Raw genomic sequence first — 115,343 nt, 5'->3', positions numbered from 1 at the left:
TCCAGAACCAGAGAACAAGCCACGCAAGAATCGTTACGGGCAGGCCGTATTTAATAAAATCCATTACGCTCAACAGCCTCTCCCCGGTCTCCGGATCTCTTCCCATGCCGAAGGCAATGGCGTTGTTGGGAGTGCCCACTACCAGGAAGTTGGCAAAGGAAGACGAAAACGCGCATGCCAGACCGACCTTCCACACGTGAACCTGAGCCAGGGTGGCCATGGGAAGGACGATGGGCCCCAACGCGGCCACCGTGGCGCCGTCGCTCATGAAGTTGGTCATGGTTCCGGTAAGTATACTCACCCCCACGGCCAGCATGTCTCCTTTGGACATGAAATCCGGCAAAAGGTTCACAAAGCCTTCGGCCATCCAAAGTGCGCCGCCGGTAAACTTGAGGCCGACTCCCATGGCGGAGGCCGCAGCGTACAGTCCGACCACGTCAAGGGCCACACCTTCCTGGATATCGTCCCAGGTGATAATACGGCACAGGAACATAGCCATGACGGCGTACAGGGTAGGTCCCCCGAGACCGGACTCTTCGCCGAGGATGACCCACGCCGCCACCAGAAGGACCAAAATGATGGCCATCAAGGCCTCTTTTCCCCCGAATTTGGGCATTCTGGCCACTTCCGCTTTCACGATTTCACTGGGATTGAAGTCCGGAACCCGGAGTTTCGGCTTGCAGCGAATATACATGTAAGCGCCAATAAACAGCGCCGTCACCGGCACAAAAGGCATTCCATACTTCATCCAGCTCAGGAAGGAAATGCTAGTTCCGTAGTCCATCAGGTAGCCTACCATGATCGCGTTTCTTCCCCCTGCCGCGGGCGATCCCGGACCTCCATGATTCGCTGCGAAGCAGATACCGAGCAACAGGAAAACGGCCAGGGCCCGGTCTTTCTCGACGCCGTTTATCTTACACGTCACCTTATACACGCCCATAAGTACGGGAATGAGAAGCGCTACAAGCGCGTGCTCGGAGAGGAAGCTGGCCGCCATCGGGAGGAACGGCAGAAAGAAGAATGAAAAAGCCTTGGCGTTTTTGATGCGGCTTAGCAGAATCAGGCCTATGCGTTTGTCCAGACCCGTCTTCCCGACACCGACGGCCACAACGAGGATCCCGAAGATGAAAAACACGGCGTCCGTCATGTAAGCCTTCGAGATGTCGTTGATGGGCAGTATGGCGAACAGATACAAAAACACGCCCACCAGAAGATCCGTCGCGCCGATGGGCAGGGCTTCCGTTCCCCAGAGAAATACGGCCACAACAAAGATGGCCAGCATGACTTTAGCCATCCGCGCCGTGTCTTCATTTGTGAGTAACTCTCCGGAACCATGCGTTCCCTCTTCACCCGCCTGCTCCTGTTTCGAAACATTGGGGCGGAGCTTTTTGTTGATACTGTCCGTGATGGTCTGGCATCCCTGGGACAGCTTGTAGCCCGACGGATCGACCCGGCTTACCAGGTCGAGCATGCTCTGGGGCGGTGGCAGGATAACCAAAACTGCAAATGCGAGTGCTGCGATCAACAGTAAAACAGGTTTGTATCCCGGCCTGCTCGCCCATATGCCGGCTCCGGGATTTCCTGCAACTTCCGAATGGTGCTTCATAATGTCCTCCGCATTTGGTAATAACCGACGTGTCCTCTTTCTGAACGTTCAGGGGGCGTTCGTTCCCTTCCAGTGATTCACCCCGGAATTCTTTCGTAGCAACAAGTACTATCGCAGCTTCCGGTTCCACGCCGGGACGATCCGTCAATTCCATGTCCCGGGAACGGCAAGAGTTAGGGAGAGAAGAGGCAACGGATGTGCCAAGAGAGGGGTCTGGGGGTGTGTTGTGTAACGTACTGAAGACAAGAGGGTTTTCGTCCCGTATCGGCGCCGGAAAATCGGTTTTTCAATGGCGGGCTGTCGGCTTTTTTTCCATACTGTAAAAGCCTTTTTATAGAATGTGGCAACGGAACGGGCATTGGAACCACGATTCACAGGATGGCCTATAGAGTGGTGCTGAGGACGAACCTGTGGTACACTCCATTCTGCTCTGGACATCAGATCGGAGGGTCTACACATGATTTTTCGGCTAACGCAGAAACTCGCGAAAAAGATCGGGGAGACGCCCACGAGTTGTCTTCCTCCCGACGTGAATCCTTTTGCAGACTGGACCGGTCACCTGTTCACCGTCGAGAGAGTTCAATATATCATTCTCACAAACACACCCTCGCTCTACTCGATCGTGTTCCCCGGACGAGGCGTCACCGGCCACAACAGCTTTTTAAGGGAGTCTTTCAGTTATATGCACGACTTCATGGCCGGCGATGGCAACGAGTTTTTCTTTCGACGATTCATCGAGCCGCGGATGAACGAGGTCAGCTTTTCCAAGAGCGGAGATCGAAGCGTCCTGGGATCCATGAACGAACTCATCCTCCAAACGAAGTATTATCTGAGAAGCCGAGGGCTGTCGCCCTTCGAGGCGGCTACCCATGTGAATGAATCGCCCATGTCATACCTTGGCCACCAGCATCCTGCCAAGGCCTTTAGAAATCTGAAGATTCGAGAAGTGAATGCGGCTGTTGTTTAACCGCTGAAATAGACGTAACATCATCCGCAAGAGGGAGGTATCTTGTACGTTCTCCCTCAGATCGAATGTTCAGTGCGTGGTCGCTCCCTATCAAATAGACGAAAGCAACACGAATCCAGGCTGATTAGGAAACGCAAGACAATACGCGAGGAGGCAGTGATGGTATTACCGGAATACATCACAAAGGAAGAAGTGCAGCGGGTTTGTCGGGAACTCGGGATTCGGGACTGGACGAAGCTGGCCAAGGCGGAGGTTCAACTCGAGGAGGCTAAGGTGATTCAGGCCGAAGTCGGCGGGGAAACGGGCCGGATTCCGGTGGAGGAGTTCAAGATGGGGCTCGAGGTGGAACTCGAGCACGGATTGAGCTTTCCGGATGCCAATGTGACCAACAACCATCCCATCCTGACGGGAAAAATCGTCCTGGCGCACTTGAAGGAGATGCTGGATTACTATCCGCGGCTCGAAGTGGCGGAACTCGAGGGAGATCTCCTGAAAGCCACGAAGAAGGGGGATGGCGACAAGGTATTGCGGTACTACCGAAAGCTGATCGAGGCCCGGGCGGTGTTGATCGAGAGAGAGAAAGACTAACTCGGATTGGCCTGAAAAGAGTCAGGCGCCTGAGAGAACGATCCTTGGCTCATTATCGAGTAAAGGGCGTTGCCGGCGGTTAGGGCTGTTCTCTGCGACAGGAACGAGACGCATGAAGATCGAACGGCCGGATCATTTGATGTTAACCGTAAGACATCCGGATGCTGCCGACTGCTTCTATTCCGACGTGCTCGGCATGGAAAAGGAAATGTTTGAAAACGGGCAAGCGAAAGAAACCGGAACTTACCATGGAGGAACGCATGGATCTGTACGAGGCCATAGAAAAGAGGCGAACGATCCGGGTGTATAAAGCGGGGGCCACGGAGGAGCAATTGCGTAAGATCATCCTGGCCGGGACAAAGGCTCCTTCGGCACTCAACAAGCAGCTCTGGGAATTCATCCTTGTGGAGGAGCCTTCGACCATCGATCGCCTGGCGGAGCTGAAGTACGAGCAGACGATGAGAACGCCGCTGAAGGATCCCGCCAAACGACCGAAGCTGGAGAAGGCCGGAATAGCCCAGAGGGAGTCCTTTAAGAACGCCGGCATTGTGGCCGTGTGCAACAAGGTCGACTGGGAACGCAGCCTTTGGCTTTGCATTGAAAACATAACACTCGCCGCCGTAGCCGAAGGGCTGGGGTCCGGAATCGTTCTCTATTGGGATGAAGACAAAAAGACCGCTGAAAAGCTTCTGGGTATTCCCGAGGATTGGGAGCTCACCGCCGTGCTGAAAATCGGCGTGCCGGGAGAGGAAGGGTATGCCCGGGACAAGAACCCCTTCGGTCCCAGAAGGCCGGAATTCAGTTGGCTCCACAAAAACCGGTTTCCGGCTCAATAGACCGAAGGAGCCGCATCATTGTAAGGAATACTCGACGGGATCCTTTGTAAAGGGTTCCCCTCGAACACCCCTCCTGAACTTTTCGAGCGTTATCGCACCGCGTTCGGCGGAGCGGATGAAATAGTGAAAACGGTCCGGATTTTCCGGGCCCTCTCCAATTGTTGGTATGGGGTTTGACCATGTCCCACGTGGTCCGCCGTGTCGTAATGTAGGGGCGTATTGCAATACGCCCCTACCGCTAATCAGGACGAAAAAAAACGGAACGCCGCATAAGAAATCACGGCGATCTCGATGAACCAGCAAATGACATAGAGCAACTGCAGGCCGTTGGTCACTTCGTATGGTTCATAAATGGTGTTGGCTTGCTCCAGTTCTTCCAAAGCCCATTCTTTGCTGTCAACCATGTGCCCCCCCGCCTGTTTCCCGTTCGAGGACGCTCATCTCTTCCTGCACCTTGGCCAGGGTTTCGAAGGGCGCCGGACCATCCATACGCTGCAGGATCTCACCCAAAACGCGCCAATCGGGAAGCAGCCCGGCTGGCGGCGCCGCGGCCGGAGAGCATCTGATTGTTTGGCTGTCGCCCCTGACGAACGCGCCCTCGCTTTCAAGGCACAGGCATCGAGGCAACACTACGTGAGCGTGTTCCACGAGGGGTTCATGACAGAACGTCAGCAGAACGAGGAAATCGAGATGGTTCAATGCTCCGCTCAGCCTGTTGGAGATGCGCTCTTTTTCGGGGTTGAGACCGGAATGAAGCACCAAGCCCTTTATGCGCCCGGCTTCAAGTTCCGCCAGGATCCGGTCCGCGGAACCGCTCCCTACCTCCGGAAGGTCCCTCGCCCACAAGTCTCTTAAAGTGCAACGGTTTTTGCGTTCCCGCTTGTCATCGCCACAGGGATACACCAGGGACAGCGGGGCCTTCCACAGGGCGGCGCCGTTGGGAGCAGCGGGAATCAGGCCCCACATTCCCCTGCGGTTCCTCATCAGCTCGTTCAGCCGCTTGAGCGGTTCGACATCCTGTTCTGTCAAGCCGGCCTCGCTCACCAGGCACATCATGGATTTCCGCTCGCTCGAGTTCGTGTGTATCGCGTCGGATGCCCCCGTTTCTCCAATCGCCTCCAGAACGGCGGCGAGTCCGCCGGGCAACTTGCGAACATCGGCCTGATCCGAGAACTCCGGAAAAGGACCGTTTTCCCGGCCTGCCAACATGAGCTTCCCACCGTTTTGAATGAGACGATGCAAGGCCGGTTCCAGGAGACGAAGATCGTTTTCCGGGGCGGGGCCGAACAGGATCACCACGTCCTGCTTTTCGATCTCGTCGTAAGGCGGCATAAATGGTTGCGGGGTCACTCCGGATAGAAACTTCCTGGAAAAGGGCCGCTCCATGCCCGGTCCCACCATGTCCAAACGATCGGTGAACAGACCGATTCGGACGAGCTTGGCAAACAGGTACAATTCCTCGAGAGTGCCTCTCCCGAACGTCAGACCCGCCAGGGCGTTCGATCCTGCGCTTTGCTTCAGTTCGCCGATCTTCCCGGCGATGGCGTCGAAGGCTTCATCCCAACCCGCCTCCTCGAGGCGGCCGTTCCTTCGCACCAGAGGGCGAGTGATCCGCCGATCTCCGTCGCGCAACGACAAAAGCTCGAATCGTCCGCGCTCGCACAGGTGTCCAACGTTCGGGGGACGGTCCGGAGAATCGATGGACAACGTATGTTCCCCAATGCAAGCCACACTGAGACCGCATCCCAGCGAGCACAGGTTGCACACGGTGTCGGCCTTTTCCTCGGGGAAGGGTCCCCGCTTGGACCAGAGGGTTTTGTACGTGAGGGCTCCCGTTGGGCACACGCTCACACAAAGACCGCAGTCGTTGCACTGACGGTTGATCCGAGTCCGGTGGGAACGGTAGACCTCCAACTGTCCGACCGGTTCAAGCTCCACGGTTACGGCGTAACGACCGTGGTAGGTCGCGCAAGCCCGTTCACACAAGCGGCACACCACGCATTTGTTGTCATCGATGACAATGTGAGGATGGTCTGACAGGATGCGATACGGCTGGGTCGGTTTTATTTGGACAAGTTTCTTGGTTTCTCCGAGCAGATGGGCCACATCCCGGATACGGCAATCGGCAAAGGCCATGCATCCACAGGAGAGACATCGGTTGGCTTCCGTCCGGGCTTGTTCTTCCGTCAAACCCAATTCGATCTCCCGGAAATTCCCTTCACGATCCTCGACGGGTAGTTCGGGCATTTTCTCTCTGGGGATCTTCTCCCGTTGCGCGAAATTCGCTTCGTCCACCTCTTTGAGAATGCCTTTTGAAAACAGAAACGGAGCCGGCGGTGTCAAGGGCAATCCCCGCAGAAAACGGTCGATAGCTTCCGCCGCCCGCCGTCCTGATCCGATGGCTTCGACGGCCGTAGCCGGTCCGCTGGTGAGGTCGCCGGCGGCAAAGACGTTTTCGATGCTGGTCTGACCCGTCAGACTGTCCACTTGAACCAGTCCACGTTTGTCCAGGCTTAATGCCCGGGTTCCGGAGTCTTCCCCAAAGAGATGAGATTCAGGGGTCTGCCCGATGGCAACGATGATCGTATCCAGAGCCACCTGTTCTTCAGAGCCGGGGATGGGCCGGGGTCGGGGCCGGCTCGAAGGACCGGCGTCCACGAGTTCCATTCGCACGAATTCCATGCCCGTGACCTGACCGTTGTCCCCCAGAATCTTCTCCGGTGCGGTGAGGAATTCCATCCGGACGCCTTCCCTCATCGCTTCCTCGACTTCGATGTCCTGGGCCGGCATTTCGTTTCGCGAACGACGATAATATACGGTCACGGTTGCCGCACCGAGTCGCAGGCTCGTACGGGCGCAATCCATGGCCGTATTTCCTCCGCCGATGACGGCCACCCTTCGCCCGATGTCCGTTTTTCGCCCGGTGGCCACCTCATTCAGGAAGATGGTGCCGGGAAATACGCCCGACAGATGTTCGTTTTCCACGGCGAGCCTGTGGTTCGTCCATGCGCCCAATGCGAGAAACACGGCGTCAAAGCCCTGATGGATCAGCCCTTCGAGCGTGAGATCCTTGGGCCAGGAAACGCCGGTTCGGACCTCCACTCCCATTCGAAGAACGGCATCGATTTCCCGATCGAGAACGGCTTTGGGCAGACGGTATTCAGGTATGCCGTACCTCAGCATACCTCCCAAGCGCGGCATGCTTTCGAAAACAACGGGTGAATGACCGTACATCGCCAGAAAATACGACGCGGTCAACCCGGCCGGTCCTCCGCCGATCACGGCCACTCGCTTGTTGGTGAGCGGGGCCCTGGGAGGGTTGAGAAGTTCCGGCGTCCGGTAGGCGATATCACTTGCAAAGCGTTTGATATGGTTGATATTGATCGGTTCGTCGACTCTCCCTCGACGACACTGGGCTTCACATGGATGGGGGCATACGCGGCCGCAGGTAAGCGGAAGCGGATTGGTGCGCCGAATCAGACGGCAGGCCTCGAGATACTGTCCTCGCGCTACGAGGGCCAGGTAGCCCTGAATGTCGATGTTGGCCGGGCAGCGCTCGCTGCAAGGAGGAAAACAGTCCCCGTAATGATCCTCGAGAAGCAGGGATAGGATCGTCTTGCGATCTCGCATAAGGGTCGGGGATTCGGTGGTGACGGAGAGGTTTTGGCTCGCCTTTGTCGAGCAGGCGGTAACCGGCCGTTCGTTTCCTTCGATTTCGACCTGGCAGAACCGGCAGGCTTCAGCCGGAGCCAGCCTTCCATCATTGCATAGTGTGGGTATCCGGACGCCCGCCCGCGCCGCCGCATCGAGGACCGTGCAGCCCTCCGGGACTTCGATGGTCTTTCCGTTTATGAAGAGCGTTATTTTCTGCGTTTCCATGGGCGGATATTCCCCTGTAGTCCTCCGGCCCCAAAGGATCCGGGCTACGTCAAGAAGCGTTCCTCGGCGGAGCAGCCTTCAGTGCGATGTCGTTCGAAATCCTCTCTTCGCTCCCGGAGCGCCAGGCGCACGGGGGCCGTGACCTTCTCGGCGAATTCGCAGTACCCCCCCTTACTCATGGCGGCGGCCGTTTCAGCCACCTCCTCGATATGGATATCTTCGTTTCTTCCTGCCAAAAGTTCTCGAAGCAAACGTCCCAACTTGTGTACGCCGAACCTGCACGGGAAGCATTTGCCGCAGGATTCGGACGCATTCAGCTCGAAAAGGTAGGTGACCAGAGACACCACGCAATAGTCGGGTTCCATGGCCACCAGGACCGACTCCCTCCAGTCGAAATACACGCGGCTGTCCGCGACTGTGGTGGGGTCCAGGAGCAGGAACGGAAACAGCATATGACCCTTAACGGACGTTTCTTCGAGTAGTTGCCGGGCGCGGCGAGGCTTCAATCCGTGATAAAATACTCTGTTGTCAGGCATTCCGACAAAGGGCCCCTTGGAACAGGCGCCCGAGCAAAGGGTCAGCGTGGGCTCGAAGGTCAGGCTTAGCCCCATGGTTTTTGCCTGTTTACGGACCTCCCCGATAAGCTCTCCTGAACTGCAACGGCACATCGGATGTGAGCAAAACGTGTAGTGGGCCGGTCCTTTCAAATCGGGTCCGGCCGGTTTTCTTGCAGGAACGGGGCGGATGGCCTCTTCGAGCTGTTCCTTCCTCTTCCGGAAAAGCGGCTTGAGCAGGCCGCCCACCAGCGATATGCCCGCGATCGGACTGCCGGCGAGCCGAACGGCCGAATGAGTGTCGTCAGGATTGAACACGGATTATCTCCCCATAAGCAGAGTCCGAACAGCTTCATGTGCGATGTCATACAGCTGCGTGGGAAAGACCCCCAGATAGATCATGGCCGAAATCAGCGTGTAATTAAGCAGCCGGATGGGGCCGCTGATTTGAACCAGCGGCTCCTCCTGTTCCGGTTCGACAATGTAGGCCGCTTTGATCACCATCAGATAGTAGTAAAGGCTTATTGTGGCATTGACCATCCCGAAGATCGCGAGCCACAAGAGGTCGTTTTCCACGGCGGCGGCGAAAACGAGAAATTTCCCTGTGAACCCGACCGTGGGAGGGATGCCGGCCAGCGAGAACAACGCCATCATCAATGTCAAGGCCAATAGGGGCGATCTTCGGCTCAAACCGGCCAGATCCGCAATTCTCAAATCCTGGCCTTCCGCGGCAAGTTGTACGACTACCATAAAAGCCGCGAAATTCATGAGAGCGTAAGCGGCAATGTAAAAAACCGCGGACGAGTAACCCAGATCGGTCATGTTGATGATGCCCACCATGATATATCCCGCATGGGAGATAGCGCTGTACGCCAGCATCCGTTTCAGGTCCTTCTGTACGATGGCCACCAGATTGCCCAGCGACATCGAGACCACGGCCAGAATGGTCAGCGCATCCGTAAGGTATTTGCTGGGAACGCCCACGAGAGAGGTCAACCGGATCAACAGAGCCACTGCGGCTATCTTCGAGACCGTGGCGATGAAAGTGGTTACCCGGTTGGCCGCGCCCTGATACACGTCGGGCGCCCAGAAGTGGAAAGGAACGGACGCCAGTTTGAACAGAAAGCCCGACAAGAGAAGCAGAAGGCCGATCATGGCCCCTGGTTCCCGTATGACCAGAGGCAATTTGCCCGCCATCTCGGAAAGATACGTGGTGTGCATTACTCCGAACACATAACTCATTCCGAAAAGCATGACACACGAGGCCGTCATACCGATAAAGAGGTATTTCACCCCGGCCTCGACGTCGAAGTTTTTCCCTTTGCGCATGGGCACGAGGATATACAGAGAGAACGAAGAAAGCTCCAACGAGATGTATATGGTCATCAGCTCGACGGCGCTCACCATGAGCATCATGCCGGCGGTGCACGTGGTCAGAAACAGGAAAAATTCAGAATGGTATCTCTCTCGAACTCCCTTGAGTTCACTACAGGCGGTGATCACCAGAAAATAGGCCACCGATAGGAACAACTTGAAGATCTGGCTGAACAGGTCCACCCTGTAGGCGTCGAAGAACAGGAAGCCTTCCCGGTTCAACGAGAGCGCGCTTAGAACGATTCCGACGGCGGATAACACTAGAAGCACAAGATACGTTCGCCGTGGATTCGGATGGTCGCTCAAGGATGCAAAGAACAGCAGCAACGACAGCATCAGATAGAACAGTTCGGGTAGAAAGAGAAGGATCGACGAAGTCATGGTTTAGACCCGTTTGTATGTTTCTGCGCCCCGGATTCCCTGAAACTACTTGAGTCCGAGTCAGCACCTCGGTTTTTCGTCATCGATGAAATCCCGTCATTTCAATCCCTGCACGAAAACGGACACGGAACCGTTGATCAGATCGAGCATCAGACGGGGTAATAGTCCGAAGAGCAGCAGGGTTCCAGCCAGCATGGCGCGGGGAAATCGCATAATGAGGCTCATGTCCGGCTTGTCGGCAAAACGCGTGTTCTTTTCCCCATAAAACGCTTTTTGAGCCACTCTAAGCATAAACAGGGCGCTGACCACGAGTCCGAGAATGGCGAAGAGTCCTAATACCGGATACACCCTGAAGGCATGGATAAAGACCAGAAGCTCGGCCCAAAAGCTGGACAGACAGGGAACTCCGATGCCGGCCAGGGCCGCAAAGATGAAGAAGAAACTGGTGGCGGGCATCACCTTCGCCATTCCACCCAGTTCCGGGATCATTTTGGTGTGGGTTTTGTCGTACAGATGGCCGACACTCGAAAAGAGCAGCGCCGTCATAACGCCGTGGGAAAACATCTGGAACACGGCTCCGTTGATGCCGCCCACGGTCGCCGTGGCCAGGCCCAGACTGACCAGGCCCATGTGACTTACCGAGGAGTAGCCTATAACGTATTTCAAATCGGTCTGAGCCAGACCGACAAAGGCTCCGTAAACGATTCCGATTGTGGCCAGAACCGCCATAAGGGGCGCCCAATGCTCCAACCCCAGGGGACACAGGAACATGCCGACCCTCAGAACTCCATAAGCTCCAAGCTTCATGAGCACGCCGGCGTGAATCATGGAAACCGCCGTGGGGGCGGCGACGTGGCCCACGGGCGACCACGTATGGAATGGCCATAGGCCCGCCAGCACGCCGAATCCGAAGAGAAACAGAAAAAAGGCGATCAATTGTGCGTTCTTCGGCAAGCCCACCTGAGCAATCTGCACCAGGTCGAAGGTGAAGATCCATGCTTGGAAGTACACGTAAAGAATTCCGGGAAGCACCAGGGCCGAGCCGGCCAGCAAATACAGCGTCAACTTCAACGCGCCGTATTCCTTGCGTGTAGTACCCCAGATCGCGATCAAGGGGTACATGGGGAACAGGGACACGTCGTAAAAAACAAAAAGGAAAAACAGGTCCAGGGATAGGAACACGCCGTATACGCCCACCACCATGAACAGCATCAGCGCAAAATACTCTTTGACTCTTGTTTCGAGTCCCCACATGGTCCACACGCCGGTGAGCAACGTGATGCTAGTCAGCAGCACCATGGGGAGATTGATCCCGTCAACGGCGAAGTAGTAGTGAATCCCTAAACTCTCTACCCATGTGGCCCTCTCGACAAACTGGAATCCACCTACGCTCCTGTCGTACATTACGTAGATGGCCAGTGTCAGAGCCAGGGACACCGCCCCCGATGCGACGGAAATCCAGCGAATGGCGTTTTTGCGGTCGGGTGGCAGGAACAGGATGATCAGCACCGCCACTAGCGGGCAATAACAGATGGCCGACAAGTATGGAAAAGACGTCACCATGATTTCACGACCCGATCCGTACATACGCTAAAATGGTTCACCGGCTCATACGAACAGAAAAAACAGACCCAGCAGAGCGATACCCAATGCAAGAAAAAAGAGGTTATATTGAAGTTTCCCGCTTTGACTGAAGCTCATAAGCCAACCGCTTCCGCGGATGGCTTTGGACAGTCCGTCAACGGCCCCGTCGATCACGCGGCGGTCATTCAGAGTGAATGCGCGGCTGAAGCCTCCGTAAATCGCGTAGTCAACGAACTTCCTGTAGAAATGGTCGATGTACCATCGATTCATAAACAGGTTTTCCAGGAACGGCAACCGGCTCAAGAAGCCTTCCTGTCGCGCGGCTTTCCGTCCAAACTCGAACCACGCCAGTCCCACCCCTGAAACCACGAGCACAATCGAGGCCCACACGAGCCATTCAGCATGGGCCGGGGCCGCATGTGCGCCGTGGGAAACGAGAAAGGACTCAAGCGGGCCGCCCGTGAATCCCAGAATCGCAGTAGCCGCCGCCAGGATCAACAGCGGAACGGCCATGGCCCAGTAACCGGCTTCCGCGTGAGAGGCGTGACCGGACGCGTGGTGACCGTGTTCGGAGGAAGTATCGGACCCGGTCCGCGGCAGCCAGAGAACAAACAGCAGGCGAAAGGTATAGTACGCCGTCATGAAAGCGCCCGCGAGTCCGGCGATGATCCATGTCTTATTCGGAAGATGGACCAATGCGCCCAGCACCGCTTCCTTCGAGAAGAAACCCGCGAATGGGAATATTCCCGCCAGACCGCACCCGGCAACGGTAATGGCGATCATGGGGATTTTCAGGCTGCGGCCCCCTCGTCTCGAGATTTGAAAAAAATCGTTGGTCTCGAAATGGTGAATGAAGACCCCCGAGCAGAGAAACAGAAGCGCTTTGAAGGCGGCGTGCGTGGTCAGATGGAATATACCGCTGAAATAGCTTCCGGCGCCCAGACCCATCAGCATATAACCCAACTGACTTACCGTGGAATACGCCCATACCTGCTTGATATCTCTTGCCACCATGGCCATGGTCGAGGAGAGGATCATGGTCAAGGCGCCTATGAGAAGAACCACCGCCAGAGCCTCGGGAGACCCTTGGAAGAATGGGAAAAGACGGCCGGTCAGGTACACTCCCGCCGCCACCATCGTGGCCGAGTGGAGCAACGCGCTCACGGGAGTGGGACCTTCCATGGCGTCGGGAAGCCATGTAAGCAGTGGAAATTGAGCCGACTTACCGATCACTCCGCAAAAAATCAGCACGGCGCAGGTGGTGACCAGCGAGGGTGGGAGCTTGTGCAATGCCTCGTGATTCAGGTTCAGGATGGACAGGTCGCCGAAGTTCAGGAGCAGAATGACAATGCCGAGAAAGAATCCCAGGTCTCCCAGGCGCGTCATGACGAACGCTTTTTTCCCGGCTTGGGATGCGCTGAACTTGTGATGCCAGAACCCGATGAGAAGATAGCTCGAGAGTCCCACGAGTTCCCAGAAAACGTAGAGCTGCATCAGCCCCGGAGCCACCACCATGCTGATCATGGACCAGGCGAATATGGACAGAAAGCTGTAATAGCGCGTGATGCCCGGGTCCCCCGCCATGTAACCCAAAGAATACACCTGCACCAGAAAACTGATAGTGGCCACGATACACAGCATCAGCAGGCTGATGGGATCCAACAAAAAGCCGAACGAGACGCTGGCTTCCCCGCCCCTCATCCAGATCGTTTCAAATAGAATGGGCGCCTTCGAGTCCCAGAGGGAGATCAACAGATAATAGGCGCAGACCAGAGGGATTGCCGAGCAGAACAGACTTACGCTCAGGGAAGAGGCCGTGTGCTTTCTCAAACAGAAGAAGAGGACAAAGAAGGAAACCAAGGGCAAACCCATGGCGGTCAGCACGACGAGAAGCTGGAATTCCGTTGGAGCTTGCGTGGTCATGGGTCGTCTATCCTCTGAAATGGTCTGCCCGTTCGATATTGATCGAGCGGATTCTCCTGAAGAGGGAAAGGATCAAACTGAGCGCAATGGCCGCTTCCGCTGCAGCTATCCCCATTACGAACAGCGTCAGGATCTGCCCGACCGCCGGATCCGGTGCCAGGAACCGGTTGAACGCCATAAAATTGATGCTTGCGCCGTTGAGCATCAGCTCGATGCTGATGAGCATTCCGATCAGAGACCGACGCTGCAGGAGCCCGAACAGGCCGATCCCGAACAGGGCCAGCGCTACAAAAAGATAAAAAGACAGGCTGTTCACGCGGTCTTACCCCCTTCTCCCGGAACTTCCGGCCGTTCCTCTTCCTCACTGCGGACCCCTCTGGCCGTGATGATGGAGCCCAGGATCGCCACCAGCAATACGAGCGAAATCAATTCGAACAGAAGCTCGTACCGGGTCAGCAGCAAGACGCCTATCCTCGCAACGCTCCAGTCTTCCCCTCTTTCCACCGCCGCCTGCCAGGACGTCTTGAAAACGATGACGCTGAACGACACGAAGACAGCCACACTGATCAGGAATGAAAGAACAACCTTTGGACGCCATCGGGGAGGTATTTGCAGATGCATGGGCTGCGAAAGCATGATGGCGAAAACGATGGCGATACAGATCGCTCCGACGTAGATCAGGATCTCCATGACGGCCAGGAATGGACTGCCCAGAAACAGGAAAATCCCGGCCACGCCCAGCAGGGACGTGACCAGTCCCATTACGTTGTAAACGATATTTTTGTGCAGAACGGCGAGAAGGGCGCCACCGAAGGTGAGGAGCAGGATAAACGCAAAAGCCCCGTATTGGAGCACCTCGGGTCGTATGTATTGACTGATGGTCCCCATCTAACCTTCCGATCGTTTCTGAAATTCGATAAGGTCTATGACGGCCGAAAAGCGGCTTCTGCCCGACTGATCGTATACCTTGGACAGCTTGAGGGCGTTCACGGGGCAAACTTCGACACAGAGTCCGCACAAAGAGCACCGGGAAAAATCAATCATGAAGAAGCGAGCACGATTCAAGTCCGATGCCCGTTCTTTGAATCCCTGGACCTTGATGACGTTGCTCGGGCATATTCTGAAACACAGACCGCAGGCCACGCAGTGGTGGGAATGGAGGTCGGAGTATGTTACCAGCTCGATGTGCCCCCTGTACGCCTCGGGCAACTCCAGTCTGTGTCGGGGATATTGAACCGTGACCGTTGGTTTGAACATGTATCGGAGGGTCACGCCCATACCGGCAACCAGGCTCCAGGCGCCTGAAAGGATATCCCAAAAATAGGCGAATACGGCATTCATCGGATAGGACCTAGTTTCGTATCAGCTTCATCACGAGGCCCGTCACAAGCAGGTTTGCCATAGCCAGCGGAATCAGGACCTTCCACGCGAAATTCATGAGCTGGTCAAACCTGAGACGGGGAAACGTCCAGCGCACCCACATGACTCCAAAGATGAGGACGTATACCTTGAGGATGAACCACCATGGACCGTCCCAAAAGGGCCCGCGCCATCCTCCAAAAAAAAAGGTCGTAGCAACGGAAGCCACAATGAACATGTTGGTATATTCGGCCAAAAAGAACAGCGCGAACCTCATGCCCGAATATTCCGTATGAAACCCCGCCACGAGTTCGCTTTCCGCCTCGGGGATATCGAAGGGAGCGCGGTTCGTTTCGGCCGTGGCGCCGATCAGGTAGATGATGGCCGCTACGGGTTGATAAAATACGAACCAAACGGTTTGCTGAGCGTCAACAATGGCCTGCATGCGGAGCGAGCCGACCATGATGGCCACACTCATCGCCGACAATAGGAGCGGGATCTCGTAAGCCACATTTTGGGCCACCGACCGGATGGCGCCGAGAAGAGCGTATTTGTTGTTGCTCGCCCAGCCGCCCACCAGAATAGCCAATACGTTCAGGCTCGCGAACGAAAAGATCAGAATAACGCCGACATTGAGGTCCCGGACCTGGAGGTGTTGACCGAAGGGCAGGACAACGAACGCGGCGAGTGTGGGAGCGAATACGAGAATGGGGCTGAGGACGAACAGAACACGACTGGCCGGACGGGGAGTGATGAGTTCCTTCGAGATCAGTTTGACGGTGTCCGCTACGGTCTGAAGGAGGCCGAACGGTCCGACCTCTTTTGGGCCGATCCTGAGCTGGATATGCGCCGACACCTTGCGTTCAAGCCACACGAGGAACAGCGGGTTCACGCCGACGAGCAGAAGGGTGAGGAGCAATCCGACGATACCCACAAGGAGATCGATTCCCAGGAATGAGACAACGGCCTGGTAGGCGGAATCCCCCAATTGAACGATGCGGCTGTCACCCATGTCTTGTCCTAACGGTCGATTTCCGGAATCACGACATCTATGCTGCCCAAAATCGCGATGGTGTCCGCAACCAGAGTATCCGGTAAAATGGCGGGTATGATGCTCAAATTACTGAAGGAAGGGGTTCGCCATTTCATGCGGTATGGAATCCGGCTGCCATCGGAAACGAAATAGATTCCCAGATGTCCTCTCGGGCTCTCATAGCTGAAATGGTACTCGCCTTCCGGAGGCCTGATATACAGTGGAATCCCCGAGGCAAGGCAAGGACCTTCAGGTATGCGGTCCGTCGCCTGCTCTATGATGCGAAGGCTTTGTTCCATTTCAGCCATCCGAACCTGATATCGGTCGTAGCAATCTCCTTTTTCCCCCACGGGGATCTCGAAGTCGACTTCGGGGTACAAGCTGTAGGGCTCCATCCTTCGGATATCATACGGTATGCCGGAAGCCCGCAAGCAGGGCCCCGTCACGGCGTATTGACCTGCCATTTCCTTGGATATGACCCCCACGTTCCGTGTCCGGTTCACGAAAATCACGTTCTTGGTCACCAGAGTGTCATAGTCTTTAAACCTGGAACGCAATTTGGGGATGAACGCACGAATACGCTCGATGAACCGGTCGTTGATATCGTCCCGAACGCCGCCGAATCGGCAGTAGGAATAAGTCAACCGGCTGCCCGTTACCTCGCCAAGAATATCCAGAATGTCTTCCCGGTCGTCGAAGCTGTACAGAAAAGGCGTGATCCCTCCGAGGTCCAGCAGGAACGTTCCAAACCAGAGAAGATGACTGGATATGCGATTGAGCTCGGCGCAGATCATGCGAATGTATTCGGCGCGGGGAGGAGGAGCAATACCGCAGGCTTTTTCCACGGCAAGACAGTATGCATGGTTGTACATGAGAGCGGCGAGGTAATCCATACGGCTCGTATTCGGAAAGAACTGGGCGTACGTCCGGTTCTGCGCCATGTGCTCGTGCGCCCGGTGGCTGTATCCGATAATCGGGTCGGCCTCGACGATCCATTCCCCGTCCAGTCTCAGGAGGAGACGCAGGACCCCGTGCGTGCTGGGGTGTTGGGGACCCAGGTTCAAATAGAAGGTGTCGCCTGTCAGTGTCTTTCCGGGAAGCATGCTTACCCATCCGAATCGAAAGCTTCGTAGAAGTCCGACTCCTTGCTGAAAAAGTCCTTCAGGAGCGGGTGGTAATCGGCATCGTCGGGCAACAGAATGCGTTCTATCCGGTCCCGCCCTGCAAAGCTTTGGCCGAACATGTCATACACTTCCCGCTCATGCCAATCCGCCGCGCGGAAGAAGCCCATCAGGCTCGGAACCATTTCTCCCTTGGCCGTGGCAACTTGAACCTTTATTCGGCAAAGAACTTCAAAAGAACCAAACATGTAGACTAGTTCGAGGTGGGTGATGCGGTCTACGGCGGTTATGTACTCCAGGACGAATCCCATATCCCGCATGCTGTTGCCCAGCGGCGCGAGTTCCACGGGACTCAGGGAGAGCCTGAGGTGAAAACCGCAGCGCTCGTAATCCTCTTCCTGAACGTTTTCTGGTCCGAAAAGCTTGATCAGGAGATCACGTTTCTTCTCTGATAATCCCATATGACCCGGGCTTTGCCTCTTGAGCTTTTTCCCTGCGTTCAAATCTTCTCAGAAAATTGATTTTGCCGTCCTGCGTGAGCTTGTCCTGGAGTTCGAAAAGTCCCTGAAGGAGTCCCTCCGGTCGTGGAGGGCACCCCGGGACATAGACGTCAACTGGGAGGATCTTGTCTGCTCCGTTTACAATCGCGTACTGTCCTGGATAAGCAAAAGGTCCGCCCGATATGGCGCAGTTGCCCATGGCGATGACCCATTTGGGGGCGGGCATCTGGTCATACAGGGTGAGAATAATGGGGGCCATTTTCTTGCTGATGGTCCCCGCCACGATCATCACATCCGCTTGGCGGGGGGAAGGACGGAAGGCTCCTGCGCCAAATCGATCCAGATCGAACCTCGAGGCTCCGGCGGCCATCATTTCAATGGCGCAGCAGGCCAGTCCAAAGGTCAGCGGCCATAAGGAGTTTGCCTGCGAAATCCGCTGGATTTGGGTGAGGGTTGTGAATTGAACCATGGGCTCTATCACGGCTTTTTCTACCACTGGAACACTCCTTTCTTCCACGCATAGGCCAAAGCCAGAGACAGTATGCCCACAAACATAGCGATCTCGATGAGGTCCCTCCAAGGAAAAGAGCCAAAGGCCACAACCACGGGAAAGAGGTACAAAACGTCCACGTCAAAGGCCAGAAAGATGAGGGCGTACAGATAGTAGGTGACTTCGAACTGTATCCATGCCTGCCCTTTGGGCTCTATGCCGGACTCGTAACTGACCAGTTTCTTGAGTCCGACCCCTTTGGGGCTCACTAGAAAGGCGACGCCCAGCGGGACCAGCGCGAACAGAAAACCTGCGGATACAAACGCCAAAACGTAAGCGTAATCAGAGAGAAGAGAGTCCAACACATCAGCCTCCACCCAATGCCGTGAAAGAAGGGGGAACAACGGGCCGCAAGAACGTTGGTTTTTCCAAACGAATTGAGGTTAAAGACTCTCAGCAGGCGACTTCGATTCAGCGAGAGAAGGGTGCGCAGTTACCACTGATTACCTGTAATGAGGATCCTGCAGCATAGGAGATGGTATAATGATCTTCAAGGTCGAGTAGCTTCCGCCTCCCGGAGGAACGCTCTGACGGCGATATGAACTCGAAGATCAAATGAACTCTCGCCTGCGTTGGGGAGATAATTTATAGACGGTATTACTCATAGACAACATTTGATGCCTTGTCAAGGCACAAATCCGACATTGGGCCTCCGCGTCTCTCGGTGTACGAACGACCGCCTCGCGAGACCTTCTTTCCATGCGTGCAAGAAGGGAATCGGCTTGGACGACCACTCTCGGTGCGAACACGGGCCGAGAGCGTGCATTATCAAAAAAATGTTTGAACAACCTATATGTACTAATTAAATATAGTTTTTAAGTCAGTTTTGGTGTATGTAGGTCAATAAGTGGATATGTGAAAATCGATAGGTCCATTTCCGTACGCGCCGGCTTCCGGGCAACCTCCAGCTAGAACGCTTGCTGCGATTCGCTAAGATAATGCACGCTTTCATCCTCTGACGGCCCTGTGCTCGCCCGCTTCCAGCAAATCGCTCACCCCTTGCGACGCCTAGGGAAGCCGACCGTGAACCTTTACATGTAGAACCGGCAGGGGCATAGCGAACGGGGGGTGGATTATGCCATCGGAAGCTTTTTTTGTCCGGGCTGTCGAAGCCATGGGAGCCGTTAACGCAACCCTTGACCTGGGGAAAACCCAGCGCACCATTGTCCAGATCGCCACAACGCTCGCGGAAGCCCGCGGAGCATCGCTTTTGCTGTTCAATCCCGGTGATCGAAGCCTGCAAATCTCAGCGGCATACGGTCTAAGCGACACGTATCTGTCCAAGGGTCCTATCGATCCGAGGCAGAGCCTTCAGGAGACCGTACTGCGTAAACCCGTGTTCATTAATGATGTCGAGAACGACCCCAGGGTCCAATACCCTCAAGCCGCTCGCCAGGAAGGCATACGAGCCATCGCCGGATTCCCGGTTTCCGCGGGGCGACTCCTCGTCGGCTCCTTGAGAGTCTATTTTCCCCACAGGATAGAAGTTACGGCTTACGAAATAAAGGCCCTGGAAGCGCTGGCCAAACAGGCCGGATACGCCCTGAAGAAGAATTTCTACTATGATTCCATGAAGAACGCCTGTTCCGAAATCCATCGCATGCATTCCGTGCACTCCTTTAAGCAATCGATGGATATGCTTATCGAGAGCGCGGCAAGGGGCGCCCACGCTTATGGTTGTGCGCTGTGGCACGTCAACCGGGAAACCGACGTTCTTGAACTGGTCAGCAGTTACGGCTTGAGCCGGCGTTATCTGGAAAAAGGCCCCCTGTTCCGACATTCCAGTCTAGGAGAACTACAGTCGAGAGCACCTGTGGTGCTTTCCAAAGTGGAAGGGGACGAGCGCGTGCAGTATCCCGAGCAGGCGGCTGAGGAAGGTGTACGCGCCATCGTGGGGTTCCCCGTGAAATGGGGGAAAGACTCCCTGGGCTCCCTCCGCTTCTATTTCCAGTTCGAGTTCGATCCCGACGAGGACGACATGCTATGGATGGGTCATCTGGCGGAGCAGGTGGAACAGGCGTTAAGTAATAAGCGACTGATCATCCGCATGAAAGAGGGTCACGACCGGTATCTCGATCTCACCGAAGACACCGAGGCCGGATATTACAGATAGACGGTTTTACCGAGATCCGAAAGACGGATCAGCTAGAAGATTCATCAGTCGAGGCGCGTTGGGAGAACCCTTTGCGAAAAGGGTTCCCGTCGTGAATCGTTTTCGCCTAAAAGCTGACAACTTTCCCCTCGGCGGCCAGATCGATGAAGTGAGGGGCTCCGGCCAGCACCATGTTCGGGAAAAACTTGGCCTCGTCAACCTGACGAGCGTTGGCGCAGGGCGGTCAGACGCTCACAGGGACTTCGTTCTCCACCAGATAGGGAAAATAATCCTTTGGACGATCCCCGGTTTTGCATGCCGTGTCGAAGTCTCGGGTGTTATTCGCCCAGAGGACGCCGTCGTCCGCAAAGAACAGAGCCACTTTGTGCCCTTTAGAGTGGGCCACCTTGGCGAATTGAAAACACCTGGTGGCCGCGTCCACACCATCCTTGGTTAACAGGAAAACGAAGTTTGCCATTATGCGCTCCTTTCCGGGTTAGTGGGTATGCCTCCTCAGGTCTGCGGACACTCCTTCCGGGAACGCCGAGCCCCGGCTCGGCCTGTCGGTTTCCTCTCGGATCTGCGGACCTGCCTCCCATTTAAATGCGAGTATACCACCACATTCATTTTAATATCACCGATAAAATATTAGACCAATCACCGAGTTCCGCTTTCAGAAGACTTTCAGGAAAACCGGATGCCCGGCAACGTCCGGGTCATCGACCCGTTCAGCGGTTCGCCGGAAACCGCAGGTTGATCGTTATCCGGTTGGAATTTTCTGGAAGGTCCGGAGGGGGCGCTCCCAAAGAGTCCGCCCCCTGGAGAATCCGGACGAGGTGAGAGTTGGACTTACTTGTCGGTTTTTTCGGGCTTGTTGGTATCGGGTTTAGCGGTCTTGTCGCCTAGTTGGGACAGAGGCAGGCATCCGCACCCGCAACCGGACAGTTTCTTGTCGGCCATGTGAATCACCTCCTTTCGCAGGGCATTTTATTAAGAAATTAAGCATATACTAAAGTAACCGGGGAAAAAACGCTCCCTTCCTTGCTTGAGTTGGTCCGAGCCTATGTGCACTCCGCTTCAAAACTCGAAGGTTTTCCGGGCCTTCCTTCCCTTCCGTCCAAGGCGGGGCGGCAATGCCCGGGGAATTTGAACAGAGTCTAAGAGAACCTTTTTCAGGGCTTTCCCTGCAAAAAACGAGATCTATTTTTTCAGTTCCTCGATCAGGGTCCGCACTTTGTTAAGCTCCTGCCGAAGCTCCCGCTCGTAATTTTCCAAAAGCGCGACCTTGTCTCCGGTCCGGCTCAGTTCGGCCTCTCGAAAGTTCCCCGTTCCCTTGCAGCCGCAGGTGCAAATGCCGGAAAGCAGTTCCCCACATCGTTCCAATGCCATTGGGTCGAGCTCATAGGGAATCCAGTACCCCTTACGCTCGTTCCGAACCAGACCCGCGTGCTTGAGGATCTTAAGGTGCTGGGAAACGGCGGAGGGAGTTATGCCCAATATCTCCGACATCTCGTTGGCGCCGAGAGGGCCCTTTTGCTTGAGCAGCTCGATGATCCTGATACGAGTGTCCACGCCCAGAATTTTAAATAGCTCAGCCTGCTTGCTTTCCATTAGGCGCATCCTATTTAGTATTAGCTTAAATACTAATTCACTTCGGATCTGCTGTCAACTGGTTTTCCACTATTTTTTCATGCCCTGGAGACCTCGCGTTGGCAGGGGATGTCTCTGCTTCGTCCATCGCCTTTCGCGATAGAGCAGCGGCTCGTTTTACGATTCTCCGGGAAGCCGATCCATCGCTTCGAATCCTACCCACTCCCGAACCTTGCACCGGATCCGGGGTTCCTCATAGGTATTGAAGGATCTTCCGTTTTGGGCTAAATCAAGGTCGGTGACCCGACCTCTAGATCGGACCTGTGGCTTGGGCTTTTGGGACAATTTTTTAAGGCCGCACAAAGTGGGAAGAGAGGCATGGACGGAGAAAGACGACGCCGCACCATCAAACGTGTCTTAAGCGGCATCGAGCTGCTTGCAGCGGTATTGGTGTTGGCCGGGTGCGCTCAAAACCCGCCGAATATCTATGGCGTACCGGGAACGTCCCCGTCTCCCGCCGCGCCGTGGAAGGCGCCGGCTACGGCCATAATGAAGCCGGCCGCCGCGAAGGCCTCGCCGACGTTGCCACAGGACATCCTGAAGTCGGTGAAGTCGCTGACTCTATTCAACATCGTGGACATCGCTCTTCGCAACAATCCCGATACGGCCGCCGCCTGGGAAGACGCCCGATCCGCCGCTGCGGCGTACGGCAGTGAGCTGGGTGCGTATTATCCGCAGATCGGGGCGACGGGGGACGCGAACTGGCTTCAAGACTACTCCCAACAGGTGAGGACTTCCTTCAGGGAGCGGAGCTATTCCGCGGCCGTCCAGTTGAACTGGCTCCTTTTCGATTTCGGAGGACGCGAGGCTTTGGTGGACGAGTCTCGACTGTCTCTCATGGCCGCTGACTGGACCCACAACGCTGCGATCCAGACGGTCATGCTCAATGTGGAAACGGCCTATTACAACTACGTTTCCTCCAAGGCGCTGTTCGAAGCCCAACAAGCGACGTACCGGCAAGCGGAAACAAACCTGGACGCCGCCCGGGACCGGCACCACGCCGGCGTGGCCACCATCGCGGACGTGTTGCAGGCCAAGACCGCTTTGGCGCAGGCTAAATTGGCCCTGGATAGCCTCGAGGGTCAAATCCAGACCACGAGGGGGGCCCTGGCGACGGCTATGGGTATCCCGGCCAACGCGCCTTACGACATCGAGATACCAAGGAATGCCGCCAACATCGAGGAAACCCTCGAGAAGGTGGACACGTATCTGGCCCTGGCCGAGGAACAGAGACCGGATCTGGCCGCCGCGCGCGCCCAGGCCGCGAAGGCGGAGGCCCACGTGCGTAGAGTGCGGGCCGAAGCCTACCCCTCCATTAACGGGGCCGCCAGCTGGGGCCGCACGCGCTACGACAACACCGATGTAACCGGAAGCAATTACGGCGGTTCCATACAGGTGAGCGTACCCATATTCACGGGTCTTTCCCAATCCTATAATGTATTCCAGGCGCAGGCCGACGAGAAGGCGGCCCGCGCCCGCCTGAGCAGTCTCGAACAGCAGGTGGTCCTGCAGGTATGGACGAGCTACTACAATCTGAAGACGGCGGTACAGCGGGTTCGCACCACCGAGGACCTGCTCGAGAGCGCCACCGAATCCTACGATGTGGCCCTTGGACGGTATCGGGCCGGAGTGGGCAGTATCCTCGATCTTCTCTCGGCGCAAAGCGCTCTCGAAGGTGCAAGGGCTCAGAGAGTCCAGGCCAACGCGGACTGGTACGTATCCCTGGCCCAACTGGCGCGCGATACAGGCACATTGAACATCTCGAGTACGGGCCCTGCTAGCGGGGGCCCCGCAAAGTAAGGGAACCATGACAGCCTATTGCCGACCAGGGCTTACAAATACGAAACCTCCCGTGTCCTTTCGTCTGTTCCTGTTGGGTCTGATTTCGGTGGCAGCCGGATTGCTTCTGCTGGCCTCTTGCTCCGGGAAGTCTGAACAGGAAGGGGCTTCGAAAGCGGCGCCCGTAACCGCCGAAGCGGCGACGTTGAAGAACGTGCCCGTGGTAGTGAAGGCCATCGGCGCCGTGGAACCCTATAACACCGTGTCCGTGCGCGCGCGGGTGGGCGGCGAAATCACCGCCATCGCCTTTAGAGAGGGTCAGGAAGTTGAGCGGGGAGACCTTCTTTTCAACATCGACCCCCATCCGTATCAGGCGGCCTTGGACGGGGCCCTGGCCGACCTGGCCAGGGATCAGGCCAAGCTGAGAATCGCCGAGGATGACGTCCGGCGCTATAAGGAACTCATTCAGAAGGACTACGTGACTTCGCAGCAGTACGATCAGGTGGTGGCGAACGCCGAGTCCCTCAAGGCGACCGTGGCCGCGGATGAAGCGGCCGTAAAAACCGCTCGGCTCAATCTCGGCTACTGCACCGTGCAGGCTCCCATCTCCGGCCGTACGGGAGACGTGCTGGTACAGGTCGGGAACATGATTACCGCCTATCAGCAGCCGGTGACCATCATCAATCAGATCACGCCGATTTATGTGAGCTTTTCGGTTCCTGAAGAATACCTCGCCGATATCCGTCGCTATGCGGCCCAGGGGACCCTTGAAGTAGAGGCCGCCCTGGCCGCGGGAGCGGGGCCTCGCTTTCGAGGCGATCTCTCGTTCATTAACAACGAAGTGGATGGGACCACGGGCACCATTCTGCTCAAAGCCACATTTCCGAACCGTGACCGGGTCCTCTGGCCGGGACAGTTCGTGGACGTGACCCTGACGCTCGCCACGACCCGGAACGCCGTGGTCGCGCCTTCCCAGGCTATTCAGCGAGACCAGCAGGGGGAATATGTGTTCGTGGTCAAACCGGACATGACCGTGGAATCGCGCGCCGTCGAGACAGGACAACAGGTGGATGGGCAGACTGTGATCCGGAAGGGGGTCGAGGCGGGAGAGCGCGTGGTGACGGACGGTCAACTTCGCCTCAGACCGGGAGTCAAGGTGACCGTCACGAGCGAGCCGGCGCCGTCAGGGGCGAGCACTCCATGAAGGGCCTCTCGGACATATTCATCAAGCGGCCGGTCATGACCACCCTTGTCATGGTGGCCTGTCTCCTTTTCGGTATATCGGGATACCGACTGCTTCCCGTGAGCGACCTGCCTAACGTGGATTTCCCCACCATTCAGGTGACCGCGTCTCTGCCGGGAGCTAGCCCGGAAACCATGGCCTCGGCCGTGGCGACTCCTTTGGAGAAGCAGTTCTCCACCATCGCCGGGCTGGACTCGATGACCTCTTCAAGCCGGCTCGGCGCCACCAACATCTCTCTCCAGTTTAATTTGAGCCGGGACCTGGACGCAGCGGCTCAGGATGTCCAGGCGGCGATCTCGGTGGCGCAAAAGCAGCTTCCGGACGACATGCCCAGCCCGCCTTCGTATCAGAAGGTGAATCCCGCGGCTCAGCCCATCCTGTACCTCGCCCTCACATCCTCCACCTTGCCCCTTTCCACCTTGGACGAATACGGTGAGACGATTTTGGCCCAACGCATCTCGATGGTGAGCGGGGTGGCGCAGGTGTTGGTCTATGGCTCCCAGAAATACGCGGTTCGTATCCAGGTGAACCCCAACAGCCTCGCGAACAAAGGCATCGGGCTGGATGAAGTGGCCCTTGCGGTCGGGGAAGGAAACGTGAACCTGCCCACGGGAACCCTTTATGGACCGCATGTGGCATACACGGTGCAGGCCACGGGCCAGCTCGAGGACGCCGCCGCGTTCAGGCCCCTTATCGTGGCCTACCGAAACGGCGGTCCCGTCCGTTTGGAGGACCTCGGAGTTGTCCTCGACAGCGTCGAGAACGACAAGACCGCAGCATGGTACGTGGACGCCGCTCACAATGACCGCTCGATCATCCTGGCGATACAGAGACAACCCGGCACTAACACGGTCCAGGTCGCGGGCGCCGTGCGCGGCCTTATTTCCACTCTTGAAAAGCAGATTCCGGCGTCCGTATCGCTTTACGTACTCTACGACCGTTCGGAATCCATCCGGGACTCGGTGCGGGACGTCCAGTTCACGTTATTGCTCACTTTGTTTCTCGTAGTTCTCGTCATCTTCCTGTTCCTGAGAAACCTGTCGGCAACCGTCATACCCAGCCTCGCTCTTCCCTTGTCCATCGTAGGGACCTTCGCGGTCATGTACTTCCTGGGGTACAGCCTCGACAACCTTTCCCTCATGGCGCTCACACTCTCGGTGGGCTTCGTGGTGGATGACGCCATCGTCATGCTGGAAAACATCGTCCGGCACATGGAGTTGGGAGTAGGGCCTTTCGAAGCGGCCCTCAAGGGGTCGCGTGAAATCGGCTTCACCATCCTCTCCATGACCTTCTCTCTGGCGGCTGTCTTCATCCCGGTGTTGCTCATGGGCGGGATCATCGGCCGTCTCTTCCACGAATTCGCCGTTACCATCGCGGCCGCCATTCTCATCTCCGGTTTCGTCTCCCTCACCCTGACGCCCATGCTTTCGAGCCGGTTCCTGAAGCCTAAGTCCGAGGTTTCTCATGGTGCGATCTACAACTATTCGGAGCGGGTGTTCGATAAAATGCTGAGTCTGTACGAGTGGGGTCTGAAATGGAGCCTTCGGCATCCGCTGCCGGTTATGATCTTCTCAGCCGTAGTTCTTCTCGCGACGGTAGGTCTCTTCATGGTCCTCCCAAAAGGATTCCTGCCCAACGAGGACAGGTCGGCCATCGTAGCGTTCACCCAGGCCCGGGAAGGGATCTCGAGCGAGGCGTTGTTCGAGCATCAACAGGCCGTGGCCGCTGTGATTCAGAAAGATCCGAACGTGGAGCGATTCTTCTCGAGCGCGGGCGCCAGAGGCAACACGAGCAGCAACACCGGCATTGCGTTCATGCACCTCAAACCCAAATCCCAGCGGGAGCTTTCAGCGGACGAGGTCATCGAGGAACTCCGCCCCAAACTGTCCAAGATCCCTGGAATGATGGTTTTTCTACAGAACCCGCCGCCCATCAATATCGGAGGGCGCTTGACCAAGAGCCAGTACCAGCTGACGCTCCAGAGTTCGGACACGGAGGAGTTGTACAAGTACGGCCAAATCCTGGAGCAGAAGATGCACGCCCTGGACGGGCTGCAGGACGTCACGACCGATCTGGAGATCAAAAACCCTCAGGTGGTCGTGGACATCGACAGGAACAAGGCTGCCACTCTGGGCATAACGGCGGAGCAGATCGAGGACGCGCTTTACTACGCCTATGGTTCCCGACAGGTCTCGACCATTTACACGCAAACCAATACCTATGAAGTCATTCTCGAGGTGGAGCCGCGCTACCAACGCGACCCCTCCGCCTTGTCCCTGCTGTACGTCCGTTCTCGGGACGGCCGCCTTGTCCCGCTCAAAGCCGTTGCGAACATGAGTGAGGGTTTGGGGCCGCTTTCCATCAACCACACGGGTCAAGTCCCTTCGTTGACCCTGTCCTTCAACCTGAAGCCGGACTTCCCCCTGGGCCAGGCGGTGAGTGAAGTGCAGAAGCTAGCCGGGGAAACCCTGCCGGCCACGATCACCACGAGCTTCCAAGGAACGGCGGAGGCTTTTCGCTCCTCGGTGAGCGGCCTGGGACTCCTCCTGCTGTTGGCCATTCTAGTCATTTACATGGTGCTGGGAATTCTCTACGAGAGTTTCATCCATCCGATCACGATTCTGTCGGCCCTTCCTTTTGCGGGCTTCGGCGCCCTGGTCACCCTCTATCTCTTTCGCGTGGAATTAAGCATCTATGCCTTCGTCGGCATCATCATGCTCGTGGGACTCGTCAAGAAGAACGGCATCATTATGATCGACTTCGCCATCGAGAGCCAACGAACAGAGGGCAAAGGGCCGGTGGATGCCATCTACGAGGCTTGTGTCGTCCGGTTTCGGCCCATCATGATGACCACGATGGCGGCCCTCATGGGAACGCTTCCCATCGCGCTGGGTTTTGGCGCCGGGGCTGAATCACGCAGGCCTTTGGGCCTGGCGGTCGTGGGAGGACTGCTCTTTTCCCAGTTTCTGACTCTTGTCGTGACCCCCGTCTTCTACGTATACATGGACCGGTTGCAGACCTTCCTGGCCGGTCGGTCTAAACGACATAGAACGACGTAGAAAGAGCGCTCACCGGATGAGTCAGATGGTTTTCTTCGACCCTCCCGCCAAACTTCACCTGTTTCGAGGAGCAACCAAGGAGGCGCGCAGGGTGGAACCCGGCCGCCGTCACTTGCGGCGGGCTCCTTTCAAAAATTACGGGTGAGCAACCTTTTTGCCGCGATCAACAGGTTGCGGACGTCTCCCGTTGCCGGAAGACGCCCCCGTCCGTGATTCACTTATTCGTGTGTAATCTTATTTTCATGGCACAGACCGCATCCGATCTGCGTCCCCTTAAGGATGCCGACAGTCGCCCTGTCGTTGTCTTCGTCTTCTTCCTCGACTGAAAACGTCCTGTTCGCCGCGGCCTTCGAAAGGACCGTTCCGTTGCCGTCGGCGCCGTGACAGGTTCCGCAGGCTTGCTGGCCGGCTATCTCCTCATGGCGATAGACCCAGTTCGGGCTGTTCACGTTGTGCATACCATGAGGACCCTGGAGAGTGAGCGGTAGCTCGCTTCCGTGACAGGCCGTACATTCGATGATCATGCCGTCGTGTCCCTGAATTCGGGTCGCAGCAAGGTTGTCGTTGGCTTCCCGGCTCGGCCAAATCGCATGGGGGCTTCCATGGCAGGACTCGCACGCCACACCACTGTGCCCCAGACTATTGCGGAACAAGGTGTCGGTCTGCTCGGCAAACCGCTGATTGGTCGCAACAATGGGGGTGGCGACGTTGGGGCTGTCCGTGTAGGCCGTTCGCCGGATCATCTGACCATCGACATTGTTGAGCGCGTCTCCGGTGTGGCAGGACTGACACTTGGGCAGGTCGATCCAGGGTTGCCGGCCGGCCCTACCCACGGCAAACAGGTTTCCGTGACAGTCCAGACAAACGAGACCCGCCGTGTCCATGGCGCCGCGGGCGCATTGTGTCTTTTCACCCGGATGGCAATAGAAACAGACATTCCCGCTGGGGGGAACTTCCGTGATCCGGGAAGCATGCCAATTGTGGACGGCCCGGGACATGTATGGGTTCTGCAGCTGAGGTCCCTGCGGCCCTTGTTGGGCCAGATCCAGTGCAAGGGAATAGTGACAGGCCGAGCAAAGAACGGGCTGGTTGTTGAACAAGTTGGTCCCGTTCCTGAAATCGTGCAGAAGCAGGATGTTTTCCCTGGATTGGCGTGACGGATCGCTGTTCCGGCTCCACGCAATGCCTGAAAGCGCAGCGGCGACCTGCCCGGTGAGATGGCACGCGTCACAGGACACCTCGTCTGAGGCGGGAATAACCACGGGCAGAGAGGAAAGCACCGTCCCATCGGCCGGATTGGATGCTTGAACGTTCATCAAAGCATACGAGTTGAGTTGGGAATTGTCGTCAAACGCCGTGATGGGGATGCCCTCCGCGGAAAACCAGTTCTTGGGACCGTTCGCCCAGGCAAAGGGCTGGGCCGCATTGCCGGCTCCGGGCATTCTTGCGCCCAACACTCCTTCATCGGGCGGCGGGTTCAAGCCGAAAAGGGCAAATACGTAGTCCCAGAAGTTCGTTTTTCCTATGCTAGTGGTGTTGATGGATCCGGACGGATCGGCCAGGGACTTGTACATGACGTCGACGGAGTCGCCCACAATCCGGGGCGGATCTCCTTTTTGGACGACTTGGGCATGAAGCACGTTGAAGAGCGGAAGAACGGAGAATACCGAGAAGTCCGAGTCGTAGCAGTGCATTCCGAGGTCATTGAAAGCGAACACCTGGTAGGCGTCCGAACCCGACGCCGGCAGAGCGAAATATTCGATGTTGGAGTAGTTGCCCATTTCAACGCCGTCACTGGATTGGACCGCCAAATAAAAGGAAGCTCCCGGCCAGAGGTCGGCCCACACGCCGACTCCACCGCCCATGTCCGCGCTTGCGATGGACGCCGGGCCCGTATAGGGAGCCGGGGCGTATGAAAGAACGTACTTGCTCAAACCTTCCACCACGTTCCAGGAAACGTATACCTTCGTCCCGAACGTCTGCACGCACAAGGTCGGGACCGACGGCGTTGCCTGGGCCGCGACCGAGAGGCCGGAGATCAGGGCGCAGCAAAGCAGCACCATACAAAGATGCTTCGCATTCATGGGCTGTTCCTCCAAAACATATTTAGGGCAAACTCCCGCTCTCCCGCGGGAGAGGGGACTCGAAGGCGGCGCTTCGATCCATCGGGCGGGAGCAAGCTGCGTTGCGCTTGCTGCCTGCCGAAACGCCGTTACCGTCAAAACCTGAGTCCTCGCGTCGATGCGCTCCGCCAACTCTTTTTCAGCCCAATGGTCGCACAAGGATCACATGAGCTGAATCGGGTGATTCCTGTATATTGGCTTTCCTGAGCCGTAAGGGACATCGGCGTTCTCTATCGAAGGGGAAAAAAATTTCCGGGCCGTCGAGGCCAAACTCGAGGAGTTGCGAAAAATCACTCGAACGAAACAACACCTGGGTCAAATCGACACGGCGGCCCAGGCCGCACGGGGATATAACGAAGCCATGACAGCCTTTTTTGCCGACTGGCAGAAACTCCAGGACCTTGGCAAGAAAAGGGACAGGCTCGGTCAATCGCTGATCGAGGACGGCAAGATCCCGGCCGAAGGAGGTATGGAGCATACGGGGGACGTTTCAGTCCGGGCCTTGCATTCATCGAACAAGTCCTCCACCATGAATATTGGAGGAGTTGCACGTCATTAGCCTCAAGATCATTGGAAATTTGACGATAATTGAAGAAGCAAAAGTGAATGGATTTCAAGGAAGGGAATCATGGCTAACCGTATCGATGATTTTATGGCTGCGCTCCTAATCCTGGACAAACTCTCGGCGAAACACATACTGGATTCCGAAAGGAACCGGGCTACCCCGATCAATTTCGTTGAGCAGGTTGTTATTGCTGCACTTGAGCGCATCGGTACAAGATGGCAGGAGGGAACCGTGGCTTTATCGCAAGTCTATATGGCCGGACGAATCTGCGAAGACCTGGTGGACGAGATTCTTCCTCCCGCGGATCCCGCCAGGAAGAATCAACCGAAGATGGCCATCTGTGTCCTGTCGGATCACCACAAGCTTGTTGAGTTCGTAAAAACCTCTTAGCAAAGCTATCTAGTTGAAAATATGAGTAAAAGTGGTATTTAGGGGTTGATTTTTTTTTGGGCCTTGTATAATAAGTATCTGATTTAATTAACAATATGTCCTACGGGGGGGTTGTTTTGTTCCGGCTCAAGAGAACGCAAAAGACCATTTTCGACCACGATAGCTGCCTTCCCGCCACCAGGATCGAGGGATTGGAGAAAACATGGGCCGGTCCGTTCCGGCGCTTGGTGCTTCCCATGATCGACGAGGAGTCTTTCCGGCCTTGTTATTGCGAGGATAACGACAGGCCGAACAAACCGGTGGCCATTGTGAGGAGACGGATGGTTTGAGAAAAGTTGAAAAGCCTTGAAAAAGGTTGAAATGGGCTCAGGGCAAGGAATTCGGGGGAGATGGCCTGGAATGCGATTTGAGAAAAATTCACAGTGGATTATGTGTTTTTTGGCGGATGGATTGAGAAAAACACAAACGAGGGAACCGCAGCTTTTTGAATCCAAAGCAGGTGCCTCTGATTTTGCCAATTAAATCTCATACCAAACGGCTGGCGCCCTGCAATCCTTGTTCTCAACGTTTGAGTCTGCCTCTCCAGAACCGCCGGGCTCGTCGTCCAACGCCACCCAATCGTCGCTTATTAAGGCATCTACCGTCCAAAACGCCGGCACCCCAAGACTAGACATAAAGACCCCCCCCTTCCTAAACTTTATCTTGAGAAGCATTGCAGTTGTTTGCGCGATAAGTAGAACTAGAAATTCCATTAGCGCCATCCTATCGTTGCTCATAGTGCATGGGCTATTACCATCGTGTACATACCTATGTCGTTCATGAAATAACTCTTTGAAGTCGTTTCTCCAGCCGTTCGGGAATTCAATATGAGCCTTATTTTCGGGACTTTTTTTTAGAACACACCATGTCCCTTCGTAAAAATCGAGGGCATCAAAGTAGTTTCCACCAGGGGATAAAGGATTCATGGCGTATTTTATTTGGTCTAAATTTTGAAGATTCAGATACAAGACAAGCCATTCTGGAGCGTTGATTTCAAATTCCTGAGAGCTGTTAACTTCCTCTGGGATGGGCTTAGGTTTTTTCTTGGCATGAAGCAGCGCATCTTTTAATAGTTCAGGCTCATCGTTGCACGTTTGCACCAAAAGATCACGATAAAAGGTCTCTAAAATAGAGACAAGCGAGACCACATAGGATCTCTTGAGCTGGTCGATTAAGGTCTGATCCTTTCCAACTATGGGAAGACACTTGTGTATTAAGGCTGCACATTTACCAAAGTTAACAAGGAAATTCGCGATCGCCTCGCAATTCTTACCGCGCGATTCTCTGAGTTCCTTAAGCCTATCAATCAGTTGGTTGTGTCCCCATTTAGTTGACATTTGAAAGAATCCTGATTATGATTATTTAAGAGTGAATTTACCTTTCATGCGGAGGCAATCGATGACCGAATTTGAGAAATGTTTCTGTCCGAACCGGGAATGCAAGGACTATGTGTAAAGGGGTCAAGTCTCGTTTTGACTCTTATTAAGCCAACATCACCCGTTGAACTGCAGACAAGCGTCGCTATCCTCACCATTGCCCCCTACATCTTGCGCCTGCTAATCCTGCCCAAGAAGCAACACATCCTGCTATGATGGGACGGACCCGGGCGACCGCGTCGCGTCAGTTACTCGTGGCTTCAACGGGAATGTTGAACTGGAATGTCCACGTAGACGTATAGTCGTATTCATCCGGGCCGTAAGGCCACCAGTCCCTGGTTCCGTGGGTGGGACCCAGCCTCAGCGAGATTCCGCATTCGAAATGCGTTTCATCAAAGAGACAATTCCCGCTCCATGAATAGTTGTCGTTCGTATCGTATCCGGTATTGAACTGGATCGCGCCGTCCGGCATGGCGACACCCAGGTACTCCGGATTCGGACCGTAGGTCATGGAGGAGGAGTTGGCGTCGCAGAGAACGCCGTCAGGCCCGAATTCCCAGGAAAGACTGTGGCGCACGCTCAGCACGAGCAGCTTGCCGGGCTCGATGGTGGTCGAGAACGAAGCGCTTCCCCCGGTCGAGGAGCAATTCCCCCAGTGCTCTCCATCGGCGCTGACGTCCACGGAGATGGAAGCGGCTCCCGATCCTTTGTACGACCTGGCCGAGCAGGTGGGATCCTCGACAGGTTGTCCCTCCTTATAGACGAAAGTGTCCGTGCGATCGAACTTCTCCAAACCTTCGTAGCCTTGGGCCCACTTAATGCAATTGATGGCTCCCCACTTTTGAGAGGCCAGGGTGTCACACCCGGAAATATAAGAATTTGTGGAGGTGTTGTGCCGGCAAAACCCGGCCCGCCAGCTCCCGCATCCGTAGGTTCTGTTGCAGGTGTCGAAGCAATCGTCATGTTCCCGGCAGCCGGGGTGGGATCCGCACTCGTACGTGACCCACTTCTGGCTCATTCCGCTGTATTCATCCGTTGTTTCATCCTTGAGGCACTCGATTTCCGTCTTGATCGGCTTGCATGCCTTATTATTGCCCGTAGCGCAGTCTGCGCCGCAGGCGCCCCGGCACTTGGCGGCGCAGGGGCCGTACTGCGATTCCGTGAAACCCGTCTCCTCGAAACTCGAGGCCGCTTCGCCCGCGGCGCCGACGTCGTCGAAGGGGAAGAAGCCGAACACCACGGGTATGGGAGCGTCATAAGCCAGGAGGAGCACCCCGCCCTGGTTGGAACTTCCATCACCCGAAGCCGCCGTCTCGTCTCCCGGCTGGAAATATCCGCAGGGCGTCAAGGCCGCTACACGGACGGATTCCCCCGCCCTGTCCGCCGTCAGATACTTGAGCACCATCTGCCATGGCATGAGCAGAGCCGCAAGGGAGGCGGAGTCGATCTCCCTTTCGTTGCATCCGAGCTCCAGGGGAACCTGGGCCACCGCGTCTGCCAGGGGACTCGAAGCCAGATCCGACAATGCGGTCTGCTCCGGACCTGCGAGGGCGCCGAACCCATCCATGGAAACTCCGTTCCACCGGATCGTTCCCGCATCCGGAGCGGTAAGCTCGACCAGAAGTTCCTTGGCGTCGCCTTCGATTTGATACTTGGCGGTGGCTTTTCCTTCTCCTTGCGGCGTCGAGGTGAAGATCACCTTTGTGCCGCCGGAGAGACCGGTCAGGGCGCCGGAGACCGTTCCGTCCGGCCCGGGTGGGTCAAGGATCACTGTTCCCGGCGAGGGCTTCGAGAGCGTGCAGAAGGCGCTGACGACGCCTCCCGACCCGCCGTGGGGAGCTTCGACGCAGCGAGCGACGGTCTCCCCCGAGCCGCCGGATTCAAAGGTCATGCAAAGCCGTTCCCCGGTCCCGGCCAATGCGGACGCGTCCATGCCGTCGGAGGCGTCCGAGTCCAGGAAAACATAGATTGTCGACAGGTCTGCAGTGACAATGACGATCCCGGAGCCGGCGTCATAGGTCTGCACGTAGTAGTTCATGGTGGCGGACTGACACGACGGGCTTTTCCATATTCCGTGATGGGAAGGGGCCCCGGGGATTCCGAAGGCCTTTGTAACGGAATAGGACTTCGATGGAGCATTCGCAGGGGACAATGTGATCGAGGCCTGGGAATCCGAAGCGAAGTCCATGACGAGTCGATGGCCTTTTCCCGCCAGGTCGAGGACGTCCACCCCGTCGGAAACGTCCGGTTCTAAAAAAACATAGAACGTCTTCGCATCCGGAGTTCCGATAATGATCGCCGATCCCGGCGTGTACGTCTGGACATAGAAGTTCATCGTGGCCGCGGCGTCTTTCCAGATGCCGTCGTAGTCGCCGATCCCGTCCGCTCCGAGGGGAGCGGCGCACACATTGTCGAAACGAAGCCGTGTTCCGTTGCCTTGGGCGATCAGCCAGAGCGTATCGAGCAACGTGCTCGCGAGGCTGAAATCTCCCGTGAAGCGGATGGAGGTATCTTGCCGGTTCAGCCTCAGAATGACTCCTTCGCCGGTGAACGAGAGGCCGATGGAGTCGACGACCGATGGAGGCGTTGTGGAGGCGGAATCGTGCCATTCCCCTTCCACGACGTCCCAGGCCGAAAGCAGGGCCTGGTTCAGATTCGGAAATACGAAAGCGGCCACTCCGTCCACGGTGCGGCCGTCCACGGTAAGGTAGAAATCTCCCGAAGTGTACAGATAGATGGCGTATGCCGCGATCGAGTCGGTCATGGAAACGGACTGGATATCCACGTCGATGAAGAACGGTTCGGGCGACGAGAAAGCGGTTTCGGCTATGGCCATCTTACCGGCCGTGACGTCGGAGACCTCGAGTAATCCCGCCGCGTCGTTCCAGGTTCCGTCGGAGTAGGACCAGGTGTGGGCGGAAAGCCCCGAGAAATCCTCCGCAAAGTAGCTGCAGGTGACGGAAGCCCGTGAAGCGGTATCGTGCACCGCAATCAATAGAAGGGCCGATAACACGGCCCACATGCCCCATTGCCCTCGGCGCATAACCTCTCCCAAAGAAAGAACCCTAATCTTGACGGGGGAAAACGTTCTTGACAGCCTCCACCGCTCCCGTTAGCTTGAATGGTGCGCCCCGTGCCTGAAAAGCGTTGTTCAAGACATCGGTTTCGATTCCCGGGCGAGTCGGAAACGAGGAGTGAATCCTGTCGCCACCTTCCCAGGGCCGATGTGCGTCTTTTCCTGCAGCATGCCGCTAAGGAGACGGATTTTCGCTGTTCTTCGAATAGGTTACAACTTTCCTACACGGTCGTCAAAGCATTCCTGAAGCCTGCTCTTCACTCGTCGTGATTCACCCGGCGATATGGGTCTCGGGAAGAAGCGACGACTGGCAAGGCGCGAAGCCTCCCGGTCGCCCTCTATAGTTCGGGTCCTATGGCCCCGGCAGGGAGGTGAGTGGTACTTGGGAGAATCGGGAGGTGAATCATGACGGCAAGTTCCATCTTCAAATCCATGGTGCTCTTTGTTGCCGCCGGCCTCTGCGAGATCGGCGGAGGCTATCTGGTTTGGCTCTGGCTGAGAAACGGCAAAGACGCTGCAATCGGAATCCTGGGAGGCCTGATTCTCTTTCTGTACGGCGTCATTCCCACCTTACAGCCCGCGAACTTTGGAAGAGTCTACGCCGCGTATGGAGGCGTATTCGTTGTGCTGTCCATACTCTGGGGTTGGAAAATCGACAAGATGGTCCCTGACAGGTACGATATCGTTGGAGGTGTTATCTGTATGATCGGGGTTTTGGTCATCATGTACTGGCCCAGACACACGCCGTAGGAACGGGATCGCGGTTCATGGGGGGATTTGTGATAGGGGCGGGTTTCCATCGACAAGCTCAGGATCTGCGACAAACCCGCCCCTTGCGTCCGTGTTAGGTAATTAGGTGGGGATCACTTGAAGCAGCAGAATATCTTTCCTTCCAGAACCTCCACCTTGTCGTTGAGGAAACGGGCATTGAGCTTTGCGTTTCGCAGGATGTTGTAGGCCATCTCCGCGCGGAGGCCGGTACGGCAGTGCGCAATGATCTCCTTATCCTTCGGTAATTCCCCGACACGGCCCTGAAGCTGGTCCACAGGGATATTGACGGCGCCGGGAAGCATGCCGCCCGCGATCTCGGCCTGGGTTCGAACATCGAGGATCAGCTTGGTCGGGGGTTGGTTGTTCACGATATTCATGAACTCGTCGCCGGTGATTTCTCCGGGATGCGGGCGGGGCAGATAGAAAATGGTCGTGCGCACCATGTCTTTTTGGATGGGGCCGTTGGAGGCGAGCCACCCTTTGTATCCCCCATCCAGGATGAACAAGCGTTGGTATCCCCAGGTGGTGATTTCTTTGACCACCGGTGCAAGCTTGTCCATGTCCGTATCGTCGGAATAGAAGATGATGTATGCTTTTCGATCCAGAGGAAACTGATCCTTCTCTTTTACGATCTGGTCCAATTTCATGGCCACGGCGCCTTGAATGTGACCTTTCTTGGCCTCTTCGGCCCCTCGGGCATCGATAATGACAATATAACCCATGCGATCGCTGACGAACTGCGCGGTGGTGAGGACCGGATTGCCGCTACTGATCCATTCGGGCGTGCCGGCATGAAAGACCTTTACATTGGTGTATCCATTCTTTTCCGCCAACCTGGCGGCCATGGGAGACAACACTCACCTGAATCCTCCGCAGTAGAAGACCACAAGGCTATTCTTGTCTTTGGGCAATTTGTCCATCAGGGTGGGCATGTTGCCGAAAGGCATGCTGATGGCGGTGGGGATGTGTCCTTCCTGATAGTTGATGGGCGGTCGCGAATCCACCAGGGTGTAGGCGCCGGGTTTTTTCAGCAGATTTTCGACATCCGCCACGGACAGCTGCTTGTCCTCGGGAACCTTGATCACGGGTTTGGCCTTGATGTTGGTGGCCACCAGGTCCGCGCCTTGCTGCTTGTAGCTCACCAACACGGGGATGGGCTTCTGCAAGTTCTTTATTGCCTCGACGTTTTCGACCTGGGTTTCCGGTGTAAACTTGACGATCTGAATTTTGTCTCCGACGTTCACCTGAAACGACATGGCCTTATCCGAGATGCTGTCGAAGTCACCGGCCACCGCATTGTCCAATTTATTGAACTCCGTATGGCACTTTAGACACTTTGGGTCAAAAAGTTGACCTTTCTCCGCCCGGGAATCGGGCGCGAAAAGCATTGCGGTCGCTACGAGCAGAACCGCGGACACGAGCAGGGCTTTCCGGCGAAAGCCCACAATGGTGCTTGGCATAGTCACCTCCTGGGATTTTGGTGCGGAAGATCTTCCGCCCCTATTAAGAAGAATATGTTTAAACATGATGACTATAAGAATCACTTGTCGTCTGGTCAAGCAGGACCGAGGTCGAAAACGTGATGGGATTTGCGGGAACAAACCTAGATTCCATCGCCGCCTCTGAGATCACACACAGTCTCAGGCGGTAAAGAGGTCCGGGCACGGCGCCATTTTCCGCGCATCTCCGTCCATGGCGCAGCGTTGACAAACAGGGGACGCTGGGGGATACTATCTCGCATGCGCATTCAGAGAAAGCGGACTCGGGGAATTCACGTAGGTGATGTGGCCATCGGCGGGGACGCCCCCGTAGCCGTCCAGTCCATGACGAACACCGATACCCGCGATGTGCCGAGCACGGTGGCTCAAGCCCGCGAACTCGTCGCGGCGGGATGCGAACTGGTCCGGGTGGCGGTGCCGGACAGGCAGGCCGCGGAAGCCATCTCCTCGATCAGAGAACAGGTGCCGGCGCCCATCATAGCGGACATCCATTTCGATGTCCGCCTGGCGTTGCTGGCCGCAGATCACGGCGCGCACGGCATCCGCATCAACCCGGGAAATCTGGGTGGTCGCGGTCAACTGAAGAAGATCGTCGATCGCGCCTCCGAGGGAGAGTTGGCGCTCCGGATCGGGGTCAACGCCGGATCGCTCGAGAAGGACCTGCTGGCGCAGCGCGACCGTCCCTGGGCCGAGCGAATGGTAGAGAGCGCTTTGCGCTATGCGGAGGACCTGGAAGACCGGGGATTTGTCAACTATAAGATTTCGATCAAGTCCTCCGACGTGCCGACCACATTGGATGCGTATCGGCTGCTGTCGGAAAAGACCGACGCCCCTCTCCATGTAGGCGTAACCGAAGCGGGAACGTTAATGGACGGGACGGTGAAATCCGCCCTGGGCATAGGAATGTTGCTGTCCGAAGGCATAGGGGATACGTTTCGCGTCTCCCTTACGGCTCCGCCCGTCATGGAAATCCGGGCCGCGTACGCCATACTCCGCGCCCTGAAGATTCGCGAGAGGGGTGTGGAGCTGATATCTTGTCCGACCTGCGGGAGGTGCGAGGTCGATCTGATCTCCATCGTGGATCAGGTGGAAAAACAGTTGGCGCATGTCGTCACCCCCATGAAAATCGCTGTTATGGGCTGTGTGGTAAATGGCCCCGGCGAAGCGCGAGAAGCGGACATCGGCATTGCGGGCGGCAGAGGGAAAGGAATTCTGTTCAGGAGAGGCGAGCCGGTCAAAAAAGTGAAAGAGAGCGAGTTGGTCAAGACTCTGATTTCCGAGGTGGAAGCCCTCGAAAAGGAGCGCTCTCGAACCGCTTGAGCCTTGTGCCGCCTGTTTCTTCTTCGCGCAACTTAACCGGTCATCCCACGGATGCCTCGGAAGATAGACGGTTTTTCACGAGTCCGGCGAATCCAGGGAAAAGACTTTCACGCAACGGAGCTTCAATGCCTCCCGGTCCTCACGATTCGTTTAGAACGCCGATCGCCGTATCCATTGCGCCCGAATGGATCGAGTTGCGGCGTCCATTCTGTTTTGCCGGTATCTGACCCACTTATTCCCAACAAAGGAAATCCGTATGCGGCTATCCCAATTGTACGTGCCTACTTTAAGAGAAGTGCCCTCCGACGCCGAGGTCGTAAGCCATCAACTCATGTTACGGGCGGGAATGATTCGCCGTGTGGCGGCTGGAATCTACACCTATTTGCCTCTAGGGGTCCGGGTCATTAAAAAGATCGAACAGATCATTCGGGAAGAGATGAATCGCGCCGGTGCTCAAGAAGTGCTCCTTCCGGCCGTTCAGCCTGCCGAGCTCTGGATTGAAACCGGGCGGTGGGAGGAATACGGCAGAGAGTTGCTTCGTTTCCGCGACCGCAATGAACGCGACTTCTGCTTTGGTCCGACGCATGAAGAGGTCATTACCGACCTGGTGAGAAACGAGGTTCGGTCGTACCGCCAGTTACCTCTGAATCTCTATCAAATTCAGACCAAGTTCCGTGATGAAATCCGTCCTCGCTTCGGACTTATGCGAGGCCGCGAATTCATTATGAAGGACGCGTACAGCTTTGACGCGGATCAGGACGGCGCCAATGCCAGCTATGAATCCATGCGAACGGCCTACGACCGTATTTTCCACAGGTGCGGGCTGGAGTTCAGAGCCGTTGACGCGGACACCGGCGCCATCGGAGGCCGGTATTCTCATGAGTACATGGTATTGGCTGAAACCGGCGAGGACGTCGTGGTGAGTTGCTCCCATTGCGACTATGCGGCCAACCTCGAGAAGGCGGAGCTCAGGGCTCCGGATGATGCGGCGCCTCAACTTGACGAGAGCCTCTTTCACGCCCCGGAAAAAGTGCGGACACCCAACATGCGCACAGTGGAAGAGGTCACGGAATTCCTGCACATCCAGGAGCGGCGACTGATCAAGACATTGATTTTTTCCGCGGACGACAAGCCGGTCGCCGTTCTGGTGAGAGGTGACCACGAAGCCAATGAAATCAAGATCCGGAACGCGCTCGGCGCCTCGCACATCGAAATGGCGGACGCGCGACTGGTGGAGGAGGTGAGCGGCGCACCGGCCGGATTTGCGGGCCCCATAGGACTGGATGTGCCCATTTTCGCGGATTGGGCGATCGGAGAGATGATCGACGCCGTTGTGGGCGCCAATGAGATGGACAGCCATATTCGAAACGCCAATCGCGGCAGGGACTATCACGTGACCGCTTTTGCGGATTTGAGAGCCGCACAGAGGGGGGATCTCTGCCCCCGCTGCGACGGAACACTCCAATTTCATCGGGGTATCGAAGTCGGGCATGTGTTCAAGTTGGGGACCAAGTACTCCGAGAGAATGGGAGCTTCTTTCCTGGACGCGGAAGGAAACGAGCGGTTCATGGTCATGGGATGCTACGGAATCGGCGTGGGCCGCACGGCTGCGGCGGCCATCGAGCAGAACCATGACGAGAACGGCATTGTCTGGCCGTTGCCCATAGCTCCTTTCCAGGTCTATGTTCTTCCCATTCACCCGAAAGATGCTCAGGTGACGCAGGCTTCCGAGGCTTTGTATCGGGAGCTTCAAGCCAGAGGGATCGAAACGATCCTGGACGACCGCGACGAGCGACCGGGCGTCAAGTTCAAGGACGCGGATCTTATGGGTATACCTTACCGGGTTACAGTAGGCCCCAAGAACCTGAAGGCCGGGTTCCTCGAGGTTCGGTTCAGGAAGGATGGAAACACGGAGCTGGTTCCCGTAAACGATGCGGTAAACATGATTTCGGACCGATTGACCGAGGGCCTGAAACACTCGCTATGATTCGTCTGAACGACATACTGGACCGGGTGGTGGCGTATCATCCCGATGTGGATCTGACCATGATCGAGCGGGCCTACGTGTTTTCCGCCAAGGTTCACGAGGGCCAGACCCGCATGAGCGGTGAGCCCTATCTTTCCCATCCGCTGGAAGTGGCCGGCATTCTTGCCGACATGAAATTGGACAATGTGTGCATCATAGCGGGCATTCTCCATGACGTCGTGGAAGATACGAGCGCCACGCTCGAGGAGATCGAAGAGATGTTCGGGTCCGACGTAGCCAATATCGTAGACGGGGTGAGCAAAATCACTCAGCTACGTTTCGGAACCCGGGAGGAGCACAAAGGGGAAACCATACGTAAGATGATCGTGGCCATGGCCTCGGATATTCGAGTGCTCCTGGTCAAAATCGCGGACCGGCTCCACAACATGCAGACTCTGGGCTACCTGAGGGAGGACAAACAAAAACGGATCGCTCAGGAAACGCTGGATATTTATGCGCCGCTTGCCGGGCGTCTGGGATTGGGGAACAAGAAAAGACAACTGGAAGACCTGTCGTTCTATTACCTCGAACCCGAGAAGTACAGAGCCATCCGACAGGGCATAGCCGAGCAGGAAGCCGAACGCAAAAAGATCATCGAGGAGCTGAAGGAAGTCATCCTGTCAAAACTGAAGGAACACCACATCGAGGCGGAGGTGCAGGGGCGGGTAAAGCATATCTACAGCATCTATCTGAAGATGGTGGCGCAGAACATCAACATCAATCAAGTGTTCGATCTCATCGCATTCAGGATCGTTGTGAATACCATGCCCGAGTGCTACGAGACGTTGGGCATGATTCATTCCATGTGGAAACCCATTCCCGGCCGCTTCAAAGACTACATCGCCGTTCCCAAAGCCAACCGGTATCAATCGTTACACACGAGCGTCATGGGGCCGTATGTTCAGAAAATGGAAATCCAGATTCGAACGAATGAAATGCACCTCATTGCAGAAGAAGGGATTGCGGCGCACTGGAAATACAAAGAAGGGGGCAAAGTAGAGGAAGCGGAAGGTGAACGGTACGCGTGGTTACGTTCCCTGCTCGACTGGCAAAGGGACATGGAGCATCCCGGTGAGTTTCTTGAAAGCCTGCGAGTCGACCTGTATCCGGACGAAGTCTATGTATTCACACCCAAAGGCGAGGTTTTGGAGCTGCCCGGCGGCGCCACCCCTATCGACTTTGCGTACAAGATTCACACCGATATCGGAAATCGGTGCGTGGGCGCCAGAGTCAACGGAAAGATGGTTCCCCTGAAGACGCATCTTCGCAACGGAGACATCGTCGAAATCATGACCAATCCCAAGGCTACGCCCAGTAAGGACTGGACGAAAATTGTTAGGACTCCCAAGGCCTTGGCCAAAATTCGACAGTGGGTCCGGCAGGAAGAGCGCGTCCGGAGCGTGAGCATCGGCAAAGACCTGCTCGATAAGCAGCTCCGAAGAAGACACCTCTCCCTGCCCAAGCTCGCCAAAGAGGGTAAACTTCAGAGCGCCGCCGAAGAACTCTCTCTGAAAACCGTGGAGGATTTGTATGCCGCGGTGGGGTACGGCAAGATATCTCCCCGGCAGGTGATCACCAAAGTCGCACCAAGGACTTCCGAAGAAGAAGACAAGGAAGATCAAGAGGCTGGCCTGGTTGAAAGGACTATTCGAAAGATCGCTCGTCGAAGCAGCGAGGGGATCAGCGTGCGCGGGGTTCAGGATGTCCTCGTGCATAGCGGCAAGTGCTGCAACCCACTTCCCGGGGATCCCATTACCGGCTATGTGACGCGCGGACGAGGAGTTACGGTCCATAAGTCGGATTGCACACAGGTGCTTGGAGCCGATCCGGAGCGCCGGGTGGACGTATTCTGGGATCGTGAGGACGACACCTCCGTTTTTCCCGTGCGTCTGCAGGTGGTGTCGGAAGATAAGCGCGGTCTATTGGGCACGATCAGCAACGTGTTCGCCAAGAGCGATGCGAATATCACGCGGGCCAATGTTTCAACCACCGTGGACAAGAAGGCCGTATGCGACTTTACCGTGGAGGTCCGGGATAAGAAGCACTTGGATCGGTTGATCGTGGCCTTGAAGAAACTGAAGGAAGTCCTGCAGGTGAACCGGGTCCATGCCTAGCCCGGATCCAACACGAGATCTTTCGCCACGTACCCGATCAGCCGGAGGAGGGCATCGCCCGCATGCGTTATGCCGAGGGGGGGTAGTACCGGAAGGGTGATTGTGGCTCGCAGATGGGCGGCGTCTGTGCATGCGCGCCCCTCACACCTGCCCCCGACGGGGGAGTTGGGATGGATTCCCGAGATCCGCTTGCCACGATGATTCTTTTCCCACTCCCTCCGGGCCGGGGTGAGGGTGGTTCTATCTAAACCCGGTCCCCGTATAATCCGGAGCACCTTCCGCTACATCCAACGCGTGGCCGGATCGCGATCCCGCCTTTCGGGAAGGCCCGTTTGCTGAATTCGGGAATGGGAATAGCTGCGCGAGTTAAGACGATGGCCCCGGGCGTCTATTTCGTGTCCGGCTGGGCCGTAATCCGCTTGGTGGGTTTAACGACGGCGCCGGATCGAAGGCAGCGGGTGCACACGGTGAGGCGTTTGGAACTGCCGTCAACCAGCGCGCGCACTTTTTGCAGATTGGGTTCCCATCGGGTTTTGGTTTTGTTGTGGGCGTGGCTCACATTGAATCCCACCATGGGCTTTTTACCGCATATATCGCATGATCTGCTCACTTTTGATCTCCTCGTGACGAACCACTATGTTGAGGCGTGACAAACGCCGGTATGAACGTTCACTGCTCAATTTTTCGCAAAAAAATAATATGGCTGATTCCGTTCCTGATTTCAAGTTTTTTTTGCGTGACCCGATTGAGTTTGTACATATAGAGAAGCCGTCTAGGGGGCCAAGCCGCGGGGAAGGAACCGTCCTATTTCTCGAGGACCGTTTCCCGAATGTTGTGTCCGAAGTGTCGCCCGGGCTTTTCGATGTGCCCCCACACCTCGATGCCCGATCTCAGCTCGACCACGGAAACCGCATCCCCGGCGGGTGTCACGAGTCTCACGGTTTCGGCGTTCTGGCAGATCATGGTTGCCGGTCCTCCGGGTCCAATCGCCTCGATCAGCAGCAGGGGCCTCCGTTCGATCTTTATGCGTCCCACGACGAGCGGCGAGGCCCGGCCCGATCCGTCCACCCGCAGGACCTCGTCGCCGGACTCGAGTTCGGAAAGATATCGGGTCCGACCCTGGGTCGCCAGAATGTACGCGTGAACCGGTCCCGCGTTCACGCGAAACGGTCTGGAAGATACGTAGGGATTGTCCAGGCTTTCCGCCTGGATCAGAAAAAAAGCCCGGCTGCTGTTGCCCACGAGGCATCCCTCGCCGACGCCCATCAGGCTGCATGTGTCGACACAGACCCGGTCTCCCATGCCCAAAGGCCGGATGCTACGGATTTCGAGGGGCGTCAGCTCGATACGGCCGTGCTCCGCCTTCAATTCGAGGATCATCTCCCGGACCCGGGTCGGCTCCGGATTCGTGATGACAAAACCGTGGACACCCTTTTCCAGGATGCCGGAGGCGGTTCGAACCTCGTCCATGTCCGCCACTTCCAAGAAGACTCGAGCGTTCCGGGCAATGAGGTTCTCGATCGGCACGATCTTCCAGTCCGCGGTTTCCACCACGACCTTTTTGTGGTTTCGGGCAAGCCGGACGATCTGTTCTTCGTCCTCCGCGGAGGAAATCCTGATCCTGAAAGCGTCTTCTCCCCAGCGGATATCGCCGGTGCTCGACACGGTCTTGATCAGGCCCAATCCCTTGACGGAAGCCACCTTGTCCGGAGAGACGACGACGGCGTCGGCCCCCGCCTCCAACGCGGCGGTCACCAGTTCCGCTTTCCAGGGATCGGCGTTAACCCAGATTTCTTTCATGACGGGGCTTCCATCGTCCGGCGGCGTCCAATCTCAGGGTGCTTGTCGAGCCCTTTCGGATAAGCAATCCCCACGCCCGCCCGAAACTTCCGAGTGGGGTTCATCAGGCGGCGTATCGCCTCCTTAGTGAGATGCGTTTTGAAAGAACCGGGAGTACGACGCCATGGACGCCGCCTTGGCTTTTCTCGCGCATTCCGGACACTGAGACCGTTCCACTTGCACGGCCTGATCTACGTCGGCGACCCGCTTTACATAATCGAGGAGTTTCAAAGGCGCAAAGTACTTGCCACAGCCTTCGCATTTGGCCAACCTGAAGCGGGCCAGCACGGTTCCACACCAGACCAGCCGCCGTTCCCCACCCTCGTCGATCATTTCGAGGCACCCTCGGGGACACGCGTTCGCGCAACCCCCGCCTCCCACGCATTCCTGTCCGGGGCGAAGCAGATTCGTCAGCACCCAGCGATCGTCACAGCCGCCCACGCACTGGATCGCTGAAATTCCCATCTGGTTACGGCAGACTTCGGCGCAGTCGCCGCATCCCGCGCAAAGATCGCACCGGAGACATCGTTTGGCTTCTTGACGGGCGGACGCTTCGTCGAACTCCAATTCCACCCGATCAAACGTGGATTTGCGCCTGCTAAGAGGCGCGCGTGGGGGTTCGTAGGGGCGGATCATGATCTTCTCGGCGGCTTCCATCTGAACAGGTTCGACCCTCATTCGCGGTAAGATCGGAATAACTCGGTCCGGGGCAGGCTTGCCTCTAAGGAAGGCGTCGATACCCGCCGCCGCCCGCTTCGCTGCTCCAATGGCCTCGACCACCGTGGCCGGGCCGGTTACCACATCGCCGCCTGCGAAGACGTCCGGCGTGGATGTTTGCATGCTGAATGGATTGACCACCAAGGTTTGCCAGCGGCTTACCTCCAACCGGTATTCTTCTCCTATCCAGGAGATATCAGGGGATTGACCAATGGAAGCGATAACGGCGTCGGCTTCGATGAAATGCTCGCTGTTCTGAACGGGAACAGGTCTGCGCCGGCCCGTGGCGTCCGGTTCTCCCAGTTCCGCTTTCATACACTCGACCCCGGTCACCCTTCCTTTTTCTCCCACAATGCGGGTGGGAATGGTCAGATAGTGGAACTGGATTCCTTCCTCCTCCGCTTCCTTGATTTCTTCGTTCAGGGCCGGCATCTCGTTCCGGCTTCGGCGGTAGAGTATGTGCACCTCTTTGGTGCCCAGCCGCAGGGAAATGCGGGAAGCGTCCATGGCTGCATTGCCCCCGCCGATCACTGCGACTTTCTCTCCCACCTTGCCTCGTTCTCCAAGGAAATGATGGTGAAGGAACGTCAGGGCGTCCAAAACCTGAGGGAAGTCGGTTTCTCCCGGAATGCGCATCCTGTTCACTCGATGGGCGCCTATCCCCGCAAAAAAAGCCCGAAAACCTTCCTGCCGCAGTTTAGTGATGTTAAAGTCCCCTCCGATGGGGGAGTTGGTCCGAATGGTGACGCCCATTTTTTCCAGGCGTTCGACTTCTTTCTTAACCACGTAACGTGGAAGCCTGTATTCGGGAATACCCACCGACATCATGCCGCCCGCCACGGGTAAGGCTTCGAAGACCGTTACCTGGTACCCCTTTCTAGTCAGGAAATAGGCGGCCGAAAGGCCGGACGGGCCCCCGCCTATGACGGCGACTTTTTCAAGGATCTGGTCTGGAGCCCGGTATACATGCTCGTCCAGCATGTCGTTTACATAAGAAGCGGAAAAGGCTTTGAGAGCCTTGATAGCGATGGGTTTGTCGACGGCCCTCCTGGCGCAGGCCCCTTCACAGGGACGGGGGCAAACCAGCCCGCACACCCAGGGGAAAGGATTGTCTTTTCGTATGAGATCCACCGCTTCCCTGTATCTTCCGTGGGCGATCAGGGCCACATAACTGGGCACATCGATTCCCGATGGACATGCGCTCTGGCACGGAGCGGGCGCCGGTTCCTGAACGGTTTTGATCATTTTGATGTCCTCGAAAACTCGTACACAACGTATGGTATTTAGGGGGTAGCCAATAATTCATACCGCCTCACCTGTTCCTCCGGCATGAGTTCTCTCCTGCCGAACTGGAGGCAACCGGTAATACACTTGGTAACGCAAGCCGGTTGAAGCCCCTGGTCGATACGATCCTTGCAAAGATCGCATTTGACCGCGACGCAATCTTCCTGAATGAATTGGGGCACTCCCCAGGGACACGCGTAGAGACACAGTTTGCAGCCTATGCATTTCTCGGCTTCCACGTAAACGATTCCGTCTTTGGGACGCTTTTGCATGGCCTTCGAGGGACAGGCGGAGACGCACCAGGGTTTTTCGCAGTGAAAACAGGCGAGAAAGCTGAAGGCCATTCGGGGGACCTTATCCACGAGCTTGGGACCAAACTGGTAAATCCGGCACAAACGGGGACCATCGGGAAGTTTCTTGTTGGCCTTACAGTGAATTTCACACGAATAGCAGCCGATGCATCGATCCACATCCTGAAAGATGATGTAATCACTCATACTAGACTTCCTCCGCCTTCCTAACGGTCACGAGGCACTCGAGGTACGCGATTCCCCCGCCCGCCGGATCGAAACGTTCCAGACAGCCTTTGGCCATTCGTTGATCGGCGAACCCCACGCCGAAGGCTCGCTTCAACACAGGAACGGTTCTGCCGAACCCATGAACCGTGAACACCGCTTCCGGATGGATGAAAGGAGTGATATGGGCCTTGACCTCGGCCGTGACACCGTTGGCGGATATTTCCACCTTGTCCCCTTCGGCGATCCCGAGATCCGCCGCCACGCGGTCGTTGATCCAGAGATTGTTCTCCGGGAAAACTTCGTGGAGCAGCGGATTGTCCTGAGTGTGGCCGTGGGCGTGGATCGCATGCCGTCCGAATACAAGGCGAAACGTACCGGCGGGTAACGGCTCTCTCTCGCGATAGATATCGAGGGAGGGGAATCCCGCCTTCTCCAGAGAAGGGGAAACAAGTTCGATTTTTCCGGAACCCGTTTTCAGTTTAAGTCCGTTTTCCCTGTCGAACAGCTTGGCTTTATCCGCCGGATCCACGAAACCCTTTTCTTCAAAATCCGCGATGCTGAACCCGGTTCCCTTCAGCTGAAAATCCCACAGTTCCTGAACGGATTCGTAAGGAAAGTATTTGTCCAGACCCATGCGTTTGGCGAGCTCCTTGAAAATCCACCATTCAGGCTTGCTGTCGTACAGGGGTTCGATGGCCTGACGGCGTACAATGAATCGAGGGGTCTTGCCTTTTTGGGACGCGATGGGACTGTCTTTCTCGAGGTAACCGGAAAGCGGCAAAATCACGTCGCCGTACCACGTGGTTTCCCCGAACTTGGCGTCCAAGGCCACGATCAGGTCCAACCGGTCCAGAGCCGCTCTCTGGGCCTCACGGTCCGGAAATCCCGTGAGAGGGTCGTGACGGTAACACACGTACGCCTTGATGGGATAAGGCTGCCCGGTGAGTATGGCGGGATAGAAAAGCTGAAACAGTCCGGGTCCCGCGTCAAAATGGGGATACTTCCATCCGACCCCGTCGGCCCGTTTTTCGGTAGGTTTCGGAACACCATCCCCCAGGTTGTTCAGGTCCTTCTTCCCATAGTCTTTGGGGCCCTTGGCTATAATCTGGCCGCCGGGTACTTCCACGCTGCCCATCAGAACGTTGAGTATATGGGTCGAGCGGCTGGCGTAAAAGGAATCCCGATATCGGGCCAACATCCATCCGGGGTGAAATACCACCTTGGGTCGATCCGAGGCGATTTCGCGAACGAACTCGTGGATTTCAGCGGCAGGAACGCCGGTTTGCTCCTCGGCCCACTCGGGAGTGTACGGCTGAACGATATTCGCCAGATCATCGAATCCGGTCGTCCACTTCCGGATGAATTCCGCATCGTAAACGCCTTCTTTGATGACGGCGTGGATGATTCCCAGGTTCAAAGCATAATCGGAGCCGGGGCGAACCATCCAGAATCGCGAGGCTTTGCTGCCGGTGACGGTCTGCCTCACGTCAATGTAGGTCATCCTCATCCCTCTGGAAAGGGCTTCCATCAGGTCCTTCGCTTCCTTGACCTTCAGGGATTCCAGCATATTCCGCCCGTAGAGCACCAAATGGTTGCACTCTTTGAGATCGTAAATGAAATCCTTACGCCCCAAACCGTACAGAGACAGGCTTGCGTGGTGGACGTTTCTTCCGCATGCCGCGTCATGGTTGGTAAAATTCGGGGACCCAAGGGCTTTCAAAAACGTTTTGGGCAAGTCGAGAAACGGGCCTCCCCTGCAACTCAAAAAGGTGCTGCCCGGTCCATATCGGTCCAGGATGCGGCCCAATTTATCGGCCACATAGTCCAACGCCGTGTCCCAGGTAACACGCTTCCACTGGCCGCCGCCCCTGAGCCCTTGGCGGAGCATGGGGCCTTGCGGACGGTATTCCTGGTAATGAAAAGCGAGACCCGCGGAGCCTTTGCCGCACAACGATCGCCCGAGTATGTGAGGGTTGCCTTCGATCCATGTGGCAACGCCGTTTTCCACTTCAACGCGAATAGGACAGCGGACGGTGCACATGCCGCAAATGCTGAACACACTTTTCTTCATGAAATAGGTCCTCTTTCCAATCGCTTGCAGATATTTGACGAGGAGGCGGTTTCACTTCCGTCTTTTAAACGGATTTGAACCCACAGGCTCGTCGGCTACTGCCACGGCCTTCTTGTGGGATCGGAACTTGCCTTTCTGGTGAACAGACGTTCAGGACCGCTGCGTGAAAGAGATCATGAAGCGGTAAAGGTAAGACCCCTCCAGAGGGAACATGGCGGCAAGAGATGGTGTCCAATTTGTCTGCACAGAATTACGTGCAGATATTTCCTATGCAAAAAAAAGATAACTCCCTTGCATCCCCGAGTCAAGCTGTAATGCTCGTCCGAATCCTCGCCAACAGCATGAAAAACGGGCATGGAAAGGAGGGATAGGATGGGTTTGCGGGAGTGGAACCCTTTCTGAGTTCCTCCCCCGTAAGATGACTGCAATCGGACCTATTCCGTTCCTGCGAATTTCGAGAGGGTATGGGTCTCGGAAGCGGAACCGCCTACGGTATGTACAACGGATGTGCACGTGCCGGGACTGCTGAAGGTCATATCCACCGAGTACTGACCGCTATTCAAGTCCGGATCGGAAATCCATTTTTCGCCTGCGGCGGAATCAATCCCATACACGCGGTAGCTGCTCATATCCTCTGTATAGATTACCAGGGCGCCGCAGTTGTCGTAGCGCTGGACAAACCAGGAACCGGCTCCTTTCCAGATGCCGTCCGCCTCCTTGAACGAATCCTGGAGCACGGCCGAAGAAAACAGGTTCAAGGCGCGGGTTTCCGTCTGTTGCGATACGTTGTCCCTTATCGCTACACTCGCCAGGCCTTGTGTTTGAAACGTGATTTCAATCGAGTACCGACCGGTTCCCATGTCGGGATTGGAGGTCCATTTGAGTCCTGAGGCGGAATCGATTCCATAGACTGTAAAGGCCTTCAGATCGGCGCTGTAGATCACCAGGGCTCCGCCGTCGGAATACTTTTGCACGAACCAGGATCCACCCTCCTCTTTCCACAACCCGTTGGTTTGAAGTGTTTTCGGAGGCTCTCGGAACAAGGAGAACGTACCTTCATCGTACAGGTTGTGGCCGTCCGTCCAGGCCTTATAGACGCCGGTGACGGTGTCGTCGTCGCGGGTGGCCTGAGTATAATCCGATGTTGCATTTATTCCCGCGCATATGTACTCCATGGACACGGCCATGGTATCCCCGTCTACGATGCCTGTGACGGGCACTTGGACGTCGCCGCAATCCGTATCGGTGACAAAGGAGTCTCCGGAGACGTGGATCCCCGACTGGCATAGCAGGAAGTCCACCTGCCCGCCGTCACCCGGGTACATGGAACTGACCCACGTGCCGTTCCAGATTCCTGAAAAATCGTCGGACGGAGTGGGCTCTTCCGGGGTTTCGTTCAGCTCTTCGAGGAAAGCCTCGAGGGTGATGGCCAGCTGAATGGAAAACGTTCGGCCGGAGAACGTGTCCGAAGCGGACATCTCCGCGTTTACGTACATCCGCCCGTCGTCGTAATCGCCGCTGATGACCAGGGCGGAAATGGGGACCGCATAGGAGGCAACGCCCAGGTCCAGTGTGGCCGTGAGACTCGTGGGGTAGATGAAAACCGAATTGGAACTCCATCTAAAAACGCCTGATACGCCCCCATCCAGAGTGAGGGTCACGCTGAACGAAGGCAGTCCGGTCACGGATGCGGTCGTCTGACCTCCAAGCTGTTTGATGGCGCCCGAAAAAGAACCGGTTGCCGTTTCGAGTTGGGTCACCTTCAATATGCCGGTGATGGGCACGGGCATGGGGCTGAAAGACACGGGCAAGGTGCTCTGTAATCCTCCCTCCACAGTCATCTGCACATTAAACGAACTGGAGCCGGCGCCGAAATCAAATTGGGCCGGTGCGGCGAAAGGCTTTGCGGCCCATGAAAACGAAGCCAGGAATAGAACCAATACTACGGATATTCCTGCCTTGTAGCAGTTACCCTTCATCATCGTCGCTCCTTGTCTGGTGGAAGTGTTCCGTTGTTTGGCGGCATGACCCCGCCGGCGCCGTGTTTCCCGGCTTCTGCTCGACAAAAACTATCGTTTTTTATCGGCGAATCCGATGAACACTTGAGCGTTTTTGTGGAGTTCGGATGGAAGAGAGGTCCGTTTATGTCGTAACGGAAAAGGCCGGAAATAGGGGGCCGTCCGGCCGGTGAACTACTTTTATACACCGGAAGGCCGTGTGCGAAAGAATTGTAGTCTCAGCGTGAAGAGCGCGCCGGCTCTTATTGGGTAGCCGCGGGATTTCCCAAGGCAAGTGGCGGCAGTCCGGCGGATCACCGAGGAATCGACTCGAACTTAGTCGGGCTTCTTTCTTCTCAACTTTTGAATGGCCTGTTGCCTGTTTTTCGAGGAGTCCATTTCATTGGTTTCTTCAATGTCGTAGCGTTCATATAGCTCAAACAGCTCGCCCACTCCAATGTAGGCAACGGTCTGAATGATTGTATTCTCGGCGGGCGACAGATACGCCGTCATACCGTCCACCAGCTTGGGCACGGTGATATCTTTGAGCTGTTTGAATCTGGAGATCTTGTCAGACAGATCGGGGTCTGCGAGGAGAATCTCCATGTTCTGCCCTTGGATCGCACTTTTGAGTTCTTTAATGGTCCTTACTTCCACGGCCATAGAGGGTACCTCTTCATTCCTGGAGGAGAAGCCCCGATACGGTTGGATTTTGCCCGTCATCAAAAAGACGGCGCGCCGGCCGCCCTTCGTGAGCCCTGATCTCCGTTGTAATAATGGGCTATGATGTAACAAACCCGCCGGGGATTTCAAGCACAAAAGTGGGCGATTTAGATCGTACATCGTATGACGGCATTGGTTGTAACCGGGTTGGCGGTTGGAAGTGGTCGCCTGAGGAACTCGTGGATAAGCCGGTTCAAATTGCGGAGGCGAAGCGATGAAACCGGTTCCGAAGTCGGAGCCTCCCTATCCGCCGGAGGCCGGATTCCGGCCACGACCTCGGATGGAGGAACGTAGCCCAAGCGCGTCGGCCGACACGTTGGGCTAAGCTCGGGTCCGGGAAAGCCGGGCGCAATGTCCGTTCTAACCCGGAGTACGGACGAAGCCTGGTTTGCCTGCCGGTATGGAGGAAAGAGCCATCGACGGATTGGGGGATAAGGATAATCCATTTGCAGCCGGCGTGTGATTTGGAACAGCCGGTACCTTGTATCAGGCATGGTTTCTGATATACTGACATAATTCAGCCCGCCGCCCTCGTAGTCGATTGCATCGGATCTCGTACTCGTGAGCTTGACGCCCATGATCCGGGTACCGATCATCGGCGAATTCATCATGTCCTGTTGAAGGAACTGCTTTATCGATCGGAATTCCGGAGGCTCGAAACGTCGCCGAGTGCTGAAATGCAGTCCGAGATCTTCGAGAATTCAATTGTAACCCGTTTCCGATCGATATTGAGCTTTGTAGTGCCGACGAGGGTAACCCATAACACCGACGCTTCCTTTCTTGGGATCGGCATACGGTCGGTTTGGAAAATCAAAAGGATCAGCTCGCTCCCATACCCACCGCGCGTCGTACGATCCATCGGGGCACCCGGAGCGTCATCGTAACCATTTTGGTTACCGCCGTGCTCAATAGCCATATTTGCCGGAATTCCGGCGATACGTGCAATAAATCCCCACCCGCTGTTTTGGACTTGAATAGAGTGGAAACAACCGGTTAAAATTGAATAGTTTGGAGAAAGGTTCCTGAGCGTTGGTTGTGCGGGGCCTTCAGTCCGAGTCCGATTCACGGGATCCGGACAGGGGATCCGTCCTCAGGGTCGTCCAAGCGTCTAAATCAAAAGGAAGGGGAATCGAGGAGGAAATTATGAAGAAGAGCAAAACAGCGTCCGTGTTACTGGCCTTTTTGGCTGTCTGCGCTCTGGCAGGTACAGGCTGGGCGCAATTTGACTACGGACTCGGCTCCGGCGCTTTCGGCTCGCCCGACCCCACCACGGGCTCCATGGTGATGGGCTGGTTCGACATCGACAAGAACGGCACGGACAACGTGCTGCCCGTCATCGTGAACATGTCCACAACGGATCTGGGATCGGCTTCGAGTAACTCCTATCGCGTGCATCTCATCATCTGGGACGTAAACAGCAACCACGTATGGGACAAGAACCTCCGGCTTTCGCCCTGGGACGTCTGGACCGACGCCAGCATCCGGGACATTATCGAAAATACCATCGGTGACGGAATGGCTTCCGCACAAAGAGCCCAGATCACGGAGAAGGTGACCCTTGACGGCGTCGAGGTCGAACGATATCGCGGCTACTGGACCGCCACCGTGGTCTTGGTTTCAGTGGGATCGGCCAAACCGTACGAACTGAATTATCCCCACGCGTACCTGAACGTGCTGGGCGGCTGGGTCTATGTGGTGGATCTGCTCGACGGCCGCACGGACGGCTACGCCATGGTGTCGGTGGAAAGCGCCCTGCTCAGGGCCGGCAGCATGGAACTGGCGTTCATGCTCTCCTTTTCCGCCGATTTCTGGAACCGTTCGTGGTGGTGGGCGGGTGTTGGCTATTTTCTCGGCCAGCTCACGGGCAACACCGTCGGTCCGTTTTCCTCCTTCCTCTGGAACTGCAGTTTGGACGAGTTCTTTTTCGAGGAGTTCGAGGTGGGATTCGTTTACGAACGATTTGACGCCACGTCTTGCGTGAATGTGTCGCTTTTGACCACGGGCAAGGCCGTGACCAGCGACGATACCTGGCTGGGCCGGAATCCTTCCTGCGACGAGTTGCCTTACGACGGCGGGGAAGCGTTCGTTGACGAGTATCGCGGAGGCATGATGCTGTTCGGACGATTCTTCCGCAATCCCTCGGGCGGCGCCATTTCCAATTTCAACAACCGCCTGGTCCTGTGGATGGACACCAACTCCACGGGCCGGAGCGTGGTCCTCGTGGTGTGCGACGAGGACGAAGGCTGTCATTCCTTCCCCCTGCTCGTACCGGACGAGTTGAACATCCACCGGTTGGATGAGGTGGTGGCCGATGTCCTGGCCGGCTTCATCTACTTCCATACCCGGCAGATCGAGAATCCGGGCGCCAAACAACGCATGATCGCCTACTGGAGAAGCGTAGCCGATGCGGTGTCGCCGGCGAATGCGGATCTGTACACCTGCGTTGGAAATACTATTCTGAATTTCCTTCCCATTAACGTAAGCTGCAGTGACGCAGGGCTTCAAAACACGACGCCGTTCGGCAACGCCTTGCAGATTCTGGGCTGGACCACCAACGAGGGTCTGGGAACGGCGGCCGAGAGTTGGGGAGCCATCTTCCCCATGATCCGAAAATGCATCCTCGGGGATCCGGCCACATTGGAAGTATTGGATGCCGTACCCGGCTTTATCATCATGGGGACTATAGCAGAATAATTCGCAAATAACCGCTTGGCGCATAAAGGCAAAAGAGAGCCTCCTTACAGGAGGCTCTCTTTTGGCTCGAGTTCCGGATCTTCCTTTTCGGAGTAACCCCGCAACTTGTGTTTGGCCGTATTTTTGATATACTTGGGTCCCGGCGACACCCCCTCCGATTTCCAGTTTTCCTCATCTCATTCCGGCGAGCTTGGGGCCACAAATGCGTCTGCCGGATTCTGAAGGACTCATCGGGTATGGCTGTACGGCGCCGGCTGACATCATATGCGAGTAATCGCAACTTGGAAGGATCGAAAAGGCTTAGATACACATCATGTCTGAAAAACCGACCTATGAAGAACTAGAACAAAAGGTTCAAACCTTAGAAAGGAAACTTGAAGATTCCAGGCAGGCCGAGAAATCGCTTGAGGAGGCTGAAAGCTATTATCGGGCCTTTTTCGAACACGGGACCGATGGTGTTGTGGTTCTGGACCCTGAAACCGCCCGGCCCGTCATTTTCAACGATCAGGTCTGTCGGCAGCTAGGTTATTCGCGAGAGGAGTTTGCCCATTTGCGATTGCCGGATATCGAAGCCTCTGAAACCGCCGAAGAAACACGGGCGCACATTCAGAAAGTACTTAAGCTTGGCTTGGATGATTTTGAAACCATTCAGCGTACCAAGCAAGGTGAACTCAGGCATGTTCATATATCGGCGCAGAGGATTGATATCTCCGGCCGTTCGGTTTACCACTGCATCTGGCGCGACATTACCGAACGCAAGCGCGCCGAGGAGGCGTTCAGGCAAAGTGAACAGAAGTACCGAACCCTGGTAGAGGAGAGTTTCGATGGTATCTTCGTTCAAAAAGGACCAAAGATCATATTTACAAATCAGCGCTTGAACGAAATGCTGGGTTATGAAGAAGGTGAGTTATTGGGCTTGGACCACTGGCTTCTATACCACCCTGACGACCAGGAACTGACTCGAGCGCGGGCGCAAGCACGTATGCGAGGTGAGAACATAATATCCCGTTATGAAGTGAAGCTTCAGCGCAAGGACGGATCATGGCTTTATGGGGAAGTCCGTGTCCGGGTTATCAATTTCGAAGGAGAACTCGGCCTTCAAGTCTGGGTAAGGGATATCACCGAACGGAAGCGGGCCGAGGAGGAGAGGGCTCGGCTGGAGGCTCAGCTTCGCCAGGCGCAGAAGATGGAAGCCCTCGGCACGTTGGCCGGAGGTATCGCTCATGACTTCAACAACATTCTGGCGGCCATGATGGGTTACACCGAGCTTGCCCTTTATGATATCCCAGAAGGGCTGCCGGCAAAAAGACAGTTGGAACAGGTTCTCAAATCGGGACTTCGGGCCAAGAATTTGGTTCAACAGATATTGAGATTCAGCAGACGAACCGATCCGGAAAGAAAGACCATTCAGTTAGCCCCTGTCATGGTAGAAACAATCAAGCTTCTTCGATCGACACTACCAGCTACGATCGAGATCGTGCAGGAGATGGAATCGGGACCGCACATCGTGTCGGCCGATCCAACCCAAGTCCACCAAATGCTTATGAACTTGGGCGCGAACGCTGCCCATGCCATGGGAGAAAAGGGAGGAGTCCTCAAAGTCCGCCTTGAACGGGTCGAACTGGGTATCGGGACGGCATCCGGGGTTGCTGAATTGGCTCCAGGGGTGTACGCCGAACTGACCGTCTCGGACACCGGAGAAGGCATGGATAAAGATACCCTCGAAAGAGTATTCGAACCGTTTTTCACCACCAAAGACACGGGCCAGGGCACGGGCATGGGGCTTTCGGTGGTGCACGGCATCGTGAAAGCGCATGGGGGGGCCATAACGGTTGACAGCGAGCCGGGCAAAGGTTCCGAGTTTCGCGTCTACCTGCCTTTGTTGAAAACCGGGGTGGAAGAGGACGTTCCGGGTGATGCAGGCCCCCTTCCTTCGGGCACGGAGCACATCCTCTTTGTTGACGACGAAACGGTTCTTACGGACATCGGGAGGACGATGCTGGAACGCCTCGGCTACCAAGTCACCGCCCGGAGCTCGAGTATAGAAGCATTGGAGATTTTCAAGGCGAAACCCGATCGTTTTCACCTTGTAATCACCGACCGCACCATGCCCAACATGACGGGGATAGAACTGGCGGAAGAGATACTTAGCATCCGACCGGACATCCCGATCATCATCTGCACGGGATTCAGCACGCCGCTATCGAATCAAAGGGCCGAGGGTGTCGGAGTCAAGCGCGTCCTGATGAAACCCCTGGAGATTCGTGAGGTGGCGGTAGCCGTAAGGGAGGCGCTGGAGAAAAGATAGATCCAAATCGCCACCTATTGTGTGCTTCGCATCCAAATAAAATGGCTAAGGGGTCAAATCCGCTCTTGACTCTTATGCAACCCTGCTTTGAAGATGATGAAGATAATATAATTCAATTATAACCCCTACCATCGGTTTCTGATTCTCCCACCGGCATTTCCCGAGAAGGGATTTGATCCATGAAACGTAACGATCATCCGGAGGCCGATTCACCCCCCCAAATACGCCTCTTTGACCACTTCGCTGGTCTTGAACTCGTTGATGGGGCCCTGGAGGACGATGCGGCCCACGCGCAGAGCGTACCCTGTGTCGGCCACCTGGAGAGCCAGGGGAATGTTCTGCTCGACCAGCAAAACACCAACGCCTCTTTGATGGATGGTCCTGATGACCGGAACCAGGGAGGCGACAATGAGGGGGGCCAGGCCCAGAGACGGCTCGTCCAACATGAGCAGTTTCGGTTTAGCCATCAGGCCGCGGGCAATGGCCAGCATCTGTTGTTCGCCCCCGCTCAGGGTCCCCGCCTTTTGAGCATTTCTCGTTTCCAGAATGGGGAAGTACCTGAATACTTCCTCCATGTCCTTCCTGATGCCGTCCCGGTCCTTTCGCGTGCTGGCGCCGAGCTCGATATTGCTCCGGACCGTGAGAAAAGGGAACAACTTGCGGCCTTCGGGAACGTGAACGAGACCCAATTTTACGGTGGCGGGCGTTTTCAAGCCGGCTATGCTTCTGTCCCGGAAGGATATGGCTCCGGAGGTCAAAGGGGTCATCCCGGACACAGCCTTCAGGATGGTGCTCTTACCCGCGCCGTTGGCGCCGATAATACTCACCACGGCTCCTTCGGCCACTTCGAGAGAAACCCGGTCCAATGCCAAGGCTTTGCCGTAGTGGACCGTCAGATCGTGAACACTAAGCAGCATGTCCACCCCCGAAGTAGGCCTGGATCACTTCCTTGTTCTCCCTCACTTCAGCCATCGAGCCTTCGGCGATTTTTCTCCCGAAGTTGATCACAATGATGCGATCGCAAAGATCCATGATCTGCATGTTATGCTCGACCAGCAGAATACTGACCCCCTGCTCCTGCATTTTCCGGATGGACGTCCTCGCGAAGTTGATTTCCTCCGGATTCATCCCGCCTATAGGTTCGTCCAATAGCAGTAACTTGGGACGAATGGCCAGGGCCCTGGCAATGCCGAGCATCTTCTGGTGGCCGTGGGGCAGATTTCTGCCGAGATCGTGTTTCACGGAACCGAGTCCCAGCAGGTCCAAAATCTCCAAAGACCGGTCGAGGATATGCGCTTCGTTGCGGCGATACGTGGGCGTATTGAAAAAGGCGTGCCACAGACGCAACTTTGGGTTCAGATGAAACGATGCGATCACGTTCTGGAGTACGGTAAAGTCCCGAAAAACAGGCGCAAGTTGAAAGGCGCGGCCGATTCCGAGTTTGGCGTTCAGGTGCGGTTTCTTGCCTGTGATATTCTTCCCGTCGAACCATATGGTCCCGCTCGTGGGTCGCAGAAATCCGGTAATCAGATTGAACACCGTGCTCTTGCCGGCGCCGTTGGGTCCGATCAAACCCACCGTTTCGCCGTGGTCCACGTGCAGATCCAACATGGAAACAGCGGCCAACCCGCCAAAATGCCGGGTCAGACCTTTGACTTCAAGGAGCATCCGGAAACGCCTTTCTCTCGCGGATTTTTTTGACTGAGGATGCGATCTGCGAGGGCAGACCCACCAAGCCCAGGGGCATCACAAAAATCACGAGAATCATGATACCGGCAAAAATGAAAGGGACGAACCCTTTCAACGCGCGGAAAAGCTCCGGAATGATGATGAGCACGGCCGTTCCGACGATGGGTCCCGCGAAATGTCCGATGCCGCCCACCAATACATATACCAGGAAATTGACGCTCGCCAGAAAGTTGAAAGCGCTGTGTGACAGGACGGCCGAGTAGTAGGCAAAGCCCGCGCCGGCCACACCCACAAACAAACACCCTATGGCCAGGGCAAAAATCCGGTACCCCGACTCGTTGATGCCCACACTGGACGCCACCATATGGGACTGGGCGATGCTCTTGAGAGTCATGCCGATGCGGCAGAATTCGAGCCGATGAAGAACGACCAGACTAAAAACGGTGAGCCCGGTAAAGAAGTAGTAATTCGCGACCTTGGACCCGGAAAACAGGGGAGGGATACCGATGAGGCCGGAATATCCGCCCGTGTACTTTTCGAGGACCTGGTTAACGGCCAGAATCCCGATGCCGAAAAACAGGCTGACCATGGAGAAGTAGATCGCCCGCAGTCGGGCCAACGGATAGCCGATCAAAATGGCCACCCCCATGGTCACCAGCGCTCCGGCGGGAATCGTGATCCAGGGCCCCAATCCGAGATGCTTGGCCAATATACCGGCCGTATAGGCTCCGATGCTCATAAAGGCGGCGTGGGCGAGGGAGAGTTGACCCGACACGGCGATGAATCGAAGGCTGGCGGCGGCTATGATGTTGATGAGCGTCAGGTTGAAAATATGAATCAGGTAACGTGACTTGATGAACAACGGCGCCGCCAGGACGATAATCAACAGGCCGGCGTACAAAGCGATCGTGATCCGTCTGTCGCTCCCGGCGGGAGAAACGGTGTTCCGCGTCATAATGCCTCGTTTACGATACCTCGCGGCCGAACAAGCCCTGAGGCCTCAGCAGCAGGAGAACGATGATAATGGCAAGACCGACCGTTTGAGTAACCGCGCCGCTTGTGAACAAGGGCAATACGGCATCTATGGCGCCTACGATGAGCCCTCCGGCCAAAACGCCGACGATGCTCCCTATCCCTCCCAGGATGACCAGCTGAATGGCTTTGACCAGCATGTAGTCCCCCATGAAAGGACTCAACTCGAACACGGCGCCCATCAAACTCCCGGCCACTGCAGCCAGGCCGCAACCCATGGCGCAGGCCAGGGCGGATATCCGGTGGATCTCGATTCCCTGCAGGGCGGCTCCTTCAGGTTCTTGAGAAACGGCCAGCATCTGCTGACCCGTCTTTGTTTTGTGTATAAACGCGATCAGAGCCGCCAGCAGAAGAATTCCTATGATGAAGGTGATCAGCCTTTCGGCGCTCAGTGAAATGGCTCCGACCCTCAAAATCCCCGGAACAAAGGCCGGCAACGACCTTACATGAACGCCGACCAGAATGTTCACCGTGGTTTCGAGGACGAGAACAATGGCTATGGACATCACAATGGTTCGATTCATGTCCCCAAAGAACGGCCGGAAACAGAACTTCTCGAGGAGCAATCCGAATGCGCTCATGATGATGACGGAAATGAGCAAGGACAGCCATTGATTGAGACCGAACTCAGCGGCAAATTGATAGCATATGTAGCCCCCCACCATGTATATGGCGCCGTGGGCGAAATTGAGAGCGCCCATGATGCTGAGAAGCAGCGCGAAACCCAACGCCACCAGGATATACATGGAAGAGAGTACAAGCGCCCCTATGATGGCATTTACAGCGGTTTCCATCGGTTGAGCTCTGCTGAGGGATTTTTTTTGAATTTAACTGAGGAAGACTTTAAAAAGCCCGCCTCCGGCGGGACTCAGACTCCCTAAGCATGCCGCACCGCCTTCGCGGAGCGGCGCCCCCCACCTGAAAAGTTTTGAAAAAGGGTACGGGGGAACCCCGCCCGCGGCGGGGTTTCAAAAGTTTTCCCCCGTGTGATCAGACTTACCAGCCCGTTGAAAAGGCCGGGTTGTTACAGGCCGTTGAAAAACGATGAGATGCAAGGCGCGCAAATCCCGAGGAACAAGGCGTACATAGAGTACGTCGGCGTGACGAGGGATGAAGCGCAACGCCGCAGATCGCGTTTTTGAACCGCCTGTTACGGCGTAACCACATCGACCCACTTGACCTGGGTCACCTTCCCCTCGTCCAGAACCTGAATGGCGACGGGATGACATACGGTGTGCTTGAATCCGTAGGTCTTTTCTCCGCACATACGCCCGGGTCCGTAAACGGTGTCAATGGTATCCATGGTTTCCCATTTGGTCTTCACCACTTTGGGGTCGATGCTGTCGGCGGCTTCGATGGCCTGTGCGAGATGATAAAGCAGGTTGAATCCCCAATAGTGGTAGTAGAAAGCGTTGCCGTATTTCTTAACGAACCGGTCTCCGAGTTCTTTGATCATGGGCGGGTTGCCCGGGTCGTCATAAATAATGCCGTTGGTAATGAAATTGGTGGACGCCGCCTCGCCGGCAACCATTTTGACATCCGGGGCGGGATTGTGGAAGGAAACGATGGGTTTGGTGTAGCCGGCTTCACGAGCCGCCTTGAGGATGGAGCCCAGAGGTCCGGGCCACCCGTTGGTCATATGTATGGCGTCCGGATCGCGGGCGGTGGCCTTCGCCGCTATGGGCGTAAAGTCCACCGTGTCGTGCGTCCAGCCGATGACCTCACCCTTTACGGTGAGACCGCGCTCCTCGGCCAATTGTTTGACCACCTTGCCGAGATAGGGTATGGAGCCGTCATCCGGAATGATGAACACGACCGATTTCACCTCCGGGTGGGACTCGACCAGATAGGTCAGAGAGGCGATGGCCCCTTCCACGCTGGCATCCTGGCCCAGGAAGGTATAGGGCGTTTTGGGGCCGTATTCGGAAGGCATGGCGCAATTGTAGGCCAGGACACGCAGCACTTCGGCCGGCTCGGTCACCGTGCCGCCTGCTTCCACCATGTACGGCACCACGGTTCCAAGAATGAACTTCACCTTGTCGTCAAAGACCAGTTTGGTGGCCGCCGCCACGGTTCCCGTAGCGGTGCTTTTGGTGTCTTCGACCACGAGTTTGACCATGTACTTCTGGTTGTCGACCGTTATTCCACCTTTCTCGTTGACCCAGTCCTGCGCCACCTCCGCACCTTGGGCAATCAGGGTTTCCGCCGCGGAACCAAAGCCCGTCAACGCGGCAAGCACTCCGATCTCGAGGGTTTTGTCTTCGGCTGCGAAGGCGGGTGATGTGGTAAGGGACATCGAAAACGGTATGGCTCCCAATCCTAAGATCAGAAGAAAACTACCCAGCGTCGCTAACACATTCCTTGCTTTCATTCGAAGCCTCCTTAACTGAACGTTCGCGTCGGTCAAAGCAGATCCCAAAGCCCAAACGGTAATACCTAAACACCTGTTCGTGACGGACCCTGCAGGAGGATTGCAGCCGCACCGCCGCTCGATCCTTCGGTGCAACATGGGGAAACACCTCCTCGATCCCGGCATGACACAGATCGTGCACGATAAGTTCTTTGGACCGGTCTAAGGAGTGTACACATCCACCCATTTAACTTGAGTCACCTGACCGTCCTCGAGCACCTGGATGGCCACGGGGTGGCATACCGTATGCTTGATCCCGTACGTCTTTTCTCCGCACATGCGTCCGGTTCCGTACACCGTTTCGATGGTGTCCATCTCCTCCCATTGGGTTTTCACGACCTTCGGATCCAGACTCTGAGCTTTCTCGATGGCTTGCACCAGATGGTACAGTATGTTGACTCCGCAGAAGTGGTAGTAGAAGGCGTTCCCATATTTCTTCACAAACCGGGCTCCGAGCTCCTTGATCATGGGGGGGTTGCCTTCCGCGTCCCAGATAATGCCGTTCGTGATGAAATTCGTGGACGCTGCCTTTCCGGCGACCATCGTGACATCCGGGGCGGGGTTGTTGAAAGCCACGATGGGTTTGGTATATCCGGCCTCGCGAGCGGCCTTGAGAATGGAGCCCAAGGGTCCGGGCCACCCGTTGGTCATGTGTATGGCGTCCGCATCACGGGCGATGGCCTTTGCCGCTATAGGCGTAAAGTCCACCGTATCGTGGGTCCATCCGATGATACCCTTTACGGTAAGATCGCGTTCTTCAGCCAGCTTTTTGACCGTTTCGCCGAGAAAAGGGATGGAGCCGTCATCCGGAATGATGAACACGACCGATTTCACTTCCGGGTGCGACTCGACGAGATAGGACAGGGAGGCAATGGCGCCTTCCACGCTGGCGTTTTCTCCCACGAATGTGTAAGGGGTTTTGGGACCGTATTCGGAAGGCATGGCGCAATTGTAAGCAAGGACGCGTAAAACCTCGGCCGGTTCGGTCACCGTGCCTCCCGCTTCCACCATGTACGGCACCACCAGACCGACAATGAACTTCACCTTGTCGTCGTATACTAGCTTGGTGGCTGCCGCCACGGTCCCCGTGGCCGTACTCTTAGTGTCTTCGATGACCAGCTTGATCAGATACTTCTGGTTATTTACCGCTATTCCGCCCTGTTCGTTAAGCCAGTCCTTTGCCACCTCGGTTCCCTGCACGATCAGGGTTTCCGCCGCGGATCCGAAGCCGGTCAGAGCGCCAAGCACACCAATCTCGAGTGTTTTGGGTTCATCGCCCATTGCCGCGGGTGACGCTACAAGCGACATCGAAAACAGCGCCACTCCCAACATCGGGACCAGGAGAAAGCGTTGCAGCACCCTTAACAGGTTTGTTGCTTTCATTCGAGACCTCCCCAAGTAAGAGTCAGCATAGGTCGGAGCACCATCCAAGTCTTCTTAGTCTTCCCGATCACCTCCTTTGTTCGTTGGGATTCCTGTCTCAAGCAAAGAACCATCACCGACAAACCGGCAACGTTATCCGTCGTTACCCGAAATCCGCGGCAACTCCTTCGAAGCAAGTTCCGCATTCCTGCCTGCCGATATTTGAAAAATTCAAGGACATTCAAGGCGTAAATCGTTCCGGCACAGGCCAAAACAGTGTCAAACCGTGGTAAACCCGCCTGAACCGTTTTCTACCGGCTATTTTGAAAATACCGCTCGGATCGGATCCTTGCAAGCGAATTTTCGACGGGGGCCGAACCTGCCCCGGTACATTCCGGGTCGGTTCTATCGGGCGGTAAATCCGATTCCTGGGACCGCCTCCTAACCCGGAACCGTCACATAGCCTGATTTGCCGGTTTGCAGGGCGGCGCGAATCAGGCTAAGCGGCGGACGTTCCACCGTCCACCATGTAGACCCCTCCCGTGCAATAACGGCTTTCATCACTGGCGAGAAACAACATCAGGTAGGCCACATCTTCCGGAGTTCCGTAATGTCCAAGAGGCATCATTTGTTGAAACAATCCCTTGGCCTCGGACGGCGTTTCCGGCATGAGGCCCTTTTCCAGAGAACGCATCATGCGCGTTTCGATGGGCGCCGGGTTCACCGTATTCACTCGGATACCCGCCTCGGCGCATTCCATGGCCGCGGCGCGCATGATGCCGACGCAGGCGTGTTTGCTGGCGATGTAGGCTGAAACGAGCGGGGATCCCTTAATACCTGCAATCGACGAAGTAATGATAATACTGCCGCCGCCGGCCTTCATCATTACCGGTATCATATATTTCATCCCCAGCCAGACTCCGCGCACGTTGACAGCCATCACCCGATCGAAGACTTCCACCGGATATTCAGGGATCGGTTTCACTACGCCCTCTATGCCGGCGTTGTTTACGAACACGTCGACGCGACCATGGCGATCGAGAGCGCTTTGGATATACTGTTGAACTTGTATTGGATCCGTTACGTCCGCGAGGACAAGGCTGGCGGTATGGTTTCCGATGGTTCGAGCCGCGGCGTTCAAGGCGTCTCCATTGACGTCCACCAGCACGACCTTGCCGCCTTCTTTGGCAAAGAGCTGAGCGGCGGCCAGTCCTATGTCACCCGCAGCGCCGGTGATGACGGCTACTTTCTCGCTGAGCCTTCCCATAGTTCCCTCCCGGTATGATGGTGCGGTTATAACGTTCTTCGGAACAGACGAACAAGAGCACCCCATCCTTTCCGTAAGGACTGAGGTTGATTGAGGAATCTCGAAGGGGCGGTTAAACGGGTCGCCGTCACCCGTGTGTTCACGTGTGTCTCTGTTTGAGGATCCTTTCCAGGAACAACAGAAGAGTCGGTCTCTTCATCGAAACAGGGCCGCCCGATCTCAAAGGACACCCAAAGCATCCATCTCGACTCATAAATCGGAATTATGACTCAGGACGATGACGTCCACAATGGGGAATCCCTCCGTTTACCGGATGACGTTTCCCCGTTTTTGATGTAGGAAACCCTTGGAGGCGAAAAACACAAAACTCGTATCGGTCCAAAGAAAGAGGAGTTGATTTGCCTTCTTCTACGCGGAAGCTCTACGCATCCCGTAGCGGGTTTCCGATGTAACATACGGGCCTCGAACGGTTTCTTTACTGGACGAGAACCCAAGGATACGGTATATCGCTACTGTATCATACGACGAATCGCTATCGTCGCTCCCGCCGGTATCTCAAGTTCCTAACCTTCCCCGTGGAATCGGCGGTCCATCTTTCAAACGGCATTCCCGGGACGTGTCATGAGGCTAAGGATCTTTTGTTGGCCGGCCCTCCTCCTCGTGCTCGAGCTGTTTCCTCTTTCCCACCCTGCATATCCCATTGACAACAAGAGTGTATTGAGAATCTGCGATCTGGGCAATGACGCCCATGTAAGAATGGACCCCCACAGGGAGTTCGACGAGCGCAACGACAACATTCTCAATCAACTATTCGAGCATCTGCTGGAATTTGACATTGACGGCAACCCTTCTCCAAACCTGGCCCGGAGTTGGAGAAGATTGGATGAACTCACCGTTCAGTTCAAGCTTCATCCGAATATTTTTTTCCATAACGGCGAGGCGCTGGACGCGTACTCAGTGAAGTTCAGCCTGGAAAGGAACCTGTCACCGGAGCTGAATTCCCCCAGCGCTCACATGCTCGATTCCATCGACCGGGTCGAAATCATTGATGAATACACGTTTAATATCGTAACAAAGTATCCTGACGGGATTCTGTTCAACCGACTATCCCAATTCGGCTACATCGTTCCGCCCAAGTACTGCCGTACGGTAGGGCCGGAAGCATTCGAGAACCATCCCGTTGGCACGGGACCATTTAAATTCGCCGGGTGGGTGAAGGGCCGGCGACTCACTCTGGTCCGGAACGAGAACTACTGGCGCGACGGTCTGCCGAAGATCGGCAAGATCGTATTTATTTTTGCGGATACCCAAGAACGCGTAGATATGCTGATGGGCGGCGAAGTCGACCTGATCACCAGTTTTAAACCGCTGGATTTGGAAAAAATACGGAAAAACGGGTTCAAGACCATCAAGGAACCTTCGTTTACCATCATGGCCATCAATTTCAATTTGTTGAAACAGGGGCCGTTCCAGGACAGGCGCGTCCGTCAGGCGCTCAACTATGCGGTAAATGTAGATGAATTGATCGAAAACGTGCGGCAAGGCAACGGCATCCGGCGGGCCACCCTCGGAATGCCGGGTGAATTCGGCTACAATCCGTACATCAAACCGTACAGCTATGATTTTGAAAAAGCAAAGGAGCTGCTGTCCCAGGCCGGATATCCTGAAGGCTTTACGGCAAGCATGATGATCGATGATATCGACGGGGGAAAGGAAAGCGTTCTCGGGGAGGTGCTGAAACGACAATTAAAAAAGTTGAATATCGATCTGAAGATTGAAGGAGGAAACGGCGCTCTTCGCGTGGTCAATCCCAAGTACGATTCCTCGCTGCCGAAATTTGATCTCGATATCTTTGCCCGGAGCTGCCCGGATCCCTTGTCGCACATTATTTTTAATGAAGGCATGGTGTGGTACGCGTCGAATTCTCCCTGGAGTCTGATGAATCACACGGGCTTCGATGATGTGTACCATCGCATCATACGAACTGTGAATCTGAAGCAGCAAACCAAGCTGTGCCATCAATTGGAAAATATGATACGTGAGGAAGCGTTTTCGATTTTTACGTATCAAGAAATAAAGTTATACGCGATGCGGAAAAACGTGGAGTACAATCCCTACATAACCGGAATGATCTATTTAAAAGAAGCGACAATGTAAAATATATCATTAATAACAATACAATGACGGAGATTCAATAAAATGAGTCTAAAACTTAAGATCATTTCCGTCTGTTTCATTGTCATTCTGATTATTCCATCCTTTGCCATCATTGCAATAGAAAATTACAATACAGTGTTCCGACGGTATGAGGAAGTATACAGTAAATACTATCAGACCGTCAAGATGGCGCAAGAACTGACGTACCGAATCGTAGATCGACAGGCCAGCATTCGAGGTTTCCTGCTGACCGGAAAAACCAGATATCTGGTGGCCTACACTGAACACATCCTTCCGATCAAATCACTCATCAACAAGGGAAGGGAGCTGCAGCGGGAGGACGATCGATACCTGCAGGTGATCGACCGTTATGAAAAATTGGCCAACGAATGGGAGGACAAGATCGCTGAAGTCGAAAAAGAGATGCGCCAGGAGATGGACTACGGGGAAATCGATTTCGATGAGTATATTTCTTCGATATCCAATACCGACAGACACGGACGGCTGATTCTGAGAGGACTGAAAGCCGTAACGAACGAACTCATCGACATTGCGGAGAGCGACATGGCGGAGAAATCCGGATCGGCTCTGGAGGTAGCTGTTTCCACAAAGAAATCCCTCATGCTTCTCGCCCTCGTCAGTTTGCTGGTCAGCGTGCTCACCGGCTTTGTCTTATCGAACCACATTACTACCCCTCTGAAAGACGTGGTCCGCGCCGCGCATAAGATATCGAGAGGAGACATCTCTCATCGGATTCCCATAAAGCGGGGCGACGAACTGGGTGTACTCGGCAATGCCTTCAATCACATGGTGTCCAGGCTCGAAGAGAACATACAGGTGTTGAAAGAGTCCGAGGAGAAGTATTCGACCCTGGTGGAAAAGGCCAATGATGGTATTGTGATCATCCAGGACGGAAAGTATGTGTTTGTGAATCAAAAATTTGTAGATATCACCGGGTACGCCGCCCAGGAGCTTCAGGGCATCGATTACTTCGGAGTTCTTTCCTCGGACTGCGTGGACTACGTGAAGAACATCCATGAAAAGAGGATCAGAGGCGCCAAAGTGCCGTCCATATACGAAACCAAAGTGGCCTGTAAGAACGGAGAGGTCAGGGAAGTCGAGGTCAATGCCGGGTTGATCGTATATAAGAATAGAAACGCCGTTCTGGTGATCATAAGGGACATATCGGAGCGGCTCAGGTACGAACGGGACCTCATCGATCTTTCAGAGAAGCTGGTTCATGCCCAGGAGGAGGAGCGAAAACGAATTTCACAGGAATTGCACGACGAAGTCGGTCAGGCGCTCTCCGCCATCAACATCAACGTCGAAATGCTTGAAAGGACCGGGAACATCCTGTCCGATGCCTCGGCGAAGAGACTCCGCGACATACGAACCCTGGTTGAGAAGTCGATTGACGACATTCACCGCATCGCCTACGACTTGAGACCGCACCTGCTCGACGACTTCGGGCTGGTGTCCGCGCTTCGATGGTATACGGAAAGCTTCGAGGACCGGACCGGAATTCGCGTGAGGCTTCACCTCGAAGGGGAAGCGTCCAAACTGTCTCCCGACATCGAAACCCTGATTTATCGTGTCACCCAGGAGGCGCTGACCAACGTCTCGAAACACGCGGAGGCCACGAAAACGGACGTGTTGGTGGACTACCGGGGAAAAGGGATCAGCCTGACGATCGCGGACGACGGCAAGGGCTTCAATGCGGAAGATCGGCGCAGCCGGTACGCGAGTCGCGCGGGTGGAATGGGGCTGTTCGGAATTCGGGAGCGAGTAGCGGTCTATGGAGGCAGACTCGATGTGGAATCGAATTCCAATGGCGGCGGGACGAAGCTGCTCGTACAGGTCCCCCTGCGCCAAGAACCCTTTAAGGACTTCTTATGAATAAGCGCCGAATTGTGATCGCGGACGATCACACCATTGTCAGGGAGGGCATTCGTTCTCTTCTCGAGGCAAGGGAGGATTTCATCGTTGTCGGTGAAGCCTCCACGGGAAGGGAAGCCATCCGGGAAGTGGAAGAGCTGCATCCGGACATCGTCATCATGGACGTTTCCATGCCTGACCTGAACGGTCTGGAAGCGACCCGACAAATCAAGAAGCGCTTTCCCGACTGCAAAATCCTGGTCCTCACCATGTATGAAGACAAGGAATCCATTCGCCAGATGCTGCAATGCGGGGCGTCCGGCTATGTGGTGAAAAAGTCGGCGGTGAGCCAGCTGTTCGATGCCATAGAAGCCGTGCTCAAAGGAGAGGCTTTTTTCAGTCCCTCCATATCGAAGATCGTTCTGGAAGATTACATCAAAGAGCTGGACACCTCGGACCGTATTCTGTCGTCCAGGGAAATCGAGGTGTTGCAGCTTGTGGCGGAAGGCAGAACCAACAAGGAGATTGCCGATCTTCTGCACCTGAGCGTGAAAACCGTGGAAGGACACAAGGACAACATCAAGAAAAAACTCAACATCCGCGACACGGCCGGGATCGTGAAGTACGCCATAAGGGAAAAAATCATTCGTTTGGCTTGAGGCGGTCCATCCGCTCATTCGGGCAGGAATTTCGCCGGCAGTCCTTCCTGTCCTTCCAGCTTCAGGTCTCGCAGGACCATAAGGGTCACCGTGCCGTGAGCCAGCAGTCGGCCCCGTTGATCCTCGATTCTCGCGTCCGCCAGTCCCAATGTCCGGCCCATCTTGATGGTCTTTCCAAAGCCGATGAGACGTCCGTCCGATGCGGGCGCCAGATAATTTAATTTCATCTCGACCGTGGTCATGCCCATACCGGGTTCGATTTCGGTATACAACGCCCAGAAGCCGGCCGCATCGATCAGGGTCGAAAAGACGCCTCCGTGCACGTTGCCGAAAGGTTGCAGGTGCTTGTTTTGAACGTCAATCTCGATTAGCGACGCACCGAACGAGAGTTCCTTGATTTCCATGGATTGCAGGGAGAAGTACGGACAGGCATTGACCTGGTCCTGAATTAAGCTTGTCCACTGGGGATTCAGTTTTTTCATCTTCAGCTCCAAAATGCAGAGTTCTTGAACTTCGTTGGGAACGTCTTTGCGCCAACATTCTCCTCCGAACGGCGACGCAGTGTATCACAAGCGGACCCGGTTTTTCCACCATGACGATGGGTCCAATGGATGAAAGGGCGCGGTCGGGCAACAGGTCGCCTAGCAGACTTAACAGCCCGTTGAAAAAGACGGGTTGTTACAGGCCGTTGAAAAACGATGAGATGCAAGGCGCGCAAATCTCGAGGAATGAGGCGTACATAGAGTACGTCGCAGTGACGAGGGATGAAGCGCAACGCCGCAGATCGCGTTTTTCAACAGCCTGTTAAGGGTTTTGACACTCGGTTCGAGACAGCCGGGTCCATCCCATCGGCTCAGCCGTTCCGCCATGGGCCGTGCGGCACTGGTGAGAACATACTAGGGGGCTGAGGGGAATTTTTTGACGCTTCCCTCGGCTATCAACACTATCGGTTTCCGGAGGCCATGGTTTCCGCCTCGGGCAATGCGCGCAGGCGCAGCATGCTCAAAACGCCGAACACGGGTCCGGGCGTCAAAAAAACGAAGGCCCATTCCCATCCGATTCGTTCCACCAGCAGCGGAATCAGACGAATGGAAATCAACGTCAACAGGAATCCGAGGCTGGTCTGCACGCTCAGAGCAGTGCCCACGTATCGGGGATCGCCAAGTTCGCTCACGGCCGTACTGAACTGAGCGCTGTCGGCCACCACGGCGAACCCCCAGACCAGGCATATGCCGGTCAATATTAGGGGCGAGCCGAAAAACAGCCCCACAATCAGGGCCGCGCTTCCGCTGAGTGCAAGACTGGCCATGGATGTCATGGTGCGCCCCAGCCGGTCGCTCAGTATACCCGTAACGGCACTGCCGACTCCGCCGACCGCAAAAACGGCGAAAGCGGCCACCCTGGCCCCGGCTTCGGTCCATCCGGCCTGGTGATAGCTCAAGGTCCTGAAGCGATGTACCGTTCGGAGATCCATGCGGAGCACACGGCGCAGACAGAAGACGCCAGCAGCAGGAGGCGCCAGGAAGTGAACGCGAAGCGCCCGCCAAGGTCAGGCGCGGCATGCATCAGATGGGGTATGCCCGAGCCTACGGTTATGGCCCCGATGAGCAGGCCGATCCCCAGGCCACGGTCCTGCTTGCACCAGCTTGCCACCAGCTTCATGCCGGGAGGATACACGCCGGCGAGGGCCGCGCCTGTGAGAAAGCGTAGGACCAACGCCGGCTCGGGACGGTCTACTCCCAGCGCGATCGCTGCATTGAAAACAGCACCCAAAAGCGCGCTAAGGCTGATCAGGCGGGGTACGTCGATGCGATCGGCCAGATTCAGGGCCGCGCTCACAAGCGCCCCCGCGGCAAATCCGATCTGCACAGCCATGGTCATCCAGGCGGCCTGTCCCCCCGTCAGCCCCCACTCTCGAGTCAGTTGGGGAACGACGGCCGTACCCGAAAACCAGAGGGATACAGCCAGCATCTCGGCCAGCAGCAACAGCCCTAAATTGCTCCATTTGCGGTTCATTCGTCCGCTCTTATGGTCGATTCCTTCCAAGCCGCGCTTGTCCCCATGGCTGAACGTCGGGAGTCCGCCGTCGGATTGACTACCCTGCTAATGCTTTATCGTAGCACGTTCTGCAGAGTTTGCGGCCCTCCGCATTCACCAGTTTGGAGGCCATGGTCGGCTCACCGCACCCGTCACAGATGACGGAGGGCTCGATGCGAGCCTTGGAAGGTAATGGAACTTCGACGGCCTCCATGTTCAGCAGCTTTTCCAAAGGCATGGAAAGGATTTCATGGATGGCCTGTTGTCGGGAATCGTTAAACTCCTTCAGCTCTTTCTCGGAGGCCGTCTCGTTCCTGACTTTGTCCATCAGCTCCCAGTGCCGGTCACCACGGTGGGGCACGCCGGGCTTCAGAGCGGCCCGGACGCCTTTTCCCGCTTTTCGGCCCAACAAGGTGAAGGCCTGCTTGCCGACGTCTTCGTAGATCAGATTGCCTTTACCGAACGTGCATCCGGTCAGGACCTGAATGGCGTCCACGCCGCAGGCATCGGTCTCGACAATGGCCACCAATTCCTCGTCCATGGAACGGTGCTCCTCGAGCCAATCCAGGCCGGCCTTGGCGACCCGGTAACCGATCGCCAGGCCCGGGCAGACGTGGCCATGGAAGTCGGCGCATTTCTTGAAATCTTCACTCGATAGAATATGTTCGGCTTTCATGTGACTTACCTCTCTTTCTAATTCGTTCGGACAGGTTTATATCCTGTCCCTGTGCAGAGAAGCAAAGACCGAAACGTCGGGTGCGGTTCGAAACCCCACACGCTTAGCCGCTGCGCCATGCGTTGCAGAGAACGCACGCGAGCCGGCGAACGGCTGTCACTGAGCCCCCACCAGCCTGATCACCGTCCAGGTCTGCTGCCCGCCGTCCGCGGAGCGACGTGTGATCGTTCCCCCGGCATGGTCGGTAAAGGAGAACTCCACCGACGCCGCCTGCGGTGTGAACATATCATAACCCTGGAACAGGGATGATGTAACCTCCGAACCTTGGAAAATCTCGCACGAAAAGCCGTCCGGGCTTCTCAGAAGCAGGGCGCTGCCGTTGTCATAACTCTGGTAGCAGAAATTCTGGATCGGTTGGGACGTGCTTTTCCAGATGCCGTCCGCATCGGCTTTTGTTTGAGCTTTAGACTCCAGGTTCATGGCGTGGGTCTCCTGGAATCCGGTGTTCCCTTCGGTGAACGTATACGTAGCGTTGCCGGACGAGGTGAAGGTCATCCGGAGATGATAAGAGTTTCCGCTTGCCGCGATGTCGTCCCCCTCATAGAGGCCGTCTTCCAATCGGCTGATGCGAAATGGAATGAGTTTCCACCCATCCGAGATCCTCAGACAGAGGAAGTCGCTCTCCGTGTACTTCTGAACAATCAAGACATCTTCATTGGAGCTGCGCCAGATTCCATCCACAGCCTGTTTCCTGCTTAATGACGTGATGGAGCCTCTTGGCGTCAGGTCTCGTCCCGCAAGCGCCGGATGATCCGGTCCGTAACGGTAGGCTCTGAACGCCGTATTGAACATGGGGGCGTTATCGACGATCTCGGCCAAAACCTCGTAAAGGGTGACCGGATTGATATATTCCCATACAATGTCGCCTTGGGGAGTGACTTCGAACATATGCCCCTCCGTCGAGGCGCAAATCAGCGTGTTCCCGTTGGGAAGCCGCTGGCAGCCGGAAGCGATGTGACTGAAAAAACTCTGGTTGCTCTTGGCATGATAGATCCAGACGATCTGATTGGACATTTGTTTGGGCTGCTTATGAGTATCCCTGCTGTTCGTTGTCCACGTATAGTAACCGGCGTCGGGCGGGTTCACATAATTTCCCGTGTCTTTTAGGTCCGCGTCCAGAAACCCGTTGATTTCGAAGATGTAGGATTGAGGAGTCCTTTCAAAGAGGTACTGTCCGTTGTTAAAAACCAGGAAATGTCCCTCCCCCGGCAGGCCCGGCCTGATCCATTGAACACTGTGTGACCCTCCGATCTGCTTGTGACCCGTGGTCGAAGCCGTCCAATCTTCGAGTATGGAAGGCGGCGAGCCCTGCCGGTATCGAGCCGGATCCCCAAATCGATACAGGAAATCCCCGTCGGGCCCGGCGGCCAGGGCAATGCTCCCCGCCGCGTTGCCCGGAATGAACGTGTTTCCGTGGTCGATCACATAGAATTCGCCCTGCACGGAATTGATCACAATCTGGTCCGACGCACCGTTATGATCCATCGCATTGCAGTGCAGCCAGTCCCTTTTCAACCATCGTCCGGGAAGATTGATGTTAATTCTTCCCGGATAGTCCGCCATACTCTTGCCGGCGCCTACGTAATTCGCCTTGCTCGGATCGACGTCCTGAACCACATGATCGAAGAACCACCATTCCCACACGATATTACCCTGCATATCCACTTCAACAACGGCGTCCATCTGGGAGCCGTCGTAAGGGCCGTGAGCCGGGTCGCATCCCGCCGCGATGGCTTCGTCGTGGGTTATGGATTTGTTGGCGATGTACAGCGTGGTATAGGCATTGAGTTTCGTATTGAAAATGCGAATGAAATCGTGATGGGGATCGTACTCTTCGCGCCGCTCCCAATACTCCCAGATAAGGTTTCCCTCCCAATCCAGCTCCTGGAAACCTTTCAGCCCAAGCGTCTCGTCGGTGACGGCGGACAAAAGGTGACCGTTCTCCAACAGCCGGGGATTGATTCCTATGGGCCATTGATTGACCAGGCTTCCCGACATATCGATGAGGAACGTTCGTCCGGCGGATGCAAACAACGTATATCCGTTGTAGGCTCTTGCTTCGTCCCAATGAAGCAACTCCGTCGGCCCTCGCAATGCTTCATAGCCATGAACAACGTCCGTCGTCATGGTCCAGCACAGACACAACGCCGCGATCGTGAAGAGCTTTTTCATAGATATTCTCCTTAACGCTAGTGCGATCCTGCCCAAAAACGTCCGATCGATCAGGAAGCCCTTGCCGTATGCGCCGCTATCTCATCCACTATCGTATCCCATAGCGCGGGATAAGAAATGCCGTGGCCCAGGCCTTGAATCACGAACAGTTTGGCGCCGTTTATGGCGGCAGCCGTGGCTTTGCCGTGCTCGAGGGGCGCCAGAGGATCGGCCGCCCCGTGAATCACCAACGTAGGGGCGCTCACCGAGCCGAGTTGCTGCGTGCGATTTCCAGAAGCGTATATGGCCGTCAATTGGCGGGCAAAGCCGACCGGGTAGAAAGACCGGTCGTAGGACAGTTCCGCCGCATGGCGTTCCACGTTTGCGTCAAACAATGGCGACCCACCGGAAAAGGCTCGCATGACGCCCACCATGTGCTCGATGTTGCCGGTTCGATCCTGCGGCGGCGGGCTCATCATGGCCCGTATGGCCTCGGGGGACGGAGGAGGCAGCGTGGGATCGCCCGTGCCGCATTCCATGGAAATGAGGCTCCGGACCCGTTCCGGGTGAGTGCCGGCCATGGTCTGTACGATCATCCCGCCCATGGACAGGCCGCAGACGTGGGCCCTCTCGATCCCCAGGGCGTCCATCAATCCAATAGCGTCCAAGGCCATGTCGGACAGGGTGTAAGGCGCATTCACCGGCCGGCCGTTCCTGTATTGGCCCAGGGCGGCCATAACCCTGGGCAGACCGGCATCCTCCATTTTCGTGGAAAGTCCTACGTCGCGGTTGTCAAAACGAATGACAAAATGACCTCTCGCGACCAGCTTTTCACAGAATTCAACGGGCCAAGCCACCAATTGGCCGGCAAGCCCCATGATGAGCAGCAACGGACGCGCGCCGCCGTAGCCGAAGGTGTCGAATTCGATCTCGATCCCGTTTGCCTTCACTCGCGCCACGCTACTTCTCCTCGCCGATTCGCACAGATTTCCTTTTCTACCACCATAACCCGGTTCCTTTGATGCTTTTTCCGGTGATTCCGTTCCGAAATACGGAGCAGAAGCGAGGCTTGGGTTAGCGAGCGTAACCCGACCGATGCGCTATAGGTCTCTCTGATGGAACAAACCGGTGTACCTCCCGGTTTTCATGTTTACCACGAGTATGCCTGAAACCGCGCATCTATGGAAGGGTTTATGAAGATTTGGGCCGGACGGATCTTTCGGAGAGAAGTGGGAGCTTCTCGCGGTCAGTCGATCTCTTTGCCCACCCACCGAACCCTGCCGAGCACGTAATAGGTCACGCCTTTATCTCCCTCCAGTTCGATTTCGAAGGGCTGGAAGGACGGGTTGTCGGACATGGAAATCAGGGACGGACGTCCCGGCTTCTCGTTGAGCACCAGCCGTTTCACGGACACTCCCCCATCCGGCTGCCGGACGAGGTATATTTTCCCGGGTCGAATCTGGGACCGTTCGTTTTCACTGGTGTCCACCAGAATCGTTTCATTGGGGTTGATGGTGGGGATCATGGAATCGCCCCGCACCCGGACCAGACAGAGGGCTTTCTGCCGCTGGGGGTCCTTGCCCACCAGTTTCTGAATCCACCATTGCTGAAAGGGGTACTCGTCGGAGATCTCCTCGCACAGCAACTCCCCCTCAGGACCGGCCGTAACCCGGGATTCCATGAGCGGGACAAAGAAGAACCGGTCGTCGCCCTTGGGTCCTTCCTCGTACATGGAGCCTTTTCCGGTCAGCATCCATCCGGGACGGACATGGAAAATGGTATTCAAACGTAATAAGGTCGTGGTTTTAGGTACACGTTTGCCTATAATGTAGTTGTTAAATGTAGACTTCTCGATACCGATGCGGTCGGCGAACTCCTGTTGGGTCAACCCGGATCCTTTCCAGGCCATCCGAAGCCTGTCTCCTATGGAACTAAGGCTTTCATCGGTAAAATCCCCGGACAGGACATCGGGGCTCCGCCCGCGAGGGTCGGACTGTTCCGGCGCCGGACGACGGTCCATATAGGCTCCGTTTGTCTGTGTGTTCATCGGTTAGTCCACGAAAAACCACTTTATCCGTTGACGAACATCCACTAATCTGGCATAATGGATTCCAACGTATACCTAATGCTACCACGTTCGTAGCTTAGACGTCAACTCTTTGTTCTTAGAAAAAACACAGCCCTATCGTTCCAAGGAGGTGACCCCCATGCCCCGTAACAAACCGGCTCCGGCCGTCCTCATTCGTGATCTGAGCGAAGCGAATCAGGTACTGAAAGAGATGTGTCGTTTGCAGACCGGGCTCGAGGAGATCGACCGGGAGGTTCGCGATCGCATCGACGCACTCAAGTCCGACGCCCTAACCAAAGCCACCCCATTGAGACAGCGATTGCAGGAACTCGAAGCCGGTCTCAACCTGTTCGCCGCCTGCGAACGTGAACGTCTCTTCCGCGAACGGCGCACCGTACAGCTCGTTTTCGGAGCGTTCGGCTGGAGGAGATCCATCCGGATCAACCCGCAGCCCAAGTGGACCTGGGCGAAAGTGCTCGACCGCGTCAGAAGCTTGGGTCTCGTCGAGGCCGTGCGCGTTCGGGAGGATTTAGACCGCGAAGCCCTGCATCGTTGGAGCGATGAGAAACTGATGGAAGTGGGAGCCGGAAGGATGGAACTCGAAACCTTCTGGTATGAACTGAGCCGGGATTCCGTTTCGGACAAACTGGCCCTGTCGGCCTGATCCGGGAAGAAGGACCGCGAGCGGCTTCCATGCCCCGGCTTGGGAGCGTTCAGGACCGCATCGGAAAAGAGGAAGCCCGAAAATGAAAGCAACGGCTGATCTTGAATGGATGCTGTGTGAGCGGATGAAGTGCCGGCTCAGGAAGAGCGTGTGCCTGATCCGCCAGACCCTGAAAGACTGGAAGGGATTGCCTCGGCACCTTGAGTGCGTCGACTGTCCCCAGGGCCTGAAAAATCGAAGCGCCGCAGCGATGAAGGAAGCTCTTGGGCAAGTATGTTCGCTCGACCAAGGGCCCTCGATCCGGACGAGGGATCGGGGATCTCGGCGACAAAATCAATCCGGAGGAAGGACGATGAACGAGACGCAACAGCTTTGTTCCCAGTGCGGAGCACAACCGGCCATGGTCCGGGAAAACGGTCAGGTTATCAACGGGAAATGCAGTGAATGCATGGGGCGGCTTCTCCGCGCCCGGAAAGCATCGAGGCGCGCCTCCACCGTACGATTGGACTTTTCGGGGGAACCGGACCTGCTGGAACGGATCCGCCGGATTGCGGATCGCGAATACCGAACGATCGAGGCCCAACTCCTGTATACCGTGAAAAAGGGTCTCCAGGACATGGAACGGCCGTGAAGCGGTGCCGGATCCGGTCTTCGATGTAGACGGAACCCAAGATTGTCGGTCTTTACCAGTTCGAAAAACGGGGAAAGGAACCAGGTGAAATAGGTGGAACTAAACGACCCTTTTCAGCTCGTGGTGGATCTTCAGTTACAGTCCGTCAGCGGACTCATCGAGACGGAACTATCCCGCCACGGCGTTCGCGGGAAATCTCGAGAAAGCGGGACACGCACTCATGCGCAGACCATGACCGTACGCAAGACGCAGGACACGTATCGCCGCCGGGAAAACCTGGAAAATGCGTTGATCTGGGCTTACGACCTGAAATACCATCGAAACGGAGGACTGTTGGACGGGAAGGTCGAGGAAATGTTTCGCATCGGCTATACGGAGCGTCAGATATCGAGTTTGCTGGGCGTCGGCAAGGGAACGGTGTGGCGGGTCAAGAAGCGGCTGAAAATCAAGCGAGGACTGCCCGGAAAAAGGACGAGAGGTATTCAACATGGTTAAGCGACCCTACACAGGTGAAGCGGCGCGCGGTTCCATGAGCCTCGATACGCTCACGCGCTGGTGTATGAAGGACAACGATTCGGAGACGGAGGCCCGGGCCCGGGCCGTCCGGATCCGAAGGGCCCTGAATACGCTCGATGTCGGGGAACGCCGCCAACACCGAAGACAGGTCCGGCTCCAACAGCTCTGGCGGGAGATCGGAGGTTCGGTTGCCGTGTGAGCGGCGCGGTAGTATATTCACTCCCAACGGTTCATTAAATCTTTTGCCTCTACCATGTCGGGGAAAGCGCGTTTCGTATGATCGCCATCGACGGCTCGACCTATTCCGGAAGCGGAACCATCCTGCGTTACGGGGTGGCCCTCTCTTCACTGACGGGGGAACCTCTGCGCGTATTCAACATCCGGGCTCGAAGGGACAAACCCGGTCTCCGCCCCCAGCACCTTCAGGCCGTACGCGCCTGCGCCCGGCTGTCGAACGGACAATTGCAGGGGGACGAAGTGGGGTCCCGCGAGATCGTCTACCATCCGGGCCGGACGATTTCAGGCGGATCCTTCGACTGGGACATCGGCACGGCCGGGTCCGCCACCATGCTATCATTTACCCTGATTCCTCTTGCGCTTTTTGCAGAGAAGACGTGCCGGTTCACGATTACGGGAGGCCTGTTCCAGGATTTCGCGCCTACGTGTTTCCATATGCAGCATGCGCTCATACCCCTGGTGCGGCGAATGGGGGGCGAGATTGGTCTGACCATGCTTCGCCCGGGGTACGTGCCCAAAGGGCAGGGCAAGATTCAGCTCGACGTTCGCCCGGTGACGAGTACACTCGATCCGCTTCGGCTGACCCAGCCGGGAACGTTCAACCGTGTCGAGGGCATGGCCCTGTCCTCGCATCTCGCATCGCAGCGGGTAAGCGAGCGCATGGCGGAAAAGTGTGTCGCTCTGCTCGATCGGGCAGGACTTGTGGGTGCGATCCAAACGATGGACGACGATTCGGCCGTGCAAAGAGGCGCGGCCTTGTGTTTATGGGCGGAGAGCGATACCGGCGCGCTGATAGGCGCCGATCAGGCGGGTAAACGGGGAAGGAGATCCGAATCCATTGCCGGGAATGTGGTCCGGAACCTGTTGGAAGATATCCGGTCCGGTGGCGCGGTGGACAGGCACCTGGCGGACCAGCTCATACTCTTTGCGGCTTTGGCGGAAGGCGCGTCTGCAATCGGCATCCCCGCGGTCACGGACCATGTGGAATCCAATCGCTGGCTGGTCGAACGCATCCTGGGCGCCCGGACGGACCTCAAGGACCATCTGCTCGAGATCGAGGGCGTGGGCCTTCGGCCCGGCGGGTCAGGGAGATGAACTTGGAACACGAAAGCCTTTCGTCTCATTCCGATCAGGAGGCGGCGGAGCTTCTGGTCGATTTTCTTTGGCTGTTTCGCGGGAAGCCGCTTCCCGGTCCGGTGCTGGATCTGGCCTGCGGGGACTGCCGGAACGGCATCGAGGCGGCCCGCCTGGGACACGCCGTGCATTGCTGCGATGTCTCGAGGGAGGCGTTGTCCAGGGCTGAATCGCTTGCTCGAACCTACGGCGTTTCCATTGAAATTCACCAGGTCGATTTGGAACAGGGAGACCCTCCGATTCCGGCCGAGGAGACCTACGGAGCCGTATTGGTGTTTAGATACCTATATCGTCCTCTGTTTCCCTGCATCCGAAAGGCGCTGAAGCCCGGCGGCGTGCTGATCTACGAGACCTTCACCGTGGACCAGGCCCGCTTCGGCAAACCGCGCAATCCCGATTTCCTGCTGAAACCAGGTGAACTCCGAGACGCGTTCCGGGACTGGGAAGTGCTGCACTATTTCGAAGGCATCAAGAGCAACCCCGACCGGGCCGTGGCCCAGTTGGTGTGCCGGAAACCGGATGCATAGACTCATTCCACCCTCAGCCCGGCTTTAACGGCGTGAGTAGGTCTTATATTCTGCAATTCAAGATGAACGTAGCGTCATAAATCAGGTAGGCTTTTAGGAGCGGGCAGCAGGGTGGGAATGCGCTTGGGCGGCAAAGTCTTGCACGATCCCGAAGGCCCCCATCATTACCATGTTGTGGCCAGAATAAATCATCGGCTCGAAAAGAGAGATCACGGGTCCGAATGAAAAGCAGGTACGTGGCTTTTTACGTGGAGATAACTTTTTCTTTGCCTACCTATCGATCCGGTAATGAAGGTCCCTATCATCTTGACAGCTCTTAGGCAGAATGACAACATAGACAAAGGTCCAGTTCGAAGCTCAGGATTTGATTGACTTATCATCCCTTTGATATACGTTGCCCTTTTTGCGCCACAGGCTAGTTACGGAAGGCGAAGCGGTTTTTGTTGGCCTTGTTGGCTTTGACGGTGCACTCTAAGTAGTAGGGGAGAAACTTCCATGACTATAAGTTCTAATTTTCTGGCCCTACATTGGGTAAACGTTGTTATTCTTGCTGAATTCCATAATCCTTCTATACTGAATCCGGATTTTTTGAAGGGGAAAAAGGTCGTTCCTCAGGACTGGCAAGTTGCAGAAAATCTAATTACTCCTGCATTTGCGAGCGTGAAGTTTGTCGCCGGAGTATCGTTTTTTGTAGACCGGGAACGACTTGAAATAAAACAAGAATGCGGCGGTGATTTTTTGGAGAATTATTACATTTACGATTTGGCTTCAAAATATGTTAAGCTGCTTCCTTATGTACGTTACACTACCATGGGGCTTAATTGGCAAGTTTCTATAGAGAAAGAGGAACCAGAGAAATATATTACTAATACATTTGTAAACTGCAAACCTTTTAGAGATAGTAGATTAGATATTTTAAGTTCATCAGTCAATATTTCGTTTGAAGTAAGAAATACACTATGCAATTTGAATCTTGTTCCTGGTCGAGCCAAAGTGGCAAGTAGAGAATACTCTGCCGTTATAGCTAACGTCAATTTCCATCATAAGGGACCCTTTTCGCATCAAGAGATCAACAGAAGAGTGAAACAATGGAGAGCAAGAGAAGATTATATACGGAAGATGTTGCCAAAATTGCTCACAGAGGTCTAATTGAATGGCTAATTTAGATAAGAAGAATACTGCCTATGACGATGCCCAGGAAAATGAGCGGCGCTTTCGGGCCTTTTTTAATAGCGATGTAGACACCATAGAAAGACATGCTCGCTCGCTCAGTGGATCTATTCAAGAGTCCGGGATCCTGGAGATCGCAACTGCGGGGTCTGCGTATGGACAAAGCCCGAGCCTTGACATTGCAAGTGCATGGTCTGTGTATGAAGATTATGCACAAAGCGCAAATTTGGGTGTATGCCAAACTCCGGCAACACATTATGCTTCCTGGACTACAACATCCGAAGTTCTTCCATTGATAAAAGAGCGGATAGAACAGACGGTTTTGGCAGTTAGGCATTTGGCGATAAAATTCGAAGGAAGAGACCAATTGACAAATTTTAATAGTAATCTTATGATTCACGATGTCTTCAAGTGTTTAGAAGGAGTACATACAGAAGGAGAAATTATAGCAATAGCAAGAATTGGAGATTTTGAAGCTACAGCTGATCGTCTTTGTGAATTTATATCAGACAAAGAGCCCGTCAATCTTCTCTCAGTTAAACAACTGCTACGATTTCTTTCAGGACATCGCGAGTTAAGAGAACCAGCAATAACTTTAACAAATGATGGAAACGTAAAAGCCATATGGCAGAAATCAAATAGTGAGATTTTTTGGATCCAGTTTTCCGAGAGTGATGATGTCCGTTATCTTGCTTTCGTTCCAAATAAAGAACGGTCTGACGGAATTGAGCGCACTGCTGGATGGTCGACTCTTTCTTCTGTTTGCAATAGAGCAATAGAACTCCGGGCGATAGAATGGATGACCGATGACAGTTCGGATGATTCCCGATGAGCACCATGTTTCACGACACGTGAAGAATAGCCATACCTTCAAAACTCTCACAGGAGAACGTCGTGTGGAGGCTGAGGCTTTTGTGCCGAGACCTGGGGAAGAATTCCTTTCTGTTGATTGGGTCGAATATTTTGAAGGGACGCCAAGGGAGCAGCTTAATCAAATCTGCAAGGTCTTACTGGAAATAAGGAAATATGACGTCAAGCGTGACTCCGCATTTGCCGTAGTTAACTGTCTGAAGATAAGGAATGTCGGAAATTCAAACGGCCATGACCTCTCTGTGATGACATTAGGTGAGCAAGAAGATCCGTCACATAGCGGCGTTTACGGATTGCCTGGCAACCCGGAGAGTGACATTATTCATCAAGAAATCGCTAACTGTGCCAGTGTTGAAAGCGCGTATGATTGACCAATCTCCTCCCGCCCCTCATATAGGCTTTCGGCGAATTGTCCCGGCCATCCGCATAGCTCTCTGCCCGAACATAATCGGACTCCGTGTGCAGGGCCTGACATCGCAATTCCAAGCAGAGAGGCCTCATCCCGATCCTGTCCCTGGGAGAGAAGAAGTTTGCGTCCGGACGACTGCGCGGTCTGATAGGGGCTCCGGTATCTGTTCATCGTTCATTTCGGCATCGTGAGCAGGACATCCACCACCCGTTCCAGGTGGTTCAAGGTGCTGCATTCTCTCGCCGGCCGGCAGAAGGGCAGGTACCGCTTCATTTCCGAATCTCCCGTGCCCCAGAACGACGGGGGCTCGGGGTTCAGCCAGAGCACGCGTCTGCACCGCCGGTGGATCCGCTTCAGTACGCCCGTTCCGGGATCGCCGAAATTGCTTCGGGCGTCGCCCAGCACGAGCACCGTGGTCTTCTTGGTAACGGTGTCGATCCAGCCGTCCTCGAAATCCCTCAGGGCCTGGCCGTAGTCCGTTCTGCCGAACATGACGGGAACTCCGACTCCCCGAAGCAACCGGTCGAGGGCCTCTTCCACCCCATATTCCTCGAAGATCGGACTTGCTTCCGCAAGGTTGGAACAGAATACAAAGGTGCGGATGCGGGCCACGGCCTCGTTCAGGCTGTAGAGAAACAGGAGCATGAATCGGGCGACCGCTTCCACCGAACGGCTCAGATCGCAAATGGCCACGATGTCCGGACGTTCGATTCTCTTGGTTTTCCATCGGAGATCGAACAAAGGGCCCTGGTACACGGTGTTATCCCGGAGCGTCTTTCTGAAGTCCAGCCGGCCTTTCTTGGCTTTCTTGCGTCGCCTCGAGTGCCGGTCCTGCAGGCGCTTGACCATCCTCCGGATGATCGCCTGCATCCGCTGAAAGTCTCTGCGTTCGACGTTGGACAGTCTGATCTCTTTCAGGTAGTTTTCGATGAGCTCGTCGGAAACGGATCGGGCGAACAGATCGTACTGCTTTTCGACAAAATCCCGGACGTTTTCGAACAGCATCTGCCGGGCGTTCTCGAGGGCGGCTCCTTTCTCGTTCGAACCGGGCCGGTCACTTTTTTTCAATCTCCGGATATCCTGTTCCAGCTGCTCCAGCCCCATCCCATTCAGTATTTTTCGTACATAGAAGCTTTTTTGAGTAAAGAAGCGAATGGCGGTCAAGTCGATGCTCCGGGACGCATTCATCATGGATACGGACAGGCCGGGCAGGTCTCCGGAGAGGAGCATCCGGGTCAATGGGGCGTCTTCTTCCCGGAGTTCCAGGTCGTCGTTGTCGGGGAAGACCCAGTCCGATTGCGAGAAATCGTCCCTGGTGAAGAAGCGGGAAAAGCAGGACAGGAACGTCTCTTTTTCGGCTAGGGATTTGGCAAGCGCGGCCGCCAGGGCGTCTTTCAAGCGTTCACGATTCCCGTAGCCGACCAGCTCGGCCGTACGGAAGGCGTCCAGGGTCTCCGATACGGACACCCGGACCCCGGATCGGCGCAACGCCGTAATAAATTCGATCAGGGTCCTTTCCATCCGTTCATACCGGGAATTCCCGCGTCGATTTGAGCGTCAACTCCGGGATTCGGGCTGTCACGACTTCAACGTCCTGTTCGAATTTCAGAAACACGTTCAACGTTTCCTGAACGAGGTCGGGCGTCAGGACCTCCGCATGGAGTAACAGCAGCACACGCGCCCAATCGATGGTCTCACTCACGGAGGGCGCCTTTTTCAGGTCGAGATTTCGGACCTGGTGGATGAAAGATACGAGTTGGGACCGGAGCAGCTCCGGCACGGCCGGAACCTTCATGCGAACAATGGCCCGTTCGATCTTGGGATCCGGGAAAGGAATGTACAGATGAAGACAGCGACGTTTAAGGGCTTCGCTCATTTCGCGCGTGTTGTTGCTGGTAAGAAAAACGAAGGGCGTCGAGGCGGCTTTCAACGTGCCGATTTCGGGTATCGAGACCTGGAAGTCGGACAGAATCTCCAAAAGGAAGGCCTCGAATTCCGGATCGGACTTATCCACCTCGTCGATGAGCAGGACCGCACCGCCCTTTTCCTGAAGGGCTTTCAGCAGCGGGCGGGGTTCGAGGAAGTTGATCGAGAAGAAAACGTCGTCGTATTGATGCAGCCGATCCATGGCTGCTTCCAGACCATCGACCCCTTTGACGAGGTCGTTCATCCGATCCCGGAGTATCTGCGTATAGAGCAGCTGTTTCCCGTACTTCCATTCATAAAGCGCTTTGGATTCGTCCAGACCTTCGTAGCATTGGAGCCGAATCAGGGGAACGCCGAGGTACGCGGCCATGACGTTGGCGAGTTCCGTCTTTCCCACTCCGGCGGGTCCTTCGACCAGGATGGGTTTGTTGAGATGACATCCTACGTACAACGTGGTGGCGATGGCTCGGCCGCAGACGTAGCCGGCGGCCTCGAATCCCCGTTGGACCTGGTCGATCGACAAGAAACGATCACGATAGGGGTTGGCATTCGATTCCATGTCTGTGTGCCGGCTCGGCGCGTCCTATCTCCTGAATTCCTCTTTGGTCAGGTGGTATATTTTCATTTTGGTATACAGCGTTTTTTCGTCGATGCCCGCGCGAAGGGCGGTCTTCTGAATGTTCCCGGATGTTTCGGCCAAGACGTCTTTCAAATACCGGGCCTCTATCTTACCGACCATCTCGTCTTTGACCGATTTGAGCGGTTTGGACGTGTCCAATCTTTCCGGACTCGGCAACTCCGTTTTCGATATGGGGAGATCCACATTCGTAATCCGTGGACTTTTTGAAAGAATAACCGCGCGTTCGATGACATTCTCCAATTCGCGTACATTGCCGGGCCAGGAGTGCGACAGAATCTGTTGAACGGCGTCCTCGCTCAGGGACTGGGCCGGCCTGTCGAAGCGCTCCGCGTACTTTCGAAGGAAGTGGCGGGCCAGCGGCGGAATGTCTTCTTTCCGCTCCCTCAGAGGAGGCAGCCGCAGGGGAATGACGTTCAGACGGTAGAAGAGGTCCATTCGGAATCGTTCTTCCTCGATGTCCTGTTCGAGATTACGATTCGTGGCCGCCAAAACCCGCACGTCCACATGGAGAAGTTCTTCACCGCCCACTCGTTCGAAAGCCCGTTCCTGGAGCACGCGGAGCAGCTTCTGCTGAACGGTCGGGGTGGTGTTCCCGATTTCGTCCAGGAACAAGGTTCCCCCATGGGCCCGCTCGAAGCGCCCCCTCTTTCTGCCCACGGCTCCGGTAAAAGCGCCTTTCTCATGCCCGAACAGCTCGCTTTCGAGGAGATTTTCAGGGACGGCGCCGCAGTCCAGGGCGAGGAACGGGCCGTCTTTGCGAATGCTGTTGAAATGAATGGTTCTGGCCAGCAGTTCCTTCCCGGCGCCCGTTTCACCGGTGATCAGCACGGTGGAGTCCACATCTCCGATGGTGCGCACGAGTTCGAAGATGGCCTTCATGGCCGGACTATGGCCTATCATGCCTGAAAAGTCGTAACGATCCTCGACAAGCTGTCGCAAGTCTTCGCATTGGACGGACAAGCGCTCGTTTTCCGATTTAAGCGCGTTGGACTGCTCAATCTTGTTCAAAATAATCTTAATATGCGCAAAGTTCAGAGGCTTCAAAAGGTAATCGAAAGCGCCGGCTTTCATCACTTCCACGGCCGACCCGACGGTCCCGAATCCGGTGATCACGAGAACCTCGGTCCCGGGAAACCGTTGTTTCACTTCCTTTACGACTTCGACGCCCGACAGACCCGGCATCATAAGGTCGGTGACCACGACGTCGTGGGGTTTGCTTCCCAGCAGCTCCAAACCCTGCTCGCCGTCCGAAACCGCCGTGACTTCATGTCCCCACTCGGACAATCGCATGGCAAGCAGCTCGAGGATATGCGGCTCGTCGTCAATCACCAGTATTCTGAGGTTCATCTCTCGTATCCTCGAATCGTCCGCACAGTTCGCGCAGCGCGCGTTTGAGTTCGACGCGCTGAAAAGGACTCGCCAGGAGGACCCCTTCTTCGGGTTCGACCTTCTTGTGGCGGTCCTCTTGGAGACCGTTCGCCAGAAACAGGGTGCGATTCCGGAACTTCGGGTATGAGGCCAAGATCCGATCGTATATTCGCAAGCCCTCTCCGCCCTGAATCTTGTTGTCCACGATCAGCAGGTGTACCGGGTTCAACTTAAGGTAGGTCAAGGCGGCGCTCACGGATCCCACCCCGTGAAGGGTAATGCTTTCTTCTTTGAGGACGTCCCTCACCCGGTCCGACAGCAGCGTGTCGTCCGTAACGATCAGGGCTTGATCGTCGGTCCGGCTTTCCTCGCGTTCCTTAAAGGGTGAGGTTTCCCTGGGCAGTTCGACTACGAAGCGAACCCCCGCCCCCGGCAGATTCCGGCAGTGAATGTTCCCGCCGTGTTCCTTGACGATTCCGTAGGATATGGACAATCCCAGACCGGTTCCCTTGCCGGGAGGCTTGGTGGTAAAGAAAGGATCGAACAGTTTTCTCCTGTGTTCCTCGGGAATACCCGGACCATTGTCTTCCACTTCTAAAATCACATATTCCTCGCTGGTCCGGGTCCGTACGGTGACGATGCCCGGGCGGTCCGCCATTTCGGCGTCCCTCAGCGCTTCGAGGGCGTTACTCACCAGATTCACGATGACCTGCTGGATCTGGACGGGGTCCGCGTGGATTGGGGGCAGGCCGGGGTCCAATTCCCTGAGCAGAACCAAACCGCTTTTCTTGAATTGATACCGCTGTATGTCCAGTATGGTGTTGACGATGGCGTTGAGGTTGCAGCTCTCTCTCTCCGTCTTGTGCTGTCGGGCGAAAGTAAGCAACCTCTTTACTAGTTCCGCCGACCGCCGGGCTTCTTCACAGATGATCTGCAAAGGCCGAACGGCCTGATCGGGAAGCGCGGGCTGTTCCTGCAGGTGCTCGGCAAAGCCCAATATGCTCGTCAGGGGGTTGTTCAATTCATGAGCGACCCCCGCTACAAGCTGACCGATGGAAGACAGCTTTTCCGCTTGAAAGAGGTGCTCTTCGAGAACTCTCTGGTCCGTAAGATCCAGACCTATAAGAAGAATTCCCCATGGTCGGCCGGAGGCGTCTTCCAGGACGGAGCTGTTCCAGCTGATGAAGCGCTCACCGCCGGCTCTCGTCATAAGAAGGGATTGGAAGGTCCCCATCCGGTTCGAGTGATCTTCAAGGGACACATTGGCGGATACGCGTTTACGTTCGCTTTCGGGAACGAACGTTTCCAGCCATCCCTTGCCGGCTGCCTCGACACGATTGTATCCGGTGATTTCTTCGGCCGCGCGGTTGAAAAAGATCAGTTTGCCCTCCGGATCCAGCGCCATCATGAGGGCGTTTGCCGTTTCCGTGATGGAACTGGACACGTCGGCCTCACGCCGAAGGAGGGCTTCCATCGTTCTGACTTTGGATATGTCCTGTCCGACCAGAAGAACGCGCTCGTTGAGCCCGTCCGTGAACGTGCGGATCTTCAGGAGCACATGCAGGAGCTTTCCTTCTCGGGTCTTTAGAGCGGTTTCCATTTCCCGGAGGCCGTCTCTCTCGATGGAAACGAGAAACGCCGCATCCAGGGGCGCATCGGCCAGCAGGCCCATGAAATGGAAACTCAGCAGTTCCTCACGTGAAAAACCCAGCGTATCGCAGGCGCATGGGTTCACTTCCAGAATGCGGAACCGGGCATCCAGGATGAAAACAGCGTCGGGATAACGCTGAAAGATATGTCGGTAGGCAGCCTCTTCCAAATCGTTAAAAAACGGGTGTGGGCTATGAAAGAACCGGCGGAACCACTGTCGGGCCTTTTCAGGTTTCCAATGTATATCTTTTCGGTTTTCTGCGGGCGGAAAACCCGATGATCCAGCCTACCAGGAATACGCCGGCCCCGAGGAGGTACCAGCGAACCTGGCGAGATACGCGTAACCGTTCATATTCTTCCCGAAGTTCCGTCAGTTCCTTCCTCTGTTCCTCGCATCTCTGGCTGAGTTCCTCGAATTTCTGCGCTGGTGTCGGCTGGGGACCGGGCGAGGTCCCTGTGTTCATATCGGTTTCCGTTCCGGAGAGGGTGGGCATGGAGGCATCTTCGGCAGCCTGAGCTAGACCGATGGGGTACATCCACTGGATGCAGATCATCATAACAGCCAAAAAGAACAGCCTGATGATCCAACATCCGAAACGGTTGGAGAAATCGGGACTATCAGAGCGCGTCAGCGCGGAAACATGCATATCGCCTCCGGATGTGAGTGGTGAATCATCGATCGGCGCCTTTGCACCGTAACTCCCGACTCGATCGATGGAATGGCGGAAGTCTTTTTCGGGCGAGCACCGATTTGATGCGGGCTTACAGGTTCTCTATCAGAATCGAAAAACGACCGTCAATAGACAGTGGAACGATTGCGATCCGAAATCCTTCTTGATCCGGATTCGTCATCTCTATACCAGAGCCGGAGAACAAATACCACTTGCATTTGGGCTGTGTACTTGCTTATAAGGAAAAATTCGTACTCTGGTAAGGAGCAGGTGATGTCAAAAACCGCTTTCTTGTTTCCGGGACAGGGATCCCAGTATGTCGGTATGGGAAGCGACCTGTACGAGCATAGTCCCCTTGCGCGGGAAGTGTTCGAGCGGGCCGAGGAAGTTACCCGAAAGCCCATAAAGAAACTGTGCTTCAGCGGTCCGATGGAGGATCTCACCAGGACGGTCAATCTCCAGCCCGCCATAACGGCTGTCAATCTATCTCTGGTCCGCATCCTGAAAGAGGAACACGGGATTGAAGCGGAGTATGCCGCGGGACACAGCCTGGGAGAGTATTCGGCTCTGTTTGCGGCAGGGGTGCTCGGCATCGACGATACGTTGCGGCTCGTGGATGCGAGGGGGGAGCTGATGGATGAGGCGGCCCGCAAACAGGAAGGGGCCATGGTCGCTGTGCTGGGACTGTCCGCGAACCGTGTGGCCGACATCTTGAAGCGGTTTCAAAACCAGGGTGTCGTCGGCATCGCGAACCACAACACCCCCGAGCAGATTGTCATATCCGGAGAGAAAGCGCTCGTCGATCGAGCGGCCGGCGCCGTACAGGAGGAGGGGGGAAAAGCGGTCCCCTTGCAGGTCAGTGGAGCGTGGCACAGTGCGCTCATGGAACAAGCGCGCGTTCGATTCGCAGGCCGGGTCCGGGAAATCGAATTCCTGGAGGCCGGCCTCCCGGTGCTGTTCAATGTGACGGCCGAAGCGCAACGAGATCCGGAGAAGATCAAGGATCTGATGATCCGTCAGATTACTGAACCGGTGCTGTGGCACCCGGCCATCGAGCGGATGGTTCGGGAAGGAGTGGACCGGTTCGTTGAGGTGGGGCCGAAAAAGGTGCTGTCGAACATGCTCAAGAGAATTTTGCCAAAATCGGCTCCCTATTCGGCTTACCAGGTGGAAGACGTAGAGGGACTCAGGCTCCTGGTCGCTCAGTTGCAGTCTTAGTCAGGAGCCATGCCCGGCCGAGTCCCTTTTCGATACCGATTGTCTCGTCGATGGTGGATTTCAGGCAGCGGGCTTATGTTAAATATTCAGACGATCGAGAGAAAGACGACGTTATGCCAAGAGTGGATTTTTTCGACGAACGGTGCAAGGGATGCGGTCTCTGTGTGGAAACGTGTCCCAAGGACTGTCTGGTCATCTCGAAACGTTTTAACCGACAAGGATACGCCGTTGCCGAATGCGAGGCGCCGGAACGCTGCACTGGTTGTGCGCTTTGCGCGGAGATGTGCCCCGATGTCGTCATCGAGGTTTGGAAATAGGGAGGAAATGCTATGGCGAATAGAAAGCTGGTAAACGGGAACGAGGCCATAGCCATGGGGGCCATCGATGCGGGGTGCCGGCTCTATTTCGGCTATCCGATCACGCCTCAGAACCAGATTCCGGAGTATATGGCCGCTCATCTGCCCAAGGTGGGAGGCGTGTTTTTGCAGGCCGAAAGCGAAATTGCGTCCATTAACATGGTAATGGGAGCCGCCGCCACAGGAGTACGGGTTATGACCTCCTCTTCCAGTCCGGGCATCAGCCTTAAACAGGAAGGCATTTCCTACATGGCCGGCAGCGAAATTCCAGGTGTTATTGTGAACATGAGCCGCAGCGGACCCGGCCTGGGAGGGATCGATCCGTCCCAGGGCGATTATTTTCAGGCCACGCGCGGAGGCGGGCACGGCGATTACAGAACACTGGTGTTGGCTCCCCACTCGGTCCAGGAGAACTACGATCTGACCATCAAAGCGTTCGATTTGGCGGACAGGTACCGAAACCCGGTGGTGGTGCTGGGCGACGCCATCCTGGGACAGATCAAGGAACCGGTGGCGCTGAAGCCCCCCAAACCACGAAAAGAACAAGATAGAGAGTGGGTGTTGACCGGATGCGAAGGCCGGAAGGCCCGTCTTCTCAAGTCGTTGTACCTTTCCGACGGGGAGCTGACAAAGCACAACTGGCGATTATATAAGAAGTACCAGAAGATGCGCAAGGAAGTGATGTTCGAGTCCGTACGCACCGAGGACGCGGAAGTCATTGTAGTAGCCTTTGGATCCGTGGCGCGCATTGCCAAGACCTCCCTCGAGATGGCTCGGGAAAAAGGCATGCGCGTAGGTCTCATCCGGCCCATCACCTTATATCCTTTCCCGACGGAAGCCCTACAAAAGGCGGCGGGATTTACAAAGAAATTTATCGTGATCGAGTTGAACACGGGCCAGATGGTCGAGGATGTGAAACTCAGCTTGTGCGATCGGGCGAAAGTGGAGTTTTTCGGCAAGCCTCCGGGCGCTATCCCAACGCCGGACGAGTTGTTCAAAGAAATCAAAAAAGCCCTCAAGAGGATGTCATGAAGCAGGTGTTTAAGCGGCCGACAAGTCTGATCGATGTTCCGTTTCATTTCTGCCCCGGTTGCCACCATGGGATAATCCACAGGCTGGTGGCGGAAGCCATCGACAGGTACGACCTCCGGGAAAAGACCATAGGAGTGGCTTCAGTAGGCTGTTCGGTTTTCATGTACGATTATTTCGACACGGATGTGCTCGAAGCTCCCCACGGAAGGGCCGCGGCTGTCGCCACGGGTGTTAAACGCGCGCGCCCTCGGAATTTCGTTTTTACTTACCAGGGAGACGGCGACCTGGCAGCCATAGGCACGGCGGAAATCATGCATGCGGCCAACCGGGGCGAGCGCATTACCGTGGTTTTCGTAAATAACACCACGTACGGCATGACCGGCGGGCAGATGGCGCCTACCACCATGCCGGGGCAGACCACGACCACTTCGCCGTACGGCCGGTCCACCGAAGATGCGGGATATCCGATAAAGATGTCCGAGATTATGGCCCAACTCGGGGGAGTCGCCTATGCGGCCCGGGTTTCCGTGCACGATCCGAAGCACTTGATGAAAGCGAAGAAGGCGTTGAACAGGGCGTTCGAGTGCCAACTCAACAGAGAGGGATTGGGGTTCGTGGAGTTCCTGTCCGCCTGTCCCACCAACTGGAAAATGTCGCCGTTGAAAGCGAACAGGCACGTCGCCGACGTGATGGTCCCATGCTTTCCTCTGGGCGTCTTCAAGGACGCTGCATCTACCGAGAAGGACTGATTTCATGTACTATGATACGATCATCGCCGGTTTTGGCGGCCAGGGAGTCATGTTCATGGGGAACCTTTTGGCCATGGCCGGCATGTACGAGAACCGGAACACGACTTACATGCCGGTGTATGGTGTTGAAATGCGAGGCGGCACCGCCAATTGCACCGTGGTCATTTCGGATCGCGAGATCGGATCGCCGATCATCGAAATGCCTCGTTCGAGCATCGTGATGAACCTGCCTTCCCTGCTGAAGTTCGGACCCCGTGTGAAGAAAAAAGGGCTTCTGATGGTCAATAGTTCGCTCATCGACATGAAAGAGGCCGCCTTCCAACATATCGACATCCAAGGTGTGCCTACCCTGGAATTGGCTTCCGCTGTGGGTAGGGAACAACTGGCCAACATGGTTATGATGGGAGCTTTTGTAGCGAAAACCGGCGTCGTTTCGATCGAGAGCATCGACAAGGCCCTGAAAGAGACGCTGGCGGGCAAGTATCAGGATTTGCTGGACATTAACCGCGCTGCTTTAGAAGCGGGCGCCGCCCATGTTCAAAAGGGGTAGCCCTTCGAGGTAGCCTTTAGTATCCCGCTGGAAGCGGATTACACAAACACCCGCTGAACGCCTGCGGAAGAGGACCCCGAGAATGCCGCCGGAGCGTATAGTCATCCAGAGCGGCCCTGTTGGATTGGAAAGCCTGTGGACGCCCGGACAGGTGGATCGGGGCGCCGTGGTAGCGCACCCTCATCCCGCCTACGGCGGAAGCATGGACAACAACGTGGTGGAGGCCCTGGCCGCCGGTTTTGGAGCGGCGGGACTCGCCACCCTGTTGTTTAACTTTCGAGGGGTGGGCGCCAGCACGGGCGCTTACGACAAGGGGAAGGGTGAACAGGAAGATCTCATGGCGGCTTTCCGTTACCTTGAAACCAGGGGGCTGTCCGGGAACATTCTGTCCGGGTACTCTTTCGGGGCCTGGGTCGCGGAGCGGACTTTGAGCCGCTTGCATCCTTCTTGCATACTGGTGGTCTCACCGCCCTTGGCGTATTGGGATTTCAGCGGTCTGCTCCAAGCGGAAGCACCGGTCTATGTAATAGGATCCGATGGGGATCCATTCTGCCCCCTGGAGCGGTTGGAGCCGTTTCTGCAAAGCCTGCCCACGCTGGCGGACGCGGAGATCCTGAAAGGCACGGATCATTTTTATTCCGGAAGGGAAACCCTTATCGAAGACACGGTCAGGAGATGGTTTGCGGAGCCTCAAGGTAACGATTAAAGAGATCAGGGGCATGTGCTCCGTATACGAAATCGGAGACGAATTTCTGATTGACCGGGGATACGTTCTGCGCACGGAACGCGACCTGCCCATCTGCATGCACTCCCTCTCGGCCCTCATGCCGTTCTACGTGGCCTTGAGTAAAGGTGTTCTGGCGGAGAATCTCGGATTGGCGGCGGAGGGCGTCCCGGAAGTGGCGCTGGTGCACTGTCCCGACCCCTGCAAGAGCCCCCGCGGAGGCACCGTTCTCATGGAGATACGCCCGCTCTGATTCGAAATCGACGGTCGGCTCTCCAGGCGACCTTCAGGGATCCGGATATCCGCCGTGCGGCTGATTGAGGATCTTTCCTCGGACGGAAAAATCTCTTCCACTCCGCTACGATTATCCCCCGTCTTATATCCTCACCCCGGCCTTACCGCGTATGGGCCCGTATCGGGTTCATCACGATTCGAAGACAAGGGCCTGATCGCCAAGGAACAGAGGCGCCCACATCCGTCCCTGTCCGGGACCTGCGATTTCCTCCTCGGGAGGGGAGGGAGACAGGCGGTTTGAAAGGGACATACGGACAACCGTCGCGGGGGCGCTTTTGGTAAAAAAACTTTTACGTTGCTGCTACGAGCCTTTCACGTGTTTGGATGGTGTCGAATCCTACCAAATGGGCATTTCCGTGACATCCGAAGTTACCAATCCGTAGAAAAATTTTACATCCAATCAATGGCCCGTTTCGTTCAAACCTTGGCTTCGCCAATAAAATAGATGTATTATCAAAAAGTTACATCGATAGCCCGGTGTGCTGGAAATTGGCATACCATTTGCTCACCTGATTTACAATTGCGAGCGTTTTTTGCAATCACCCGTTTCTTACGGTGGTTTCATATTCATGGTTGCGGTGTTGATCCAAGGCGCCGACACATGACCGAGCACGTGGAAAGAACCGTCGAATCCAGCGCCCTGGTTTAGTGAAAAGAGCAAAGCAAGACAGCGGCGCCTGAACTCGAAACAGCGTATGTACCGTTCGTGGAGAATAGGATGTATTGCTACGACATCAAGACCAAAATAAGGGTGATGAATAACGTGATCAGCAAGTTAAGACAGCGGATCCACGAAAGCATCGTACAAGGGGACATACTGAAGGAGCAGAAGCTGTGGCGCACCATGGACTCGCTGATGGACCGGCGACTCGGCCTGGTAAACGCCTACCTGTCCCAAAGGCAGTAATGGAGCTTTTCCCCGGTCATAGGAAGAGGCTGGGGGCGAGGTGGCACATATCGACAATTGCCGCCGATGCGCAGCCTATCGGAATGCCTACGATATCGGCCCATTCCAACGGGATGCGCCCGGATCTTTTCGTGTGAACACCTTCGAGCGGGACCGGGAAGGAGCGGAATGAGCGATCCGCTTCCTCGCCGACCATAAACTGCCGTCATCTTTCACGGGCAGAAACGTTCGCCCTCCGCATCTTCTCTACCGTTTTCCGTTCAGGCTTCGAGGGGCAATGCCGACACGGTCATGGGTCCGTGAAGCCTATTCTGAAGGACCTCCGGGGGGCGTGGGCCGTGGATGAGGACTCTACATCGATACGGGGGATTCTTCCCGGTTCAGCCGGCCCGGAGGTCACTGAATTTCAGCCGTCTGAAGTCCTCCAGCGAAATTCTGTATTCCTCGTCCAGAGCCGATTTCAGAAAGAACGCCGACAGGATCCCCTCGAAAGCGCCCCCTTTTTTGAGGGGCAGGTTGACGGCCGGGAGGGTCATTCTTCGGCCGTTGGAAAGATAGTAGAGCACCATCGTGGTAGTGTCGTGCTTTTTGAGTGTGCGTTTCACTTCTTCGTAACTGGAGAAGTCTTGGCCGTTGACCTGAGTGGCGTCTTCAAAAGGGCTGTAGGCGCTGATTACTCGTCCTTCGTCATCGAACACGATGAAGCCGGCAAAAAGCTTTGCCCGGTTCGGGTTCGCGTTGAAGAACCCCACTAGGAGCTTTGACACGGAATCCGTCGACTTGGTAGGCAAAACCTGCACGAGGGGCGGCACCAATTCCCCTAGATCGGAAATCACACGGTTTTGAAACTCGATTGCCTCCTTGCTGGGAGGCCGCGAGCACGCGCTCGCGAAACACAGGATCAACAGAATTCCCAGACCTGTCCGAGCCCATCTCATGAATGGCGTTCCCTCGTTCCTTGGACCGGCAGTTCGCCGCGTCGGAGGCGAGAAGCGGAACTCAACTGCCGGTAATCTTCTAAATCGATGATTGTCCATACAGCCGTCAGAACGTCCCGATGGCAAACAAACCCAACTGCAACGTGGGCAGCCGGCGGTGTAGAAAAGGTTGACGGTTGTGTCGTAAGACTGACACCAATTTAGAAGAATACTGCGGCTGTTTCAAGCTCCGACTCTTGCCAGCCTCCGAAGTGTCCCGATTCATTCCTTCGAGTAACGGAAAGGATACCCGAATATCTTTATTGTAACATAAAATCCGACTGTAGGTTACATTCCCTTCAAAAGACCGTGTTTCCGGGCTATGTATCAAGCCGCGATTCAGGCACGATACTTGCTTTAAGTCACAGAAAGGGGTACTCATGGCCTGCTTAATCGCCCTTCTGCCCCACCAGTTCACCCCTTTGCTGGTGGGGTTTCTCATTTCCCGGACGGACTTTGAAATGTTCCCCTGGTTCCAATCCATGATCAGCCGTCATGGGGATGGGGACCGATGTTGTCCTCGGCTCTAAGAAGTCCGGCGTTCCAAGTCAAAATCCGCGATCAGGAAGGTATGATCCGAAGGTTTTTCCGATCCCCTCGGTTCGCGGTCAATCCAGGCGCCGACGGAGCGATCCGTCAGAGCCCGGCTGGTCCAGATATGATCCAGGCGCCAGCCGAGATTGCGCTCGAACGATTTGGGAAGCCGATAATCCCAGAACGTGTACTGTTTGGGGTCCGGGTTGTGTTTGCGAAAGACATCCGTGAACCCCCAGTCCTTCACTTGCCCCAGCGCTCGATGCTCATCCGGATGGAAGCCCACGTGTCCCCGCAGCCGATCGGGATCGAACACGTCGGTGGGTTCCGGGGCAACGTTGAAGTCCCCGGCCCAGGCAAGAAGGCTGTCCAAAGTGAAATTCCGCTGGAAGAACCGTTTCAGTCGTTCAAAAAACCGAATCTTGGCTTGAAAAAACTCCGTGTCCGGCTCTCTGCCCTGCGGAACGTACGTATTTACGATGAAGATTCCGTCAACTCGAGCGGTCAGTATCCGGGCTTCCGTTTCCCCTTCGCCGTCATCGAAGCCGATCCGAACGTCATCAGGCGGTCTCAAGGTGGCCAAGGCCACTCCATTATAGCTTTTCTGCCCATGGTAAACGATCTGGTATCCGGTCTCGCGGAAAGCATCGACGGGGAAGTCCGGATCCTGGACCTTGGTTTCCTGCAGGCACAGCGCATCCGGGCGGTGCTTTTGCAGCCAGTTCAACACGACGTGGAGCCGCGTCCGGATCGAATTGGCATTGAATGTAGCGATTCTCCAACTCACACCATCACCTCCTGAAGTCAGCGATCCGGCGGGTGAAATCAATCCCAGTTTCCAGTTGTATTTTCTCGAACCGCCTGCTATGATTCTGTCCAAAATTTGCGCAGCATGCAAGTTATGTTTAGGTCCTGGCCATCCCAACTTGTGGGGTGGCCTTTTTTATTTGGGAGGAGGGCGTCAAGGCATGGAAGTTCGTATCATCGTCATCTCTGTCTACTTTATTTCAGTTCTCGCCATAGGGTTCGTCGCAAGAACGCGCTGGAAAGCCACACCGGAAGAATACTTTCTTGCCGGACGAGGACTCGGAAGCTTTGTTTTTCTCGGGACCATGGCCGCAACGAATTTTTCGGCGTTCACCGTATTTGGGGCCTCCGGCGCCGGGTATCGAGACGGCTATGCATTCTTTCCCATCGTTGGATTCGGGACGGGTTTCATGGCGCTCACGTTTTGGCTGATCGGGAAAAGAATCTGGCAGGTGGGGAAAGTCAGAGGCATCGTATCCCCGGCGGAATTGGTGGCTTCTCTCTATAACAGCCGGCCGTTATCCGTCTTGTTCGCGCTCGTAATGGTTGTGTTCACAATCCCCTACCTGGCGCTGCAGCCCATGGCCGGCGGATATGCGTTGAGCGAACTGTTCGGAATGCCGCATGCACTGGGCGCAACCATCATCACCCTGGCCATTGTCTTATACACGTTTCGCGGCGGCATGAAGGCGGTGGCCTGGACGGATGTGTTTCAGGGATTGTTCATGGTCATTATGATGGTGGCGGCCCTCCTGCTTGTGGCGCAGCACTTCGGCGGGTTTTCCGTGGCTAACCAAGCCATTCGGGAAGGATGGCCGGAACTCCTGTCCCGGCCCGGAGGTGAGGGACGTTTTGGAGCGTCTCTCTGGTTTAGCTTCCTTATGCTCTGGTTCTTTTGCGATCCGATGTTTCCCCAGTTACTGCAGCGATTTTTCAGCGCGCGGAACCCGACCGCCATCCGGCGTACGATGATGTTCTACCCTTTCATCTGTACCCTGGTGTTTTTTCTGCCCGTGACCCTGGGGGTCCTGGGGCATCTTTCCTTTCCCGGTCTTACAGGAAAGGAAACCGATCGGATTCTTCCTCTGATGATGAGCCGGATTGGCGGCGATTTTATGGGAGCGCTCATCATCTCGGCCGGCCTTGCGGCCCTGATGTCAACCATGGACTCTCAGTTGTTGACACTCAGCGCCATATTCACGAGGGACATTTATCCGCTTTTCGGAGGAAGGGAAGGGCATAGCTCGATGCCCGGTCGTCTGTTCGTCCTGGCGCTTGCGTCCGTAGGTCTGTGGCTGGCCATACGTCCGTGGTCCACCATTATTCAGATCGCCACTCAAACATTCACCGGTCTGGCGGTGCTGTTTCCCACCGTGCTGTTCGGCCTGTATTCCGAGCGACCCAAGGCCGCGGCGGCCTTTATCTCGATCCTAGTGGGAGAGATTCTCGTGGCGCTCTATTATTTCAAGCTGATTCCTTCGGGCGACTTCCTTCCCGCCGTACCCATCATAGCCGTCACGTTCCTGACGTATGCGGCTGTGGCGTTTTTACCTTCCATCGGTCGGATGGCGCTCGCATTACCGGACAGGCGAACCATCGGGTTCAGCATCGCGTTCGCCGGTCTCTTTGTGCTCTCCATAGACTGGTGGCAATGGGATTCGTCCAAGAGCACGCTGGGCGGGTTCCCCTCATGGATGGGGTACTTTGTGTTGCTCTCAGGCGTTCAGACGTTGCTGATGCGGTGGTGGGTCGGAAAAACGGAAACGGCGTAAACGGACGTGGATGACAATGCCGGACCACCCGCAAACGTATTTCGTGTCGCGGGCAAGAATTCCATTTCAGCACGATAAGGCGATCTCTGAAATGCCGGGGGAAGTGGAATTCCACACGTTCGAGTTGCCCGAGTCTCGGCAGGCGCCCTCGTGAGATACCGAGGTCATGTTGAATTGCCTTCCACTCTTGCCCCCCGACTTCTCCCGGAGGAGGCTGTCGATTTGGCGGGTTTCGCCCCACTTGGCTCCTTTAACTTATTAATTTTACTATGCCTTACTATGCCGAAACCCCATTTATCGACAGCCTCGGAGGGAGAGGTACAGATCGGCTCCTCCGGCACTTAATGCGGAGAAAGCGCCAATACAGCCAAGAACCGGAGGCTCGCCGACCTTCTTCGCAGAATGGTTCGCGACCTGCGAACTCTCACTGTACCACCAATACCACCGGAATACTGATGCTCTTCATTTCTTCATGGTCCGTCTTGATCAGGATGGTTTCGTTCTGAAGGCCCTGTTTTAATTTTTCCGGCTTCAGAGACACCATGATGATGTATTCTTCACCGGGTTTACGGTCCACGACCTGCAGTTCGAACGCGTCGTGATCGTATTCCAGGCCGGTGATCTTGAAGTCCGCTCCCTGCGTCTTTTTCAACCAGATCGTACGCTTCAGGGCGCCCGGTTGGGCGGGCCTCCTTACATTGCCAAAATGAAGGCGCTGTGGCGCCACCTGGATGGGGCCCTGGACCACCGCAATGATTCGAAGTGAAATCTCGGGTTTCTTCTCATTGTTGGTTTGGATGAGGATTTGTCCCTGATTATTTCCAATCTCTTTATAAAGACTTGTGATTTCAAGGGTGTACGATCTTTTGTCCTCGCCCCGAACGAGTTTGGTCTCAATGCCTTGCTGGATGCCGGGGGAGACCTCCATTTTGGTGAAAAGCAACTCACCCGGAACCCCCGAGTTGAATTCCACCGTTTGTGAAGCCGGTTTCCCTCCCGTGGACCGCAACTGGACATACGTGGATGGCTTCACCTCGATGTAATTCTTGACGAACCCCGAGAGCTCCAACTGCACCTCCGGGCTTGAAGGGGCATTGGATACGATGTTGGCGGTTTTGTGAAACTGGCCTTTCAGTCCCTTTGTGTTCACGGACAAGGTGACATTTCCCTTTGCACCGGGAGCAATTTGGCGATCAAACTTGACCGCGGTGCATCCTCAAGAAGTGCGGACCTTTTCAATAATGAGTTCCTGGTCTCCCGTGTTTTCGACAGTAAAGGTGTGTGAGATTTGACTGTCTTCCCAGTGCTCGCCGAACTCGTATTTGAGGCTGTCCACCGAAATTTTAGGTTCGGCGAACGCAGGTACAGAGAGACAAAATACCACCAGAAGGATCCCGAGAAGATACATACGGTCCTTCAGAGTCGGATGAAACATGAACGTGTCCTCCTTAATCAAGTTATCAAGGGCCGAGCCCCACGCTGCAGCTTCGAAGAAATCCTCTACGGAGTACTCGTGAGGACCGAACCCTTGTAGGGTTTCAATCGGGTAAGACGATTTGTTCGACGCGTATTCTAATCACAAAAGCCTCCCGGAGTAAACCGGTTGGTAACAAAGGAGGGCGCGATTTTCCTTGACACTCGTTCGGCAATAAAAAATAATGCTGTTAGAATTTTCACAATCGGAGGAAGCCATGTTGCCTTTTAATTTCGAGTGGCAGTGGGACGTGGGTCATATCATCTTTTTCGGATTGTTCTATCTGGCTTTGACCGTGATCGGAACGAGTCTGTTCATCGCGTCGATAAGGACGCTGAAAGACCTTAAGAACCCGAAAGATCACCACTAAACCGATCTCAGTATTCTAACGAACAAAAAACCCGGAACGCGTTTCGCGCTCCGGGTTTTTTGTTCGTTATCGTCAGCAAACCGGGTCTACACTCATCCCTCGGTCTGGGGCTGTAAGTTCTCCGGGTACAATTCCACTTCCTGGGGGAAAACCGGAAGATACCGGTAGGCCAGACTGTAGATGATGCCGCCGTATCCCAGAATCGCCGAAGATATGGCCCATTCCTGCCAACTGGGTAGATATCCGTAAAAATCTTCGAAGGGCAGGACCGGGATGGCCAGGGTCTGGACGACAAATACGAAGCGATTCAGCGTAACTCCGATACAGGCCAATATGCACGCCGAGATCAGCACGACATTGCTTTCCCGAGCTTTGGGGGAAAGGAGGAGAAACGCCGGCACAATCCCGCATATACCAATTTCCAGGATTACAAGCCAGAAACCATAAGGACCACCGGCATAGAAATCCATAAGATCGAATCCCAGGCTCGGGGCCGTAAATATGGCCCAGTACCAGGTATCGAGAATCTTGAGAATGACATATGTTAAAAGGAGCGTACCTGCGATCTTGGCCAAGAGATTGAAAACGCTACGCTTGACCAACTGTTTTCCACTGACTTTCTGAGTGATCCATACGATCAGCATGGTAAAGCACGGCCCCGTTGCGATGGCGGAAAGAATAAAGAGGAAGAATGTCCAGGGCCATATCATGAAGCCGGTACGAAATGCGAACGGACGCGCATACAGGACACCGTACATTCCTCCCAGGCTGCCTTGGTGAAAAAACGAGAGAAATGTGCCCACGCCGGCGAACACGAACATGATCTCGTGCAGGCGGTGACTGAAATTATGCAGTTCCGGGACCTTGTCCAGTTGGCGGTTTTCCAGAATCAGGGGTACAAACTCGATGATCAGAACCGTCAAGTACGTGGTGATGCAGAACATCACTTCCGTGAGCATGGAGTGTACGTTCGCGTGCCAGAAGCCGAACCATCCCCGTAAGGGTTGACCGATATCCACCATCAGCATCAATATGGCGCCGCTGTAGCAGATGAACCCGATGATCACGGTCGCATTGATAATGGCTTTGAGTTCTTTTTTGCCTATGATGTACGTCAGAAAGCCGGTAAAAAAGGCTCCGGCGCCCAAAGCAATGACGGCCAGGTCCACGACGATCCAGACTCCGAAGGCGAAGAAATCGTTCATGTTGGTCTTGTTAAGGCCGTATCGCAGGCAGAAATAAGCACCTACGAGACCCCAGAGGACAATCAGACTCCAAACGGAGAACCAAAACCCGAATATCTTGATCGAGCAGCGTTTGGTTCCTTCTGGAAAAAGTGCCGAATCCATAAAGCGTTCCTCTCTAATATATTACGCGGTCACCCTAAAAACGATTCGATCCGGTTAAGAGTGAGCTTTCGCCTTTTCCTTTTCTTTTCCCTTTTCTTTGTCGATCCAATTGTCCGACATGCCTCGTATCCACTCGTGCGTGGTCGTATAGTAAACTTTGGGCTGAGTCCCCAATCTTTCCAGGAGGCGGAAAGCTCGAGGGCTTTGTTTAAGTTCGTACACTCTGTGCTTGCTGTTGTTCAAGTCCCCGAAGACAATAGCCCGGGTAGGACACGCTTCGACACAAGCGGGTTGATAATCCATCTCGGCAACTTCGCGGGAGCCGTTCATTGCCGCCTTATTTTTGGCCGCCATCAAACGATGGTGGCAAAAGGTGCATTGCTCCACGCATCCGCGCATTCTCGGCGATACGTCCGGGTTGAGGCAGGCTTCAGTCCCTTCGGGCCATACTGCATCGAACCAGTTGAAGTAACGGACATGGTACGGACAGGCGGCCACGCAATACCGGCATCCGATGCATCGGGTATAGATTTGGCTGACAATGCCGGTATCAGGATCGTAATCCGTAGCCGTGGCCGGACACACTGAGACGCACGGCGTATGGGAATCGCACTGCATGCACGGGCGCGGAAGGTAACCTATTTCCGTTTCCGGGTAAGGTTTCTTGTTGTCGAATTTGTACAGCCGCAACCAGGTGATGCTCTTCAGCTTATTGGTCTCATCTTCGAGAATGGTATTGTTGTTTTCAGCCACGCAGGCCGTCACGCAGGCTCCGCATCCGATGCACTTATCCAGATCGATCACCATGCCATACTTGACACCTTCGCCGATTCCGTGACGTTTTTCCATTACTTACCTCGTCTGCCTCATACTTTGGTTAATTTGACCCGAGTGCCCCACCACAAAGGCATGCCGCTCAGGGCATCGGAGGCTACGGTGGTCATGTCCCTGGTATTGGCGCCTTTATCGCGTATATACCCGTCGAAACCCGTATGGCCGAAACCTTCCGCCATGGACACGGTTCCCGGCCGGACTCCGTTGAACAGATGCACGCGCACCTCGGCGCTCCCCTTGAGCGACTCGATCATAACCGGGTCTCCCTCGTACAGATGCTGGTTATGAGCGTCTTCGGGATTGATGTGAATGACCAGGGTGTTCCCCTTAAGCAGGGTATCCGGCCAGATCTTGGTCATGTATGGGGAAGAGGGAACCTCTCCTTCGAATACATAGGCCAGTTCTTCGGGCGCCATGAGCAACGGGTATCTTTGCGGGTCTCCTTCGACCTCCGCGGGTTCGAAGTGCGCCATGCAAACAGCCTCGCCCTGGACCGATACGTTCAGGCGTTTGGGATCAAGACCGGCCTGTCGAAGACCCTCGGAGATCCCGTTGCAGTAGAACTCGAATTTCCCGCTCGGCGTGTTAAAACCCGTGGCCGTCTTACCGATCCTCTGACTTGGGTCGTACCAGCATCCGTTTTCCGTGAGGCTTGACCATAGGTCTCCAGCGCTGGAGAATCCTCTGGGCTGCTGTTCGGCAAGGCTGCCCGGAACGGAGACGACCCCCTGCTGGCTGGCCGCAATTCCCGCCACGCGGAATTTGAGCAGATCTTCGTACGATTTCCATGGAAAGGAGGTAGCGATCGATCCGCCCAATGCCTTTGTCGTTTCCAGGATCACGTCCGCTGTCGGCCTGGTGTCGAACAGGGGGGGCAGAACGGGGGCACCCAACACGTAGGTCGGGAAAGGTACACCGGCCGGAGTGGTGCCGTCTTCCCACCGCTCGAGAAAAGAGTGGTTGGGCATCACGAGGTTGGCGTTTTTGGTGGTTTCGTCCCAGAACGAAGAAAAGCTGACCACAAACGGCACCTTGGACCGGGCCCGATTAAATTCCTTGCTACTCGGTGCGTTATGCGCGGGATTGGATTTGTACACGACGAGCATTTCCACAGGTGACTTCGGGGCCTCCGCCACAACGTCAGCGAACTGATGGAGCAGGCTCGATGAAAACGGATATCGGGACCCGGCGCCGTCAATGCGGGCGTTCCGGAGACCTTTTTCCGCCACGGAGTCCAGAGCCGGCTCCGGCCAGGACGTGAGTGGAGGACTCATGACCGGCCCCACGCCTCCGGATCGGTTCACGGCGCCCACCAGCGCATTCAGAGAGTGTACGGCCATGAATTCGTACAATCCTCCGGGCATCGTGCCTTTGCCCCGACCGGGTAAGGCCAGGGGACTCTTGGCCTTAGCGAATCGCCGGGCCAGGTCCTGGATCTTTTCCGGCGAAACGCCGGTAACTTGAGTCACCTTATCCGGACCGTACTCCTCGAGGACCAGGTCGCGGAAACCGGAGAAGGACATGGCTTGGGAGTCCACGCCGCTTCCAAGTCCAAAAGCGCGCCCCGTCAGGGCGCCCAGATTGCCCAAGTTCTCTTTCAAAATCACGTGAGCCAGCCCCAGGGCGAAAGCTCCCTCGGCGCCGGGGGCAATGGCGACCCACTGGTCCGCTTTGCTGGAGGTCGTCGATGCGTTGGCCGCCACCTGGATGAGCGTCGTCTTGCCTCGATTTCCTTCCTGTCGCCAATCCTTATACGCCAGCAAGGTCCGTTGGGAGCCCCATCCTTCGAGAAGGCCGCACCCGAAGCTGATGATGAAGTCCGCGTTCTCCAGGTCGTAGCCCATGGTGCCGCCGGCGCCGTACATCAGTTTCAAGATCTGCGCTTCGGTATCCGAGGCGTTCGGCATACTCATGTAATTGGGGGATCCGTAGCAGGCCATGAAACGCCCGAGCAAGTCCTTCATGGTGCCGGGTCCGGAACCATCGACCAGCGCCACTTTTTCCGGCGTTCCCTGGTCCCTGATCTCTTTCAGCTTGCCGATAAACAGACCCGTGGCTTCTTCCCAGGAGATGGCGTGAAAGGCGCCGTCTCTGAATACCATGGGAGATTTGACACGAACGGCCTGATTGTAATGATACTGAACTCCGGAAAGGTCGATGCACGACATTCCGCCTTGGTTGATGGGGTTGTCCGGCACGCCGGACAACGTGACGGCGCGCTTTTGGTCGATCAGCCGGACCGAGACACCGATCCCATCGCCCCTGAACGGGCTTATAGTGTTCTTGAACGAATTTGCCCCGTTCGGAGGATTCGGAACCCATGGCCAGTTCTGCGTCCATATGGCAATGTCGTCCGTGAGCTTCCAGGGAATCGGGGACAACATCGTCCCAACGACACCTCCGACCAGAAATTTTACAAACCCTCTTCGATCCAACTTCATAGAATCTACCCCTCGATCACTTGTGGCAGACGAAGCAGGCGTTGTTGGCGCCGTGCTTCTCGTGGCAATCCCCGCAGTCCGACATCTTCATCCGGTCCCACACATCCTTGGAATATCCGGTGATGCGATTCTGAAAGTACGGCAGGGGCGCCTTTTGATTGGTGACATCCGGATGGCACGAAGTACACTCGAGTTCAGCCATTTTGACGTGAGCGGCATGGGAGAAATAGACACACACGGGCTGCCGGGAGTAGATCAGCCACGGGACTTGTTCATCATTCTCCGCCATTTCCAACGCTTTTTCGTGAAATTCCCTTTCAGCTTCCGATTCGCCTATCAACTCCTCATGACATTCCATGCACTTGGAGAGGGGGGGAATTCCCTGATAGGAACCGTCATCGCGAAAAGCATGGCAATCAGTACACTCATTGCCGGCGGCTCCCTGCGGTCCGTGGGTCGCGTGGCTGAACTCGAAGGGCTGGGTTTTGGTGGAATAAAGAGCTTTTGGAAACAGGAACCAGCCGACAAAAAGCATCAACACCAATCCAGCAACGAAGAACAGCCATCCTGTTCCGCGGTTTGTAACGAGTCGTTGCTTCGCCATACATGTCCCTCGTGAAAGATGAGATTGAACAACGAAAAATGGTCCGCGAGGGATTTCAAGCCGGACCGCCCATATGAGAATCGAATCAAGTGAATGAATTAACGTTAGGGGCGATTCTTGTCAAGAAAAAAACCGGGTTGCGGGCGTGTTTTGTGTATTCGTTCACAAATGCGCACCGTCTTTTTCGGCCGAGTCGGAGGCCCTTAGCGCGCCCTCTGGACGGCATGCGACCAGAGGGCGCGGGGTTCCCCCGGCGAACGCGACGAGCGGTCCGGCGGTCAGGCTCGCCGGAGGGGGAGACGAATGGCTATGAGATGTCAAGCGATCGATTTTGTTCGAAATTCCATCAGACGCGTATGTTCAACAAGCCGATCGAGGGTCTTGACGGTGAAAACCTTGCCCCGTGTCGCAAGAATCATTTTCTTCATGTCTTCACGCCTGACCCCGAAACCACGGCCACCGATGCACGCTATGACCTCATATTTTGGTTTGTCCTTAGGGCGTCCCGCTAGGCTCAGTTCGCCGAGATGCTGAATTCGAGTCACCTTGTCCCGTGCTGTACCGTCGTCCTCTGTAATCTTCGCCTCGCTTCGTAACCGCGCTCGGAAACGGGGTATTCGACGAATCCGGCCCCTTTTGGCATGACCAGGAACTCTGATTCGAGGCAGGAAAATACGGCATCGACATAGCTTTCCGGATCTTTCAGTACTTCTTCGAACGCTGCTTCAAAAGGAAACGTCGGCATATTCAATTCCGTATTTCTCGGTGGATTCGCGCACTGCGAACAGAGGTTCATGGCGACGACAAGAATTTGACTCGCAGAGATGTTTTTCGACTTCAACCCATCCGCCGAAATCCCGGAGCCAGTCGGAGACCGCCGCAATCTTCTCGGATGTGGCGGCTGTCTCGTCCCAAGCTCCCCGTAGGTTCCATACCGCCAGTCGGACAAGATGACCGTACGCAATACAGCGCGTGTCCCCTATTGATGGCTTCACATTGCCTTTTTGAAGGTCAGCCAAATCTCCGTGGACGAGGGAGGCAACCCCTTCCGCTGAACGGGGTAAAGTCTTTCTTGAAACGATCCCAGTCGTTCGGCATACAAATACGGTGTCGATAATAGAAGAACCCGTGCCGTTGATGTGGATGGAAGCACCCATTTCCGCAGGACATGGCAACGAAGCCGAACAAGTCAAACCCGCGTCAAGAATCGCGATGGCTACAGGCAGGTAGGCTTGGATCGTGCTGTGGTGATATGTGAAGGCCAACGGCGCTCCTGGTTTTAACGCTTTTGCCATCCGCTGGAAAACAGAAGAAAGTCCTTCCGTGAAGTGCTGCAAATCCCTTCCCATATCTATGTTGCCGGTCAACTCCTGTCGGCTTCTCGTTGATGCGTTCCCAAATGCTTCAACCTTTTCACCGATCAATCGTCGCAACCAGACATAACAAAAGTCCATCAATTCAGCATACTGGACATTCCCGAAGTAAGGAGGGTCGGTAAACACCGCATCGAGCGAAGATTCCGGCAAGTCGCCGGCGGCAGAATCTCCGCAATGAATTTCCACTACCCTGTGTTTCCCCGTGGTCCCACCGTTGAGACGATCGCCGATCCATTCGCCCCTGATCGGCATTATTTCTTTTCGTTGGCCCCCGTGTCTCACTTCAAACGGAGCGTCGCAGTAGGCCTTCGCCTTGCGAAATTTATCTATAATGTTCTTCCATCCGCCGCTTCCCACGCAAACGCTCTTGTTCGCGTCCAGAATCCCCAAGAAATTGGATTCGCATTGAATAAGCCCCACCGGAAATCCGTGCACGGAGAAGATGTCGAGTGACTTAAGCGCCATAGTGTCATAGCGGCAAAGCATGTTCTGGTAACGAAGAAGATCGGACAGGTTCGTCGCTAGGGCGTTTCGAACACGTTCGTTCGAAGTTCTTGATATGATCCGGGCTGACAGTTCGAGCCCCAGAAGTTGCCGGGCGTTGAACATTTCCCGATACCGCCTATATCCCCATCGGTGGAGGCGATTCGTCTCGTCACCCGAGGGGATCTCATCGTCGGGGACGAACCGTGATCTCGTGTTAGCCCATCTCGCCTCGGCTTCCGCTAACCGGCTAAGGTCCTGTTCGTCAGGCGCCTTGAAGAATCGTCCGGCATGGCCGCTTTTACAGGAAGGGCAATAATATTCCATTGCAAAAAGACGGTGTCTTGGAGGCCCGAAATCCGCGTTGGGGAAGCTATTTCCTGCTCCGCAATGAGAACATCTGCAACGGTTCCTGCTTGCTGGCCCGTTCAGCAAAAGTGGAATGCCGCAATAACCGCATTTGCCTGGATTGTTTCTTTCTCCGGTTTCCGTCAATTGGCCACAGGAAGAACACACGAAAACGTTTCTCGGATGCCTTGCATCCGAGGAAAGCAGATAGCCTGGGAAAAGGTCGATATCCTTTCCACAGTCTTGGCATACAGTCGTTTTCACCCACAGGAAATATTTTACGTGAGAATCCTCGTTACCGCAGATGACGCATTTCGTTCGATACAAGCGGCCGATATCCTTTTCGAGTTCGCCGCGCAGGAAGTCGGCCGCTCTATCATAAGCGGCCAGATTAAGGTGCTCGATTTCCTGCTTCACGATCCAGTAGGACATCGGATTGATATCGAAACCGACTACGTCGCAGCCGACGCGGTTCGCTTCCAAGAGAGGCGTGCCGCCCCCCATAAATGGGTCCGCGACCCTGACGTTCGGAAAGTCATTTGGCCTGTAAAAGGCATCCCGCAATGGGCTATCAGAAAACTCGGACAGCAAAAGGCCCCGAAACAGCGTGCCCGGCCTACGGGCAAACCATTTATGAACCGCGATGATGGGCCGGTAGTTCTGCTGAATCTGTGTTTCCCGCAGGGCAAGGTCGGCGATAAACGATATGTCGAAGTTTTTCTCGATCATCGTGCAACGCCCTCCTGCTTCTGACCGGCGCTGAAAGGCCGCTGGCTTTTCATCCACTGGTCGATTTCCTCCCGGTCAAAGCGCCATTGATTGCCGACCTTGGAAGCGGGAATTTCCCCTTCCTGCGCCATGCGATACAGCTTTGTCCGGCCCATCTTCAGGTACTCGGCCAGTTCGTCCATGGTCAACCACTTACCTTGATCCATCGGGAACCTCTCATCTCTTCTTCGCTACCAAACGATAAAGAGCGATAACATTCGGCACGGGGTGTGTCAAATCAAAAAGTCCGGTCGCCCGGACGGATAAAGCGGGCCGGACAGGCTGATGGCCTATGCCGGGTTACGCGCGCTGCGTTCGCTAACCCGGCCTACATGCTACGCCCTCTGGAATTTCTTCCTGTATTCCGTCGGCAGCAAGCCCGTTCGTTTCAAAAAGACTTTACGAAAGGAGCTGCTGTCTTCGTAACCCACCCGGTAAGTGATTTCATCAAACGAAAGGTCTCCGTTTTCCAGCAGTCGTTTGGAAGCCTCCACCCGGATACGCTGCTGATAGGTCAATGGGGTGTCACCGGTGGCCGTTTTAAATCTTCTTTCCAGCGTGCGCCGGCTCATACGGTGATCAAACGCCAGGCCGTCATAATCAAAGTTTTGGTCGAAGTTGTTTTCGATCCACTCCTGTACCGCCAGAATCTGTTGGTCCTTATGATCTTTTTGAAACCGGAAAATCGCATAAGGCGCCTGGGACGTACGCCCGATATCGTGAATGATGGACTTCGAGGATTTTAAGGCCGTTTCATGACCACAGTACTTTTCCACCAGATAAAGAGAAAGATCCAACCCGGCGTAAAAACCGCCCGAGCAGAACAGATCCCCCTCGTCTGTAATCAGACGCTCGGGCTTGAGTTCGATCCTTGGATAGCGTTCTTGGAACTGCTTCGCGTAAGCCCAATGGGTTGTGGCGGTTTTCCCGTCCAGCAATCCGGTTTCAGCCAGCACGAAGGCGCCGTTGCAGATGGTGCCGATATGAGAACCCAAGCGATAACGATCTCTTAACCAATCGATGACCTCGCTTTGAACTCGGAGGGTTTTTTCGATATCCAAAATCGAAGAAACCAATATCAGGTCGGTATCCTGTACGTCATGGATGGATCCATGGGGAAGCATCCGAACTCCGTTCAGGCATTTAAAGGGCTTTCCCGTACTGGTCACGATCTTGACGTCAAAGTACGGCGTCAGCTCTTGCCCGTTGAAATGGTTCCACATCACTCCCGCCTGATAAAAAATGTCCATGGGGCCGGTAATCGTTGAAGCCATGGCGTTGTGCATGGCCAGGATGGTCACTTTTTTCATTTCGGCGCTCCGTTTGGCGTAATCCAACTTTTATATGGCATATATGCCACTTCAGAAACAAAAAATCAAGAGATATCATGAGCGCCAAATGGACGGAGCACGAAATCCCGGATGAGCCGATCGCTCAACGGGAAAAGGTAAGGACTTAATCTACAGGGAGGATATCAAAAATGACCGGAAGCCATGAAAACATATTAGCGGAATACAGGGATGCGGATCTTAATCGACGCCTGCATATGTATTTACAACTTCCGGATTTAAGATCCGATTTTTTTGTAATAGACCAAGATGTTCCGAATGTGGATTCGTCGAAAACGGTGTGTAGCAAAACCAAATGCCGCGAAGGCATTGGAAGAACCGTCGTAGGGTTATTTTCCGGTTTTCTGAAAAAAGCGGTTGACTGGATTTTACCTGAAGGATTCAATGTGAAAAAGGCAAGATCGTAGCCGGCGTGCACAGAGCAGTAGGTGCGTATTGCGACAGGCCGCTGTAAGGCCAACCGCGCCCACCGTCGCTGCGCGAATCGCCCCGGCTTCTTTGTGCCTTTGCATTTCCGGGATAATATGAAATACTCATTCTGTTGGTCTTCAATGTTAGAGCGGTTCCCGACCGGGTTATGCAAGAAATGTGGCTCGTTCTTGAGAGCGACCTCTATGTTGCGGGTAAGACAAAAGGCCTATCGCAGACATGGTGACGGGTGCGAACAAATACAGATATACCGAATACTTCGTCAAAGAAGTCTTGAGAAAACGACCCTACCTGAAAGAAGAATGGTGCATTCGCATCATAGAACATCCGATCAAGGTCGAACGTCAGGAGCAGAACCGGTTCCGGTTCTGGGGTGCGGTTCCCGAACTGGCAGGACGGATACTACGAGTGATTACGCTCAGCGACAGGAAAACGATACATAACGCTTTTCCCGACAGGGGGTTTAAAGTATGAAGCTGAACTATTATCCGGAGACGGACTCTCTCTATATCGATCTTTCGGAGAAGGTAAGTGTGGAAAGTCGTGAAGTCTCCGAGGGGGTCGTCCTGGACTATGATGCAGAAGGCCGGCTGGTAGGGATCGATATTGACAACGCGAGTACCAAGGTGCAGTTAAAAGAGTTGAGCCTTCAGAGACTGCCGGCGGACATAAAGGCCGTAGCCTGACGGAAGCACTTCGGCACTCAGCGACCTGCCAGGTTTCGGACACAACCATGGTGATCAGCGGGGCATGATGACGGCGCTGGGATACATGAGAGCGCGAATGACGTAGGGGCGTATTGCAATGCGCTACTGGTGTGCATGATCATAGTCCAATTCATCTATATTTTCAGAACTGTCGATAGACTCGTAAAAACTCGAAGGCGGTTGTTTTCCGTCATTCCGGCGAAAGCCGAAATCCAGCAATTTCAAATAGTTCTGGATACAGAATCAAGTCCGGCACGACAACCTGGGACTTTTTGCGAGGTCATCGATAGTTATATTGTTTAAGGTTTCAAAGAAAACACGCATTCAGCTCCGGGTCCTCCCCCGCGGGATGGTAACCTGTGCGTGCTATTTCCAGCCCATGGGCTCATAGCCCTTTTCCCTCAGGCATTTCTCCATGAAACTCTTGTAGAGGGGATCCGGTTCCGAAGATCTGAATAGGCCGCGCAGGAGACCGGCCGTTGCCCCAGTCGCCGCACCAACCGCCGCACCTCTTCCCGCGGAGCCGACGACGGCCCCTCCCACAGCTCCGACGGCCGCACCGAAACCGCCGCCGACCGCCGTATCCTTCGCCACGCCACTCGCTTGGTTCGAGTTCACATATTCTTGGGCGCGTAAGGAGCAGTCCTCGATGTCCGTTTCCGCCTGAGAACCGCCGACCTTTTGGTAATACGCATTGGGATACAGAACCGGCTTCTGTGTCGCGCAGCCCAAAAACGCCAGCAGCGCGACCATGCAAAGCGCTTTTCTAACCATCGTCGCCTCCCGTTTTATCCGTTCTGCTTGCGTACGGCGCGCATCGCGCACCAGTGGACCGAACCGTTCGCATGATTCCGCGCTTTCCGGCGGAGCTCTCTTCAGCCGCTTTAGAACGCGAACATTCGCTGTAGGATGGATATAATCTCTATCTGGGATTCCGAATCAATCACACCCAGCTTCTTTATAAGCCTTGTAATTACAAGGATTCAAAAGTCAAGAAGCATTCATCGGCCGTCTGCTTCCAGGGCGCTCACGGCATGAGCCAGCAACTCTCCGCCGGTCTCTCCGGCGCCCGGGTTCAGACCGGCCACTCCTGTTTGTATCGTGATCCGAAGCGTCTCCGTCTGAAAGTCGGGTCCCTGCAGAATGCGTCGCAACCGGTCGGAGATCGGCAGGGCGTCCGGCAAGGAGGTCTGGGGAAGGAGGAGGGCCAAGGTGCGGGCGTCTATCCGGGCCAATGTGTCACAGTCCCTTACCTCCTTGGAGAGACTTCTACCAAGCAGTTTGAGCAATTGGTCCTTGGCGTGTTCCTTGGGATGGTGGTCCGTGGATTGAAACTCGATTCCCAGGAGGCACAGGGAGAGATCCGTACCGTAGCGACGCGCCCGGTAGGTTTCGATCTCCAGAATCTTGAGAAAATCGTCTCGATCGTAAAAGCCCGTGAGACCGTCCACGTGGCTGGTTTGGGAAAGGCACTCGGTGGTCTGCTGCAACCGGTCGCAGAGGAAGGACATCAGGTTATAAAACAGCTTATGGGCCGCCGGCGGGTAGAGCCACTGGAGCCTTTTGAGCATCTTCCAGTTGATCTGGAGCAACTCGGAGGGTTCGGTGACGATCACCGTGGCGGATCGTGGCGCGGAGCGCAGCAAGCCCATTTCTCCAACCAAATCGCCGGGCGCGATATGCGAGATCAGTTTCTGGATTCCGTGGGTTTTGGAGGGATCTTCTCCTATCGGGTGGTCCACTACGTCCATGCCTCCCGATACGACCGCGTACATGGAATCGCTTGCATCTCCTTTCCGGAACAGGACTTCGCCCGCCTCGGATTTCCTGAGCGCACCCGCCATGAGGATGTAATGGAGCTGGGTCCGGGTCAAGCCCCGGAACAGCGGAATTCCCAGCTCCGGCGCTTTCCCCAATTTCAATCTGAGCAGATCCCAGATGGTGACCAACTCGACGTGCTGCATCAGGGATGGAAGTATCATCAGATCGCCCACCAGAGCCGAAATCATGGTGATGACCATCAGTACGCCGAAAACGGCCGTTGGATTGAAACTCGAGAACGCCAAGACGGAAAAGCCCAGGCTGATCGTGAGGCTGGTGAACACGATCGGCCTGCCCACATGTCTGAGCGTTGCGGCGAGAGCGTTCGTATCGTCCAGATCCTTTTTGAACTCGATATTGTAGCGGACCAGATAGTGAATGGTATCGTCCACGGCCAGGCCGATGGCAATGCCGGCAATGAGGCTGGTGACCATGGACAGCTCGATACCGAACCATCCCATGATTCCGAAGTTGATGACGATGGGAAACAGGTTGGGCACAATGGCGATGAGCCCCACTTTGCTCGACAGAAAAAGCAGGAACATGATTCCAAAGACAAGGACTACCGTGAGAGAAAGGCTTTTAACTTGCCCGGTGGTGATCAGGTGGCTGCTGGCGGAAAGAACGATTCCGAATCCCGTCACGTCCCATCGGATGTCCTTCGAAAAATCACTGTGCGCGTAGGCCAGGATCATGTCTCGCGTCCGCAGGAAACCGCGGGAGCTCGAAATGTGGGTTAACAACAGGATGTTCGTTGCGGAGAAGTTCGGATTCATGAACCGGGTCAGCATTTCTTCTCCGAGGATGATTTTGTAGTTGTTGATCAACATCCTGATCTGATAGGCCTGCGTGGGCAGGGCGTAGTATTCCGGATTGAACCGGTTCAGCACGTAGTTGACCAGCTTTAGGTAGTCGGCGAAGGATATGGTTTTGTCCACTTCCGGCAGAGTTTCAACGTACTTCTGAAAACGGGCGATGTCGGCCACGTGTTCGGGGTCCTCGAAATAGTCGTCCGTGGAGCCGCTCATGAACACGTTTATGGGAAAGCTCCCGGACATGTCCCGGTAAATGTCGTGAAAGTGACGGCTCACCGGGGTATTCTCCTTGAAGTACCCTATGGGGTTGGTCTGGATCTGTAAGCGGAAGACGCCGATGCCGCAGACGAGTGCGACGATCCCCAGAACCGGCAACACGACGCGCTGGTGCTTGAGATTGAGGCGGATGACCAACTCTATGAAAGCGGCGGAGAGCCGACCGCGTGCGGAATCCTGTTTCTTTTTCGTCGGCGTGGGAGCGAGCACCAGGACCGACGGAAAGAAAGTGAGCAGGATAATCAGGAGACTGAAGATTCCGAAGCAGGAGAAAATGGCGAATTCACGGATGGCGACGATACGGTTGACCAGAAGGGACCCAATACCTATGGCGGTGGTCAGAACCGCCAAAGCCGTAGGCAGTGTGAGCCTGGAGAAGGTCTCGAAGACGGCTTCCCGTCGGGACGGACATCGCTCCACCCGATCGACGTAATCGGACATCAGGTGAAGGCAATAGGCCGTGCCCACGGCGATGAGGAACACCGGAACGATCATGGTGAGCATGGACATGGCCGTCCCGGTCCAGGCCATGAGGCCGAGCGTCCATAACAGCGTGAGGAGCACGGAGGCCAACGGGAGGAGTAGGCATAAAAGG

100 protein-coding genes and 1 pseudogene (1 of these 101 cut by a window edge) are annotated in these 115,343 nt (G+C 55.6%); 41 read left to right on the top strand and 60 right to left on the bottom strand.

Annotation, left to right across the window (positions count from 1 at the left end; genetic code table 11):
* A protein-coding gene (locus HY788_21660) for an anion permease (protein MBI4776752.1) crosses the window boundary here: on the bottom strand, positions 1-1,606 show its 5' portion. The gene continues 47 nt to the left of window position 1, outside the view; 1,606 of the gene's 1,653 nt are visible here — the first part of the coding sequence; it begins with the start codon at positions 1,604-1,606; its stop codon lies beyond the left edge, outside the window.
* Positions 1,607-2,063: 457 nt separating this feature from the next.
* Here HY788_21660 and HY788_21655 point away from each other — a divergent pair, with 457 nt between their 5' ends.
* The 3 genes from HY788_21655 (at position 2,064) to HY788_21645 (ending at position 3,997) form a co-directional block, all read left to right on the top strand.
* On the top strand, positions 2,064-2,573 hold the full coding sequence (locus HY788_21655; GenBank protein MBI4776751.1) for a hypothetical protein: 510 nt from the start codon (positions 2,064-2,066) through the stop codon (positions 2,571-2,573).
* A 159-nt stretch (positions 2,574-2,732) separates the two neighbouring features.
* On the top strand, positions 2,733-3,161 hold the full coding sequence (locus HY788_21650) for a hypothetical protein (GenBank protein MBI4776750.1): 429 nt from the start codon (positions 2,733-2,735) through the stop codon (positions 3,159-3,161).
* 212 nt (positions 3,162-3,373) lie between these two features.
* Positions 3,374-3,997 carry a nitroreductase family protein gene (locus HY788_21645; GenBank protein ID MBI4776749.1) on the top strand — a complete coding sequence of 208 codons (624 nt, stop codon included), beginning with the start codon at positions 3,374-3,376 and terminating at the stop codon, positions 3,995-3,997.
* Positions 3,998-4,239: 242 nt separating this feature from the next.
* Here the strand turns inward: HY788_21645 and HY788_21640 are convergent, their stop codons facing one another.
* The 14 genes from HY788_21640 to HY788_21575 form a co-directional block, all read right to left on the bottom strand.
* Entirely contained in the window at positions 4,240-4,401 is a 162-nt protein-coding gene (locus HY788_21640) for a hypothetical protein (protein ID MBI4776748.1), read from the bottom strand.
* Complete coding sequence (locus tag HY788_21635; protein MBI4776747.1) at positions 4,394-7,876, bottom strand: FAD-dependent oxidoreductase; 3,483 nt, start codon at positions 7,874-7,876, stop codon at positions 4,394-4,396. The genes HY788_21640 and HY788_21635 overlap by 8 nt, the downstream gene beginning before the upstream one ends.
* Positions 7,877-7,920: 44 nt before the next feature.
* Positions 7,921-8,748 (bottom strand): hypothetical protein, encoded by an 828-nt coding sequence (locus HY788_21630; GenBank protein MBI4776746.1) that lies wholly within the window; start codon positions 8,746-8,748, stop codon positions 7,921-7,923.
* A 3-nt stretch (positions 8,749-8,751) separates the two neighbouring features.
* Positions 8,752-10,185, bottom strand: coding sequence for an NADH-quinone oxidoreductase subunit N (locus HY788_21625; protein ID MBI4776745.1), 1,434 nt, complete (start codon positions 10,183-10,185; stop codon positions 8,752-8,754).
* Positions 10,186-10,281: 96 nt separating this feature from the next.
* Positions 10,282-11,748, bottom strand: a complete 1,467-nt coding sequence (locus HY788_21620; GenBank protein MBI4776744.1) for an NADH-quinone oxidoreductase subunit M — start codon at positions 11,746-11,748, stop codon at positions 10,282-10,284.
* 45 nt (positions 11,749-11,793) lie between these two features.
* Positions 11,794-13,641, bottom strand: coding sequence for an NADH-quinone oxidoreductase subunit L (locus HY788_21615; GenBank protein ID MBI4776743.1), 1,848 nt, complete (start codon positions 13,639-13,641; stop codon positions 11,794-11,796).
* Positions 13,642-13,699: 58 nt separating this feature from the next.
* Positions 13,700-14,008: an NADH-quinone oxidoreductase subunit NuoK gene (nuoK, locus tag HY788_21610; GenBank protein MBI4776742.1), complete on the bottom strand. Its 309-nt coding sequence runs from the start codon at positions 14,006-14,008 to the stop codon at positions 13,700-13,702.
* Positions 14,005-14,580 carry an NADH-quinone oxidoreductase subunit J gene (locus HY788_21605; protein MBI4776741.1) on the bottom strand — a complete coding sequence of 192 codons (576 nt, stop codon included), beginning with the start codon at positions 14,578-14,580 and terminating at the stop codon, positions 14,005-14,007. The genes nuoK and HY788_21605 overlap by 4 nt, the downstream gene beginning before the upstream one ends.
* Positions 14,581-15,033 carry an NADH-quinone oxidoreductase subunit I gene (locus HY788_21600; protein MBI4776740.1) on the bottom strand — a complete coding sequence of 151 codons (453 nt, stop codon included), beginning with the start codon at positions 15,031-15,033 and terminating at the stop codon, positions 14,581-14,583. It lies immediately after the preceding gene.
* Between the two features lie 10 nt (positions 15,034-15,043).
* Positions 15,044-16,063 (bottom strand): NADH-quinone oxidoreductase subunit NuoH, encoded by a 1,020-nt coding sequence (nuoH, locus tag HY788_21595; protein MBI4776739.1) that lies wholly within the window; start codon positions 16,061-16,063, stop codon positions 15,044-15,046.
* Positions 16,064-16,071: 8 nt separating this feature from the next.
* Positions 16,072-17,187, bottom strand: a complete 1,116-nt coding sequence (locus tag HY788_21590; GenBank protein MBI4776738.1) for an NADH-quinone oxidoreductase subunit D — start codon at positions 17,185-17,187, stop codon at positions 16,072-16,074.
* Between the two features lie 2 nt (positions 17,188-17,189).
* Positions 17,190-17,666, bottom strand: coding sequence for an NADH-quinone oxidoreductase subunit C (locus HY788_21585; protein MBI4776737.1), 477 nt, complete (start codon positions 17,664-17,666; stop codon positions 17,190-17,192).
* On the bottom strand, positions 17,641-18,174 hold the full coding sequence (nuoB, locus tag HY788_21580) for an NADH-quinone oxidoreductase subunit NuoB (GenBank protein MBI4776736.1): 534 nt from the start codon (positions 18,172-18,174) through the stop codon (positions 17,641-17,643). The genes HY788_21585 and nuoB overlap by 26 nt, the downstream gene beginning before the upstream one ends.
* 20 nt (positions 18,175-18,194) lie before the next feature.
* Positions 18,195-18,560, bottom strand: coding sequence for an NADH-quinone oxidoreductase subunit A (locus HY788_21575; protein ID MBI4776735.1), 366 nt, complete (start codon positions 18,558-18,560; stop codon positions 18,195-18,197).
* A gap of 770 nt (positions 18,561-19,330) precedes the next feature.
* Here HY788_21575 and HY788_21570 point away from each other — a divergent pair.
* A complete protein-coding gene (locus HY788_21570) occupies positions 19,331-20,368 on the top strand; it encodes a GAF domain-containing protein (GenBank protein ID MBI4776734.1) in 1,038 nt (345 codons plus the stop codon).
* Between the two features lie 106 nt (positions 20,369-20,474).
* Here the strand turns inward: HY788_21570 and HY788_21565 are convergent, their stop codons facing one another.
* Entirely contained in the window at positions 20,475-20,825 is a 351-nt protein-coding gene (locus HY788_21565) for a DsrE family protein (protein ID MBI4776733.1), read from the bottom strand.
* Between the two features lie 722 nt (positions 20,826-21,547).
* A complete protein-coding gene (locus tag HY788_21560) occupies positions 21,548-21,958 on the bottom strand; it encodes a winged helix-turn-helix transcriptional regulator (protein ID MBI4776732.1) in 411 nt (136 codons plus the stop codon).
* 357 nt (positions 21,959-22,315) lie between these two features.
* Here HY788_21560 and HY788_21555 point away from each other — a divergent pair, with 357 nt between their 5' ends.
* Genes HY788_21555 through HY788_21545 form a run of 3 tightly spaced genes read left to right on the top strand, consistent with a single transcriptional unit; the run spans position 22,316 to position 28,078 of the window.
* On the top strand, positions 22,316-23,797 hold the full coding sequence (locus HY788_21555; protein MBI4776731.1) for a TolC family protein: 1,482 nt from the start codon (positions 22,316-22,318) through the stop codon (positions 23,795-23,797).
* A 52-nt stretch (positions 23,798-23,849) separates the two neighbouring features.
* Complete coding sequence (locus tag HY788_21550) at positions 23,850-24,980, top strand: efflux RND transporter periplasmic adaptor subunit (GenBank protein ID MBI4776730.1); 1,131 nt, start codon at positions 23,850-23,852, stop codon at positions 24,978-24,980.
* Positions 24,977-28,078, top strand: coding sequence for an efflux RND transporter permease subunit (locus HY788_21545; GenBank protein ID MBI4776729.1), 3,102 nt, complete (start codon positions 24,977-24,979; stop codon positions 28,076-28,078). Before HY788_21550 ends, HY788_21545 begins: the two co-directional genes overlap by 4 nt.
* A gap of 218 nt (positions 28,079-28,296) precedes the next feature.
* On the opposite strand, the gene HY788_21540 is transcribed toward HY788_21545, so the two are convergent.
* Positions 28,297-30,162 (bottom strand): cytochrome C, encoded by a 1,866-nt coding sequence (locus HY788_21540; protein ID MBI4776728.1) that lies wholly within the window; start codon positions 30,160-30,162, stop codon positions 28,297-28,299.
* Positions 30,163-30,481: 319 nt separating this feature from the next.
* Between HY788_21540 and HY788_21535 the strand changes: the two genes are divergently transcribed.
* From HY788_21535 to HY788_21525, 3 genes are all read left to right on the top strand, one after another.
* Positions 30,482-30,760 carry a hypothetical protein gene (locus HY788_21535; GenBank protein ID MBI4776727.1) on the top strand — a complete coding sequence of 93 codons (279 nt, stop codon included), beginning with the start codon at positions 30,482-30,484 and terminating at the stop codon, positions 30,758-30,760.
* A 69-nt stretch (positions 30,761-30,829) separates the two neighbouring features.
* Positions 30,830-31,156, top strand: coding sequence for a B12-binding domain-containing protein (locus HY788_21530; protein MBI4776726.1), 327 nt, complete (start codon positions 30,830-30,832; stop codon positions 31,154-31,156).
* Between the two features lie 116 nt (positions 31,157-31,272).
* Positions 31,273-31,485, top strand: coding sequence for a hypothetical protein (locus HY788_21525; GenBank protein ID MBI4776725.1), 213 nt, complete (start codon positions 31,273-31,275; stop codon positions 31,483-31,485).
* A 189-nt stretch (positions 31,486-31,674) separates the two neighbouring features.
* On the opposite strand, the gene HY788_21520 is transcribed toward HY788_21525, so the two are convergent.
* Positions 31,675-32,532 carry a hypothetical protein gene (locus HY788_21520; protein MBI4776724.1) on the bottom strand — a complete coding sequence of 286 codons (858 nt, stop codon included), beginning with the start codon at positions 32,530-32,532 and terminating at the stop codon, positions 31,675-31,677.
* Between the two features lie 283 nt (positions 32,533-32,815).
* On the bottom strand, positions 32,816-35,614 hold the full coding sequence (locus HY788_21515) for a hypothetical protein (GenBank protein ID MBI4776723.1): 2,799 nt from the start codon (positions 35,612-35,614) through the stop codon (positions 32,816-32,818).
* Between the two features lie 438 nt (positions 35,615-36,052).
* Between HY788_21515 and HY788_21510 the strand changes: the two genes are divergently transcribed.
* Entirely contained in the window at positions 36,053-36,397 is a 345-nt protein-coding gene (locus tag HY788_21510; protein MBI4776722.1) for a YnfA family protein, read from the top strand.
* Between the two features lie 113 nt (positions 36,398-36,510).
* Here HY788_21510 and HY788_21505 read toward each other — a convergent pair whose 3' ends face one another.
* Complete coding sequence (locus tag HY788_21505) at positions 36,511-37,263, bottom strand: hypothetical protein (protein MBI4776721.1); 753 nt, start codon at positions 37,261-37,263, stop codon at positions 36,511-36,513.
* A gap of 12 nt (positions 37,264-37,275) precedes the next feature.
* A complete protein-coding gene (locus HY788_21500) occupies positions 37,276-37,878 on the bottom strand; it encodes a hypothetical protein (GenBank protein MBI4776720.1) in 603 nt (200 codons plus the stop codon).
* Positions 37,879-38,157: 279 nt separating this feature from the next.
* Between HY788_21500 and ispG the strand changes: the two genes are divergently transcribed.
* The 3 genes from ispG to HY788_21485 all read left to right on the top strand — a co-directional run bounded on the left by ispG (position 38,158) and on the right by HY788_21485 (position 43,377).
* Positions 38,158-39,237, top strand: coding sequence for a flavodoxin-dependent (E)-4-hydroxy-3-methylbut-2-enyl-diphosphate synthase (gene ispG / locus HY788_21495; GenBank protein MBI4776719.1), 1,080 nt, complete (start codon positions 38,158-38,160; stop codon positions 39,235-39,237).
* Between the two features lie 256 nt (positions 39,238-39,493).
* Positions 39,494-41,224 (top strand): proline--tRNA ligase, encoded by a 1,731-nt coding sequence (locus HY788_21490; protein MBI4776718.1) that lies wholly within the window; start codon positions 39,494-39,496, stop codon positions 41,222-41,224.
* A complete protein-coding gene (locus HY788_21485; protein MBI4776717.1) occupies positions 41,221-43,377 on the top strand; it encodes a bifunctional (p)ppGpp synthetase/guanosine-3',5'-bis(diphosphate) 3'-pyrophosphohydrolase in 2,157 nt (718 codons plus the stop codon). The genes HY788_21490 and HY788_21485 overlap by 4 nt, the downstream gene beginning before the upstream one ends.
* 388 nt (positions 43,378-43,765) lie before the next feature.
* Here the strand turns inward: HY788_21485 and HY788_21480 are convergent, their stop codons facing one another.
* The 7 genes from HY788_21480 to HY788_21450 form a co-directional block, all read right to left on the bottom strand.
* Positions 43,766-43,987: a 50S ribosomal protein L28 gene (locus tag HY788_21480; GenBank protein ID MBI4776716.1), complete on the bottom strand. Its 222-nt coding sequence runs from the start codon at positions 43,985-43,987 to the stop codon at positions 43,766-43,768.
* Between the two features lie 194 nt (positions 43,988-44,181).
* Positions 44,182-45,177, bottom strand: coding sequence for a 3-dehydroquinate synthase II (locus HY788_21475; GenBank protein ID MBI4776715.1), 996 nt, complete (start codon positions 45,175-45,177; stop codon positions 44,182-44,184).
* Positions 45,178-45,300: 123 nt separating this feature from the next.
* On the bottom strand, positions 45,301-47,178 hold the full coding sequence (locus HY788_21470; GenBank protein ID MBI4776714.1) for an FAD-dependent oxidoreductase: 1,878 nt from the start codon (positions 47,176-47,178) through the stop codon (positions 45,301-45,303).
* 38 nt (positions 47,179-47,216) lie between these two features.
* Positions 47,217-47,714 (bottom strand): 4Fe-4S dicluster domain-containing protein, encoded by a 498-nt coding sequence (locus HY788_21465; protein MBI4776713.1) that lies wholly within the window; start codon positions 47,712-47,714, stop codon positions 47,217-47,219.
* A 1-nt stretch (position 47,715) separates the two neighbouring features.
* The gene (locus tag HY788_21460) at positions 47,716-49,806 is read right to left on the bottom strand and encodes a molybdopterin-dependent oxidoreductase (protein ID MBI4776712.1); all 2,091 of its coding nucleotides are present in this window, start codon (positions 49,804-49,806) and stop codon (positions 47,716-47,718) included.
* Between the two features lie 434 nt (positions 49,807-50,240).
* A complete protein-coding gene (locus HY788_21455) occupies positions 50,241-51,788 on the bottom strand; it encodes a hypothetical protein (protein MBI4776711.1) in 1,548 nt (515 codons plus the stop codon).
* 351 nt (positions 51,789-52,139) lie between these two features.
* Entirely contained in the window at positions 52,140-52,466 is a 327-nt protein-coding gene (locus HY788_21450; GenBank protein MBI4776710.1) for a hypothetical protein, read from the bottom strand.
* Between the two features lie 1,203 nt (positions 52,467-53,669).
* Between HY788_21450 and HY788_21445 the strand changes: the two genes are divergently transcribed.
* Positions 53,670-55,220, top strand: coding sequence for a hypothetical protein (locus tag HY788_21445; GenBank protein ID MBI4776709.1), 1,551 nt, complete (start codon positions 53,670-53,672; stop codon positions 55,218-55,220).
* A 313-nt stretch (positions 55,221-55,533) separates the two neighbouring features.
* On the top strand, positions 55,534-57,528 hold the full coding sequence (locus tag HY788_21440) for a PAS domain S-box protein (protein MBI4776708.1): 1,995 nt from the start codon (positions 55,534-55,536) through the stop codon (positions 57,526-57,528).
* 209 nt (positions 57,529-57,737) lie between these two features.
* On the opposite strand, the gene HY788_21435 is transcribed toward HY788_21440, so the two are convergent.
* The 7 genes from HY788_21435 to HY788_21405 all read right to left on the bottom strand — a co-directional run bounded on the left by HY788_21435 (position 57,738) and on the right by HY788_21405 (position 65,288).
* Positions 57,738-58,442 carry an ABC transporter ATP-binding protein gene (locus HY788_21435; protein ID MBI4776707.1) on the bottom strand — a complete coding sequence of 235 codons (705 nt, stop codon included), beginning with the start codon at positions 58,440-58,442 and terminating at the stop codon, positions 57,738-57,740.
* Complete coding sequence (locus HY788_21430) at positions 58,435-59,196, bottom strand: ABC transporter ATP-binding protein (protein MBI4776706.1); 762 nt, start codon at positions 59,194-59,196, stop codon at positions 58,435-58,437. Before HY788_21430 ends, HY788_21435 begins: the two co-directional genes overlap by 8 nt.
* Positions 59,186-60,172: a branched-chain amino acid ABC transporter permease gene (locus HY788_21425; protein ID MBI4776705.1), complete on the bottom strand. Its 987-nt coding sequence runs from the start codon at positions 60,170-60,172 to the stop codon at positions 59,186-59,188. The genes HY788_21430 and HY788_21425 overlap by 11 nt, the downstream gene beginning before the upstream one ends.
* Before the next feature lie 10 nt (positions 60,173-60,182).
* The gene (locus HY788_21420; GenBank protein MBI4776704.1) at positions 60,183-61,043 is read right to left on the bottom strand and encodes a branched-chain amino acid ABC transporter permease; all 861 of its coding nucleotides are present in this window, start codon (positions 61,041-61,043) and stop codon (positions 60,183-60,185) included.
* Between the two features lie 356 nt (positions 61,044-61,399).
* Positions 61,400-62,620 (bottom strand): ABC transporter substrate-binding protein, encoded by a 1,221-nt coding sequence (locus HY788_21415; protein MBI4776703.1) that lies wholly within the window; start codon positions 62,618-62,620, stop codon positions 61,400-61,402.
* Positions 62,621-62,821: 201 nt separating this feature from the next.
* Positions 62,822-64,042 (bottom strand): ABC transporter substrate-binding protein, encoded by a 1,221-nt coding sequence (locus HY788_21410; GenBank protein MBI4776702.1) that lies wholly within the window; start codon positions 64,040-64,042, stop codon positions 62,822-62,824.
* 478 nt (positions 64,043-64,520) lie between these two features.
* A complete protein-coding gene (locus tag HY788_21405) occupies positions 64,521-65,288 on the bottom strand; it encodes an SDR family oxidoreductase (protein ID MBI4776701.1) in 768 nt (255 codons plus the stop codon).
* 621 nt (positions 65,289-65,909) lie between these two features.
* On the opposite strand from HY788_21405, the gene HY788_21400 reads away from it, so the two are divergent.
* From HY788_21400 to HY788_21390, 3 genes are read left to right on the top strand one after another with little or no spacing between them, the layout of a single operon-like run.
* The gene (locus HY788_21400; protein ID MBI4776700.1) at positions 65,910-67,445 is read left to right on the top strand and encodes an ABC transporter substrate-binding protein; all 1,536 of its coding nucleotides are present in this window, start codon (positions 65,910-65,912) and stop codon (positions 67,443-67,445) included.
* A gap of 42 nt (positions 67,446-67,487) precedes the next feature.
* On the top strand, positions 67,488-69,341 hold the full coding sequence (locus HY788_21395; GenBank protein ID MBI4776699.1) for a PAS domain S-box protein: 1,854 nt from the start codon (positions 67,488-67,490) through the stop codon (positions 69,339-69,341).
* The gene (locus tag HY788_21390; GenBank protein ID MBI4776698.1) at positions 69,338-69,979 is read left to right on the top strand and encodes a response regulator transcription factor; all 642 of its coding nucleotides are present in this window, start codon (positions 69,338-69,340) and stop codon (positions 69,977-69,979) included. Before HY788_21395 ends, HY788_21390 begins: the two co-directional genes overlap by 4 nt.
* Positions 69,980-69,993: 14 nt before the next feature.
* Here HY788_21390 and HY788_21385 read toward each other — a convergent pair whose 3' ends face one another.
* The 6 genes and pseudogenes from HY788_21385 to HY788_21360 form a co-directional block, all read right to left on the bottom strand.
* Positions 69,994-70,461, bottom strand: a complete 468-nt coding sequence (locus tag HY788_21385; GenBank protein ID MBI4776697.1) for a PaaI family thioesterase — start codon at positions 70,459-70,461, stop codon at positions 69,994-69,996.
* A gap of 461 nt (positions 70,462-70,922) precedes the next feature.
* Positions 70,923-71,995, bottom strand: a pseudogene (locus HY788_21380) (MFS transporter).
* Positions 71,996-72,074: 79 nt separating this feature from the next.
* Positions 72,075-72,692 (bottom strand): TraR/DksA C4-type zinc finger protein, encoded by a 618-nt coding sequence (locus tag HY788_21375; protein MBI4776696.1) that lies wholly within the window; start codon positions 72,690-72,692, stop codon positions 72,075-72,077.
* Positions 72,693-72,848: 156 nt separating this feature from the next.
* Positions 72,849-74,924, bottom strand: coding sequence for an aryl-sulfate sulfotransferase (locus tag HY788_21370; GenBank protein ID MBI4776695.1), 2,076 nt, complete (start codon positions 74,922-74,924; stop codon positions 72,849-72,851).
* Between the two features lie 50 nt (positions 74,925-74,974).
* Positions 74,975-75,781, bottom strand: coding sequence for an alpha/beta fold hydrolase (locus HY788_21365; protein ID MBI4776694.1), 807 nt, complete (start codon positions 75,779-75,781; stop codon positions 74,975-74,977).
* Positions 75,782-76,149: 368 nt separating this feature from the next.
* Positions 76,150-76,812 (bottom strand): helix-turn-helix transcriptional regulator, encoded by a 663-nt coding sequence (locus HY788_21360; protein MBI4776693.1) that lies wholly within the window; start codon positions 76,810-76,812, stop codon positions 76,150-76,152.
* 298 nt (positions 76,813-77,110) lie between these two features.
* Between HY788_21360 and HY788_21355 the strand changes: the two genes are divergently transcribed.
* The 9 genes from HY788_21355 to HY788_21315 all read left to right on the top strand — a co-directional run bounded on the left by HY788_21355 (position 77,111) and on the right by HY788_21315 (position 83,091).
* Entirely contained in the window at positions 77,111-77,635 is a 525-nt protein-coding gene (locus HY788_21355) for a host-nuclease inhibitor Gam family protein (GenBank protein ID MBI4776692.1), read from the top strand.
* 352 nt (positions 77,636-77,987) lie between these two features.
* The gene (locus HY788_21350; protein MBI4776691.1) at positions 77,988-78,266 is read left to right on the top strand and encodes a hypothetical protein; all 279 of its coding nucleotides are present in this window, start codon (positions 77,988-77,990) and stop codon (positions 78,264-78,266) included.
* 93 nt (positions 78,267-78,359) lie between these two features.
* The gene (locus HY788_21345) at positions 78,360-78,761 is read left to right on the top strand and encodes a hypothetical protein (protein ID MBI4776690.1); all 402 of its coding nucleotides are present in this window, start codon (positions 78,360-78,362) and stop codon (positions 78,759-78,761) included.
* The gene (locus HY788_21340; protein ID MBI4776689.1) at positions 78,754-78,981 is read left to right on the top strand and encodes a hypothetical protein; all 228 of its coding nucleotides are present in this window, start codon (positions 78,754-78,756) and stop codon (positions 78,979-78,981) included. The genes HY788_21345 and HY788_21340 overlap by 8 nt, the downstream gene beginning before the upstream one ends.
* A gap of 77 nt (positions 78,982-79,058) precedes the next feature.
* Positions 79,059-80,114 (top strand): RNA 3'-phosphate cyclase, encoded by a 1,056-nt coding sequence (rtcA, locus tag HY788_21335; protein ID MBI4776688.1) that lies wholly within the window; start codon positions 79,059-79,061, stop codon positions 80,112-80,114.
* Complete coding sequence (locus HY788_21330) at positions 80,111-80,680, top strand: class I SAM-dependent methyltransferase (GenBank protein MBI4776687.1); 570 nt, start codon at positions 80,111-80,113, stop codon at positions 80,678-80,680. The genes rtcA and HY788_21330 overlap by 4 nt, the downstream gene beginning before the upstream one ends.
* 495 nt (positions 80,681-81,175) lie before the next feature.
* Positions 81,176-81,829, top strand: a complete 654-nt coding sequence (locus HY788_21325; protein ID MBI4776686.1) for a hypothetical protein — start codon at positions 81,176-81,178, stop codon at positions 81,827-81,829.
* A gap of 4 nt (positions 81,830-81,833) precedes the next feature.
* Positions 81,834-82,682, top strand: a complete 849-nt coding sequence (locus HY788_21320) for a hypothetical protein (GenBank protein MBI4776685.1) — start codon at positions 81,834-81,836, stop codon at positions 82,680-82,682.
* Between the two features lie 64 nt (positions 82,683-82,746).
* Positions 82,747-83,091: a hypothetical protein gene (locus tag HY788_21315; GenBank protein ID MBI4776684.1), complete on the top strand. Its 345-nt coding sequence runs from the start codon at positions 82,747-82,749 to the stop codon at positions 83,089-83,091.
* 212 nt (positions 83,092-83,303) lie between these two features.
* Here HY788_21315 and HY788_21310 read toward each other — a convergent pair whose 3' ends face one another.
* Genes HY788_21310 through HY788_21290 form a run of 5 tightly spaced genes read right to left on the bottom strand, consistent with a single transcriptional unit; the run spans position 83,304 to position 89,360 of the window.
* Entirely contained in the window at positions 83,304-84,650 is a 1,347-nt protein-coding gene (locus HY788_21310) for a VWA domain-containing protein (GenBank protein ID MBI4776683.1), read from the bottom strand.
* 4 nt (positions 84,651-84,654) lie between these two features.
* The gene (locus HY788_21305) at positions 84,655-85,614 is read right to left on the bottom strand and encodes a MoxR family ATPase (GenBank protein MBI4776682.1); all 960 of its coding nucleotides are present in this window, start codon (positions 85,612-85,614) and stop codon (positions 84,655-84,657) included.
* A gap of 24 nt (positions 85,615-85,638) precedes the next feature.
* Positions 85,639-87,042: a sigma-54-dependent Fis family transcriptional regulator gene (locus tag HY788_21300; protein MBI4776681.1), complete on the bottom strand. Its 1,404-nt coding sequence runs from the start codon at positions 87,040-87,042 to the stop codon at positions 85,639-85,641.
* Positions 87,017-88,882: a PAS domain S-box protein gene (locus tag HY788_21295; GenBank protein ID MBI4776680.1), complete on the bottom strand. Its 1,866-nt coding sequence runs from the start codon at positions 88,880-88,882 to the stop codon at positions 87,017-87,019. The genes HY788_21300 and HY788_21295 overlap by 26 nt, the downstream gene beginning before the upstream one ends.
* A gap of 58 nt (positions 88,883-88,940) precedes the next feature.
* Positions 88,941-89,360 carry a hypothetical protein gene (locus tag HY788_21290; GenBank protein MBI4776679.1) on the bottom strand — a complete coding sequence of 140 codons (420 nt, stop codon included), beginning with the start codon at positions 89,358-89,360 and terminating at the stop codon, positions 88,941-88,943.
* Positions 89,361-89,657: 297 nt separating this feature from the next.
* Here HY788_21290 and fabD point away from each other — a divergent pair, with 297 nt between their 5' ends.
* The 8 genes from fabD to HY788_21250 all read left to right on the top strand — a co-directional run bounded on the left by fabD (position 89,658) and on the right by HY788_21250 (position 95,214).
* Complete coding sequence (fabD, locus tag HY788_21285; GenBank protein ID MBI4776678.1) at positions 89,658-90,602, top strand: ACP S-malonyltransferase; 945 nt, start codon at positions 89,658-89,660, stop codon at positions 90,600-90,602.
* Positions 90,603-90,715: 113 nt separating this feature from the next.
* Positions 90,716-90,919 carry a 4Fe-4S binding protein gene (locus HY788_21280; protein ID MBI4776677.1) on the top strand — a complete coding sequence of 68 codons (204 nt, stop codon included), beginning with the start codon at positions 90,716-90,718 and terminating at the stop codon, positions 90,917-90,919.
* 12 nt (positions 90,920-90,931) lie between these two features.
* Entirely contained in the window at positions 90,932-91,990 is a 1,059-nt protein-coding gene (locus tag HY788_21275; GenBank protein ID MBI4776676.1) for a 3-methyl-2-oxobutanoate dehydrogenase subunit VorB, read from the top strand.
* Positions 91,987-92,739, top strand: coding sequence for a 2-oxoglutarate oxidoreductase (locus HY788_21270; GenBank protein ID MBI4776675.1), 753 nt, complete (start codon positions 91,987-91,989; stop codon positions 92,737-92,739). The genes HY788_21275 and HY788_21270 overlap by 4 nt, the downstream gene beginning before the upstream one ends.
* Positions 92,740-92,743: 4 nt before the next feature.
* Complete coding sequence (locus HY788_21265; GenBank protein ID MBI4776674.1) at positions 92,744-93,289, top strand: 2-oxoacid:acceptor oxidoreductase family protein; 546 nt, start codon at positions 92,744-92,746, stop codon at positions 93,287-93,289.
* Between the two features lie 82 nt (positions 93,290-93,371).
* Positions 93,372-93,995, top strand: coding sequence for an alpha/beta hydrolase (locus tag HY788_21260; protein MBI4776673.1), 624 nt, complete (start codon positions 93,372-93,374; stop codon positions 93,993-93,995).
* Positions 93,970-94,266: a TIGR04076 family protein gene (locus HY788_21255; protein MBI4776672.1), complete on the top strand. Its 297-nt coding sequence runs from the start codon at positions 93,970-93,972 to the stop codon at positions 94,264-94,266. Before HY788_21260 ends, HY788_21255 begins: the two co-directional genes overlap by 26 nt.
* A 759-nt stretch (positions 94,267-95,025) precedes the next feature.
* Complete coding sequence (locus tag HY788_21250) at positions 95,026-95,214, top strand: hypothetical protein (protein MBI4776671.1); 189 nt, start codon at positions 95,026-95,028, stop codon at positions 95,212-95,214.
* Between the two features lie 380 nt (positions 95,215-95,594).
* On the opposite strand, the gene HY788_21245 is transcribed toward HY788_21250, so the two are convergent.
* Both HY788_21245 and xth read right to left on the bottom strand, forming a co-directional pair.
* A complete protein-coding gene (locus HY788_21245; protein MBI4776670.1) occupies positions 95,595-96,152 on the bottom strand; it encodes a cache domain-containing protein in 558 nt (185 codons plus the stop codon).
* Positions 96,153-96,717: 565 nt separating this feature from the next.
* Positions 96,718-97,512: an exodeoxyribonuclease III gene (gene xth, locus HY788_21240; GenBank protein ID MBI4776669.1), complete on the bottom strand. Its 795-nt coding sequence runs from the start codon at positions 97,510-97,512 to the stop codon at positions 96,718-96,720.
* 181 nt (positions 97,513-97,693) lie between these two features.
* Between xth and HY788_21235 the strand changes: the two genes are divergently transcribed.
* On the top strand, positions 97,694-99,304 hold the full coding sequence (locus HY788_21235) for a sodium:solute symporter family protein (protein ID MBI4776668.1): 1,611 nt from the start codon (positions 97,694-97,696) through the stop codon (positions 99,302-99,304).
* Between the two features lie 424 nt (positions 99,305-99,728).
* Here HY788_21235 and HY788_21230 read toward each other — a convergent pair whose 3' ends face one another.
* Entirely contained in the window at positions 99,729-100,490 is a 762-nt protein-coding gene (locus tag HY788_21230) for a hypothetical protein (protein MBI4776667.1), read from the bottom strand.
* Positions 100,491-100,520: 30 nt separating this feature from the next.
* Positions 100,521-100,739, bottom strand: coding sequence for a DUF1573 domain-containing protein (locus tag HY788_21225; GenBank protein ID MBI4776666.1), 219 nt, complete (start codon positions 100,737-100,739; stop codon positions 100,521-100,523).
* 256 nt (positions 100,740-100,995) lie between these two features.
* Between HY788_21225 and HY788_21220 the strand changes: the two genes are divergently transcribed.
* The gene (locus tag HY788_21220) at positions 100,996-101,148 is read left to right on the top strand and encodes a hypothetical protein (protein ID MBI4776665.1); all 153 of its coding nucleotides are present in this window, start codon (positions 100,996-100,998) and stop codon (positions 101,146-101,148) included.
* Between the two features lie 92 nt (positions 101,149-101,240).
* Here the strand turns inward: HY788_21220 and nrfD are convergent, their stop codons facing one another.
* The 7 genes from nrfD to HY788_21185 all read right to left on the bottom strand — a co-directional run bounded on the left by nrfD (position 101,241) and on the right by HY788_21185 (position 110,661).
* A complete protein-coding gene (gene nrfD, locus HY788_21215) occupies positions 101,241-102,497 on the bottom strand; it encodes a polysulfide reductase NrfD (GenBank protein MBI4776664.1) in 1,257 nt (418 codons plus the stop codon).
* 54 nt (positions 102,498-102,551) lie between these two features.
* On the bottom strand, positions 102,552-103,346 hold the full coding sequence (locus HY788_21210; GenBank protein ID MBI4776663.1) for a 4Fe-4S dicluster domain-containing protein: 795 nt from the start codon (positions 103,344-103,346) through the stop codon (positions 102,552-102,554).
* Between the two features lie 17 nt (positions 103,347-103,363).
* The gene (locus HY788_21205; protein ID MBI4776662.1) at positions 103,364-105,772 is read right to left on the bottom strand and encodes a molybdopterin-dependent oxidoreductase; all 2,409 of its coding nucleotides are present in this window, start codon (positions 105,770-105,772) and stop codon (positions 103,364-103,366) included.
* Between the two features lie 16 nt (positions 105,773-105,788).
* Positions 105,789-106,376, bottom strand: coding sequence for a cytochrome c3 family protein (locus HY788_21200; protein ID MBI4776661.1), 588 nt, complete (start codon positions 106,374-106,376; stop codon positions 105,789-105,791).
* Positions 106,377-107,101: 725 nt separating this feature from the next.
* Positions 107,102-109,312, bottom strand: coding sequence for a DUF1156 domain-containing protein (locus tag HY788_21195; protein ID MBI4776660.1), 2,211 nt, complete (start codon positions 109,310-109,312; stop codon positions 107,102-107,104).
* Entirely contained in the window at positions 109,309-109,518 is a 210-nt protein-coding gene (locus HY788_21190) for a helix-turn-helix domain-containing protein (protein ID MBI4776659.1), read from the bottom strand. The genes HY788_21195 and HY788_21190 overlap by 4 nt, the downstream gene beginning before the upstream one ends.
* A gap of 168 nt (positions 109,519-109,686) precedes the next feature.
* Positions 109,687-110,661, bottom strand: a complete 975-nt coding sequence (locus HY788_21185) for a GlxA family transcriptional regulator (protein MBI4776658.1) — start codon at positions 110,659-110,661, stop codon at positions 109,687-109,689.
* 170 nt (positions 110,662-110,831) lie between these two features.
* Between HY788_21185 and HY788_21180 the strand changes: the two genes are divergently transcribed.
* The 3 genes from HY788_21180 (at position 110,832) to HY788_21170 (ending at position 111,815) form a co-directional block, all read left to right on the top strand.
* Positions 110,832-111,107, top strand: coding sequence for a hypothetical protein (locus HY788_21180; protein ID MBI4776657.1), 276 nt, complete (start codon positions 110,832-110,834; stop codon positions 111,105-111,107).
* Positions 111,108-111,348: 241 nt separating this feature from the next.
* Positions 111,349-111,603: a hypothetical protein gene (locus HY788_21175; GenBank protein MBI4776656.1), complete on the top strand. Its 255-nt coding sequence runs from the start codon at positions 111,349-111,351 to the stop codon at positions 111,601-111,603.
* A complete protein-coding gene (locus HY788_21170; protein MBI4776655.1) occupies positions 111,600-111,815 on the top strand; it encodes a DUF2283 domain-containing protein in 216 nt (71 codons plus the stop codon). Before HY788_21175 ends, HY788_21170 begins: the two co-directional genes overlap by 4 nt.
* Before the next feature lie 387 nt (positions 111,816-112,202).
* On the opposite strand, the gene HY788_21165 is transcribed toward HY788_21170, so the two are convergent.
* Together HY788_21165 and HY788_21160 are read right to left on the bottom strand one after the other, a co-directional pair.
* The gene (locus HY788_21165) at positions 112,203-112,610 is read right to left on the bottom strand and encodes a hypothetical protein (GenBank protein ID MBI4776654.1); all 408 of its coding nucleotides are present in this window, start codon (positions 112,608-112,610) and stop codon (positions 112,203-112,205) included.
* Positions 112,611-112,837: 227 nt separating this feature from the next.
* On the bottom strand, positions 112,838-115,343 hold a 2,506-nt coding region (locus HY788_21160; GenBank protein ID MBI4776653.1), incomplete at its 5' end, for an MMPL family transporter.

This window comes from Deltaproteobacteria bacterium (assembly GCA_016208165.1).
GTDB lineage: Bacteria > Desulfobacterota > Desulfarculia > JACQYL01 > JACQYL01 > JACQYL01.
The sequence above is the reverse complement of the archived record's forward strand: the minus strand, read 5'-3'. Positions and strand labels throughout refer to the sequence as shown.

Coding starts and splice junctions, on each gene's coding strand:
- HY788_21655 (MBI4776751.1), top strand. CDS start 2,064: ATGATTTTTCGGCTAACGCAGAAACTCGCGAAAAAGATCGGGGAGACG.
- HY788_21650 (MBI4776750.1), top strand. CDS start 2,733: ATGGTATTACCGGAATACATCACAAAGGAAGAAGTGCAGCGGGTTTGT.
- HY788_21640 (MBI4776748.1), bottom strand. CDS start 4,401: ATGGTTGACAGCAAAGAATGGGCTTTGGAAGAACTGGAGCAAGCCAAC.
- HY788_21635 (MBI4776747.1), bottom strand. CDS start 7,876: ATGGAAACGCAGAAAATAACGCTCTTCATAAACGGAAAGACCATCGAA.
- HY788_21625 (MBI4776745.1), bottom strand. CDS start 10,185: ATGACTTCGTCGATCCTTCTCTTTCTACCCGAACTGTTCTATCTGATG.
- HY788_21620 (MBI4776744.1), bottom strand. CDS start 11,748: ATGGTGACGTCTTTTCCATACTTGTCGGCCATCTGTTATTGCCCGCTA.
- HY788_21615 (MBI4776743.1), bottom strand. CDS start 13,641: ATGGGTTTGCCCTTGGTTTCCTTCTTTGTCCTCTTCTTCTGTTTGAGA.
- HY788_21605 (MBI4776741.1), bottom strand. CDS start 14,580: ATGGGGACCATCAGTCAATACATACGACCCGAGGTGCTCCAATACGGG.
- HY788_21600 (MBI4776740.1), bottom strand. CDS start 15,033: ATGAATGCCGTATTCGCCTATTTTTGGGATATCCTTTCAGGCGCCTGG.
- nuoH (MBI4776739.1), bottom strand. CDS start 16,063: ATGGGTGACAGCCGCATCGTTCAATTGGGGGATTCCGCCTACCAGGCC.
- HY788_21590 (MBI4776738.1), bottom strand. CDS start 17,187: ATGCTTCCCGGAAAGACACTGACAGGCGACACCTTCTATTTGAACCTG.
- HY788_21585 (MBI4776737.1), bottom strand. CDS start 17,666: ATGGGATTATCAGAGAAGAAACGTGATCTCCTGATCAAGCTTTTCGGA.
- nuoB (MBI4776736.1), bottom strand. CDS start 18,174: ATGGTTCAATTCACAACCCTCACCCAAATCCAGCGGATTTCGCAGGCA.
- HY788_21570 (MBI4776734.1), top strand. CDS start 19,331: ATGCCATCGGAAGCTTTTTTTGTCCGGGCTGTCGAAGCCATGGGAGCC.
- HY788_21560 (MBI4776732.1), bottom strand. CDS start 21,958: ATGGAAAGCAAGCAGGCTGAGCTATTTAAAATTCTGGGCGTGGACACT.
- HY788_21555 (MBI4776731.1), top strand. CDS start 22,316: ATGGACGGAGAAAGACGACGCCGCACCATCAAACGTGTCTTAAGCGGC.
- HY788_21545 (MBI4776729.1), top strand. CDS start 24,977: ATGAAGGGCCTCTCGGACATATTCATCAAGCGGCCGGTCATGACCACC.
- HY788_21540 (MBI4776728.1), bottom strand. CDS start 30,162: ATGAATGCGAAGCATCTTTGTATGGTGCTGCTTTGCTGCGCCCTGATC.
- HY788_21530 (MBI4776726.1), top strand. CDS start 30,830: ATGGCTAACCGTATCGATGATTTTATGGCTGCGCTCCTAATCCTGGAC.
- HY788_21520 (MBI4776724.1), bottom strand. CDS start 32,532: ATGTCAACTAAATGGGGACACAACCAACTGATTGATAGGCTTAAGGAA.
- HY788_21515 (MBI4776723.1), bottom strand. CDS start 35,614: ATGCGCCGAGGGCAATGGGGCATGTGGGCCGTGTTATCGGCCCTTCTA.
- HY788_21510 (MBI4776722.1), top strand. CDS start 36,053: ATGACGGCAAGTTCCATCTTCAAATCCATGGTGCTCTTTGTTGCCGCC.
- HY788_21505 (MBI4776721.1), bottom strand. CDS start 37,263: ATGGCCGCCAGGTTGGCGGAAAAGAATGGATACACCAATGTAAAGGTC.
- HY788_21500 (MBI4776720.1), bottom strand. CDS start 37,878: ATGCCAAGCACCATTGTGGGCTTTCGCCGGAAAGCCCTGCTCGTGTCC.
- ispG (MBI4776719.1), top strand. CDS start 38,158: ATGCGCATTCAGAGAAAGCGGACTCGGGGAATTCACGTAGGTGATGTG.
- HY788_21490 (MBI4776718.1), top strand. CDS start 39,494: ATGCGGCTATCCCAATTGTACGTGCCTACTTTAAGAGAAGTGCCCTCC.
- HY788_21485 (MBI4776717.1), top strand. CDS start 41,221: ATGATTCGTCTGAACGACATACTGGACCGGGTGGTGGCGTATCATCCC.
- HY788_21475 (MBI4776715.1), bottom strand. CDS start 45,177: ATGAAAGAAATCTGGGTTAACGCCGATCCCTGGAAAGCGGAACTGGTG.
- HY788_21470 (MBI4776714.1), bottom strand. CDS start 47,178: ATGATCAAAACCGTTCAGGAACCGGCGCCCGCTCCGTGCCAGAGCGCA.
- HY788_21465 (MBI4776713.1), bottom strand. CDS start 47,714: ATGAGTGATTACATCATCTTTCAGGATGTGGATCGATGCATCGGCTGC.
- HY788_21460 (MBI4776712.1), bottom strand. CDS start 49,806: ATGAAGAAAAGTGTGTTCAGCATTTGCGGCATGTGCACCGTCCGCTGT.
- HY788_21455 (MBI4776711.1), bottom strand. CDS start 51,788: ATGATGAAGGGTAACTGCTACAAGGCAGGAATATCCGTAGTATTGGTT.
- HY788_21450 (MBI4776710.1), bottom strand. CDS start 52,466: ATGGCCGTGGAAGTAAGGACCATTAAAGAACTCAAAAGTGCGATCCAA.
- HY788_21445 (MBI4776709.1), top strand. CDS start 53,670: ATGAAGAAGAGCAAAACAGCGTCCGTGTTACTGGCCTTTTTGGCTGTC.
- HY788_21440 (MBI4776708.1), top strand. CDS start 55,534: ATGTCTGAAAAACCGACCTATGAAGAACTAGAACAAAAGGTTCAAACC.
- HY788_21430 (MBI4776706.1), bottom strand. CDS start 59,196: ATGCTCCTTGAAGTCAAAGGTCTGACCCGGCATTTTGGCGGGTTGGCC.
- HY788_21425 (MBI4776705.1), bottom strand. CDS start 60,172: ATGACGCGGAACACCGTTTCTCCCGCCGGGAGCGACAGACGGATCACG.
- HY788_21420 (MBI4776704.1), bottom strand. CDS start 61,043: ATGGAAACCGCTGTAAATGCCATCATAGGGGCGCTTGTACTCTCTTCC.
- HY788_21415 (MBI4776703.1), bottom strand. CDS start 62,620: ATGAAAGCAAGGAATGTGTTAGCGACGCTGGGTAGTTTTCTTCTGATC.
- HY788_21410 (MBI4776702.1), bottom strand. CDS start 64,042: ATGAAAGCAACAAACCTGTTAAGGGTGCTGCAACGCTTTCTCCTGGTC.
- HY788_21405 (MBI4776701.1), bottom strand. CDS start 65,288: ATGGGAAGGCTCAGCGAGAAAGTAGCCGTCATCACCGGCGCTGCGGGT.
- HY788_21400 (MBI4776700.1), top strand. CDS start 65,910: ATGAGGCTAAGGATCTTTTGTTGGCCGGCCCTCCTCCTCGTGCTCGAG.
- HY788_21395 (MBI4776699.1), top strand. CDS start 67,488: ATGAGTCTAAAACTTAAGATCATTTCCGTCTGTTTCATTGTCATTCTG.
- HY788_21390 (MBI4776698.1), top strand. CDS start 69,338: ATGAATAAGCGCCGAATTGTGATCGCGGACGATCACACCATTGTCAGG.
- HY788_21385 (MBI4776697.1), bottom strand. CDS start 70,461: ATGAAAAAACTGAATCCCCAGTGGACAAGCTTAATTCAGGACCAGGTC.
- HY788_21375 (MBI4776696.1), bottom strand. CDS start 72,692: ATGAAAGCCGAACATATTCTATCGAGTGAAGATTTCAAGAAATGCGCC.
- HY788_21370 (MBI4776695.1), bottom strand. CDS start 74,924: ATGAAAAAGCTCTTCACGATCGCGGCGTTGTGTCTGTGCTGGACCATG.
- HY788_21365 (MBI4776694.1), bottom strand. CDS start 75,781: ATGGGGCTTGCCGGCCAATTGGTGGCTTGGCCCGTTGAATTCTGTGAA.
- HY788_21360 (MBI4776693.1), bottom strand. CDS start 76,812: ATGGCCTGGAAAGGATCCGGGTTGACCCAACAGGAGTTCGCCGACCGC.
- HY788_21355 (MBI4776692.1), top strand. CDS start 77,111: ATGCCCCGTAACAAACCGGCTCCGGCCGTCCTCATTCGTGATCTGAGC.
- HY788_21350 (MBI4776691.1), top strand. CDS start 77,988: ATGAACGAGACGCAACAGCTTTGTTCCCAGTGCGGAGCACAACCGGCC.
- HY788_21340 (MBI4776689.1), top strand. CDS start 78,754: ATGGTTAAGCGACCCTACACAGGTGAAGCGGCGCGCGGTTCCATGAGC.
- rtcA (MBI4776688.1), top strand. CDS start 79,059: ATGATCGCCATCGACGGCTCGACCTATTCCGGAAGCGGAACCATCCTG.
- HY788_21330 (MBI4776687.1), top strand. CDS start 80,111: ATGAACTTGGAACACGAAAGCCTTTCGTCTCATTCCGATCAGGAGGCG.
- HY788_21325 (MBI4776686.1), top strand. CDS start 81,176: ATGACTATAAGTTCTAATTTTCTGGCCCTACATTGGGTAAACGTTGTT.
- HY788_21320 (MBI4776685.1), top strand. CDS start 81,834: ATGGCTAATTTAGATAAGAAGAATACTGCCTATGACGATGCCCAGGAA.
- HY788_21310 (MBI4776683.1), bottom strand. CDS start 84,650: ATGGAAAGGACCCTGATCGAATTTATTACGGCGTTGCGCCGATCCGGG.
- HY788_21305 (MBI4776682.1), bottom strand. CDS start 85,614: ATGGAATCGAATGCCAACCCCTATCGTGATCGTTTCTTGTCGATCGAC.
- HY788_21300 (MBI4776681.1), bottom strand. CDS start 87,042: ATGAACCTCAGAATACTGGTGATTGACGACGAGCCGCATATCCTCGAG.
- HY788_21290 (MBI4776679.1), bottom strand. CDS start 89,360: ATGCATGTTTCCGCGCTGACGCGCTCTGATAGTCCCGATTTCTCCAAC.
- fabD (MBI4776678.1), top strand. CDS start 89,658: ATGTCAAAAACCGCTTTCTTGTTTCCGGGACAGGGATCCCAGTATGTC.
- HY788_21280 (MBI4776677.1), top strand. CDS start 90,716: ATGCCAAGAGTGGATTTTTTCGACGAACGGTGCAAGGGATGCGGTCTC.
- HY788_21275 (MBI4776676.1), top strand. CDS start 90,932: ATGGCGAATAGAAAGCTGGTAAACGGGAACGAGGCCATAGCCATGGGG.
- HY788_21270 (MBI4776675.1), top strand. CDS start 91,987: ATGAAGCAGGTGTTTAAGCGGCCGACAAGTCTGATCGATGTTCCGTTT.
- HY788_21265 (MBI4776674.1), top strand. CDS start 92,744: ATGTACTATGATACGATCATCGCCGGTTTTGGCGGCCAGGGAGTCATG.
- HY788_21260 (MBI4776673.1), top strand. CDS start 93,372: ATGCCGCCGGAGCGTATAGTCATCCAGAGCGGCCCTGTTGGATTGGAA.
- HY788_21250 (MBI4776671.1), top strand. CDS start 95,026: ATGTATTGCTACGACATCAAGACCAAAATAAGGGTGATGAATAACGTG.
- HY788_21245 (MBI4776670.1), bottom strand. CDS start 96,152: ATGAGATGGGCTCGGACAGGTCTGGGAATTCTGTTGATCCTGTGTTTC.
- HY788_21235 (MBI4776668.1), top strand. CDS start 97,694: ATGGAAGTTCGTATCATCGTCATCTCTGTCTACTTTATTTCAGTTCTC.
- HY788_21225 (MBI4776666.1), bottom strand. CDS start 100,739: ATGTTTCATCCGACTCTGAAGGACCGTATGTATCTTCTCGGGATCCTT.
- HY788_21220 (MBI4776665.1), top strand. CDS start 100,996: ATGTTGCCTTTTAATTTCGAGTGGCAGTGGGACGTGGGTCATATCATC.
- nrfD (MBI4776664.1), bottom strand. CDS start 102,497: ATGGATTCGGCACTTTTTCCAGAAGGAACCAAACGCTGCTCGATCAAG.
- HY788_21210 (MBI4776663.1), bottom strand. CDS start 103,346: ATGGAAAAACGTCACGGAATCGGCGAAGGTGTCAAGTATGGCATGGTG.
- HY788_21205 (MBI4776662.1), bottom strand. CDS start 105,772: ATGAAGTTGGATCGAAGAGGGTTTGTAAAATTTCTGGTCGGAGGTGTC.
- HY788_21200 (MBI4776661.1), bottom strand. CDS start 106,376: ATGGCGAAGCAACGACTCGTTACAAACCGCGGAACAGGATGGCTGTTC.
- HY788_21195 (MBI4776660.1), bottom strand. CDS start 109,312: ATGATCGAGAAAAACTTCGACATATCGTTTATCGCCGACCTTGCCCTG.
- HY788_21190 (MBI4776659.1), bottom strand. CDS start 109,518: ATGGATCAAGGTAAGTGGTTGACCATGGACGAACTGGCCGAGTACCTG.
- HY788_21185 (MBI4776658.1), bottom strand. CDS start 110,661: ATGAAAAAAGTGACCATCCTGGCCATGCACAACGCCATGGCTTCAACG.
- HY788_21180 (MBI4776657.1), top strand. CDS start 110,832: ATGACCGGAAGCCATGAAAACATATTAGCGGAATACAGGGATGCGGAT.
- HY788_21175 (MBI4776656.1), top strand. CDS start 111,349: ATGGTGACGGGTGCGAACAAATACAGATATACCGAATACTTCGTCAAA.
- HY788_21170 (MBI4776655.1), top strand. CDS start 111,600: ATGAAGCTGAACTATTATCCGGAGACGGACTCTCTCTATATCGATCTT.
- HY788_21165 (MBI4776654.1), bottom strand. CDS start 112,610: ATGGTTAGAAAAGCGCTTTGCATGGTCGCGCTGCTGGCGTTTTTGGGC.